The 113,634-nt window shown below is 69.7% G+C and carries 100 protein-coding genes, 2 tRNA genes and 1 riboswitch (2 of these 103 running past the window's edge); of the genes, 39 read left to right on the top strand and 63 right to left on the bottom strand.

Annotation, left to right across the window (positions count from 1 at the left end; translation table 11 throughout):
• From eno to mfd, 7 genes are all read right to left on the bottom strand, one after another.
• Positions 1 to 45, bottom strand: partial view of a phosphopyruvate hydratase gene (eno, locus tag ACQG07_RS02645; RefSeq protein ID WP_056007454.1) — the start only. 1,236 nt of this gene lie to the left of the window's left edge; the window shows 45 of its 1,281 coding nt (coding positions 1–45); the start codon lies at positions 43 to 45; its stop codon lies beyond the left edge, outside the window.
• A 116-nt stretch (positions 46 to 161) separates the two neighbouring features.
• Positions 162 to 1,091: an endonuclease/exonuclease/phosphatase family protein gene (locus ACQG07_RS02650; protein ID WP_426737063.1), complete on the bottom strand. Its 930-nt coding sequence runs from the start codon at positions 1,089 to 1,091 to the stop codon at positions 162 to 164.
• 211 nt (positions 1,092 to 1,302) lie between these two features.
• Complete coding sequence (gene hisS, locus ACQG07_RS02655; protein WP_426737065.1) at positions 1,303 to 2,610, bottom strand: histidine--tRNA ligase; 1,308 nt, start codon at positions 2,608 to 2,610, stop codon at positions 1,303 to 1,305.
• A gap of 60 nt (positions 2,611 to 2,670) precedes the next feature.
• A complete protein-coding gene (locus ACQG07_RS02660; protein WP_426737066.1) occupies positions 2,671 to 3,339 on the bottom strand; it encodes a MazG family protein in 669 nt (222 codons plus the stop codon).
• Positions 3,336 to 4,787 carry an aldehyde dehydrogenase family protein gene (locus ACQG07_RS02665; RefSeq protein ID WP_426737067.1) on the bottom strand — a complete coding sequence of 484 codons (1,452 nt, stop codon included), beginning with the start codon at positions 4,785 to 4,787 and terminating at the stop codon, positions 3,336 to 3,338. Before ACQG07_RS02665 ends, ACQG07_RS02660 begins: the two co-directional genes overlap by 4 nt.
• A gap of 77 nt (positions 4,788 to 4,864) precedes the next feature.
• Positions 4,865 to 5,809 carry an alpha/beta fold hydrolase gene (locus ACQG07_RS02670; RefSeq protein ID WP_426737068.1) on the bottom strand — a complete coding sequence of 315 codons (945 nt, stop codon included), beginning with the start codon at positions 5,807 to 5,809 and terminating at the stop codon, positions 4,865 to 4,867.
• An 86-nt stretch (positions 5,810 to 5,895) separates the two neighbouring features.
• Positions 5,896 to 9,507: a transcription-repair coupling factor gene (mfd, locus tag ACQG07_RS02675; protein ID WP_426737069.1), complete on the bottom strand. Its 3,612-nt coding sequence runs from the start codon at positions 9,505 to 9,507 to the stop codon at positions 5,896 to 5,898.
• A 124-nt stretch (positions 9,508 to 9,631) separates the two neighbouring features.
• Here mfd and folP point away from each other — a divergent pair, with 124 nt between their 5' ends.
• From folP to ACQG07_RS02690, 3 genes are all read left to right on the top strand, one after another.
• Positions 9,632 to 10,564, top strand: a complete 933-nt coding sequence (gene folP, locus ACQG07_RS02680) for a dihydropteroate synthase (protein ID WP_159878161.1) — start codon at positions 9,632 to 9,634, stop codon at positions 10,562 to 10,564.
• Between the two features lie 22 nt (positions 10,565 to 10,586).
• Positions 10,587 to 11,339 (top strand): pyrimidine reductase family protein, encoded by a 753-nt coding sequence (locus ACQG07_RS02685; protein WP_426737070.1) that lies wholly within the window; start codon positions 10,587 to 10,589, stop codon positions 11,337 to 11,339.
• 112 nt (positions 11,340 to 11,451) lie between these two features.
• Positions 11,452 to 13,494, top strand: a complete 2,043-nt coding sequence (locus ACQG07_RS02690) for a hypothetical protein (RefSeq protein ID WP_426737071.1) — start codon at positions 11,452 to 11,454, stop codon at positions 13,492 to 13,494.
• Positions 13,495 to 13,501: 7 nt separating this feature from the next.
• On the opposite strand, the gene pth is transcribed toward ACQG07_RS02690, so the two are convergent.
• From pth to ACQG07_RS02705, 3 genes are all read right to left on the bottom strand, one after another.
• Positions 13,502 to 14,083 (bottom strand): aminoacyl-tRNA hydrolase, encoded by a 582-nt coding sequence (gene pth / locus ACQG07_RS02695; RefSeq protein WP_086473844.1) that lies wholly within the window; start codon positions 14,081 to 14,083, stop codon positions 13,502 to 13,504.
• Between the two features lie 128 nt (positions 14,084 to 14,211).
• On the bottom strand, positions 14,212 to 14,820 hold the full coding sequence (locus ACQG07_RS02700) for a 50S ribosomal protein L25/general stress protein Ctc (protein ID WP_426737072.1): 609 nt from the start codon (positions 14,818 to 14,820) through the stop codon (positions 14,212 to 14,214).
• Positions 14,821 to 14,994: 174 nt separating this feature from the next.
• The gene (locus ACQG07_RS02705) at positions 14,995 to 15,498 is read right to left on the bottom strand and encodes a gluconokinase (protein WP_274499619.1); all 504 of its coding nucleotides are present in this window, start codon (positions 15,496 to 15,498) and stop codon (positions 14,995 to 14,997) included.
• A 266-nt stretch (positions 15,499 to 15,764) separates the two neighbouring features.
• Between ACQG07_RS02705 and gndA the strand changes: the two genes are divergently transcribed.
• Entirely contained in the window at positions 15,765 to 17,225 is a 1,461-nt protein-coding gene (gene gndA, locus ACQG07_RS02710) for an NADP-dependent phosphogluconate dehydrogenase (protein ID WP_426737073.1), read from the top strand.
• A gap of 75 nt (positions 17,226 to 17,300) precedes the next feature.
• Here gndA and ACQG07_RS02715 read toward each other — a convergent pair whose 3' ends face one another.
• From ACQG07_RS02715 to ACQG07_RS02725, 3 genes are all read right to left on the bottom strand, one after another.
• Positions 17,301 to 18,278 (bottom strand): ribose-phosphate diphosphokinase, encoded by a 978-nt coding sequence (locus ACQG07_RS02715; protein ID WP_079705464.1) that lies wholly within the window; start codon positions 18,276 to 18,278, stop codon positions 17,301 to 17,303.
• A gap of 35 nt (positions 18,279 to 18,313) precedes the next feature.
• Positions 18,314 to 19,795 carry a bifunctional UDP-N-acetylglucosamine diphosphorylase/glucosamine-1-phosphate N-acetyltransferase GlmU gene (gene glmU / locus ACQG07_RS02720; protein WP_426737074.1) on the bottom strand — a complete coding sequence of 494 codons (1,482 nt, stop codon included), beginning with the start codon at positions 19,793 to 19,795 and terminating at the stop codon, positions 18,314 to 18,316.
• A gap of 47 nt (positions 19,796 to 19,842) precedes the next feature.
• A tRNA-Gln gene (locus ACQG07_RS02725) sits at positions 19,843 to 19,914 on the bottom strand.
• A 112-nt stretch (positions 19,915 to 20,026) separates the two neighbouring features.
• Here ACQG07_RS02725 and ACQG07_RS02730 point away from each other — a divergent pair.
• A complete protein-coding gene (locus ACQG07_RS02730; protein ID WP_347869440.1) occupies positions 20,027 to 20,521 on the top strand; it encodes a MarR family winged helix-turn-helix transcriptional regulator in 495 nt (164 codons plus the stop codon).
• Here ACQG07_RS02730 and ACQG07_RS02735 read toward each other — a convergent pair whose 3' ends face one another.
• From ACQG07_RS02735 to ACQG07_RS02750, 4 genes are all read right to left on the bottom strand, one after another.
• Positions 20,522 to 21,181, bottom strand: coding sequence for a methionine ABC transporter permease (locus ACQG07_RS02735; protein WP_064296483.1), 660 nt, complete (start codon positions 21,179 to 21,181; stop codon positions 20,522 to 20,524). It lies immediately after the preceding gene.
• 1 nt (position 21,182) lies between these two features.
• Positions 21,183 to 22,211 carry a methionine ABC transporter ATP-binding protein gene (locus tag ACQG07_RS02740; protein ID WP_426737075.1) on the bottom strand — a complete coding sequence of 343 codons (1,029 nt, stop codon included), beginning with the start codon at positions 22,209 to 22,211 and terminating at the stop codon, positions 21,183 to 21,185.
• 103 nt (positions 22,212 to 22,314) lie between these two features.
• On the bottom strand, positions 22,315 to 23,223 hold the full coding sequence (locus tag ACQG07_RS02745; protein WP_426737076.1) for a MetQ/NlpA family ABC transporter substrate-binding protein: 909 nt from the start codon (positions 23,221 to 23,223) through the stop codon (positions 22,315 to 22,317).
• 138 nt (positions 23,224 to 23,361) lie between these two features.
• Positions 23,362 to 25,161, bottom strand: a complete 1,800-nt coding sequence (locus ACQG07_RS02750) for an ABC-F family ATP-binding cassette domain-containing protein (RefSeq protein WP_137242013.1) — start codon at positions 25,159 to 25,161, stop codon at positions 23,362 to 23,364.
• 61 nt (positions 25,162 to 25,222) lie between these two features.
• Here ACQG07_RS02750 and ACQG07_RS02755 point away from each other — a divergent pair, with 61 nt between their 5' ends.
• From ACQG07_RS02755 to ACQG07_RS02765, 3 genes are all read left to right on the top strand, one after another.
• Positions 25,223 to 26,098, top strand: a complete 876-nt coding sequence (locus ACQG07_RS02755) for a fused MFS/spermidine synthase (RefSeq protein WP_192005285.1) — start codon at positions 25,223 to 25,225, stop codon at positions 26,096 to 26,098.
• A gap of 134 nt (positions 26,099 to 26,232) precedes the next feature.
• Positions 26,233 to 26,763: a TetR/AcrR family transcriptional regulator gene (locus ACQG07_RS02760; protein WP_192005286.1), complete on the top strand. Its 531-nt coding sequence runs from the start codon at positions 26,233 to 26,235 to the stop codon at positions 26,761 to 26,763.
• Positions 26,760 to 27,791: a diacylglycerol/lipid kinase family protein gene (locus ACQG07_RS02765; protein WP_426737077.1), complete on the top strand. Its 1,032-nt coding sequence runs from the start codon at positions 26,760 to 26,762 to the stop codon at positions 27,789 to 27,791. Before ACQG07_RS02760 ends, ACQG07_RS02765 begins: the two co-directional genes overlap by 4 nt.
• Positions 27,792 to 27,887: 96 nt before the next feature.
• Here ACQG07_RS02765 and ACQG07_RS02770 read toward each other — a convergent pair whose 3' ends face one another.
• The 3 genes from ACQG07_RS02770 to ACQG07_RS02780 are packed head-to-tail and all read right to left on the bottom strand — an operon-like array spanning position 27,888 to position 31,047.
• The gene (locus ACQG07_RS02770; RefSeq protein WP_426737079.1) at positions 27,888 to 29,552 is read right to left on the bottom strand and encodes an FAD-binding oxidoreductase; all 1,665 of its coding nucleotides are present in this window, start codon (positions 29,550 to 29,552) and stop codon (positions 27,888 to 27,890) included.
• Positions 29,549 to 30,253, bottom strand: a complete 705-nt coding sequence (locus ACQG07_RS02775) for a lysophospholipid acyltransferase family protein (RefSeq protein ID WP_138946648.1) — start codon at positions 30,251 to 30,253, stop codon at positions 29,549 to 29,551. Before ACQG07_RS02775 ends, ACQG07_RS02770 begins: the two co-directional genes overlap by 4 nt.
• Positions 30,250 to 31,047, bottom strand: coding sequence for an SDR family NAD(P)-dependent oxidoreductase (locus tag ACQG07_RS02780; protein ID WP_426737080.1), 798 nt, complete (start codon positions 31,045 to 31,047; stop codon positions 30,250 to 30,252). The genes ACQG07_RS02775 and ACQG07_RS02780 overlap by 4 nt, the downstream gene beginning before the upstream one ends.
• 79 nt (positions 31,048 to 31,126) lie before the next feature.
• On the opposite strand from ACQG07_RS02780, the gene ACQG07_RS02785 reads away from it, so the two are divergent.
• From ACQG07_RS02785 to ACQG07_RS02795, 3 genes are read left to right on the top strand one after another with little or no spacing between them, the layout of a single operon-like run.
• On the top strand, positions 31,127 to 32,029 hold the full coding sequence (locus ACQG07_RS02785) for a hypothetical protein (RefSeq protein WP_426737081.1): 903 nt from the start codon (positions 31,127 to 31,129) through the stop codon (positions 32,027 to 32,029).
• Positions 32,026 to 34,422 carry an SDR family oxidoreductase gene (locus ACQG07_RS02790; protein ID WP_426737082.1) on the top strand — a complete coding sequence of 799 codons (2,397 nt, stop codon included), beginning with the start codon at positions 32,026 to 32,028 and terminating at the stop codon, positions 34,420 to 34,422. The genes ACQG07_RS02785 and ACQG07_RS02790 overlap by 4 nt, the downstream gene beginning before the upstream one ends.
• Positions 34,412 to 35,206, top strand: a complete 795-nt coding sequence (locus ACQG07_RS02795; RefSeq protein WP_079705450.1) for a hypothetical protein — start codon at positions 34,412 to 34,414, stop codon at positions 35,204 to 35,206. Before ACQG07_RS02790 ends, ACQG07_RS02795 begins: the two co-directional genes overlap by 11 nt.
• 72 nt (positions 35,207 to 35,278) lie before the next feature.
• Here the strand turns inward: ACQG07_RS02795 and ACQG07_RS02800 are convergent, their stop codons facing one another.
• From ACQG07_RS02800 to rsmI, 6 genes are all read right to left on the bottom strand, one after another.
• Positions 35,279 to 36,217: a 4-(cytidine 5'-diphospho)-2-C-methyl-D-erythritol kinase gene (locus ACQG07_RS02800; protein WP_064296493.1), complete on the bottom strand. Its 939-nt coding sequence runs from the start codon at positions 36,215 to 36,217 to the stop codon at positions 35,279 to 35,281.
• A 40-nt stretch (positions 36,218 to 36,257) separates the two neighbouring features.
• The gene (gene mgrA, locus ACQG07_RS02805) at positions 36,258 to 37,325 is read right to left on the bottom strand and encodes an L-glyceraldehyde 3-phosphate reductase (RefSeq protein ID WP_426737083.1); all 1,068 of its coding nucleotides are present in this window, start codon (positions 37,323 to 37,325) and stop codon (positions 36,258 to 36,260) included.
• 9 nt (positions 37,326 to 37,334) lie between these two features.
• Positions 37,335 to 38,186, bottom strand: a complete 852-nt coding sequence (gene rsmA / locus ACQG07_RS02810; protein ID WP_426737085.1) for a 16S rRNA (adenine(1518)-N(6)/adenine(1519)-N(6))-dimethyltransferase RsmA — start codon at positions 38,184 to 38,186, stop codon at positions 37,335 to 37,337.
• 75 nt (positions 38,187 to 38,261) lie between these two features.
• Positions 38,262 to 39,167, bottom strand: coding sequence for a TatD family hydrolase (locus ACQG07_RS02815; RefSeq protein WP_426737086.1), 906 nt, complete (start codon positions 39,165 to 39,167; stop codon positions 38,262 to 38,264).
• On the bottom strand, positions 39,164 to 40,744 hold the full coding sequence (gene metG / locus ACQG07_RS02820) for a methionine--tRNA ligase (protein ID WP_426737087.1): 1,581 nt from the start codon (positions 40,742 to 40,744) through the stop codon (positions 39,164 to 39,166). The genes ACQG07_RS02815 and metG overlap by 4 nt, the downstream gene beginning before the upstream one ends.
• Before the next feature lie 41 nt (positions 40,745 to 40,785).
• Entirely contained in the window at positions 40,786 to 41,643 is an 858-nt protein-coding gene (rsmI, locus tag ACQG07_RS02825) for a 16S rRNA (cytidine(1402)-2'-O)-methyltransferase (RefSeq protein WP_124768941.1), read from the bottom strand.
• Positions 41,644 to 41,711: 68 nt separating this feature from the next.
• Between rsmI and ACQG07_RS02830 the strand changes: the two genes are divergently transcribed.
• Both ACQG07_RS02830 and ACQG07_RS02835 read left to right on the top strand, forming a co-directional pair.
• Complete coding sequence (locus tag ACQG07_RS02830) at positions 41,712 to 43,274, top strand: dolichyl-phosphate-mannose--protein mannosyltransferase (RefSeq protein ID WP_229938717.1); 1,563 nt, start codon at positions 41,712 to 41,714, stop codon at positions 43,272 to 43,274.
• 13 nt (positions 43,275 to 43,287) lie between these two features.
• Positions 43,288 to 44,307, top strand: a complete 1,020-nt coding sequence (locus ACQG07_RS02835) for a YeiH family protein (RefSeq protein ID WP_426737088.1) — start codon at positions 43,288 to 43,290, stop codon at positions 44,305 to 44,307.
• Between the two features lie 32 nt (positions 44,308 to 44,339).
• Here ACQG07_RS02835 and ACQG07_RS02840 read toward each other — a convergent pair whose 3' ends face one another.
• Complete coding sequence (locus ACQG07_RS02840; RefSeq protein ID WP_079003866.1) at positions 44,340 to 44,663, bottom strand: DMT family transporter; 324 nt, start codon at positions 44,661 to 44,663, stop codon at positions 44,340 to 44,342.
• Positions 44,664 to 44,677: 14 nt separating this feature from the next.
• Positions 44,678 to 44,741, bottom strand: a riboswitch (guanidine-III (ykkC-III) riboswitch).
• Between the two features lie 108 nt (positions 44,742 to 44,849).
• On the opposite strand from ACQG07_RS02840, the gene ACQG07_RS02845 reads away from it, so the two are divergent.
• The 3 genes from ACQG07_RS02845 (at position 44,850) to ACQG07_RS02855 (ending at position 50,120) form a co-directional block, all read left to right on the top strand.
• On the top strand, positions 44,850 to 46,139 hold the full coding sequence (locus ACQG07_RS02845) for an O-acetylhomoserine aminocarboxypropyltransferase/cysteine synthase family protein (RefSeq protein ID WP_079705440.1): 1,290 nt from the start codon (positions 44,850 to 44,852) through the stop codon (positions 46,137 to 46,139).
• Between the two features lie 151 nt (positions 46,140 to 46,290).
• A complete protein-coding gene (locus ACQG07_RS02850; RefSeq protein WP_370282230.1) occupies positions 46,291 to 46,782 on the top strand; it encodes a CoA-binding protein in 492 nt (163 codons plus the stop codon).
• A 62-nt stretch (positions 46,783 to 46,844) separates the two neighbouring features.
• The gene (locus tag ACQG07_RS02855) at positions 46,845 to 50,120 is read left to right on the top strand and encodes a BTAD domain-containing putative transcriptional regulator (RefSeq protein ID WP_426737089.1); all 3,276 of its coding nucleotides are present in this window, start codon (positions 46,845 to 46,847) and stop codon (positions 50,118 to 50,120) included.
• Between the two features lie 24 nt (positions 50,121 to 50,144).
• On the opposite strand, the gene ACQG07_RS02860 is transcribed toward ACQG07_RS02855, so the two are convergent.
• Together ACQG07_RS02860 and ACQG07_RS02865 are read right to left on the bottom strand one after the other, a co-directional pair.
• Positions 50,145 to 50,960 carry an ABC transporter permease gene (locus ACQG07_RS02860; protein ID WP_064296503.1) on the bottom strand — a complete coding sequence of 272 codons (816 nt, stop codon included), beginning with the start codon at positions 50,958 to 50,960 and terminating at the stop codon, positions 50,145 to 50,147.
• A complete protein-coding gene (locus ACQG07_RS02865) occupies positions 50,957 to 51,970 on the bottom strand; it encodes an ATP-binding cassette domain-containing protein (RefSeq protein WP_274499608.1) in 1,014 nt (337 codons plus the stop codon). The genes ACQG07_RS02860 and ACQG07_RS02865 overlap by 4 nt, the downstream gene beginning before the upstream one ends.
• Before the next feature lie 179 nt (positions 51,971 to 52,149).
• On the opposite strand from ACQG07_RS02865, the gene ACQG07_RS02870 reads away from it, so the two are divergent.
• Together ACQG07_RS02870 and ACQG07_RS02875 are read left to right on the top strand one after the other, a co-directional pair.
• On the top strand, positions 52,150 to 53,523 hold the full coding sequence (locus ACQG07_RS02870; RefSeq protein WP_426737091.1) for an L-serine ammonia-lyase: 1,374 nt from the start codon (positions 52,150 to 52,152) through the stop codon (positions 53,521 to 53,523).
• 72 nt (positions 53,524 to 53,595) lie between these two features.
• Positions 53,596 to 54,057 carry a rhodanese-like domain-containing protein gene (locus tag ACQG07_RS02875; protein ID WP_426737092.1) on the top strand — a complete coding sequence of 154 codons (462 nt, stop codon included), beginning with the start codon at positions 53,596 to 53,598 and terminating at the stop codon, positions 54,055 to 54,057.
• 34 nt (positions 54,058 to 54,091) lie between these two features.
• Here ACQG07_RS02875 and ACQG07_RS02880 read toward each other — a convergent pair whose 3' ends face one another.
• From ACQG07_RS02880 to ACQG07_RS02935, 12 genes are all read right to left on the bottom strand, one after another.
• A complete protein-coding gene (locus ACQG07_RS02880) occupies positions 54,092 to 56,023 on the bottom strand; it encodes a thioredoxin domain-containing protein (RefSeq protein WP_426737093.1) in 1,932 nt (643 codons plus the stop codon).
• Positions 56,024 to 56,044: 21 nt separating this feature from the next.
• On the bottom strand, positions 56,045 to 56,824 hold the full coding sequence (locus ACQG07_RS02885) for a DUF1684 domain-containing protein (protein ID WP_426737094.1): 780 nt from the start codon (positions 56,822 to 56,824) through the stop codon (positions 56,045 to 56,047).
• A gap of 132 nt (positions 56,825 to 56,956) precedes the next feature.
• Complete coding sequence (locus tag ACQG07_RS02890; RefSeq protein ID WP_079705431.1) at positions 56,957 to 57,892, bottom strand: ABC transporter substrate-binding protein; 936 nt, start codon at positions 57,890 to 57,892, stop codon at positions 56,957 to 56,959.
• A gap of 89 nt (positions 57,893 to 57,981) precedes the next feature.
• A complete protein-coding gene (locus ACQG07_RS02895; protein ID WP_274499604.1) occupies positions 57,982 to 58,788 on the bottom strand; it encodes an ABC transporter permease in 807 nt (268 codons plus the stop codon).
• Positions 58,785 to 59,495: an ABC transporter permease gene (locus ACQG07_RS02900; RefSeq protein ID WP_079705429.1), complete on the bottom strand. Its 711-nt coding sequence runs from the start codon at positions 59,493 to 59,495 to the stop codon at positions 58,785 to 58,787. The genes ACQG07_RS02895 and ACQG07_RS02900 overlap by 4 nt, the downstream gene beginning before the upstream one ends.
• Positions 59,492 to 60,361 (bottom strand): ABC transporter ATP-binding protein, encoded by an 870-nt coding sequence (locus ACQG07_RS02905; RefSeq protein WP_137242033.1) that lies wholly within the window; start codon positions 60,359 to 60,361, stop codon positions 59,492 to 59,494. The genes ACQG07_RS02900 and ACQG07_RS02905 overlap by 4 nt, the downstream gene beginning before the upstream one ends.
• 217 nt (positions 60,362 to 60,578) lie before the next feature.
• A complete protein-coding gene (locus ACQG07_RS02910; protein WP_426737095.1) occupies positions 60,579 to 62,078 on the bottom strand; it encodes an aromatic amino acid lyase in 1,500 nt (499 codons plus the stop codon).
• 199 nt (positions 62,079 to 62,277) lie between these two features.
• Positions 62,278 to 63,033, bottom strand: a complete 756-nt coding sequence (locus ACQG07_RS02915; RefSeq protein ID WP_426737096.1) for an ABC transporter permease — start codon at positions 63,031 to 63,033, stop codon at positions 62,278 to 62,280.
• Positions 63,033 to 63,944, bottom strand: coding sequence for an ABC transporter ATP-binding protein (locus ACQG07_RS02920; RefSeq protein WP_426737097.1), 912 nt, complete (start codon positions 63,942 to 63,944; stop codon positions 63,033 to 63,035). Before ACQG07_RS02920 ends, ACQG07_RS02915 begins: the two co-directional genes overlap by 1 nt.
• Positions 63,941 to 64,252 carry a transcriptional regulator gene (locus ACQG07_RS02925; RefSeq protein WP_064296516.1) on the bottom strand — a complete coding sequence of 104 codons (312 nt, stop codon included), beginning with the start codon at positions 64,250 to 64,252 and terminating at the stop codon, positions 63,941 to 63,943. Before ACQG07_RS02925 ends, ACQG07_RS02920 begins: the two co-directional genes overlap by 4 nt.
• Before the next feature lie 3 nt (positions 64,253 to 64,255).
• Complete coding sequence (locus ACQG07_RS02930) at positions 64,256 to 64,918, bottom strand: hypothetical protein (protein WP_137242037.1); 663 nt, start codon at positions 64,916 to 64,918, stop codon at positions 64,256 to 64,258.
• A 385-nt stretch (positions 64,919 to 65,303) separates the two neighbouring features.
• Complete coding sequence (locus ACQG07_RS02935; protein ID WP_426737098.1) at positions 65,304 to 66,575, bottom strand: DUF222 domain-containing protein; 1,272 nt, start codon at positions 66,573 to 66,575, stop codon at positions 65,304 to 65,306.
• A gap of 291 nt (positions 66,576 to 66,866) precedes the next feature.
• Here ACQG07_RS02935 and hrpA point away from each other — a divergent pair, with 291 nt between their 5' ends.
• A complete protein-coding gene (gene hrpA / locus ACQG07_RS02940; RefSeq protein WP_426737100.1) occupies positions 66,867 to 70,742 on the top strand; it encodes an ATP-dependent RNA helicase HrpA in 3,876 nt (1,291 codons plus the stop codon).
• A 66-nt stretch (positions 70,743 to 70,808) separates the two neighbouring features.
• Here the strand turns inward: hrpA and ACQG07_RS02945 are convergent, their stop codons facing one another.
• The gene (locus ACQG07_RS02945) at positions 70,809 to 71,660 is read right to left on the bottom strand and encodes a sulfurtransferase (RefSeq protein WP_426737101.1); all 852 of its coding nucleotides are present in this window, start codon (positions 71,658 to 71,660) and stop codon (positions 70,809 to 70,811) included.
• Positions 71,661 to 71,868: 208 nt separating this feature from the next.
• On the opposite strand from ACQG07_RS02945, the gene ACQG07_RS02950 reads away from it, so the two are divergent.
• The 3 genes from ACQG07_RS02950 (at position 71,869) to ACQG07_RS02960 (ending at position 73,312) form a co-directional block, all read left to right on the top strand.
• Positions 71,869 to 72,492 (top strand): flavin reductase family protein, encoded by a 624-nt coding sequence (locus ACQG07_RS02950; protein WP_197977568.1) that lies wholly within the window; start codon positions 71,869 to 71,871, stop codon positions 72,490 to 72,492.
• Positions 72,493 to 72,587: 95 nt separating this feature from the next.
• The gene (locus tag ACQG07_RS02955) at positions 72,588 to 72,968 is read left to right on the top strand and encodes a DoxX family protein (RefSeq protein WP_079705419.1); all 381 of its coding nucleotides are present in this window, start codon (positions 72,588 to 72,590) and stop codon (positions 72,966 to 72,968) included.
• Between the two features lie 128 nt (positions 72,969 to 73,096).
• Positions 73,097 to 73,312 carry a hypothetical protein gene (locus ACQG07_RS02960; protein WP_426737102.1) on the top strand — a complete coding sequence of 72 codons (216 nt, stop codon included), beginning with the start codon at positions 73,097 to 73,099 and terminating at the stop codon, positions 73,310 to 73,312.
• A gap of 77 nt (positions 73,313 to 73,389) precedes the next feature.
• Here ACQG07_RS02960 and nrdF read toward each other — a convergent pair whose 3' ends face one another.
• The 4 genes from nrdF to nrdH all read right to left on the bottom strand — a co-directional run bounded on the left by nrdF (position 73,390) and on the right by nrdH (position 77,468).
• Positions 73,390 to 74,364: a class 1b ribonucleoside-diphosphate reductase subunit beta gene (gene nrdF / locus ACQG07_RS02965; protein WP_056007612.1), complete on the bottom strand. Its 975-nt coding sequence runs from the start codon at positions 74,362 to 74,364 to the stop codon at positions 73,390 to 73,392.
• Positions 74,365 to 74,607: 243 nt separating this feature from the next.
• A complete protein-coding gene (nrdE, locus tag ACQG07_RS02970) occupies positions 74,608 to 76,713 on the bottom strand; it encodes a class 1b ribonucleoside-diphosphate reductase subunit alpha (protein WP_079706251.1) in 2,106 nt (701 codons plus the stop codon).
• 23 nt (positions 76,714 to 76,736) lie between these two features.
• Positions 76,737 to 77,150, bottom strand: a complete 414-nt coding sequence (gene nrdI, locus ACQG07_RS02975) for a class Ib ribonucleoside-diphosphate reductase assembly flavoprotein NrdI (protein WP_064296523.1) — start codon at positions 77,148 to 77,150, stop codon at positions 76,737 to 76,739.
• An 84-nt stretch (positions 77,151 to 77,234) separates the two neighbouring features.
• A complete protein-coding gene (gene nrdH / locus ACQG07_RS02980) occupies positions 77,235 to 77,468 on the bottom strand; it encodes a glutaredoxin-like protein NrdH (RefSeq protein WP_056007615.1) in 234 nt (77 codons plus the stop codon).
• Between the two features lie 353 nt (positions 77,469 to 77,821).
• On the opposite strand from nrdH, the gene ACQG07_RS02985 reads away from it, so the two are divergent.
• A complete protein-coding gene (locus ACQG07_RS02985; RefSeq protein WP_086474343.1) occupies positions 77,822 to 79,030 on the top strand; it encodes an MFS transporter in 1,209 nt (402 codons plus the stop codon).
• Between the two features lie 11 nt (positions 79,031 to 79,041).
• On the opposite strand, the gene ACQG07_RS02990 is transcribed toward ACQG07_RS02985, so the two are convergent.
• A complete protein-coding gene (locus ACQG07_RS02990; protein ID WP_159878112.1) occupies positions 79,042 to 79,608 on the bottom strand; it encodes an NADPH-dependent FMN reductase in 567 nt (188 codons plus the stop codon).
• A gap of 48 nt (positions 79,609 to 79,656) precedes the next feature.
• Between ACQG07_RS02990 and ACQG07_RS02995 the strand changes: the two genes are divergently transcribed.
• The 4 genes from ACQG07_RS02995 to ACQG07_RS03010 all read left to right on the top strand — a co-directional run bounded on the left by ACQG07_RS02995 (position 79,657) and on the right by ACQG07_RS03010 (position 83,620).
• Complete coding sequence (locus ACQG07_RS02995; RefSeq protein ID WP_426737103.1) at positions 79,657 to 80,508, top strand: aldo/keto reductase; 852 nt, start codon at positions 79,657 to 79,659, stop codon at positions 80,506 to 80,508.
• A 22-nt stretch (positions 80,509 to 80,530) separates the two neighbouring features.
• The gene (locus tag ACQG07_RS03000) at positions 80,531 to 81,379 is read left to right on the top strand and encodes an alpha/beta fold hydrolase (RefSeq protein ID WP_426737104.1); all 849 of its coding nucleotides are present in this window, start codon (positions 80,531 to 80,533) and stop codon (positions 81,377 to 81,379) included.
• Between the two features lie 139 nt (positions 81,380 to 81,518).
• Positions 81,519 to 82,433, top strand: coding sequence for a DUF4349 domain-containing protein (locus ACQG07_RS03005; protein WP_426737105.1), 915 nt, complete (start codon positions 81,519 to 81,521; stop codon positions 82,431 to 82,433).
• Positions 82,430 to 83,620, top strand: coding sequence for an acyl-CoA dehydrogenase family protein (locus tag ACQG07_RS03010; RefSeq protein ID WP_426737106.1), 1,191 nt, complete (start codon positions 82,430 to 82,432; stop codon positions 83,618 to 83,620). The genes ACQG07_RS03005 and ACQG07_RS03010 overlap by 4 nt, the downstream gene beginning before the upstream one ends.
• Before the next feature lie 50 nt (positions 83,621 to 83,670).
• Here the strand turns inward: ACQG07_RS03010 and ACQG07_RS03015 are convergent, their stop codons facing one another.
• A complete protein-coding gene (locus ACQG07_RS03015; RefSeq protein WP_064296530.1) occupies positions 83,671 to 83,949 on the bottom strand; it encodes a metal-sensitive transcriptional regulator in 279 nt (92 codons plus the stop codon).
• An 83-nt stretch (positions 83,950 to 84,032) separates the two neighbouring features.
• Here ACQG07_RS03015 and ACQG07_RS03020 point away from each other — a divergent pair, with 83 nt between their 5' ends.
• Positions 84,033 to 85,310, top strand: coding sequence for a DUF445 domain-containing protein (locus ACQG07_RS03020; protein WP_274499592.1), 1,278 nt, complete (start codon positions 84,033 to 84,035; stop codon positions 85,308 to 85,310).
• 12 nt (positions 85,311 to 85,322) lie between these two features.
• Here the strand turns inward: ACQG07_RS03020 and ACQG07_RS03025 are convergent, their stop codons facing one another.
• Positions 85,323 to 86,429, bottom strand: coding sequence for a hypothetical protein (locus ACQG07_RS03025; RefSeq protein WP_426737107.1), 1,107 nt, complete (start codon positions 86,427 to 86,429; stop codon positions 85,323 to 85,325).
• A gap of 130 nt (positions 86,430 to 86,559) precedes the next feature.
• On the opposite strand from ACQG07_RS03025, the gene ACQG07_RS03030 reads away from it, so the two are divergent.
• From ACQG07_RS03030 to ACQG07_RS03040, 3 genes are all read left to right on the top strand, one after another.
• A complete protein-coding gene (locus ACQG07_RS03030; protein ID WP_426737108.1) occupies positions 86,560 to 87,906 on the top strand; it encodes an MFS transporter in 1,347 nt (448 codons plus the stop codon).
• A 72-nt stretch (positions 87,907 to 87,978) separates the two neighbouring features.
• Positions 87,979 to 88,944, top strand: coding sequence for an aldose 1-epimerase family protein (locus ACQG07_RS03035; RefSeq protein WP_426737109.1), 966 nt, complete (start codon positions 87,979 to 87,981; stop codon positions 88,942 to 88,944).
• A 25-nt stretch (positions 88,945 to 88,969) separates the two neighbouring features.
• Entirely contained in the window at positions 88,970 to 89,221 is a 252-nt protein-coding gene (locus ACQG07_RS03040) for a response regulator (protein WP_079001938.1), read from the top strand.
• 62 nt (positions 89,222 to 89,283) lie between these two features.
• Here ACQG07_RS03040 and ACQG07_RS03045 read toward each other — a convergent pair whose 3' ends face one another.
• On the bottom strand, positions 89,284 to 90,744 hold the full coding sequence (locus tag ACQG07_RS03045) for a serine hydrolase domain-containing protein (protein ID WP_426737110.1): 1,461 nt from the start codon (positions 90,742 to 90,744) through the stop codon (positions 89,284 to 89,286).
• A 229-nt stretch (positions 90,745 to 90,973) separates the two neighbouring features.
• On the opposite strand from ACQG07_RS03045, the gene ACQG07_RS03050 reads away from it, so the two are divergent.
• Positions 90,974 to 92,437, top strand: coding sequence for an MFS transporter (locus tag ACQG07_RS03050; protein ID WP_426737112.1), 1,464 nt, complete (start codon positions 90,974 to 90,976; stop codon positions 92,435 to 92,437).
• 13 nt (positions 92,438 to 92,450) lie between these two features.
• Here the strand turns inward: ACQG07_RS03050 and ACQG07_RS03055 are convergent, their stop codons facing one another.
• The 8 genes from ACQG07_RS03055 to galU form a co-directional block, all read right to left on the bottom strand.
• Positions 92,451 to 93,113, bottom strand: coding sequence for a MurR/RpiR family transcriptional regulator (locus ACQG07_RS03055; RefSeq protein WP_206428227.1), 663 nt, complete (start codon positions 93,111 to 93,113; stop codon positions 92,451 to 92,453).
• A gap of 185 nt (positions 93,114 to 93,298) precedes the next feature.
• Positions 93,299 to 94,474 carry a mechanosensitive ion channel family protein gene (locus ACQG07_RS03060; protein WP_086474686.1) on the bottom strand — a complete coding sequence of 392 codons (1,176 nt, stop codon included), beginning with the start codon at positions 94,472 to 94,474 and terminating at the stop codon, positions 93,299 to 93,301.
• A 373-nt stretch (positions 94,475 to 94,847) separates the two neighbouring features.
• Positions 94,848 to 96,023: a N(5)-(carboxyethyl)ornithine synthase gene (locus ACQG07_RS03065; RefSeq protein WP_426737113.1), complete on the bottom strand. Its 1,176-nt coding sequence runs from the start codon at positions 96,021 to 96,023 to the stop codon at positions 94,848 to 94,850.
• 125 nt (positions 96,024 to 96,148) lie between these two features.
• Positions 96,149 to 96,225 (bottom strand) — tRNA-Ala (locus ACQG07_RS03070).
• Positions 96,226 to 96,276: 51 nt separating this feature from the next.
• On the bottom strand, positions 96,277 to 96,930 hold the full coding sequence (locus ACQG07_RS03075; protein WP_137242059.1) for a hypothetical protein: 654 nt from the start codon (positions 96,928 to 96,930) through the stop codon (positions 96,277 to 96,279).
• 107 nt (positions 96,931 to 97,037) lie between these two features.
• The gene (locus ACQG07_RS03080; RefSeq protein WP_274499586.1) at positions 97,038 to 98,063 is read right to left on the bottom strand and encodes a hypothetical protein; all 1,026 of its coding nucleotides are present in this window, start codon (positions 98,061 to 98,063) and stop codon (positions 97,038 to 97,040) included.
• A gap of 84 nt (positions 98,064 to 98,147) precedes the next feature.
• Complete coding sequence (locus ACQG07_RS03085; RefSeq protein WP_086474356.1) at positions 98,148 to 98,801, bottom strand: GNAT family N-acetyltransferase; 654 nt, start codon at positions 98,799 to 98,801, stop codon at positions 98,148 to 98,150.
• Positions 98,802 to 98,928: 127 nt separating this feature from the next.
• The gene (galU, locus tag ACQG07_RS03090) at positions 98,929 to 99,822 is read right to left on the bottom strand and encodes a UTP--glucose-1-phosphate uridylyltransferase GalU (protein WP_124768911.1); all 894 of its coding nucleotides are present in this window, start codon (positions 99,820 to 99,822) and stop codon (positions 98,929 to 98,931) included.
• A gap of 153 nt (positions 99,823 to 99,975) precedes the next feature.
• Between galU and ACQG07_RS03095 the strand changes: the two genes are divergently transcribed.
• The 3 genes from ACQG07_RS03095 to mscL are packed head-to-tail and all read left to right on the top strand — an operon-like array spanning position 99,976 to position 101,447.
• On the top strand, positions 99,976 to 100,575 hold the full coding sequence (locus ACQG07_RS03095) for a 5-formyltetrahydrofolate cyclo-ligase (RefSeq protein ID WP_426737114.1): 600 nt from the start codon (positions 99,976 to 99,978) through the stop codon (positions 100,573 to 100,575).
• Between the two features lie 32 nt (positions 100,576 to 100,607).
• Positions 100,608 to 100,949, top strand: coding sequence for an FmdB family zinc ribbon protein (locus ACQG07_RS03100; protein ID WP_426737116.1), 342 nt, complete (start codon positions 100,608 to 100,610; stop codon positions 100,947 to 100,949).
• Between the two features lie 51 nt (positions 100,950 to 101,000).
• On the top strand, positions 101,001 to 101,447 hold the full coding sequence (mscL, locus tag ACQG07_RS03105) for a large conductance mechanosensitive channel protein MscL (RefSeq protein ID WP_274499583.1): 447 nt from the start codon (positions 101,001 to 101,003) through the stop codon (positions 101,445 to 101,447).
• A gap of 36 nt (positions 101,448 to 101,483) precedes the next feature.
• On the opposite strand, the gene ACQG07_RS03110 is transcribed toward mscL, so the two are convergent.
• From ACQG07_RS03110 to ACQG07_RS03120, 3 genes are all read right to left on the bottom strand, one after another.
• Positions 101,484 to 101,699, bottom strand: a complete 216-nt coding sequence (locus tag ACQG07_RS03110; protein WP_079705393.1) for a hypothetical protein — start codon at positions 101,697 to 101,699, stop codon at positions 101,484 to 101,486.
• Between the two features lie 16 nt (positions 101,700 to 101,715).
• Positions 101,716 to 105,417, bottom strand: a complete 3,702-nt coding sequence (locus ACQG07_RS03115) for an AAA family ATPase (RefSeq protein WP_426737117.1) — start codon at positions 105,415 to 105,417, stop codon at positions 101,716 to 101,718.
• Positions 105,418 to 105,552: 135 nt separating this feature from the next.
• Positions 105,553 to 106,767, bottom strand: coding sequence for an ROK family transcriptional regulator (locus tag ACQG07_RS03120; RefSeq protein ID WP_426737118.1), 1,215 nt, complete (start codon positions 106,765 to 106,767; stop codon positions 105,553 to 105,555).
• A gap of 116 nt (positions 106,768 to 106,883) precedes the next feature.
• On the opposite strand from ACQG07_RS03120, the gene ACQG07_RS03125 reads away from it, so the two are divergent.
• On the top strand, positions 106,884 to 108,086 hold the full coding sequence (locus ACQG07_RS03125; protein WP_426737119.1) for a glycosyltransferase family 4 protein: 1,203 nt from the start codon (positions 106,884 to 106,886) through the stop codon (positions 108,084 to 108,086).
• Here the strand turns inward: ACQG07_RS03125 and ACQG07_RS03130 are convergent.
• Positions 108,049 to 109,083, bottom strand: coding sequence for a Gfo/Idh/MocA family protein (locus ACQG07_RS03130; protein WP_426737120.1), 1,035 nt, complete (start codon positions 109,081 to 109,083; stop codon positions 108,049 to 108,051). The genes ACQG07_RS03125 and ACQG07_RS03130 overlap by 38 nt on opposite strands.
• A 164-nt stretch (positions 109,084 to 109,247) precedes the next feature.
• On the opposite strand from ACQG07_RS03130, the gene ACQG07_RS03135 reads away from it, so the two are divergent.
• Positions 109,248 to 109,745, top strand: a complete 498-nt coding sequence (locus ACQG07_RS03135) for a LysM peptidoglycan-binding domain-containing protein (protein ID WP_426737121.1) — start codon at positions 109,248 to 109,250, stop codon at positions 109,743 to 109,745.
• A 19-nt stretch (positions 109,746 to 109,764) separates the two neighbouring features.
• Here the strand turns inward: ACQG07_RS03135 and ACQG07_RS03140 are convergent, their stop codons facing one another.
• The gene (locus ACQG07_RS03140) at positions 109,765 to 111,189 is read right to left on the bottom strand and encodes a CitMHS family transporter (protein ID WP_124768902.1); all 1,425 of its coding nucleotides are present in this window, start codon (positions 111,187 to 111,189) and stop codon (positions 109,765 to 109,767) included.
• A gap of 228 nt (positions 111,190 to 111,417) precedes the next feature.
• Between ACQG07_RS03140 and ACQG07_RS03145 the strand changes: the two genes are divergently transcribed.
• Both ACQG07_RS03145 and ACQG07_RS03150 read left to right on the top strand, forming a co-directional pair.
• Positions 111,418 to 113,157: an ATP-binding protein gene (locus tag ACQG07_RS03145; protein ID WP_426737122.1), complete on the top strand. Its 1,740-nt coding sequence runs from the start codon at positions 111,418 to 111,420 to the stop codon at positions 113,155 to 113,157.
• Positions 113,157 to 113,634, top strand: partial view of a response regulator gene (locus ACQG07_RS03150; RefSeq protein ID WP_192005337.1) — the 5' portion only. 194 nt of this gene lie beyond the right edge of the window; the window shows 478 of its 672 coding nt (coding positions 1–478); its start codon is at positions 113,157 to 113,159; its stop codon lies beyond the right edge, outside the window. Before ACQG07_RS03145 ends, ACQG07_RS03150 begins: the two co-directional genes overlap by 1 nt.

A 113,634-nucleotide genomic window follows, 5' to 3' on the forward strand; every position in this document is an offset into this window, starting at 1 on the left:
GGAGTCGAGAATTTCGCGAGCGCCTACTGCCTCGATGAGTGCCACTGATGTTCTCCTTGTGGGGATTGGGACGTGGGACGGGTACGACGGCCGCCCGCGCTCAGTCTAGTGACATCGGCTGAACGGGTGCAGAGCCGCGGATCGTCGCCCGAGGCGCGCGGTCAGCGGTCGAGCCGGAAGCTCGACACGATGCCGTGGTGGTCGCTGCCCTCGGCGTCGCCGACGGCGTTGTGGGTCGCGGTCATGCCGCGGACGAAGACGTGGTCGAGTCGCATGAGCGGTGTCCCGGCCGGCCAGGTGAGTCCGAAGCCGCCCTCGCTCTGATTGGGCTCCGACACCTCGCTCTGGAGTGCGGCGAGCGCCCGGTCGGAGGCTGAGGCGTTGAAGTCACCCATGACGACGATCCGATCACGGGTGTTCGCCGCGACGGTGTCGGCCAACTCCGCGAGCATCACGTCCCGTTCGGCGTGCGCACCCGGACGCGCGGAGTCGGCGTGGATCACGTAGACGCTCACGGCTCCGGACGGGGTGTCGACGACGGCGTTGATCGCCCGGTACCAGTCGAGTCCGAGCTTCAGCCCGACCGAGTCGGCGATCGGATAGCGGCTCCAGAGACCCACCGTCCCCGTGAGCACGGAGTACGGGTACTGCTCGTCGAGCGTCGCGGCGAGCGGTTCGCGGTCGTGGTCCTCGATCTCCTGGAGCGCGATGAGATCCGCACCGCTGGCCTGGAGAGAGGCCGCGATGACCGCGGGATCGCCCTCCGGCCCGAGGTTCTGGCTGGCGACCGTGAGGGAGGCCTCGGCGGGGACTGACGAGCGTGCGTCACCCATGGGGACGACGCCCGGGCCGAACAGGAAGGCCCAGACGAGCGTCGGCGCGAGGAGACCGATGACGGCGCCCGGCGTGCGGGCGACGAGGAGGACGAGGAAGAGCACCGGCAGCACGACCCACGTCCACGGCAGGGCGTTGTCCCAGACGAGTCCGAGGCCGAGGATGTCGGGGACGAGGGCGTGGGCGGCCGTCAGCAGGGCGAGCGGGACACCGACGGCCAGCGCGAGCGTGGTCGCCCGGCGCCGTACGAGGCTCACCCGGCGGCGCGTGGGACGGGTCGACTCCGGCGCGCGCCGAGGGCGCGCTGCAGGGGCCATGACGCTCATCGGGGGAACCAGTTCTTCGATCGGGGGCAGAGCGGACGGATCGCTCGTGGGAGGGGATCCGGCCGAATGCTCCATCCTGCACCGACGAGCTGGGCAGCGGCTCGGAAGCGCGCCGAGGAGCGGGAAGCGGGTGCGGGAATCGTCAGTCGAGCGCTTTGAACTCGAGCGACTCGAGGGTCGAGTCGGCCGACACGAACGCGAAGGCGCCGAAGCCGGCTGCCGACACGCGATCGAGGAGGGCTTTGAGGTTCTTCACGCGGGCTTCGAGGCGCACCCGACGCCCCTGGGCGACGAGCTTGGCCTTCAACGCCACCAGCGTCACGGGAGGCACGTCGCGGTCGTGCACGAGCACGACGGCATCCGCGGCCGCGCCCGCGGGGAGTTCGATGAGGTCGACGATGCGCTCGAAGCCGATCGAGAACCCGACCGCCGGCACGTCCTGGCCGAGGAAGCGCCCGATCATGCCGTCATAGCGACCGCCGCCGCCGAGCGAGTACCCGAGGTCGGGGTGCGCGATCTCGAAGATGGCGCCCGTGTAGTACCCCATGCCCCGCACCAGGAAGGGATCGAACACGAGCGGGTTCGCGAAGGGGTCGGCCGGCTGACCCTGGAGGGACGTGGCCGCGGCGACGGCCTTCCCGAGTGCGTCGAGCTCCGCGACGACGGCGTCGTCGGCACCGAGCGGCAGCGCCTTGCGGATCGCCCGCTCGCCGAAGGTGTTGAACTCCATCGTCTGCGGACGGGAGAAGAAGGCCTCGAGTGCGTCGACGGCGGTGGCGTCGACCCCGCGGTCGCGTAGTTCGGCGACCACGCCCTGCTGACCGATCTTGTCGAGCTTGTCGATCGTGATGAGCACCTGCGCGTGCTCGTCGGCAGGGAAGCCCAGCGACTCGAGCATGCCGATGAGGAGTCGGCGGTCGTTGATCCGCACGCTGCAGCCGGAGATGCCGAGCTCCGCGAGGGCACCGAGGGTCGCGATGATGAGCTCGGTCTCGGCGAGGTTCGAGGACTCTCCGATGATGTCGATGTCGCACTGCACGAACTGGCGGTACCGGCCCTGCTGCGGACGTTCGCCGCGCCAGACCGGAGCGATCTGGATCGAGCGGAACACCGGCGGGAGCTCAGCCCGGTGCGTCGCGTAGAACCGGGCGAGCGGCACGGTGAGGTCGAAGCGCAGGCCGAGGTCGGTGAGTTCGGTCTGGTTGTCCGCCGCGGCCACGATGGCCTCCGGGGTGAGCTTGCGCCGGAGGATGTTGAACGCCATCTTCTCGTTGTCGCCGCCGAGCCCGGAGTGCAGCCGGTCGTACTCCTCCACCACCGGCGTCTCGATCTCATCGAAACCGTGTGCGGTGAAGACCCGACGGATGGTGCCCAGCGCGTGCTCCCGACGGGCCTTGTCGGCGGGGAGGAAATCGCGCATGCCGCGCGGCGGGTTCACTGGAGCTGCCATGCCTCAATTCTGGCATGGCGGGGAACGGGCACCGTGAGCAGGCGCCCGGCGACCCCCCGCTCAGCCGTCGGTCGGTGACGCCACCGGACGCTCGGCGTCCTGCACTCGCGCGCTCAACCGACGGACGGCACCCCGGAGCGCCCGTTCCGCGTCGAGCCCGTTCGCCCGTGCTGCGGCGACGACGGCGAGGAGCTGCTCCCCCAGGGCGTCCTCGTCGTCGACGACATCGGTGTCGACCGTCGGCCCGACTCCGAGTGGCACGGCCCTGCCGAGCACCTTATCGGCGAGGGCGAGCGATGGCATCCCCTGCGGGATCCCCTCGAGCGCGCTGCTGCGCTTCGCCTTCTCCTCGGCCTTCGCGGCGTTCCAGACGCGCACCACGTCCTCCGGGGTCGGCGCTGCTTCGTCGCCGAACACGTGTGGGTGACGGTGGACCATCTTGCGGGTGACGGCCTCGGCGACGTCGTCGAAGTCGAACGGTGCATCGGCGTCACGGGACGCGATCTCCGCATGGAAGACGACCTGCCACAGCACGTCGCCGAGTTCCTCGACGAGTTCGTCGCGCGTCCCGGCCTCGACCGCTTCGACGAGCTCGTAGCTCTCCTCGATGAGGTACGGCACGAGCATGTCGTGGTCGATGCCCTGCGTCCAGACGCAGCGGTCGCGGATCTGCCGCATGGCGTCGACGAGGCGCTCAGCGGAGGTGTCGCCGACGGGCTCGCTGCTCACCGACGGGCTCCCCACGAGCGGCGGTCGTCGGTGCTGCCGGTCCTCGAGATCAGTCGCGCGATCCGGTCGCGCGCTTCGGTGAAGGGCGGGTAGACGAGCGACAGCGTGTCCGGGGACAGCGGCTTGGAGAACACCGCCTTCGCGTGACTGAACGTGTCGAAGGAATGGCGACCGTGATACGCGCCCATCCCGCTCGCCCCGACACCGCCGAACGGCAGACCCGGCACGAGGAGGTGCGCAGCCGGCACGCCGAACGCCAACGCGCCCGAGGAGGTGTCGCGCGTGAACCGCTTCCGCGTGGCACGGTCGTCGCTGAAGACGTAGAGCGCGAGCGGCTTCTCCCCCGCCCGGATGTGCGCGATGGCCTGTTCGAGCCCGGACACGTGGAGGATCGGCAGGATCGGACCGAAGATCTCCTCCTGCATGATCGCCGCCGAAGCGTCGACGCCGTTCACCACCGTCGGGGCGATGTACCGCTCCGAGGCGTCGACCACGCCGCCGAGGGCCGGCTCGAGACCGTCGAGCAGACCGCTGACCCGGGCGAAGTGCCTGTCCGAGATGATGCGGCCGTAGTCGGCACTGTCGGTGGGGTCCGGGCCGTAGAGGGCTGCGATCGCGTCGCGCAGGTACGGGACGAGCCGATCGGCGACCGACCGGGTCGCGAGCAGGTAGTCGGGGGCGACGCAGGTCTGGCCGGCGTTCATGAGCTTGCCCCAGACGATCCGGCGGGCCGCATCCGCGAGGTCCACGGTGTCGTCGACGTACACCGGCGACTTCCCGCCGAGTTCCAGGGTGATCGGGGTCAGATGTTCCGCCGCGGCCCGGGCGACGACCTTGCCCACGGCGGCGCCACCCGTGTAGAAGATGTGGTCGAACCGCTCGGCGAGGAGGGCGGTGGCGACCTCCGCATCGCCCTCGACCACCGCGACGGCACGGTCGTCGAGGTACTCCGGGAGGAGGCGCGCGAGTGCGGCGCTCGTGGCGGGGGCGAGCTCGCTGGGCTTCAGTAGGACGGCGTCACCCGCGGCGAGCGCCCCGATGACGGGACCGATGCAGAGCTGGACCGGATAGTTCCACGGGCCGATGACGAGGACCACGCCGACGGGTTCCGCCACGACCGATGCCGACGCCGGGGCGAGGGTGAGCGGCACCGCGACCCGTCGGGGCCGTACCCAGCGCTTCAGGTGCTTCAGCGTGTGATCGATCTCGCCGACGAGGAGGCCGATCTCGGTGATCTGCGCCTCGGTGCCGCTCTTGCCCAGGTCGGTCGCCAGCGCCCGCTCGAGCTCGCCACCGCGTTCGAGGAGCAGTTGTTTCAGCGCACGGAGTTGGCGGAGCCGCCAGGCCACGGGCTTCGTGGTGCCGCGGTCGAAGGTCTGTCGGAGCCGGACCACGGTGTCGGCCACGACCACCTTCGGCTCCTGCTTCGTCCGGATGCTGGTCGCCATGGGTTCCTCCGACTCGACGGGATCGTGGGCACCAGCATACGTCCGTCCGCAGACCGACGGCCTGACCCGGCGACCGGCTACCCGACGCCTGGAGTCGCGAGGAAGCGGTCGACGTCCGCCGCGATCTCGCGGGACTTCGTGTGGTGCAGGTAGTGGTCGGCGTCGAGCGGCACGACCTCTCCTCGGTCGACGCTCGCAGCCTGCTCCTCATGGAGCGGCAGCCACCCCGCCACCGTCGGGTTGTCGCGCTGGGCGAAGAGCAGCACCGGGAGGTCTGCCGGGAAGGTCTTCCCCTTCGCCGCTCGGAAGTTCGCCGCGATGCGCGACATCTCGTCCGAGGACGTCGCACTCGAGGTGTTGCGCAGCGAGATCATCCCGAGCTGCTCACGCGTGTGCTGGTCGTACGGCGGATCCGGGTACGGGTCGCCCGACAGCGCCGTGACGACCCGGGTGATGCCGAGTGCCTTCGCCGCACGCAGGGCGTCGACCGGCAGCGCGGCGTCCATGCCCGGCTGATCGGGCACGCTGCTGTCGATGCCGACGAACGCCGTCACCTCGTCGCGGAACCGCTCGACGTAGTCCAGCGCATAGATCCCCGCGATGGAGTGCCCCATCAACACGTACCGGTCGATGCCGAGCCCAGCGACCGCCTCGTGGATCTCAGAGACGATGTTCTCGGTCGTTCGCGGCACGTCGGTCTGGTCGCTCAGCCCGTATCCGAAGGGCTCGACCATGACCACCCGGTACGACGACGAGAGCTCCCCGACGAGCGGCGAGAAGTCGAGCACGGGCGAACCGGTACCGAAGCCGGGCAGGAGGACGATCGTCTGGTCTCCCTCCCCCGTCACCGACACGTTCATGCGTTTGCCGTCGACCTCGACCCGCTGCCCGTACTCCTCGATGCGCGTGGCTTCAGCAGCCGATGCGGCGGTGTTGACGATGGTGGTCGTGAGGAGCCCGGCGAGCACGAGCGCGACGAGCGCCACGACCCCGGTGAGGACGATGCGGAGGAACTTCTTCATCCCTCCACGCTAGGGATGGACGACGACCGTCGGATCGGCCGCGGGTACCGACGCTGTCGTCCCGCGGGCCCATCTGCGGCTGCCCGCTAGGACGACGTCGAGCCCTCCGGCAGCGGGTAGATCGCGTTCAGGAACTGCTGCACCCAGGCGATGAGGTCGGTGTCGGCCAGCGGTTCGTCGCCGACGCGCGGCAACGGCACGATGACGGTGTTCGTCTGGGCCAGGTACTTCGCGCCGGGATACATGCGTCGCAGCCGCGTCTGGATGGAGTCGGGGAGGTCGGCGGGCGTGACCCGCAGGTTCGGTCCGACGGCGATGAGGTCGCTGAGTCCCGAGCGCTGCGCACGCTGACGGAGCCGCGACACGGCGATGAGCGTGCTCACCTGCGCCGGCGGCTCGCCGTATCGGTCGGTGAGTTCGTCGATCACGAGGTCGATCTGGCCGTCCTTGGCCGCAGGTCCGGACGCGGCCGACAGCTTCTGGTAGGCCTCCAGCCGCAGCCGCTCGCTGTCGACGTACTCCTCGGGGATGTGTGCGTCGACGGGCAGTTCGAGCCGGAGCTCGGTCTGCCCTTCGGCGACGTCGCCACGGAAGGTGGACACGGCTTCGCCGATCATGCGGAGATAGAGGTCGAAGCCGACGCCCGCGATGTGGCCGGCCTGCTCACCGCCGAGCATGTTGCCGGCGCCACGGATCTCGAGGTCCTTCAGGGCGACCTGCATGCCGCTGCCGAGCTCGTTGTTCGCCGCGATGGTCGAGAGCCGGTCGTGGGCGGTCTCGGAGAGCGGCTTGTGCTCGTCGTACAGGAAGTACGCGTAGGCGCGCTCGCGGCCGCGACCGACACGACCCCGCAGCTGGTGCAGCTGGCTCAGACCGTACTTGTCGGCGCGGTCGATGATGATCGTGTTCGCGTTCGAGATGTCGAGGCCGGTCTCGATGATCGTCGTGCAGACGAGGACGTCGAAACGGCGCTCCCAGAAGTCGACCACGACCTGTTCGAGCGCGGCCTCGCCGAGCTGCCCGTGGGCGATGGCGATGCGCGCCTCGGGGACGAGCTCCGCGAGGTCCGCCGCGACGCGGCTGATGGACGAGACCCGGTTGTGCACGAAGAAGATCTGGCCCTCGCGCAGGAGCTCGCGCCGGATCGCCGCACCGACCTGCTTGCCGTTGTACGGACCGACGAAGGACAGGATCGGGTGGCGGTCCTCCGGTGGGGTCGCCAGCGTGGACATCTCCCGGATGCCGGTGACCGCCATCTCGAGCGTGCGCGGGATCGGGGTCGCGCTCATCGCCAGGATGTCGACGTTCGTCTTCAGCTTCTTGAGGGCGTCCTTGTGCTCGACACCGAACCGCTGCTCCTCATCGATGATGACGAGGCCGAGGTCCTTGAACTGCACCTTGTCGGTCAGCAGACGGTGCGTCCCGATGATGACGTCGACCGTGCCGTCGGCGAGTCCGGCGAGCGCCTCCCGCGCCTCCTTGTCGGACTGGAACCGGCTGAGCGGCCGCAAGTGCACGGGGAACCCGGCGAACCGCTCCTGGAAGGTCTCGAAATGCTGCTTGACGAGCAGGGTGGTCGGCACGAGCATCGCGACCTGCTTGCCGTCCTGGACGGCCTTGAACGCGGCACGGACGGCGACCTCGGTCTTCCCGAACCCCACGTCGCCGGAGAGGAGGCGGTCCATCGGGATCTCGCGCTCCATGTCGGCCTTGACCTCGTCGATGGTCTGCAGCTGGTCGGGGGTCTCCGCGAACGGGAACGCTTCCTCGAGCTCGCGCTGCCACGGGGTGTCCGGGCCGAAGGCGTGTCCCTTCGAGGCCATGCGCGCCGAGTAGAGCTTGACGAGCTCCACCGCGATGTCGCGGACGGCCTTGCGGGCCTTGCTCTTCGCCTGCGACCAGTCGCTGCCGCCCATCTTGCTGAGCTGGGGGGCCTCGCCGCCGACGTAGCGGGTGAGGAGGTCGAGCTGGTCCGTGGGGACGAGCAGTTTGTCGCCCGGGTACCCGCGCTTGGAGGGTGCGTACTCGAGCACGAGGTACTCGCGGGTGCTCTTCACCGGGTTGCGTCCGCCGCTCGAGACCTCGCGCTGGGTCATCTCGACGAACTTGCCGATGCCGTGGGTCTGGTGCACGACGAAGTCGCCGGACCGCAGCTGCATGGGGTCGACGACGTTCTTGCGTCGGGTGGCGAGCTTCTTGACGAGACGTGAGTCGTACCCCGCGGTGCGGCCGTAGAACTCGGCCTCGCCGAGCAGCATGAGCTTGGAGGCCTCGAGCTCGAACCCGCCCTCGACGTCGGCCTGCAACAGGTAGGCGACGCCGGGCTCCGGCTCGACGGGGAGTTCGTCGACCATGCGGGCCGCGATCTCGTGCTCCGCCAGGACGTCGGCCGCCCGCTCCACCAGGCCGACGCCGCGGGCCGCGATGACGACCGTCCAGCCCTCGCGGATGCGGTCGGCGACGTGCTCGATGGCGCCCTCGACGTTGCCGTGGAAGCTCGGCACGGTGTCGCCGGCGACCGTGACGGTGAGGAGCTCGTCGAGTTCGAGGTGTTCCGGTAGCGTCTCGACGTCGGGTCCGGCGCGGAAGCCGCTGAACGTCCACCACGGGTGGTCGGGCGCCGGCTGGCCGGGAGCGCTGAAGGTGACGGACTCCTTCAGGGCGCCCAGCGAGATGAAGTCGCCGGAGGCGAGGTCGATCGGCGCGTTCGCACCGACGGTCGCGGCGCTCCATGCGGCGGCGAGGAACTCGCGGTTCGTCTCGGCGAGGCTGATCGACCTCGTGACGACGCGCTCCGGCGAGACGACGGCGATGGCCGCTCCATCCGGCAGGTAATGGGTGATCGGGACGAGGCGGTCGACGAGGGCCGGGGAGAGCGACTCCATGCCCTCCACCGCGATGCCCTCCGCGATCTTCTCGAGGATCCCGGTGAGGCTCGGGAACTCATGCTGCATCTCCGCGGCGCGCTGCCGGACTGCCGGGCTGAGGAGCAGCTCACGGGACGGCGGCAGGTGGATCGCGTCGACCGGCTCGGGCAGCGAACGCTGGTCGGCGACCGAGAACGCCCGGATGCCGTCGACCTCGTCGCCGAAGAACTCGACCCGGTACGGGTGGTCGGCGACCGGCGGGAAGACGTCGAGGATGCCACCGCGCAGCGCGAACTCACCACGCCGCGACACCATGTCGACCCGGGTGTACGCGAGTTCGACGAGGCGCAGCGCGATCGCGGCGAGGTCGTGTCCGCGACCGCCCTGGACGAGTTCGATGGGAGCGGTCTCGGTGAGGTTGTCGGCCACGGGCTGCAGCGCGGCGCGCACCGACGCGACGAGGAGGAACGGCCGCTCCCCCGCCCAGGCGCCGAGCCGCCGCAGCGCCTCCAGGCGTCGGCCGACGATCTCGGCGCTCGGGCTGAGGCGCTCGTGTGGCAGGGTCTCCCAGGCCGGGAACTCGACGATCTCGGCCTCTGGCATGAGGTCGCTGAGCGCGGAGCGGAGCCGCTCGGAGTCGCGGCCGGTCGCGGTGACGACGAGGGCCGCCTGGGCGGCACCCTGCCGACCGCGCTCGTCCATGAGCGCCGCGAGGAGCGGTGCACGCAGCCCGTCGATCACGGAGAAGTCCGCGCTCTTGCCCGCGTACGCGAGGGCATCGTCGATCGTTGCGGCGCGCCGAAGCGCGTGAGTCAAACCCTGAAGCGTCACCGGGACAGCCTACGCCGAGCCACCGACACCCATGACCCCATCGCCCACCGGCCACCGCTGTCAATCGGCTGCGGACGACGCGTCACGCGGCATCCTCTCGCGCCGGACGCGTCATGATTGACCCATGACGAGCACGGAGCCCCGGTCAGACCGACACCCCGAACGGACCGGCGGCTTCCCGCTCCCCCCGATCCGCCAACCGATCCGCCGGATCGGAGCGCGGACGTTCGACTTCTCGAAGCAGGTCGCGGTCATGGCGATCATCAACCGCACCCCGGACTCCTTCTTCGACCAGGGCGCGACGTTCTCGCTCGACCGAGCCGTCGACGCCGCCGTGACCGCCGCAGAACAGGGCGCCGACTGGGTCGACATCGGCGGAGCCAAGTTCGCCCCTGGGCCGGAGATCCCCACCGCCGAGGAGATCGACCGCGTGCTCCCCGTCGTCGAGGCGCTCGCCGCACGGAGCGACGTCGTCATCTCCGTCGACACCTTCCGCCCCGAGGTGGCGGCGGCCTGCATCGCGGCGGGCGCCTCCGTCATCAACGACACCACGGGGATCCACGACCCGGCTCTCGCGGACGTCGTCGCCGCGAGCGAGGCCACGCTCGTCATCACGCACAGCCTGGCCAGGCCGAGGCAGCCGCATCCCCGCCCCCACTACGACGACGTCGCCGGTGAGGTCGCCGCCTTCCTGACGGCCCGCGTCGACCTCGCACTCTCCCACGGCGTCCCCGAGTCACGGCTCATCGTGGACCCCGGGCACGACCTCAACAAGAACACCGTGCAGACGCTCGAACTCACCCGACGGTTCGACGAGATCGCCGCGCTCGGGCTGCCGACGCTCGCCGCGGTGTCGAACAAGGACTTCATCGGCGAGTCCCTCGACCGCCCGAAGTCGGAACGTCTCGAGGGGTCCCTGGTGTCCGCTGCGGCGTGCATCCTCCTCGGCGCCCGCATCGTGCGGATGCACGCCGTGCCCGAGTCGATCGCGGCCGTGCGGATGACCGAGGCGATCCTCGGCTTCCGCGCACCGGTGGCGCCCGTCCACAACGTCTGATCCGGAACCCTCGAGGAGTCACATGAGCACCCCCAGCATCACGAGCCTGGTCCCCGCGCAGGACCGACCACTGTCGGTCGACGAGCTCGTGGCGGCCTACACCGTCGAGGACCGCTCCGCCACGACCGTCCGCGTGAACTTCGTGACGAGCCTGGACGGTGGAGCGACCGTCGACGGCGTCTCCGGCGGGCTCGGCGGCCCGGCCGACAAGACCGTGTTCGACATCCTGCGTCGGCTCTCCGACGTCGTGCTCGTCGGTGCCGGAACCGTGCGCGACGAGGGCTACGGTGCCATGCGGCTCGACGTCGACGCCGCGGTGTGGCGCGACGACCACGACCTCCCCCTGCACCCGGTGTTCGCGATCGTGTCGGGCTCGCTCGACCTCGATCTCCGCTCGGAGGTCTTCACCCAGGCGCCGGTCCGGCCGCTCGTCGTGACGACCGACCGCGCCGACCCCGCGAAGCGCGCGGCGCTTGAGGCGGTCGCCGACGTGGTGGCGTGCGGCGACGAACACGTCGAACCGGCGCGTGTCGTCCAGGCGCTGTCCGACCGCGGCCTGCGGCAGATCCTGTGCGAGGGTGGTCCGGCACTCTTCGGCTCGTTCATCGCCGCTGACGCCGTCGACGAACTCTGTCTGACGATCAGTCCGTCGCTCGTCGGCGGGGAGAGTGTCCGGGTCTCCGCGGGTCCCGCGTCCGAAGCACCGCGACCGATGCGGTTGCAGCACCTCCTGCGCTCGGACGAGCTGCTGATCTCGCGGTACGTACGCGCCTGAGCCGTCGGCTCCCACTTCATCGGACTTCCATCCCTCGATCGTCTGATATCCCAGACGACCAGCGCTGCTACGCTGGCGGCCTCCCCCATCCGATGATTTCTTGGGATGCTGCATGCGCGTTTCGACCAGCCCACTCCGTCCGATCCTGACCACGACACTCGTCCTGGCGGTCGGTTGGACCCTCTCGATGATCCAACCGGCGCCGGCAGGAGCGACGGCCTTCGAGCCACCGACTGACGCAGCAGGCACTCCAAGCGGTGCGGTCTTCCACGAGGACTTCGAACGCGCACCCGACACCGGCACGCCCATGTCGGTCCGCGATTACCTGGGCCGTTCGGACCTCCGGTTCGACGCCGACGACTTCTGGACGGATCGAGCGGCATGCAACGGCTTCATCATGTCCGCCTCGATGACGGGCGCCGAGCCCGGTGACTGCCTCGACGCCACGAGCGCCATGGCGAACGTCCGTGCCCTCGCCGGAGTGCTGGGCGTCCTCAACGGCACCGATCCCGGGACCAACTCCGCCGTTGCGGCCTATACCCAGACGAACGGTCCAGACGGCGCGGTCGAACTGGAGACGACCACGCCGATCCCACTGGCGACCGGCACCGGCCGCTTCCTGACCGCCTCCGTGAACGTCGCGTCCCTGAACTGCTTCGCAGCGGTGCCGACCGCACTGCAGCTGGCGCTGCGGACCCCCGACGGCGTCGAACACCCGGTGTCCGAGCAGACGATCGACCCCTGCACGGACGACCGCGCCGAATCGCTCAGCCACGGCGGCGTCTCCGCTCGTGCCGGGCACTTCGCCGGCGATGCCTCGATGCTGGTGGACGCGGCGGCGATCGGTGTCGTGATGCGCAACGATCACGGCGGCGGATCGGGCAATGACCACGCCTTCGACGATCTGAGCATCATCGACGTGACCCCGACCCTCGATGTCGAGCTGTCGCAGGACACCGCCTTCGTCGGGGACACGATGCGTCTTCGCTTCGTCGTGCGCAACACCCCGGAACTCGCCGCGAAGGCCGGTTGGTCCGTGCAGACGGCCTTGCCTGGTGGACTCGCGGTCGCCACCGATCCGCGAGTGACCGCGAGCTGCTCGGCGGAGGTGACCGCTCCGGCGTCCGGGGCCGACATCGCGTTCACCGGCGACCTCGCGGCGGGCGAGGGGTCCTGCACGATCGAGGTCGACGCGACACCGGTCGCTCGCGGCGCGCTGACCGTCACCGTGGCGGGAGACGCCGTCCGTGGGCTCGACCTCGGCTCACAGCCCGCCCTGACCGCCATCGATCGGGTCGCGATCGAGAGCCCGGCATCGGGCGCCCTCGTCGAGTCCTCACGACCGATCTTCGCCGGAACGGGCGAGCCGGGCGCCGGCATCACCGTGCGCGACGGCGAGGGCCACACCCGATGTGAGACCACCGTGGACCCGTCCGGCCACTGGAGTTGCGTGAGCACCGTGACCGTCGAGTCCGGCGAGGCCGTCGTCCGCGTGGAACAGACCGCCTCCGGGCTCAGCAGCACGGAAGAGACCACCTACCGCGTGCTCGTCCCCGCGCTGGCCGTGGAGGGCACCGTCCGCCTCGAGATCCATGGTGCCGACGGATCGTGGGTTCCGGTCGAGGGCGAGACCGTCACGACCGACCCCGGTGACCGCTTGCGCGTCATCGCGACGGTCACCAACACCGGCGAGAACGCGCTGGGCGACATCACCCTCGCGGAGACGCCGGACACCCGCCTCACCTGCAGCAGCGAGCTCATCGAGCCTGGTGCCTCGACGGTCTGCACCAGCACCGAGCCGCTCGTCCTGACACCGCAAGCGCTCGACGACGACTCGTTCGTCCACGCGTTCGAGGCGGTCCTGACCGGGTACTCGCGCGCATCGGACCACGCCGCCACCGGGTCGGTGACCTCGGCCGACACCGGTCGCCTGCCACTCCCGGACGCACCCCGCGTCTCGACGGGGGCGCTCCACACCTCGCTCGGCATCGTGTGGAGGGTCGCGCCGCTCGAACCGCAGGCGCCGTTGGTCCGGACGGGAGCCGAGGTCCCACTCTCCACCGCACTGCTCATCAGCGGACTGCTCCTGGTGGGCGCGGTGCTCGTCGGCGCCGGCACGCGCCAGGGCCGACGCGTCCGCTCACCGCTCGGCTGAGCGGGCGTCAGGCGCCGTGGAACCGGGTCTGTGCAGCCAACAGGCCCTCGTTCACGAGGAGCTCGACCGCATCGGCGGCGTCGGAGACCAGCATGGGAAGCTGCTCCCGCTCGGTTCCCGCGAAGTCCTTGAGGACGAAGTCGGCGGCGTCCTGACGGCCCGGCGGCCTCCCGATACCGACCCGGACGCGCAGGAACTCGGGGGTCTTCAGCGCTGAGGCGATGTCGCGGATGCCGTTGTGCCCACCATGCCCGCCGCCCTGCTTGAGCTTGATCGAGTCGAACGGGATGTCGAGCTCGTCGTGGACGGCGATGACGTGGTCGGGGTCGACGGAGAAGAACTGGGCGAGCGCTGCGGTGGGGCCGCCGGAGAGGTTCATGTAGCTGTTGGGCTTGCCGAGGACGAGCTTCGGGCCGCCCGGCACGAGACGCCCCTCGGCCACGCGCGCGTTCCCCTTGTGGGTCTTGAAGGTTCCGCCGATGCGCTTCGCGAGCTCGTCGAGGACCATCTGCCCGACGTTGTGCCGGTTGCGGGCGTACTGCTCGCCCGGGTTCCCGAGCCCGACGATGAGCCACGTGTCTGCAGCCATGCTGCCTTCCTGATCGAACGCCTCGGCTCGACCGGTGAGACCGGCCAGAAACCGAGCGAACCTGCCGCCTGCCATGCACCGAGACTATCGGGGCGGGCGGGCGACAGGTTCGTCTGCTGGAGTGGTGACTACTCCGCGGCCTCGGCTGCGGTCTCCTCGGCGGCGGCCTCAGCAGCCTCCGTCTCCTCGTCCGCCGGAGCGGCCGGGACGGTGATCGCGACGATGAGGACGTCGGTCTCGGTGATGAGCGAAGCGCCCTTCGGGAGCTCGAGGTCGCCGGCCAGGATCTGGGCGCCCTCTTCGAGGCCCTCGACGCTGACGGTGACGCGCTCGGGGATGTGGGTCGCCTCGACCTCGAGGCTCACCGTGGTGGCGTCCTGGTTGAGGATGGTGCCGGCGGCGGACTCGCCCTCGATGGTCACGGGGATGTCGACCTGGACCTTCTCGCCCTTCTTGACCACGATGAGGTCGAGGTGCTCGATGATCTGGCGCACGGGGTCCTTCTGGACGTCCTTGACCAGCGCGAGCTGGCCCTTGCCGGCGATGTCGAGCTCGAGCACCGCGTTGGACTTGCGGAGGATGAGCAGCATCTGGTGGCCGGGCAGCGAGACGTGCACGGGCTCGGTGCCGTGGCCGTAGAGCACGGCGGGGATCTTGCCGAGGGCACGGAGCTTGCGGGCTGCGCCCTTGCCGAACGATTCGCGGAGTTCCGCGGTGACCTTCAGGTCATCGGACATGATGTTCTCCTCACGGGTCTTGCACCCGGTTGGTCGTGCCGCGACGATGCGCGGCGGAATGGATGAGTCAACTCGAACGCGTATCTGCGTGAGGAAAAGCCGGAAGCCAGACCACCGCGTCGATCACGGAAGCTGCCACGGGCCGCTTCCCTCGCCGAAGTTCAGTGGGAGAGTCTATCGCACCGCGCTGAGGCCCGCGACCGCCTCGTCCACGATCTCATCGACGGTGGCGTCGACGTCCACCACGAAGCCCGGTTCGTCGGCGTCCAGGTCTTCGAGGAGTGCGAACTGCGAGTCGAGGAGCGACGGCGGCATGAAGTGACCGCTCCTGCCCTCCATCCGGCGTCCGAGCACCTCGCGCGAGCCGTGCAGGAGCACGAACCGCACCCCTGGCGCCTCAGCGAGGATCGCCTCCCGGTAGGCCCGTCGGAGTGCGGAGCAGGCCATCACGAGCCCGGTGTCCGAGGCGTCGGCGAGTGCTTTGCCCACGAGGGCCAGCCAGGGCCAGCGGTCGGGGTCCTCGAGCGGCGTTCCGGCGGCCATCTTGCGCACGTTCTCGAGCGGGTGCAGGGCGTCGGCGTCGACGAAGGGCACCCCGAGCCGGTCGGCGATCAGCACCCCGGTCGTGCTCTTCCCGGACCCGGACACGCCCATGACGACGACGAGCGGTGCTTTCACACGGAACCCCCTGTGGTCTCCGGCCGATGACCGGGCGGCCGGCTCGCCCGACCCGCACAGCACGATACCGGACACCTCCGCACGGTCCGCTCGGACCTCACCTGCACGCGGGGTCATTGAGAGGTGGAGCGACACCTCCCTTTGCTACGGTTGCAGGACGGGCCGTGCCCGGATCGACGAGGGTGTCGCCGCTGTCCTGCAGCCGCCCCGTCGACTCCTGAGCACTCGGAACGCTTCCCGCATCACCCACTCTGAAGGAGAACCACATGGTGAACACCGCCGAAGCTCGCGCCAACATCGGCGTCGTCGGTCTGGCCGTCATGGGCAGCAACCTCGCACGCAACCTGGCGAGCCGCGAGGGCAACACGGTCGCCGTGTACAACCGCTCCCCCGAACGCACCGACCTGCTCGTGAGCGAGCACCCCGAGGCCGGCTTCGTCGCGTCGAAGACCATCGAGGAGTTCGCCGCGTCGCTCTCGAAGCCACGTACCGCGATCATCATGGTGCAGGCGGGTAAGGGCACCGACGCCGTCATCCAGCAGCTCACCGAGGTCTTCGAGCCCGGCGACATCATCGTCGACGGCGGCAACGCACTCTTCACCGACACCATTCGCCGCGAGAAGGCCGTCCGCGAGACCGGCATCAACTTCGTCGGCGCCGGTATCTCCGGCGGCGAGGAGGGCGCCCTCAAGGGACCGTCGATCATGCCGGGCGGCTCCGCCGAAGCGTGGGAGACCCTCGGCCCCATCCTCAAGTCGATCGCTGCGATCGCCGAAGGGGAACCCTGCGTCACCCACGTCGGCACCGACGGCGCCGGCCACTTCGTCAAGATGATCCACAACGGTATCGAGTACGCGGACATGCAGCTCATCGCCGAGGCCTACGACCTCATCCGTCGCGGCACCGGCAAGTCGCCGGCCGAGATCGCGGAGATCTTCGCCGAGTGGAACCGCGGCACGCTCGAGAGCTACCTGATCGAGATCACCGCCGAGGTCCTCAAGCAGGTCGACGCGAAGACCGGGCAGCCGCTCGTCGACGTCATCCTCGACCAGGCCGGCGCCAAGGGCACCGGCGCGTGGACCGTGCAGACGGCACTCGACCTCGGCATCCCGGTGTCGGGCATCGCAGAGGCCGTGTTCGCCCGTTCGCTGTCGTCGAAGCCGGCGCAGCGCGCAGCGGCCCGCGAACTCGCCGGTCCCTCCGAGGAGTGGACCGTCGCCGACCCCGACCAGTTCGTCGAGGACGTGCGCCAGGCGCTCTACGCGTCGAAGATCATCGCCTACTCGCAGGGCTTCGACGAGATCGTCGCCGGTGCCGAGCAATACGGCTGGGACATCAAGAAGGGCGAGATCGCGAAGATCTGGCGCGGCGGCTGCATCATCCGCGCGCAGTTCCTCAACCGCATCACCGAGGCCTACGAGGAGGACCCCGAGCTGGTCGCCCTCGTGACGGCGCCCTACTTCAGCGACGCCGTCGCGGAGGCGCAGGACAGCTGGCGCCGCGTGGTCGTCGCGGCCGCCCAGGCGGGCATCCCCTCGCCGGCGTTCTCGTCGTCGCTGTCGTACTACGACGGCCTCCGCGCCGAACGTCTGCCCGCAGCGCTCGTCCAGGGCCAGCGCGACTTCTTCGGCGCGCACACCTACAAGCGCGTGGACCTCGACGGCACGTTCCACACCCTCTGGTCGGGCGACCGCAGTGAGGTCGAGCAGGCGGGCTCGAGCCACTAGTCCACGGCCTGCAGACGCAGAACGCCCGGTCCGAGTTCGGACCGGGCGTTCTGCGTACCAGCGGAGGGTGCCGGGCTACGCGGCGCCGTCGAACATGCTCGTGACGGAGCCGTCGTCGAAGACCTCGTGGATGGCACGGGCGATGAGCGGCGCGATCGAGAGGACGGTCAGCTTGTCGAAACGCTTGGCCTCGTCGACCGGGAGCGTGTCGGTGACGACGACCGAGTCGATGGCGTCGCTCTGCAGGAGCTCCACCGCCGGGTCGGAGAAGACCGCGTGGGTGGCCGCGACGACGACGCCGATCGCGCCGGCGTTCTTGAGCGCCTCGGCCGCCTTCACGATCGTGCGTCCGGTGTCGATCAGGTCGTCGACGAGCAGGCAGACCCGGCCCTCGACCTGACCGACGATCTCGTGGACGCTGACCTGGTTGGGGACCAGCGGGTCGCGGCGCTTGTGGATGATGGCGAGCGGCGCACCGAGCTTGTCGCTCCAGATGTCGGCCACACGGACGCGGCCCATGTCGGGCGAGACGACCGTCAGCGTCGACGCGTCGAGCTTGGCGCGGAAGTGCTCGAGGAGGACCGGCATCGCGAAGAGGTGGTCGACGGGACCGTCGAAGAAGCCCTGGATCTGCGCGGCGTGGAGGTCGACCGACATGATGCGGTCGGCACCGGCGGCCTTGAAGAGGTCGGCGACGAGGCGGGCGGAGATCGGCTCGCGTCCGCGACCCTTCTTGTCCTGGCGCGCGTACGGGTAGAACGGGGCGACCACGGTGATGCGCTTGGCGCTCGCCCGCTTGGCCGCGTCGACCATGATGAGCTGCTCCATGAGCCACTCGTTGATCGGAGCGGTGTGCGACTGGATGACGAAGACGTCGGTGCCGCGGATGCTCTCGTCGTACCGGGCGTAGATCTCGCCGTTGGCGAAGGTCCTGGCATCGGTGGGGAGGAGCTCGGAGTCGAGCTCCGCCGCGATCGCCTCGGCGAGTTCCGGGTGGGCTCGTCCGGAGACGAGAACCAGCTGCTTCTTGTTGTCCGCCGTGATGCCTGACACAGACCCTGCCTTCTGCCGGAATCCTCCGGCCTCACTCACGAGTCGACGTTACCAGCCGCAGCCGCGTCGTCCGACACGGCATCCACGGCCGGTGCCGCCGATGCGGCGCCGGCAGCCGTCGCAGCCGCCGTACCCGGGCGCTTCTGCTCGACCCAGCCCTCGACGTTGCGCTGCTGCGCGACCGTCAACGCCAGCGCCCCTGCCGGGACGTCCTTGCGGATGACGGTGCCGGCACCGGAGTAGGCGCCGTCGCCGACGCTGACCGGGGCGACGAGCGTGTTGTGCGCGCCGGTGCGGACGTGCGATCCGATGGTCGTGCGGTGCTTGTGCACGCCGTCGTAGTTCGAGGTGATCGTGCCGGCACCGACGTTCGACTCGACGCCGATCTCGGTGTCGCCGATGTAGCTGAGGTGCGGGACCTTGCTGCCCTCACCGATCTGTGCGTTCTTCGTCTCCACGAAGGTGCCGATCTTGCCGTGCTCGCCGAGCACCGTGCCGGGTCGCAGGTAGGCGAACGGCCCGACCTCGGCGCCGGCACCGATGACCGACAGCGTCGCGTCCGTGCGGCGGACGCGCGCACCAGCGCCGACCTCGGTGTCGATGAGCGTGGTGTCCGGACCGATCGTCGCACCGGACTCGACGACCGTCGCGCCGAGGATCTGCGTCCCGGGAAGCAGGGTGACGTCGGCGTGCAGCCGCGCCTTGATGTCGATCCACGTCGTGGCCGGGTCCTGGACGGTCACGCCGGCGAGCTGCCAGGCGCGCACGAGGAGGGCGTTCAGTTTGGCCGCGGCGGCGCTCAGCTGGGCGCGGTCGTTGATGCCCTCGACCAGCCAGGAGTCACTCACGGGGAGCGCAGAGACCTCGGAGCCAGCGCGTCGCAGGAGGCCGATGACGTCCGTGAGGTACTTCTCCCCCTGGGCGTTGTCGGTGGTGACCTCGGCGAGCGCGTCGCGGAGCTGGCTCACACCGAAGAGGTAGACCCCGGCGTTGATCTCGTTGACGGCCCGCTCGGCGTCGGTCGCGTCCTTCTGCTCGACGATGTAGTCGAGTGCCCCGGCCTCGGTTCGGATGATGCGTCCGTAGCCGGTCGCGTCGTCGGGCATGGCCGAGAGGATCGTCGCCGCGACGTCGTGGTTGCGGTGGCGTTCGATGAGCGTGGTGAGCGTGGCGGCGTTCAGCAACGGGACGTCGCCGTTGACCACGAGGACGTCGCCGTCGAAGTCGTCGGGCAGCGCCAGGAGCGCCTGCTCCACCGCGCGACCGGTGCCGGGCACCTCGTCCTGGTCGACGATGGTCGCACCGGGGAGCTCCGACTCGATGGCCTCGACGAGGCGGTCGCGCTCGTGGCGGACGACGGCGATGACGTGCCCGGCGTCGAGCGAGCGGGCGGTCGCCAGCACATGGCCGACGATCGGCACGCCGCCGAGCGGGTGCAGGAGTTTCGGCAGCGCCGACTTCATGCGGGTTCCCTGGCCAGCAGCCAGGATGATGATGGCCAGACGGTCGTCGGTCACGTGTGCTCCCCCTCGGTCCGGGCACTCGCCCGGTCGGTGATCGGTCGCTCCGCCACCAGGATTCGAACCTGGACCGAACAGCTCCAAAGGCTGCCGTGCTGCCGTTACACTATGGCGGACCACTCAGCCTGACGGCGGAGCGTGGTCAATTCTGCCATGGATGTGCCGCCTCGGAATCAGCTCGCGGCGGCCGATCGAGCCCCAACGCCCGCGTGCCTCGATAATGGTGGGATGCCAGCTAGCACCGATGAGGTCGACCGGATCGTCGACGCCTGGAACCGCGAGCGCCCGGACCTCGACTTCTCGCCCCTCCAGGTCCTCTCCCGTGTCGCGCGGCTGTCACGCCACCTCGACCGGGCACGTCGGGCGGCCTTCACCCGGTCGAACCTCGAGCCGTGGGAGTTCGACGTCCTCGCGGCGCTCCGGCGCGCCGGCTCCCCCTACCGACTGAGTCCGAAGGCCCTGCTGCTCCAGACGCTCGTCTCGAGCGGCACGATGACGAACCGCATCGACCGCCTGGTCGAGCGCGGACTCGTCGAACGCCAGGGCGACCCCAACGACGGCCGCGGCATCCTCGTGCAGATGACGAACGCGGGACTCAACACGGTCGACGCGGCCATCACACGCCTCGTCGACGCCGAGGCGGACCTGCTCGACGGCCTGAGCTCGACCGAACAGGCCCGACTGACCGTCCTGCTGCGGAAGCTCAGCCTCGACTTCGACTAGCTACCGCCGGAGGATCTTCCGGGCCAGCCAGTTGCCGAAGAACTGGATGAGCTGCACGAGCAGGATGATGATGATCACCGCGGCCCACGTGACGACCGGCTCGAACTGCCGGAAGCCGTACTGGATCGCGAAGGCACCGAGCCCACCGCCGCCGATGAAGCCCGCGACCGCCGACATGTCGACGATGACCACGAACACGAAGGTGTAGCCGAGGATCAGCGGACCGAGCGCCTCCGGGAGGACGATGCTCAGCAACGTCCGGAGCCGGCTCGCACCCGCGGCACGCGAGGCCTCGATGACGCCGGGCGACACCGTCAGCAGGTTCTGCTCGACGATCCGGCTGATGCCGAAGGTCGCCGCCAGGGAGATGATGAAGATGAACGCGTTCGCACCGATGCCGGTGCCGATCACGAGTCGTGAGAGCGGCTGGGCGGCGGCCAGGAAGATGATGAACGGGATCGGCCGGAAGATGTTCACGATCACGTTGAGTACGCCGTAGAGCACCGGGTGCGAGTACAGGTTGCCGGGCCGCGTCACGTAGAGGCCGGTGCCGACGACGAGTCCAGCGATCCCACCGAAGAGCAGGCTGAAGGAGACGAGGTAGAGGGTCTCGACGGTCGCGTCGCCGAGCTTCGGGAGCAGATCGATCAGTGCATCCATGTCAGCGCACCTCCGTCACGGTTGCCTGGGATCCGATGGCGGTCAGCGCCCCGTCGATCGTCTGGTCGTCGCCGCGGAGGGCGAGGGTCAGGTGGCCGAACGCGCGACCCTGGATGTCGTTGATCCCGCCGTAGACGAGCTCGAAGTCGACGCCCGCCTGCGCGAGCGTGAGGAAGACGCCCGCCTGCAACGCGTCGCCGTCGCGGAAGGACAGGGTGACGATGCGCCCGACGTGTCGTTCCTTGAGCACCGCCAGCTCGGCCGGCGACGGGACGCCCTTGATGACCGTCGAGACGAAGCGCTTGGACGCGGCGTGCTGCGGGTCGGAGAACACCTCGAAGACGTCGCCCTGCTCGATGACCTTGCCACGCTCCATGACGGCGACCTTCGTCGCGAGCGACTGGATCACCTCCATCTCGTGGGTGATCACGACGATGGTCACGCCGAGGTCGCGGTTCACCTGCTTGAGCAGCGCCAGGACCTCCTGCGTGGTCTCGGGGTCCAGGGCGCTCGTCGCCTCGTCCGCGAGCAGGATCCGGGGCGAGGTCGCGAGCGCGCGAGCGATGCCGACGCGCTGCTTCTGGCCGCCGGAGAGCTGGTCGGGGTAGTTGTCGGCCTTGTCGGACAGCCCGACGAACTTCAGCAGCTCGTCGACCCGGGTGCGGATCTCCGCGCGGGGACGTCCGGCGACCTCGAGCGGGTACGCGATGTTCTTCCGCACCGACTTGGAGTTGAAGAGGTTGAACTGCTGGAAGATCATCCCGATGCCGAGGCGGAGGTCGCGGAGACCGCGCTCCGAGAGCGTCGTCACCTCGGTGCCGTCGACGACGATGCTCCCCGACGTCGCGGGCTCGAGCGCGTTGATGAGGCGGACGAGCGTCGACTTGCCGGCTCCCGAGTAGCCGATGATCCCGAAGACGTCACCGGCCTCGATGTCGAGGTCGACGCCGTCGATCGCGGCGATCGGCGCGGCGCCCTTCTGCGGAGACGGGTACCGCTTCGCGACGTCTCGGAGGCTGACGAGTGGCATGGGGGTGTCCTCGGTGTGTCGGGTGATCAGGGGGCGGTGAAACGACGAAGCGTTCCTGTGGAAGCGGATGACAGCCTCCCACAGGAACGCTCTGAACGTTGGATCAGCCCTTGGCCTTGATGTCCTTCTGGACGGTCTCGAGCGACTTGACGAGGTCCTTGACCGGGGTCTTCAGCGGAACCGCGGTTCCACCGGAGTTCTCCACGACGCCGTCGACGACGGACTTGGTGTCCTGGTAGATCTTCACGAGCTTCGCGTACGTCTCGTTGTCGGCGTCGGCGGCCTTCGCGGCGAAGATGTTCACGTACGGCAGCGCGTTCGGGTCGGACGGGTCGTCCTCGGCGATCGCGTCGGACGCCTTCAGGCCGGAGTCGTTGATGAAGTCGTTGTTGATGATCGCGCCGGTGACGTCAGGCAGCGAGGTCGGCGTCAGCGAGGCCTCGAGCGAGGTGACGGTGACCTTCGACTTGTCGGCGATGATGTCGTCCGGCGTCGAGAAGATGTTGCCGCCGTCCTTCAGCTCCAGCAGGCCGGCGGACTGCAGGACGAGGAGCGCACGAGCCTGGTTGCTCTCGTCGTTCGGGATGGCGATCGTGTCGCCCTTCTTGATGTCCTTGACGCTGTCGACCTTGGTCGAGTAGAGGCCGAGGGGGTAGATCGCCGTCGAACCGATCGGCGTGAGGTCCTCACCGGACGCCTCGTTGTACTGCGCGAGGTAGACGATGTGCTGGAACTGGTTGAGGTCGATCTCGCCCTCGGTCAGTGCCGGGTTCGGCTGGGTGTACTCGCCGAAGTCGACGATGTCGACGTAGATGCCGTCCTTCTCGGCGGCCTCCTTGTACGTCTCCCAGTAGGGGTCGCTCGCGCCGACGACGCCGATCTTGACGGGGTTCGCCTCGGTGCCCTTGTCCTCAGCGGCGGCGCCTGCGCCTGCGCCGCCGGCGCATCCGGCGAGGAGCGCGATGGCGGGGATGATGGCCAGTCCGGCCAGAAGCTTCTTCGAGAAGGTCATTGCTGTGATTCCTCTTTCGGGTGGTGCGCGCCGGTGGACGCTGATTCGACGGTACGTCGGCCTAGCAGGGATGACGAACCAGTGCGTAACACTTCGGAACAGAGCGACGATCGAGGTGATCCGGCCGCCGCGAGTGGACTACTCGACGAGCTCGGAGAGCTCCAGCCAGCGGACCTCGAGGTCGGCGATCTCGCCGTACATGGCCTGGATCTTGGCACCGAGCGCGGTGATCCCGGCGAAATCGCTCTGGTCGTGGACCGCGACCTTCTCGTGGGCCTGCTCGATCTGACCGTTGAGCTTGTGGAGCTTGCGGTCGATCGCCTTGATCTCCTGCTGCGCGTTCCGGAGCTCCGCACCGCTCAGCTTCGGCGTCTTCTTGGTCGGGCCACCGCCGGAGGCCGTCGGGCGGTCGTGCTCCTGGGAGCGGCTGCCGGCCGTCCCGGCGTTGAGCTCGAGGTACTGGTCGATGCCGCCGGGCAGGTGCCGGAAGTGGCCGTCCATGATCGCGTACTGCTGGTCGGTCACCCGCTCGAGGAAGTACCGGTCGTGCGAGACGACGAGCAGGGTGCCCGGCCACGAGTCGAGGAGGTCCTCCATGGCGGCGAGCATGTCGGTGTCGAGGTCGTTGGTCGGTTCGTCGAGCACGAGGACGTTCGGCTCGTCGAGCAGGATGAGCAGGAGCTGCAGGCGGCGGCGCTGGCCACCCGAGAGGTCCTTCACCGGCGTCGACAGCTGCGCACTCGTGAAGCCGAGGCGTTCGAGCAGTTGCCCCGGGGTCATCTCCTTGCCGCCGGCCACGTAGCTCGTGCGCTTGCGCCCGATGACGTCGCTCACGCGGTCCTGCTCGTACTCGGCGAGCTCGTCGAGCTGCTGCGTGAGTGTCGCGACCTGCACGGTCTTGCCGCGCTTGACGCGACCCTCGGTCGCTTCGACCTCGCCGGTGACGAGCCCGAGGAGGGTGGACTTGCCGGCGCCGTTCACGCCGAGGATGCCGGTGCGCTCGCCCGGGGCGATGCGCCACTCGACGTCCTTGATGACCGTCCGGTCGCCGTAGGACACCGTGACGTCGAGGATGTCGACGACGTCCTTGCCCAGGCGGGCGGTCGCCATGCCGGCCAGCTCGACCGTGTTGCGCACGGGCGGCTCGTCGGCGATGAGCGCGTTGGCGGCCTCGATGCGGAACTTCGGCTTGGCCGTGCGGGCGGGAGCGCCACGGCGCAGCCAGGCGAGCTCCTTCTTCATGAGGTTCTGGCGCTTGGCCTCGGACACCGCGGCGGAGCGGTCGCGCTCGACGCGCTGCAGGACGTACGCCGCGTACCCACCCTCGAAGGGCTCGACGATGCGGTCGTGCACCTCCCACGTGGCCGTGCAGATGGCATCGAGGAACCACCGGTCGTGGGTCACGACGAGCAGGCCGCCGGAGTTCTTCGACCAGCGGCGGTTGAGGTGCTGCGCGAGCCAGGTGATGCCTTCGACGTCGAGGTGGTTCGTCGGCTCGTCGAGGAAGAGGATGTCGTGGTCGCCCACGAGCAGGGCCGCGAGCGCGACCCGGCGGCGCTGACCACCGCTGAGGTCGGCGACGAGGGCGTCCCAGGCGATGTCGGAGGCGAGGCCGGAGATGACGTCGCGGACCTTCGGGTCGCCCGCCCACTCGTGCTCGTCGAAGCCGCCGACGATGGTCTGTCCGACGGTCTTGTCGTGGTCGAGGGTGTCGGACTGGTCGAGCACGCCGACCGTGACGCCGTTGCGCACCGTCACGCGTCCGGAGTCGGGCTCCTTGCGGCCGGCGAGGAGGCCGAGGAGCGTGGACTTGCCGTCGCCGTTGCGGCCGACGATGCCGATGCGGTCGCCCTCGTTCACCCCGATCGTGATGCCGTCGAAGACGACCTTGGTCGGGTACTCGAGGTGGAGCGCTTCAGCGCCGAGAAGGTGTGCCATATCCGGTCAACGATACCGGCCCCGGGCGTCGACCACCGCCCGTGCACCGTAGGCTGCACGGGTGCCTCTGTTCTCCCGTTCCCGCCGGCTCCCGTTCGGCCGTCGCGACGCCCGGATCACCCTCCTCGACAAGCGGACGCTGCGCTACGAGCTCAGCGTCGACGACATCCCGCAGTCGGTGGTCTCCCTCGCGGATCCCCGCTTGCTCGAGTACCCGTACATCCGGCACATCGCCCGCGTGATCGACGCCGAGGCGCCGGCGGGCGAGGAGCTCTTCGTCGTCCACCTCGGTGCCGGCGCGCTGACGCTCCCCCGCTATGTCCAGGCGACCCGTCCGGGATCGCCACAGCTCGTCGTCGAGTTCGAGCCGGAGCTGTACACCGGGATGCTGGACGCGCTGCCGCTCCCGGACGGCCACCGGGTCGAGGTCCGCTTCGGTGATGCCAGGGCCGTCGCGGACGAGCCGATCGACGAAGCCACCACCACCGACGCGGACGTCACGGCGTGGCGGGACGCGAAGGTGACCGTCGTCGACCTCTGGGACGCCGCGGTGATCCATCGTCGGGTCGCGAGCCTCGAGTTCTACCGCCGGGTGGCGGCGCGGTCCGCGGCCGACGGCGTGATCGCGGTGAACCTCCTCGACGGCAGCCCCTTCGACTACTCCCGGCGCCAGGCGGCCACCCTCCTGACGGTGTTCGCTCACGTCGCCGTCGTCCTCGACTTCGATCCGGTCGACGACGAGGGCCCGCTCGGCAACGTCGTGATCTTCGCGAGCGACAGCCAGCTTGCCGCCGTCACGCACCCGCAGTTGTTCGGCGCGCCGGCGCCCGTCCAGTTGCACGGCGATGCCCTGGCCGCCTGGATCGACGGAGCGACGATCATGACCGACGCCGACGGCGAGGACTCCCCCGACCCGGACGACCCCCGCTGGGACTGAGCGTCCTCCCTTTGCGCGCCCCCACGATTGCGCTACGGTGGGCGTAGCGCAACGGACCGACCCGACCGGATCCTGCCGCGCACGGAGGAGGTTGGTCGGTGCCCGTCTCCCGACGTGTCTCCCGCGCTCAACAGATGAGTGACCGCATCCTCGACGCCGCGCTCGACCTGATGCGATCTCGCGGCTCCGTCGCCGTCAACATCGAGGCGGTCGCCGAGACCACCGGTGTCGCGAAGACGACGATCTACCGGCGCTACCGCAACCGCTCCGAGCTGCTCACGGCGGCTGTTGCGCGCGCCATGGAGACCCCGGTCGAGATCCCGGAGGACCTCTCGACCTACGACACCTTCACCTGGCTGCTCCATGAAGCCCGCGCGATGATCGAGGACGTGGTGGGCCGGGGCACGATCGCGTCGATCCTGCTCCAGGACGACCCGGAGTTTTCGACGCTGCTCCGCGACCTCACGAGGAACCGGGCGCGCGCGCTGTCCAACCTGGTGGACGAACGGATCTCCACCGGCGATCTGAAGCCCGGACTCGACGGCCGCCTCGTCGCGACCCTCCTCCTCGGCGCGGTCCTCGGACAGCTCGTCCGCGGCGCCGACATGGACGACGACTGGGCGGACCAGGTCCTGTCCGTCCTCTGGCCGGCACTGGCCGCATGACGCGAGGCAGCACCCCGCCGCACGCTGCGGTGATCTACAACCCGACGCGCATCCAGCTCGAGCGCGTGACGAGGCTCGTCGACGCCGCGGCCGCCGAGGCCGGCTGGGGCCCGACGAGCTGGATCCCGACCCGCGAGCGGTCGACCGCGGTCGACCAGGTCGCGGAGGCGCTCGGAGACGGCGCGTCGCTCGTGATCGCCGCCGGCGGCGACGGGACGGTCCGCGAGGTGGCAGGGGCGATGCGCCACACCCGGACGCCGTTCGCCGTCGTCCCCGTCGGCACCGCGAACCTCTTCGCCCGGAACGCCGGGATCCCGATCGACACGGCCACCGCGGTGCGGGCCGCGTTCACCGGGGAGAACCGGAGCGTCGACGTCGGGGTCATCGAATATCGGAACCCCGACGGCGCCCGGCGCAGCACCCCGTTCCTCGTCATGTCGGGCTTCGGCGTCGACGCGGACATGGTGGCCTATGCCGACCCCGTCCTCAAGCGCCGCTTCGGCTGGATCGCCTACGTCGTCCCGATCATCCGCGGGCTCTTCCGCCGCGACCGCCCTCGCGTCTCCTGGAAGGAGGACGGCGGACCGATCCGGAGCGGACGGACGCACACGATGTTCGTCGGGAACTGCGGCACGGTCTCGGCGGGCCTCGACGTCCTCCCCGACGCACTCCTCGACGACGGTGTACTCGACGTCCTGATGGTGCGGTCCCTCGAGGGGTGGGACGGGGTCCGGGTCACGCGCTGGCTGCACCGCGCGAACAATCCCGTCGCCCGGTTCTCCAAGGGCAGACGGACACGGGGCAGCCGCGTGCAGCCGAGTGCCGTCGAGACGGCCGGCTCCGCCGGCGGTGCGCTCCGCTACCTGCGCGTGCGACGGATCGACGTGACAGTCTCACCGCCCGCCGAGTTCCAGGCAGACGGCGACGGCATCGGCCTGGTCTCGGCGGCCAGGCTGACCGTCGACCCCGGTGCGCTCATCGTCCGACGACCGGCGACGGCGGCGCGCTCGGGTCGGCTCCGGCCCTGAGCCCGCCCTTCGACAGGCTCAGGGCCCGGAGGAACGGCTCAGGGACCGGAGGAACGGCTCAGGGACCGGAGACCGCGCATGGACCGGAGGAACGACTCAGTCCGCGAGGATCTTGCCGGGGTTGAAGTTCGAACCGGGGTCAGCACTGTTGAAGAGGCCGCGCATGATCGCGACGCCCTCGGTCGAGATGTCCTGCTCCATCCACGGCGAGTGCTCGACACCGACCGCGTGGTGGTGCGAGAGGGTGCCACCGTGGTCGACGAAGGCCTGCTGGATCGCCGACTTGACCTGCTCGTACTCGCCGATCGGGTCGTCGCCGGTGATGAACGCGAAGGTGAAGTACAGGCACGCGCCGGAGTGGTACGAGTGCGAGAGGTGGCACATGATCCACCCGTGCACCCCGAGCTTGTCGTACGCGGCGTTGGCGGCGTCGTTCGCGGCGTCGTAGACCTCCTGCAGGCGCGACCAGGGCGCTGCGGTCTCGGAGACGTCGGCCGCGGCTCCGCGGTCGAGGAGGAAGTCGCGCAGGTACGGGGTGTCGAACTTCTTCTGGTCGTAGAGGGCACCGGGGCCTTTGCCGACGCCGATGCCGCCGTGCTTCCGGACGATCGAGCCGACGAGGCCCTTCTCGTACCGCACGTGGGACGCGCTGCCCTCGTAGCCGATGAAGGAGAGGCACAGCTGCTCGAGGTCCCAGCCCCTGGCCGTGAGCACCTTCATGAGGCCCTTGGTGACCTGCGCCGAGACGCCGGTGCTGGCCTTGCGGGTCGCGAGCGAGAAGCCGCTCTCCCGGGCGTTCGACACCCGGGTGACCGAGGGGCTGGCGTCGCTCTCCGCGATCTCGTGCATCGCCGCGAGCCCGGCCTCCCAGGTGGGGAAGAAGTAGCCGAGGACCTCGCGGACGGCGGGCGTCCGGTGGACCTGCACGGTGACCTCGGTGATGATGCCGAGTCGACCCTCGCTGCCGATGATCATCTCGCGGACGCTCGGGCCGGTCGACGCGCTCGGGACGGGGCGGATCGCCACGATGCCGTTCGGGCGCACCATCCGCAGGCCCTTGGTGATGTCGGCGATGTCGCCGTACTTGTCGGACTGCATGCCCGAGGAGCGGGTCGCTACCCATCCGCCGAGCGTGGAGTGCGTGAAGCTGTCGGGGAAGTGGCCCATCGTCCAGCCCTTGGCGCCGAGCTGCTCCTCGATCGAGGGGCCCTGCGCACCGGCCTGGATGGTGGCGAGACCGGAGCCCTCGTCGATCGACAGGACGCGGTCGAGCCGGCCGAGGTCGAGCGAGATGATGACCCGCTCCTCCGTCGGCTGCGGGTCGAGCGAGCCGGCGATGTTGGTGCCGCCGCCGAACGGGATGATCACGGCGTCTGCGGCGACGGCTGCAGCGACGACCGACGCGACCTCGGCCTCGTCAGCCGGGTAGACCACGAGGTCGGGCGTGCGGGGCAGGTCGTTCGCGCGGATCCGGAGCAGGTCGCGGATGCTCTTGCCGTAGGTGTGGACGACGCGTTCCTGGTCGTCCGTGGTCACGTGCCCCTGACCGACGAGCGTCGAGAGCTCGGCGATGAACTCCTCGGACGCGCGCGATGCCGGGACGGTGAGCTCGTCGAAGCTGAGGTGCGCCTGCGCAGGCTTCCGGAGGTCGAGACCGACGGCTTGCTTCACGAACGGCGCGAAGTCCGGCTTGTTGCCGTGCTCGAAGGCGACCCCTTCGACTCCCCAGCCCCACCACTTCATGTGCTCCACAGACGTCATCCGGCTTCCTTTCGTGGTGTGTCGATCGAAACGTGTGTTCCCGGCTCGACCGAGGCGCGCAGCGCGACGATCTCGGCGACGACGCGGTCCATGAGCTGGACGGGCGTCTCGTTCGGCTGCGGGTGGATCGGTTGCCCGAAGACGACGCGCACCGGCGGTCGTCCGGGGACGGGCCAGTTGCGACCCTTCGGCATGGCGGAGTGGGTGCCGAGGACGGCCACCGGCAGGCAGGGGATGCCCTGGCGCGTGGCGAGTGCCGCGGCACCGGGCTTGAACCGGCCGAGCTCACCCGTCCGCGATCGGCCGCCCTCGGGGAAGATGAGGATCGGGACGCCGCTCTCGAGCAGCTCCCGTGACACGCCTGCACGCTTGCGGTCACCCGAGCGGTCGACCGGGAACGCGTTGAAGAAGAGCGCGGCGAAGATGCGGCGGGCGGGGACATCGAAGAAGTAATCGGCCGCGACACCGGCGGCGAGGTAGCGCGACAGTCGACGCGGCATCGCCCCGACGACGAGCGGTGCGTCGAGGTGCGACTGGTGGTTGGCGACGACGATGTACGGACCGGTCACGCCCGACAGACGCTCGCGACCCGTCACCGTCACGCGGGTCAGCGACCAGACGAGCGGCTTCAACAGCAGACGCTGGGCGACGAACCGCGCGTTGGCGTGGAGGGAGGAGGTGAACCGCGGCTCTGCGGTCATCGGTGGGCTCCTGACTGGGCGGCGTTGGCGGCTCGACGGCTCGAGGACATCCGGCCGGAGATCCACCGGATGGACGCACGGGGCGCGAACTTGACGAGGGCCATGAGGGCCTTGAAGCGGAAGCTCGGGATGGAGACGACGACCCCTCTCCCGGCGTCGCGGAGGGCGTCGGCGACGAGCCGGTCCACATCGATCCAAAGACCCGACGGGATCGAGCGGGTGCTGATGCCGGCGCGATCGTGGAACTCGGTGCGGACCCACCCGGGGCAGAGCGCCGTGACGCGGACACCCGAGCCGGCGAGCTCGACCGCGAGCGCCTCGGTGTAGGTGGTGACGAACGCCTTCACCGCCGAGTAACCGCCGGTGGTGATGTACCCCGCCGTGCTCGAGACGTTGATGATGGTGCCGCGTCCGCGTTCCCGCATGGCGCGGGCCGCGGCGCCCGAAAGCGTGGCGACGCTCCGGCACATGACCTCGATCGCGGTGTCGAGCTCGCTCGTGTCGGGATCGGTGAGGCGGGCGTGCACACCGAACCCGGCGTTGTTCACGACGACCTCGATCGGCGACGCCTGATCCTCGATCCGTGCGGCGAGTCTCGCGACGTCGGCGCGGTCCGAGAGGTCGGCACTCATCACCTCGACGGTGCGACCGGTCGCGCGCAGCCGCTCGGCCGATCGCTCGAGCCGCCCGACGTCACGGGCGACGAGCACCAGGTCGAAGCCCCGTCCGGCGAGCGCCGTGGCGAACGCGGCACCGATGCCGGACGTCCCACCGGTGACGAGAGCTGTAGCCATGGGGATCAGAATACGCTACGCGTTGCGTATCGTTGCAAGCTACAGTGATGAGGTCGGATCGTCACGGAACGGAGACGCCATGGTGAACCGGGATTCGCCGCGCGGAACAGCACCCGCGGCCCTCGAGGACGCGGAGCAGGAGAGCGCCATGCTGCGGCCTGCCCACGGGTTCAGCGTCCGCGACTACGCGAAGTCCGCCGTCGGCAGTCGTCGCAAGGAGATCGACGCCGCGGCCTTCGCCGAGACGCCGCTGAGTGCTGAGACGGTCGCACTGCTCCGCGCCCTGTCGGACATCGAGCGCGCGACCATGCAGTACCTCCGCGGGGTGCTCGTCACCCCCACCCATAAGGACGCCAGAGTCACCGCGTTCCTGATCACCTGGGCGTACGAGAAGTACTGGATCACCGACACCCTCGACACCGTCCTCAAGGCGAACGGGACCCCGCGCGACAAGACGCGTTCGACGGGTGTCCGGCGCACCGTCCACGGTGTGCGCGACCGCTTCGCGCCAATCGGCCAGGCGCTCATCGCGAACGTGCTCGGCGAGGACATCATCGCCTGGCACATGACGATCGGGACGATCGACGACCTCATCACCCACGCGGCCTACCGTGCGGTGCGCGAGCGCGAGCCGCACCCCGTGCTCGACCGCCTCGTCGACGAGATCCTCGAGACGAAGGCCCGGCACCTCGAGTTCTTCACCGCACAAGCGAGCGACCGCCTCGCCGCGTCGCCCCGTGCGCAGGGCATCACCCGTCGCCGCATCCGGAACGCCGTGTGGCCCACCGGCTCCGATGCGAACGGCCCCCGACAGACGGCGCGGTTCGCCGCGCTCGTGTTCCGCAGCACCGCCACCTGGAGCGACCCCGCCGTCCTCGGCATCGACGCGTCGATCGACGCGCTGCCCGGTCAGTCGGGCCTCCATCTCGCCGCCAGACTTGCCCGCCGCGGACGCCGCGGCAGCCTCGAGGAGAACCGATGACCGACAACCCCACCCCAGACGCCGAACAGCCCGACGCTCAGGAGCCGGAGGCTCAGCAGCCCGCCACCGCCCCGGATGCCCTCGACGGCGCGCACGTGCTCGTCACCGGCGGCACCGGCTTCCTCGGGCAGGCGGTGCTCGAGCGCCTGCTCGCCGATCACCCGACCACCCGCGTCAGCCTGCTCATCCGGAAGAAGGGGTCGGTCCGCGGGAGCGACCGTCTCCAGACCCTGCTCCGCAAGCCGGTGTTCAAGGCCTGGCGCGAACGCGTCGGCGCCGAAGCCGCCACGGCGATCGTGGCCGAGCGCGTCAGTGTGATCGAGGGTGGCCTCGACGAGATGGCGCTGCCGGCCGACCTCGACGTCGTCATCCACAGCGCGTCGACCGTCTCCTTCGACCCGCCGATCGACGAGGCCTTCGCCACGAACGTCGGCGGCGCGACCACCCTGTACGCGGCGCTCGCGAAGAGCGGCGCGACCCCGCACGTCGTCCACGTCTCAACCGCCTACGTCGGCGGCACGCGGAAGGGCATCCAGCCGGAACGCAGCCTCGCGCACGACGTCGACTGGCGCGTCGAGGCCGAGGCCGCCCGCTCGGCACGCGTCCGCACCGAGGAGTCGTCCCGTCGTCCGGAGGTCCTGCGCAAGCTCATGCAGACCGCCCGTCGCGAGCACGGCAAGGCCGGCCCCCAGGCCGTCTCGAACGCCGCCGAGGCCGCACGCATCGCCTGGGTCGACGCCCGACTCGTCGCCCACGGCCGTGCACGCGCCGAGAGCCTCGGCTGGACCGACGTCTACACCTTCACGAAGGCGATGGCCGAGCGGGTCGCCGAACAGCGCTGGGCCGGCGAGGGAAACCGACTCTCCGTCGTGCGCCCGTCGATCATCGAGAGTGCACTCGCGCACCCGTTCCCCGGCTGGATCGACGGCTACAAGGTCGCCGACCCGCTGATCATCGCCTACGGGCGCGGACAGCTGCCCGACTTCCCGGGCCTCCCGGACAGCGTGCTCGACATCATCCCCGTCGACTTCGTCGTCAACGCGATCCTCGCAGCGGCCCAGACCCCGCCGGAGCCGGCTGCGGCGCGCTACTTCCACGTGAGCTCCGGAGCCAGCAACCCGCTGCCGTTCCACAAGATGTACGCGAACGTGCACAGCTACTTCACGGAGCACCCGATCCCGGCGGACGCCGGTGACATCAGTGTGCCGACCTGGAACTTCCCCGGCGGGCGCGCGATCGAGCGCTCCATCGACCGGCGGCAGAAGGCGACGACGGCGGCCGGCCGGGTCGTCTCCCACCTGCCGGCGAACGCGACCACCCGCGGGTGGCAGGACCGGATCCGCAAGGCGTCGAGCGACCTCGGCTCGCTCCGCGACTTCACCGGGCTCTACCGCTCCTACGTGCAGAGCGAGATCGTCTTCGACGACCAGCGCACCCGTGCCCTGCACGCCTCGCTGACGCCCGAGCAGCAGGCGGACCGCGGGTTCGACGTCACCACGATCGACTGGGACGACTACTTCCAGCGCATCCACTTCCCCGCCGTCACGACCCTGACCCGCGCCTTCGCCAACCGCAAGGCGGGCGCCGCGAAGCAGCAGAAGATCCTGCCCGTGCGCGACGACGTCCTCGCGGTGTTCGACCTCGAGGGCACGGTGCTCGCCTGGAACCTCATCGAGCAGTACCTCTGGCTGCGGCTCGCGGCGACCTCGCGGTCGCGCTGGCCCATCGAGATCGCCGCGCTCGGCGCGTCCATGCCGGGGTACATCGGTGCTGAACTCCGCGACCGCGGTGAGTTCATCCGCACGTTCATGCGTCGCTACGAGGGCGTCGACGTGGCGCAGCTCGAGAAGATCGTCCGGGGCGGCTTCGGCAAGGCCGTCCGGTCCCGCCTCCTCCCCCAGGCGCTCGAGCAGATCGCCGCGCACCGGGCGGCCGGTCACCGGACGATCCTCGTCACCGGCACCATCGACCTCATGACGGCTCCGCTCGAGCCGTTCTTCGACGAGGTCGTGGCCGGGGCGATGCACGCCGAGAACGGACGCCTCACGGGTTACCTCGACAGCCCGCCGCTCGTCGACGAAGCGCGCGGCGCCTGGCTCACGCAGTACGCCGAGCAGCACGGCATGGACCTCGCGCACTCCTACGGCTACGGCGACTCCCATGCGGACGCCGCCTGGCTGCAGCTGGTCGGGAACCCGGTCGCCGTCAACCCCGACCACACCCTGTACAAGCTGGCGCAGGCCGGCCGGTGGACGGTGCGAGAATGGGCACGAACCACCGGAGGCGTCCGCTCCGAAGACGAACTGACCCGCGCACCGCGCCCCGCACAGCCGAGAGGAGAGCGGACGGCCGAGGACACGATCCCCGACCGCCCCACCGCACATGGCGTTTGACATCGACAAGTTCACCGAGACGAGTGTCTCGGTGAACTGGAGCGACCTCGACTTCGACGAGTTCAAGACGAACCCGCTCCCCGCTTCCACCCTGCGCAGCCTGCGCTACATGTGCGACATCGAGTACCACACGGTCTGCTACCTGCGCGACATGCTCATGACGCCGTCCCACGAGGACGACGAGGTCGGCGCGTTCATGACGATGTGGAACCGTGAGGAGTTCTGGCACGGGGAGGCGCTCGCCGCCGTCCTCGCCGCCCACGACATCACGGTCGACTTCGACGAGCTCAAGGCGACGCGCCTGAAGCTCGGCTGGAAGGACCGCCTCGACCCCATCAAGCAGTCGATCCTCGGCAACCTCGTGGGCACCGACTTCATCGCGGTGCACATGAGCTGGGGCGCGGCGAACGAGTGGTCCGCGACCGCCGCGTACACCCGCCTCGCGCAGTTGGAGCGGCACCCGGTGCTCTCGGTGCTCCTCAAGCGGATCGCGAAGCAGGAGACGCGTCACGTGGCGTTCTACGCGAGCCAGGCCAAGGCACGCCTGGAGTCGTCGAAGAGCGCACGTCGACTCACCCGCTTCCTGCTCCGCAAGGTGTGGGGCCCCGTCGGCTCGGGCGTCATGCCCGACTCCGAGGTCACGCACGTGATGGGCCACCTCTTCGGCGACGAGGACGGCCTGGCCGAGGTGCGCCGCATCGACGGGCACATCGCCAAGCTCCCCGGCATGGAGGGGCTCACGATCATCGAGAACTCGCTCCGCGTGCGCGGCGTCGCGGCCTGAACCGCGCCACCTCGCACAGCAGCCCCGGTCGGATCTCCGACCGGGGCTGCTTCGTGTCGTGCGGGCCGCGTCTCAGCTCTGCGAGACGATACGGGCGCCGTGGACCGGTCCGTGGGCACGGATGACCTTCAGCCCGGACGAGGCGAGCGTCACCTGCAGTTCGACGGCGTCGTCGGTGTCGGCAGCCAGGAAGGCGATCGTCGGCCCGGAGCCGGAGACGAGGCTGCCGAGGGCGCCCTGGGAGTCGCCGAACTCGAGCACCTCGCCCAGCACCGGGCGCAGCTGCAGCGCGGCGGCCTGCAGGTCGTTGTAGAGGACCTCGCCGAGGAGGTGGGCATCGCCCGCACGCAACGCCTGGAGCACCGCGGCGTCGACCGTCGGCTGGCGACCGGACGGAGAGATGTCGAGGATGTGCCGCGCCCGGTGGGCGTCGAGCTCCTGGTAGACCTGCGGGGTCGACATGCCGAAGTCGGCGAGGGCGAGCACCCACTCGAACTGCCCCTTGGCCAACGCACTGCTCAGTTGGTCGCCGCGGCCGGTGCCGACAGCGGTGCCGCCGAGCAGGGCGAAGGGCACGTCGGCGCCGAGGCGTGCCGCCAGCGCCAGGAGGTCGTCACGGCTGCGTTCGGTCCCCCAGAGGGCGTCACAGGCGAGCAGCGTGGCCGCGGCGTCGGCTGAGCCGCCGCCCATCCCGCCGGCGACCGGCACGTGCTTCTCGATCTCGAGCCGGACACCGCCGCGGTACCCGGTCCGTCTCGCGAGGGCCTTCGCGGCGCGGATGGCGAGGTTGCTCGTGTCGGTCGGCACACCAGACACGTCCACCGAGCCGGAGAACGACACACTGAAGTCGTCGGCCGGGTACGCGTGCACGTCCTCGTACAGCGAGATCGCCTGGTACGCGGTCGCGACGTCGTGGTAGCCGTCGTCCATCACTTCGCCGACTTTGAGGAAGACGTTGATCTTCCCCGGTGCTCGCACGTGGACGTGCTTGAGGATGGCCTCGGTGGTCATTGTTCCAAGTTAGTCGATCGAGCAGGCGCCTCAGACCGCGTCACTTGTCGGAGGAGTCCGCCCAGATGTTGACGTCGGCACCCTCCGCGAGTCGGTCGATCTCCTCGAGCTCCTCGGTCGTGAACGCGGGGCCGTCGAGCGCCGCCAGGTTCTCGTCGAGCTGCTCGGGGCGGGAGGCACCGATGAGGGCGGAGGTGATCGCGGAGTTGTTCAGGACCCAGGCGAGCGACATCTGCGCGAGGGTCTGCCCGCGCTCCACGGCGATGTCGTTGAGGGACCGGAGGCGGGTCGCCATCTCCTCGCTCACCTGGCGGTCGGGCAGGGAGGGACGGTTCGTCGCACGTTCGGCCGGGCCGTCGCCGAGGTACTTGTCGGTGAGCAGCCCCTGCGCGAGCGGCACGAACGCGATCGCGCCGAGGCCGGTCTCGGTCAGCACCTCGGTGAGGCCGTCCTCGACCCAGCGGTTGAGGATCGAGTACGACGGCTGGTGGATCACGAGCGGCGTGCCGAGCTCGCGAGCGACGGCGTGTGCGGCGGCCGTCCGCTCGGCCGAGTACGACGAGATGCCGACGTACAGGGCTTTGCCGGAGCGCACGATCGCGTCGAGCGCGCCCACGGTCTCCTCGATGGGCGTGACCTCGTCGACCCGGTGCGAGTAGAAGACGTCGACGTAGTCGAGACCCATCCGTTCGAGCGACTCGTCGAGGCTCGCGGTCAGGTACTTCTTCGAACCGAAGTTGCCGTACGGGCCTGGCCAGAAGTCGTAACCGGCCTTCGAGGAGATGATGAGCTCGTTGCGATACGGACCGAAGTCCTCGCGCATCATGCGACCGAAGTTCGTCTCGGCGGAGCCGTAGGGCGGGCCGTAGTTGTTCGCGAGGTCGAAGTGCGTGATGCCGTGGTCGAACGCGTGGCGCAGCAGCGCGCGCTGCCCGTCGAACGGCCGGTTGTCGCCGAAGTTGTACCAGAGGCCGAGCGAGATGGGCGGGAGGAAGAGCCCCGAGGTGCCGACCTGGCGGTAGTCGTTCCGCGCGTAGCGGTCGTCCGCCGCGGCGTACGGGCGGTGGATGTCGGGGACGTTCAGCGGGAATCGAGCATCAGCGGTCATGCGCCAACGTTATCGTCCCGCGCGCACGATCGACAGGAAGTCGTGGACCGTGAGCTCCTCGCCGCGTGCCGTCGGCTTCACTCCGGCGGCCTCCATCTGCTCCGTCGCGGCCTGGGAGCTGCCGAGGACGCTCCCGAGTGCCTGCCGGAGCATCTTGCGACGCTGCTGGAACGCCGCGTCGATGAGCGCGAAGGTCTTGATGCGCTCCTCCTCGGTGCCGATGACGTTGCTGCGCCGCTCGAATCCGACGAGCACGGAGTCGACGTTCGGGATGGGCCAGAACACCTGGCGGCTCACCTGGCCGGCGATGCGCCACGCGCCGTACCAGGCGGCCTTCGCGCTCGGGGCGCCGTAGACCTTGCTCCCCGGGCCGGCGGCGAGCCGGTAGCCGACCTCGGCCTGCACCATGACGACACCGGCCGTCAGCGAGGTGAAGTGCTCCAGGAAGTGCAGGAGGACGGGCACGGAGATGTTGTACGGCAGGTTGGCGACGAGTCGGTTGGGCTGCGCCGGGAGTTCCTCGATGCGCATCGCGTCCTCGTGGACGACCGACAACCGGTCGATCATGCCCGGTGCCATCTCCCCCACCGTGAGCGGCAGCTGCTTGGCGAGCCGACCGTCGATCTCGACGGCGACGACGCTCGCGTCGGCCTCGAGCAGGCCGAGCGTCAACGAGCCGAGGCCGGGGCCGATCTCGACGACGACGTCGCCCGGAGCGACGTGCGCGACCGACACGATCTTGCGGACGGTGTTCGCGTCGATGACGAAGTTCTGACCGAGCTTCTTCGTCGGCGTCACGTCCAGCAGGGTGGCGAGATCTCGGATCTCGGCGGGGCCGAGCAGGGCGACGGAGGCGGTCATCCCTCCAGTATCCCTGATCGGGGAGCCGGTCCTCGTCGGGCGACAGGCGCGAGGCTCGGTGACGGGCTCAGTGGCTCAGCCGGCCCAGGAGCCGTAGACGCGCTCGGTGTTCGTCGCGAGCTGCGTCGCGAACGCGGCGACGTCCTCACCCAGGTGCTCGGCCATGCCGCGCACCGTGTACGGGAGGAGGTACGGCGCGTTCGGCCGACCGCGGAACGGGGCGGGCGTGAGGTAGGGCGCGTCGGTCTCGACCATGATCAGCTCGCGGGGCATGATCGCGAGCGCCTCACGCAGCGGTGCGGCGTTCTTGAACGTGACCGTCCCGGCGAAGGAGGCGTACCAGCCGTGCTCGGCGCACAGCTCGGCGAGCTCCGGGCCGCCCGAGAAACAGTGGAAGACGGTGCGTTCTGGAGCGCCCACTCGGAGGAGCGTCTCGACGACCTCGTCGTGGGCGTCGCGATCGTGGATCTGCAGTGCGACACCGTGGCGCTTCGCGATGGCGATGTGCGCTTCGAACGATGCGAACTGCGCCGCGCGGCCGTCCTCCTCGGTGCGGAAGAAGTCGAGGCCGGTCTCGCCGACGGCGCGGACGCGAGGCTCCGCCGCCAGACGGTCGATCTCGGCCAGCGCCTCGTCCAGGGTGCCCGCGCGGTCGAGGTCCGGTGCGTCGTTGGGGTGGATCGCGACCGCCGCGAGCACGCGGGGGTCACGAGCGGCGATCGCCGCCGACCAACGGGAGGTCTCGACGTCGGTGCCGACCTGCACGATGCCGCGGACCCCGACGGAGGCCGCGCGGTCCAAGTGCTCCGACGGGGTCAGCGGGGCGTCGCCGTCGGCGTGTTCGAGGTGCGTGTGGTTGTCGTAGACCGCGACCGGCAGCGCCTCAGGTGCCTCGGGGTAGCTCAGTTGCTTCCGCTCCCCCGCTTCGCGCTGCCGCAGGTGCGGTGTGGCGGCCGGATCCGGCGCGACGCCCCCGCTCATTCGGCGACGGCCTCGATCCGCGGGAACAGGGGCTCGAGCCCTGCAACCGAGGTGCCGGCGGGCAGCTGCCCCCAGGTGCCGACGTCGCCGATGCGCTGTGCGCCGAGCTCGCCGAGGGCGGCTTCAGCGCCGAGGGCGGACCACAGCTCGGTGGTCGCCTTCGGGACGAAGGGGTGGAGCAGGACCGACAGGGCGCGCAGGCCCTCGACCGCCGTGGCGAGCACGGTGCCGAGCCGCTCCCGCTTGGCCTCGTCCTTCGCGAGTGCCCACGGCTCCTGCTCGGTGATGTAGCCGTTCAGCTCGTCGACGATCCGCCAGATGGCCGCGAGCGCGTCCTGGATGGCGAGGCGCTCGATCGCGGCGTCGGCGTCCGCAGCCGCCCGGGCGACCGTCTCCTGGATGGCCACGTCGGCCGGTCCGGCGGGGCCGCTCGCCGGCACGACGCCGTCGAAGTACCGCGTCACCATGGCGAGCACGCGCGACGCGAGGTTGCCGAAGCCGTTCGCGAGCTCCGCCTGGTACCGCGCGGAGAGGTCCTCCCAGCTGAACGAACCGTCCTGCCCGAAGGCGATGGCGCGCATGAAGTAGTAGCGGAACGCGTCGGATCCGAAGGTGTCGGTGATCTCACTCGGTGCGATACCGGTGAGCTTCGACTTCGACATCTTCTCGCCGCCGACGAGCAGCCAGCCGTGACCGAAGACCCGCTTCGGGACCTCGAGCCCGGCGGCCATGAGCATGGCCGGCCAGATGACCGCGTGGAACCGCAGGATGTCCTTGCCGACGATCTGCGTGGCGGGCCAGCGCTCGGCGAACGCCTCCTCGTCGGAGCCGTACCCGGCGGCGGTGATGTAGTTGAGCAGGGCGTCGAACCACACGTAGACGACGTGGCTCTCGTCCCACGGGACCTTGATGCCCCAGTCGAAGGTCGAGCGGGAGATGGACAGGTCCTTGAGCCCCTGGCGCACGAACTGGATGACCTCGTTGCGCGCCGACTCCGGCTGCACGAACTCCGGTCGCTCCTCGTAGAGGGCCAGCAGGCGCTCGGCGAAGTCGCTCATGCGGAAGAAGTAGTTGCTCTCCTGGAGCAGTTCGACCGGCTTCGAGTGGATCGCGCACACGAGCTGCCCGACGTACTCGCCGGTGCCCTGCACGAGGTCGCTCTCCTGCTTGTACTCCTCACAGCCGACGCAGTAGTACCCCTCGAACTCACCGGTGTAGATGAAGCCGGCGTCGTACAGGCGCTGGAGGAAGAGCTGGACGTTCTGCTCGTGCCGCACGTCCGTCGTGCGGATGAAGTCGTCGTTCGAGATGTCGATCGTGTCGAGCAGCGGGTACCAGGACTCGCTGACGAGCTTGTCGGCCCACTCCTTCGGCGTCACGCCGTTCGCGGTCGCCGTGCGCAGGATCTTCTGGCCGTGCTCGTCGGTCCCGGTCAGGAACCAGGTGCGGTCGCCGGCCTGACGGTGCCAGCGCGCGAGGACGTCCGCGGCCACCTCCGTGTAGGCGTGCCCGATGTGCGGGGCGTCGTTGACGTAGAAGATGGGCGTGGTGATGTAGAACGAGGTGCCGTCGGCCATGGGGTCAATCCTAGGACGAGCGGGCGTGGCCACCGTGCCTGTTACGGCGCGGGACGCACCTGCGCGTCCGGCGACGCCTTCGGAGGCCGGGCTGCGAGGGCCGCCTGGTACAGGTCGCGCTTCGAGAGGCCGGTGGCCTCGGCGACCTCGTTGGAGGCGTCCTTCAGGCGTGTGCCCGAGGCCACGAGCGCGAGTACCTGCTCGAGCGCGGTGGCCGGATCGGCCTCGACGGCCTCAGCACCGGCGATGACGATGCAGATCTCGCCCTTCACACCGCCGGACGCCCATTCGGCCAGTTCAGCGGCCGTCCCCCGCTTGACCTCCTCGAACAGCTTGGTCAGCTCCCGGCACACTGCCACGCGACGATCGGCTCCGAGCACGGAGGCGATGTCCTCGAGGGAGGAGGCGAGTCGATTGGGCGATTCGAAGAACACCATCGTCCGTGGCTCGGTCGCGAGCGCTCGGAGGCTGCTGCGTCGGTCGCCCGGCTTCCGCGGGAGGAACCCCTCGAAGGTGAAGCGGTCGGTCGCGAGGCCGGACACGGCGAGCGCCGTCACGACCGCCGACGGTCCGGGGATCGCGGTGACCTGGACGTCTGCGGCCGCCGCCGCGTCGACGAGGTGGAAGCCGGGGTCGGACACGGTCGGCATGCCGGCGTCGCTGAGCACGAGGACGTCGGTCTCACGGGCCAGTTCGACGATCTCGGCCGCGCGTTCGCGCTCGTTGTGGTCGTGCATGGCGATGAGCCGCGGCCGCGATTCCACACCGAGGGCGCGCAGCAGGTGGATGGCCGTCCGGGTGTCCTCGGCGACGATGACCTCCGCCGCGGCCAGCGCCTCCCGGAGTCGTGGCGACGCATCGCCGAGGTTGCCGATGGGGGTCGCTCCGAGGATGATCACCGGACCAGTCTCCCATCCGGTCGGGGTGGTTAGATGAGACGGTGTCGGTCGATCTTCTGGAAGCCCCTGTGACGGGATCCCGCCTCGACCGCTGGTGGGAGCGGATGCTCCGCACCGAGCGCCGCCGGAAGCTCTGGATCTGGGGCGGCCCGGCCGCCGTGACGCTCCTCGCGTTCGTGCTGCGGTTCTGGAACCTCGGTCACCCGCACTCGCTCGTCTTCGACGAGACCTTCTACGTGAAGGACTCGTGGTCGCTGTGGCTGAACGGCTACGAGAGCACCTGGCCGGACGGGGCCGACGAGGGCTTCGCGAACGGCGACGCGGGCAGCCCGAGCACGAATCCCTCCTACGTCGTGCACCCACCACTCGGCAAGTGGCTGATCGCGCTCGGCATCGCCGTGTTCGGCATCGACGACAGCACCGGGTGGCGCATCTCCACCGTGATCGCCGGAACGCTCGCGGTCCTGCTCGTCACGCTCATCGCCAAGCGGTTGTTCACCTCGTCGATCCTCGCCGTCCTGGCCGGGTTCCTGTTCGCGATCGACGGGCACGCGATCGTCATGGCCCGGGTCTCGCTGCTCGACAACTTCGTGATGTTCTTCGTGCTCGCGGGATTCGGCGCGATCCTGTTGGACCGGTCGTGGCACGCATCACGCCTGGCGGCGAAGGTCGCGTCCGCCCGGGCGAGGGGCGCCGATCCGGCCTGGGGTCCCGTCCTCTGGTGGCGGCCATGGCTGCTCGCCGCAGGGGTCGCGTTCGGCGCGGCCACCGCGGTCAAGTGGAACGGACTGTACTTCCTCGCCGCGTTCGGCGTGTACGTGATCGTCACGGATCTCCTGCTCCGACGCCGACTGGGCCTCAGCCTGTGGGCGAGCGCGGCGGTCCTCAAGCAGGGCCCCGTGTCCTTCGTGACCCTCGTCCCCGTGGCCGCCGTCGTGTACCTCGCCAGCTGGACCGGGTGGATCAGGACGTCCGGCGGGTACGACCGTCAATGGGCGGACGCGGTGGGCAACGCCTGGACCGGGACCTTCGCGTGGGTCCCCCACTGGTTCCAGAGCCTCCTGCACTACCACCAGAGCGCCTACAGCTTCCACGTCGGCCTCAGCACCCCGCACCCCTACGCCGCGAACCCGCTCGGCTGGCTGCTCATGATCCGGCCGACGAGCATGTACTACCAGTCCCCCGCCACCGGGACCGACGGCTGCGCGTGGGACGCCTGCTCCTCCGCGATCACCTCGATCGGCAACCCGCTCATCTGGTGGGGCGCCGCCGTCGCGCTCGGGTACTGCGTCTACCGGCTCGTCCGCTACCGCGAGTGGCAGGTCGGGCTGATCGTCCTCGGGGTCGCAGCGGGGTACCTGCCCTGGCTGCTCTACCTGAACCGGACGGTGTTCCAGTTCTACACGATCGTCTTCGAGCCGTACCTCATCCTGGCGCTCGTCTTCGCGATCGGGAAGATCCTCGGGTCCCGCGACGACCCGGAGGAACGACGGTTCGCCGGCGTCGGCGTCATCGGGGTGTTCGTGACCATCACGACGCTGTTGAGCATCTTCTGGTATCCGCTCTGGACCGCCATCACCGTGCCCTACTGGTTCTGGCACCTGCACGCCTGGTTGCCGTCATGGGTGTGACGGGAGGACGACGATGAAGACGCTCCCAGGGGTGCTCGTCGCCGGTGCAGCGGCGCTCGCCGCCCTGGGCCTCCACACCCTCCTGCCGGTCGTCCCGCTGCTGACCGCGAGCGTCCTGCTCGGCATGGTGGTGGGCCAGCTCCCCGCGTTCCAGCGGCTCGCGGCGGGCGTCCTGAAGCCGGGACTCGGCATGAGCGCGAAACGGTTCATGCGGATCGGTGTCGTCCTGCTGGGGCTGAAGCTGAGCCTCGTCGACATCGCCGGCCTGGGGTGGGTCACGCTCGCCACCACGGTCGCGATCGTCGTCGTCACCTTCTTCGTCACCCTCTGGCTCGGCCGGAGACTCGGGCTCGCGGGCCCCGAACCGCTCCTCATCGCCACGGGCTTCTCCATCTGCGGCGCCTCCGCCATCGGCGCGATGAGCGGCGTCGTGAAGGCGAAGGACGAGGAGCAGGCGACGCCCGTCGCGCTCGTCACCCTCTGCGGGACCCTCGCGATCTTCGTCCTCCCGGCACTCCGCGGCCCACTCGGGCTCAGTGACGAGCAGTTCGGTCACTGGGTGGGGGCGAGCGTGCACGACGTGGGTCAGGTCGTCGCGACCGCCCAGATCGCCGGCACGAGCGCACTCGCGATCGCCGTCGTCGTCAAGCTGACCCGCGTCGTGCTCCTCGCCCCCATGGTCGCCGCCGCCGCGACGATCGAACGCCGCCGACTCCTGGCGGTGTCGGCCAGCGCCGGTGCCCAGGTCGATGCCGACGGGACCGTGACCGCAGCCCGACCGCCGATCGTCCCGCTGTTCGTCGCGGGCTTCATCGCCGCGGTCCTCGTCCGCACCCTGCTCCCGGTGCCCGAGCTCGTCCTCGACGTCGCCGACGGCGTGCAGACCGCACTGCTGGCGATGGCGCTCTTCGCACTCGGCGCCGCGATCCGCGTCCGCACGCTCGTCACCACCGGGTGGCGCGCGCTCGTCGTCGGGCTCGTCTCCTGGCTCCTCATCGCGGTGCTCGCGCTCGGAGCGGTGCACCTGGCCTGAGGCAGGCAGGCGTGCGTGCCTGGGCAGCGCGGCTAGTGCTCGCCGCCCACGATCTTCAGGCCGATGACGCAGCCGATGAGCCCGAGGATGAGCAGCACTTTGACGACCGACAGCTGCTCGCCGCCGAAGGTCATGGCGTATCCGACGGTGAGCGCTGCGCCGATCCCGACCCAGACCGCGTAGGCGGTGCCCACCGGGATGTCGCGCATGGCCCAGGCGAGGCCGGCCATGCTGAGCACGAGCGCCCCCGCGAACGTCACGGTCGGCCAGAGCTTCGTGAAGCCCTCGGACTTGCCGAGCGCGGTGGCCCAGACGGCTTCCAGGACCCCGGACGCGATGAGTACGATCCAAGACATGACGATCACTCCCAAGTGGTCAGTCTTGTCGCGTTCCGGGTACTGCGCCCTCGTCCGGCAGCCCGATGAGGGCTGTGTCCCACACGATACGCCGACGCCCTGGGCAGGCCCTGTGCAGTGCGGTCGAATGCGACGCAATGTTGCAGCACGGTGAAGCGCTCGACGGTGCTCCGGTAGCGTGAACGCATGGCAGATCGTGAGTATGGCTTCCGCACGCGTGCGATCCACGCGGGCAACATCCCCGACCAGGTGACCGGCGCACGGGCGCTGCCCATCTACCAGTCGAGCGCCTTCGTCTTCGACGACACCGCCGACGCCGCCGCCCGCTTCGCCCTGCAGAAGTACGGGAACATCTACTCCCGCCTCGCCAACCCGACGGTCGCGAGCTTCGAGGAGCGCATCGCCAGCCTCGAGGGCGGCCTCGGTGCCGTCGCGACCGCCTCCGGCCTCGCCGCGCAGTACATCACCTTCGCCTCGCTGGCCGGACAGGGCGACCACATCGTCGCCTCGGCCAACCTCTACGGCGGTTCGATCACCCAGCTCGACGTCACCCTCCGCCGGTTCGGCATCGAGACCACCTTCGTGCAGTCCTCCGACGCCGCCGACTACGCCGCCGCCATCCAGGAGAACACGAAGCTCGTCTTCGCCGAGACGGTCGCGAACCCCTCGGGCGAGATCGCCGACATCGAGGGCCTCGCCGACGTCGCGCACGCACACGGCATTCCGCTCATCATCGACTCGACCATCGCGACGCCCTACCTCAACCGACCGATCGAGTGGGGCGCCGACATCGTCACGCACTCGGCCACCAAGTTCCTCGGCGGCCACGGCACGACCCTCGGTGGCGTCGTCGTCGAAAGCGGGCGCTTCGACTGGAACACCGACAAGTTCCCACTGTTCGGTCAGCCTGTCCCGAGCTACGGCGGCCTGCAGTGGTCGGGCAACTTCGGCGAATACGCCTTCCTCACCCGGCTGCGCGCCGAGCAACTCCGCGACATCGGTCCGGCGCTCGCACCGCACTCGGCATTCCTCCTCGCCCAGGGTGTCGAGACACTGCCGTTCCGGATCCAGGCCCACGTCGACAACGCGCGGATCGTCGCCGAGTGGCTCGACGCCGACCCGCGCATCGCCGCCGTCAACTGGGCCGGACTCCCGGCCCACCCGCACCACGAGCGCGCGAACAAGTACCTGCCGAAGGGACCGGGCTCGGTCTTCAGCTTCGAGGTGAAGGGTGGCCGTCAGGTCGGCCAGAAGCTCATCGAGTCCGTCGACCTCGCGAGCCACCTGGCGAACATCGGCGACGCGAAGACGCTCATCATCCACCCCGCATCGACGACGCACGCGCAGCTGTCCGACCAGCAGCTCGTCGACGCCGGTGTGCTGCCGGGCATCGTCCGGCTGAGCGTCGGTATCGAGGACCCTGACGACATCATCTACGACCTCGACCAGGCGCTCGCCGCAGCGGTGAAGGAGTAGTGTCATGAGCACTTCGACAAGCTCAGTGACCGGTGTGGACGCGACCGTGACCGGTGTGGACGCGACCGTGACCGACCAGGACGCGACCGAGACGGTCCGGCTCACCAACGGTCTCACCTGCTCGCTGCCCGCCGATTCGCCGCTCGCGAAGCTGCTGCGTTCGCAGCGCACGTGGGCGGGCCCCGACGCGAAGGCCCGCCTGAAGCTCCTCCGCGAGGCGAAGTCCGTCGCGATCGTCGGCGCCTCCCCGAACCCGGCGCGTTCCTCGTACTTCGTGGGCACCTACCTGCAGCAGTCGAGCGACTTCACGATCTACTTCGTGAACCCGAACGCCACGGAGATCCTCGGTCAGCCCGCCTACCCCGACCTCGCCTCCCTGCCGGAGGTACCCGACATCGTCGACGTCTTCCGCAAGGCGAGCGACATCCCCCAGGTCATCGACGAGGTCGTCGCCATCGGAGCACCGACCGTCTGGGTGCAGCTCGGCATCTGGAACCAGGAGGCCGCCGAGTACGGCGAGTCGAAGGGTCTGAACGTCGTGATGGACCGCTGCATCAAGGTGGAGCACGCCCGGTTCCACGGTGGCCTCCACCTGCTCGGCTTCGACACCGGGCAGATCACCGCCCGCAAGACCCTGCGCTGACGGCAGTCCGGCTCACGACGACTGGAACAGCTCCGGGATACAGCCCTGGATACACTCGTGACGTGCCTGCGTCGAACCTCCGAGTGACCGTCCTGGGGCCGGTGCTCGTCGAGGGACGCACCGGTCAGCTCGTCGAACCCGGCGGCCGGCTCGCCAAAGCGCTGGTGACGATCCTGGTGCTCGCGGACGGGCGCGCCGTGTCGACGGCCGCCCTCATCGACGAGCTGTGGGACGACGCACCGCCCGCAGGTGCCAAAGCCGCGCTGCAGACCCTGGTCTCACGGGTGCGCGCCGTGTCGGCGCCGGACCTCATCGACTCCTCGGCTGCCGGGTATCGACTGTCGATCGACCAGTCCCTGGTCGACCTCCGCGTCGCCGCGCAGGCCGCCGATGCGGCGTCGACGGCCATCCGCGCCGCCGACCCGCACACCGCGGGCACGCTCGCCCGGGACGCGCTCCTCCTCTGGACCGGTGATCCAGGCGCGGAACTGGACGGCCCGCTCGGCGACGAGCTGGCGCACCGCGCGGCGCGGCTCCGCGACGACCTGCGCCGGGTGCGTGCTCAGAGCCGCCTCGAGCTCGGCGACGGCGCGGCCGTCATCACCGATCTCGAGGCGCTCGTCGCCGCCGATCCACTCGACGACGCCACCCAGCTGATGCTCTTCAACGCCTACGCGCAGAGCGGACGTCGCTCCGACGCGATGCAGCTCTTCGCAGACCACCGTCACCGGCTCCGGGACGAACTCGGTGCCGACCCGACGTCGGCGCTGGTCGCGGCACACGCGGCGCTCCTGCAGGACGCCGTCGAGCCGTCTCCGCCGGCCGCCACTCCCCTGGCCGCCCGGGTCTCCAGCATGGTGCTCGGACTCCGGACGGCGCCGAACGAGCTCCTCGGTCGCGACACCGACCTCGATGCGATCGGCACGCTGGTGTCCGAGGTCCGCCTGACCACGATCCTCGGCCCCGGTGGCCTCGGGAAGACCCGACTCGCCCAGGAGGTCGCCCGGCGTGCCACCACGACCACGCCCGGCGTCGTCGTGGTGGAACTGGCGAGTGTACGGGACCCGGAGGATCTGCCACTCGCGGTCGCGACCGCACTCGGCATCCGCGAGGCCCCGACCCCGCGTCGGCTGAGCGAAGCGATCATGGTGCAACCGGTCGAGCTGCACGAGCGCATCATCGACCGACTCTCGGAGCGGCCGACGCTGCTCGTGATGGACAACTGCGAGCACCTCGTGGATGCGGCGGCGGGCTGGATCGCCGATGCGCTGGCCTGGGCCGGCGACCTCCGCGTCCTCGCGACGAGTCGGAGCCCGTTGTCGATCGCCGCCGAGCACGTCTACCAACTCGACCCGCTGGACGCTGCCGTGGACGGCACCGACCTCGAACACGCGGGCCCTGCGGTGCGGCTGTTCGTCGAGCGTGCGCGCGCCGCCCGTCCGGGACTCCACGTGCCACTCGACGTCGCGGCACGTCTCTGCGCGAGACTCGACGGCCTCCCGCTGGCGATCGAACTCGCGGCGGCGCGCACCAGATCCATGTCGGTCGAGGAGGTGGAGCGACGACTCGGGAACCGCTTCACCCTGCTGACCGCCGGTGATCGCAGTGCGCCTGAGCGCCACCGCACCCTGCTCGCCGTCATCGACTGGAGTTGGAACCTCCTGGGCGAGCACGAACGTGTCGTCCTCCGTCGCATGTCCAGGTTCCCCGACGGCTTCGATCTGGAGGCGGCTGCAGCGCTCGCCCCCGAGGTCGAGGTCGAGGAGGCGCTCGACGCGCTCGTCGGCCAGTCGTTGCTCACCGTGCAGGACGACCTTGTCACCGGGACCGTCCGATTCCGGATGCTCGAGACGGTCCGCGAGTTCGGCGCGATCAAGTCCGCCGAGGCGCACGAGGACGACCTCGTACTCGACCGCACTCGGACGTGGGCGGTCGCACTCGCTGAGACGCTCCTCCCCGCCATGCAGGGACCGCGACAGGTGGCGGCGTTCGCGCGCCTCGCCCTCGAACAGGACACCCTGGTGGACGTGCTCCGCGGGGCCGTCGCCGACGATCGTGCCGACGTCGTCGCCCCGGTCTTCGCAGGACTCGCCCTCTTCTGGACGATCCGCAGCGCGCATCAGGAGGTCCTGGTCTTCGGAACGGCCGTCCTCGACGTGCTCCGCCATCAGGACCCGGAGTCGGTGTCGACCGACACCCCGGCCATCGCCGTCGCCATCATCACCGTGACCTTCCTCGCCACCGATCCCCGGACGTCCGCGCGGGCGATCGGCGTGCTCCGCCGACTCGAACGGGTACGCACGACACAGGATCCACGGATGCGCGCGATGGTGGGCCTGTTGCTGGTCGCGGGTCGCCCCGAACGCGCGGAGGCCCTCCTCCGCGAGTACTCCCGGTCGACCGACCCGCACGTCGCGAACCTCGGGAACCTCATGTCGGCCCAGGCGGCGGAGAACGACGGCGACCCCCGCGCCGCCGAAGCGGCCGCCCTGCGCGCGAACGACCTCTCGCTCACGCTCGGCGACGTCTGGGGCGCCGCCATGAGTGCGCACATGCTCGCCCAACTGCACAGCCAGAACGACGAGCCGGAGGAGGCGCTCGTCTGGGCGGCCCGTGCTGCCGAGGGGCTGACCGCGATCGGTGCCGAGGCGGACCTCCGTCAACTCGAGTGGCTGATCGCGATCGGCGACATCGCCCGCGGCGACCACGCCGCCGCCACCACCGTGCTCGACCGGTTCCTCTCGGACGACGTCTCGTTCTCCGCGTTCGCCCCGCTCCCCGAACGGCGGTCGATCGGCTGGGCCGGTCTCGCCGAGATCGCGCGGGCACAGGGCGACGCCGCACGGGGAGCCGAGCTCTACGGGAAGGCGCTCGTGGCGTTCGCGCCGGGTGAGTCGCGCCGATCGCCGTGGTTCACCCTCGTCGGCTCCGCCGCGATCGCCGCCGCCGTGCTGGACGGTGTCCCGGACGCCACCGAGGTCCAGCGTCTCGCGCGGCGGGTCCGCACCCGCACCATCGCGCTGGGACGCCTCCTCCCGAACCGGTTCGACCGACCGGTGCTGGGTTCCACCGTCATCGCGCTCGGCGCCTGGTACGTCCGCTCGGAGGACGACGAGGTGCGGTTGATCGGCGCAGAGCTCATCGCGCTCGCCAGTGCGCTCGCCTCCCGTCAGGACATCCCCTCGCTCGTCCGCACACCACACGAGGCAGCAGCGGCGGCGCGACTCACGCCGACCGAGCGCGACCGCATCGCCGAGCGGTCCCTCTCCCTGCAGGCGCACGAGAGCGCCGCCAGGGCGTTCGAACTGCTCGGCAGTCCTGCCCTGGCGGCGCGCTGATCGGTCGCTGCGATCGTCTCGTCGTCAGGCGCGGCGCATGTACGCCCGCACGGTGAGCGGTGCGAAGACCGCGACGATGACGGCGGCACCGAGGAGCGCCAGCCAGGCGTCGCCGCCGAAGACACCCGTGTTCGCGAGGTCGCGGACCGCGGTCACGAGGTGCGAGACCGGGTTCACGTCCACGAAGCCCTGGAGGAAGCTCGGCATCGTCTCCGGGTTCACGAAGGCGTTCGACAGGAACGTCAGCGGGAACAGGACGAGGAACGAGATGCCCTGCACGCTGCTCGCGCTCCGGGCGATGACCCCGAAGAACGCGAAGATCCAGCTGATGGCCCAGGCGCAGACGATCACGAGGAGGCCGGCGAGGGCCACGAAGCCGATGCCGCCCTCCGGCCGGTACCCCATGACGAAGCCCATCGCGAAGGTGAGCGTCGTGGCGATCGTGTAGCGCACCGTGTCGGCGAGGAGGGCACCGGCCAACGGTGCGATGCGGGCGATGGGCATCGACTTGAAGCGGTCGAACACGCCCTTGTCCATGTCCTCGCGGAGCTGGATGCCGGTCACGACCGAGGTCGTGATGACGGTCTGGACCAGGATGCCCGGGATGATGATCGGCAGATAGCTCGCGACGTCGCCGGCGATCGCGCCGCCGAAGATGTATGTGAACATCAGCGTGAAGATGATCGGCTGGACCGTCACGTCGATCAGCTGCTCGGGCGTGCGCTTGATCTTGAGCAGTCCGCGGTACGCCATGGTGAAGGAGTTGCGGACCGTCTGCGAGAGGCTGACATGGTTCCGGAGGGACCGGTCTGCGGCCGGGGTGATGGTGATCGTGCTCATGCGTGGACCTGCTCTGCGGTGTCGAGGGAATCGGTGTCGGACGTGGCGTCGGCGTCGTCCGCCTCGACGCCGTGCCCGGTGAGGGTGAGGAAGACCTCGTCGAGCGTCGGCTTCTGGACGCTCATCTCCGCGAGCCGGATCCCGGCTTCCCGGAGCGTGATGAAGAGGTCGGTCACGGCGTCGGGATCGCGCATCGGGGCCGTGATGCGGGTGGCCTCCGGCGAGACAATCGTGTCGACGCCGAGGACGCTCGCGATGACCCGTCGCGCATCCTCCAGGTCGGCGGGGTCCGCGAGCCGCAGCTGCAGCGACGACTCGCCGACGGAGGCCTTCAGCTCGTCGGAGGTGCCCTCGGCGACCACGAGACCGCGGTCGATGACGGCGATCCGGTCGGCGAGCTGGTCCGCCTCGTCGAGGTACTGGGTGGTCAGGAGGACGGTCGAGCCCGTCGCGACCAGGCGTCGGATCGTGTCCCACATCTGCGCGCGCGTCCGCGGGTCGAGGCCCGTGGTCGGCTCGTCGAGGAAGATGAGGGGAGGCTGGGCGATGAGGCTCGCCGCGAGGTCGAGACGACGACGCATGCCGCCGGAGAACTTCTTCAGGGGTCGCGACGCCGCGTCGCTCAGGCCGAACTCCTCGAGGAGTTCCGCGCTCTTGCGCTTCGCCTCCGCGCGGCCGAGTCCGAGCAGTCGCGAGAAGATGACGAGGTTCTCGGTGGCCGAGAGGTTCTCGTCGACGGACGCGAACTGCGCGGTCACGCCGATGAGCTGGCGCACGACCTGCGACTCCCGCTGGATGTCGTGACCGAAGACGGTGGCGGTGCCGGCGTCAGGACGCAGGAGCGTCGCCAGCATGCTGATGGTGGTGGTCTTGCCGGCGCCGTTCGGGCCGAGGACGCCGTAGACGGTGCCGGTGCGGACCGAGAGGTCGACGCCGTCGACCGCCCGGTTGTCGCCGAAGGTCTTCACGAGGCCGTGGGCTTCGATCGCCCAGTCGGAGCTGATGCTCATGCGGATGCCTTTCGAAATCAGGTGTGGGCCGCCGGTGGGCGATCTGGACAACAGTGTGGGCGGGGGCGCTCACGGATCGCTCACCTGCCGCTGACACCCGCTGACGGCCGCTGACACCGCACCCGGCACCGAAGACGCTTAGAGTGAGAGGAGCCAGTCGCACCGAAGGGGGTCGTCCAGTGACCGCATACGTGTCCGCGTTCGACCTCTTCTCCATCGGGATCGGGCCGTCCAGCTCGCACACGGTCGGACCGATGCGGGCGGCCCTGGCCTTCGCCACCGGGCTCGCTGACGACGGCCTGCTCGACCGGGTCGACCGCGTCACGTGCTCGTTGTACGGATCGCTCGGCGCGACCGGCATCGGCCACGGCACCCCCGACGCTGTCGTCGCGGGACTCCAGGGGCTCACTCCCGAAGGGTGCGATCCCACCGAGGTCCGACGGGCCTGGAGCGACCACCCCGACGGCGCTCCGCTCACGCTCGCCGGGACGCGTGCCATCGCGTTCTCGAAGGACGACGTCTCGTTCGTGCCCAGGACGAGGCTGCCTGGCCACCCGAACGCCATGACGCTCCACGCCTGGGATCAGCGGAGCGACCTCCCCGTGCGCTCCGAGACGTACTACTCGGTCGGCGGCGGCTTCATCCGTCGTGACGGCGACGACCCGAGCACGGTGCTGCCGTCGACCCCCGTGCCGATGCCGTTCCGGACCGCTGAGACGCTCATCGGGCTCTGCGACGAGACGGGGCTGCCGATCGACGCGATCGCGAGACGCAACGAGGAGGCCCTGCGGTCGGCGGTCGAGGTCGACGCCGGCCTCGACGCCATCTGGACGGCCATGCACGAGTGCGTGACCGCCGGGCTCGCCGACACCGGCACACTCCCGGGCGGTCTCGGCGTCAAGCGCCGGGCGCGTGCCGTCCGTGAGCGCCTCGACGTGGCCGAGGCCGAGAGCGGGCGCGAGCTCCCCACGGAGTGGCTGCACGCGTTCGCCCTGGCGGTCAACGAGCAGAACGCCTCCGGCGGGCGGGTCGTGACCGCACCCACGAACGGGGCCGCGGGGATCATCCCGGCCGTCGGGAGCTACTACCTGCGGTTCGTGCCGGGCGCCTCGCTCGACGGCATCCGCCGGTACCTGCTCACGGCGACCGCCATCGGCTCGCTCTTCAAGGCCAACGCGTCCATCTCGGGCGCCGAGGGCGGTTGCCAGGCCGAGGTCGGATCGGCTTGCGCCATGGCCGCCGGTGCCCTGTGCGCCGTCCTCGGCGGCACACCGCGTCAGGTCGAGAACGCCGCGGAGATCGCGATGGAGCACCACCTCGGCCTCACGTGCGACCCGGTGGGCGGGCTCGTCCAGGTCCCGTGCATCGAACGCAACGCGATCGCCTCCTCGACGGCCGTCAGCGCCGCACGCCTGTCGTTGCACGGCGACGGGACGCACCTGGTGTCGCTCGACACCGTGATCGAGACCATGCGCCAGACCGGCGTCGACATGTCGACGAAGTACAAGGAGACGAGCGAGGGCGGTCTCGCGGTCAACGTCATCGAGTGCTGAACCGCGGCGTCGTGTGACCGCGTGTTGCCGACCACCGTGGTCATCCGGGCCGCGGCCTCCTACGGTGGGCGCATGACCTCCACGCACGCGCCGTTCCTCGTGGACCCGTTCGTCTCCACCCAGTGGCTCGCGGACCATCTCGGCAGCGAGAGCCTCATCGTCCTCGACGCGAGCGTCGTCGAGCTGCCTGCGCTGGACGGCGGCCCGGTGCGACTGGTGAGCGGCTACGACCTCTACCTCTTCGACGGGCACGTACCCGGCGCCGTGTTCGTCGAGCTGCTGGACGTGCGTCAGGGGCTCGGAGCATCCTCAGCGGACGAGGTCCGCCGCGGCGCGGCGGCCATCGGCGTCACGGAGCAGCACACGGTCGTCCTGTACGACCAGTTGGACGGGCGCTCCGCCGAGCGCCTTCGTGCTGGGCTGACCGGAGCTGGATACAAGCGCGTCGCGCTCCTCGACGGCGGCCTCGGGCGCTGGCGCTCCGAAGCCCGCGAGCTGCGCTTCGGCCGACCGGACGGCACCTTCGGGGCCTGACCCACCCAGGTGTCGGGTCGACGGGCGCGCTGGATCAGCGGGCGTCGAGCTGCGCCACATCCGTCACGGGGAGGCGGCAGACGAAGTCCCGGCAGTGGTAGGCGGTCAACCGGCCGTCCCGACTCGTCCGCTCGGCGAAGACGTCGAACCCGCTCCTCGCCCAGGCCACCGCCTGCCGCTCGGAGACCACCGCCACGACGTCGTCCCGGCGCGTCCTGGCCGCGTCGCGCATCGCCCGATCCGCCGTCGCGCGATCCTCGTCCTCCTCCGGGTCCGCCCGATCCGGTCCGACGACGATCAGTTGCGACGCCGGCCCGGTGAGCGATGCCGCGAGGGCCAGACTCGCGCCGAACGCGGTCGGTGCCGACAGCGCAGCCGACGCGGCGAACCGGACCGCGCTCTCGGCGGCGTCCCGGAACCGGCCGTCGGCCGTCAGCTGGAACAGCAGCAGCGACGCGCGTCCGAGCGACGAGATCCCCGAGGGATACGCGCCCTCCGACGGGTCGCCGTCGATCCGCATGCCCTGGGCCGACAGCACCGGGTCGCCGCCGCCCGGCAGGATGAAGCCGGCCACCGTGGCGGAGGAGGTGTCAGTCACGGTCTCGTCAGTCACGGTCTCATCTGGCAAGCACCGGTCGACGAGGTCGCGGGCGACCTCCGCGTAGCGGACCTCGCCCGTCGCGAGGCCGAGGCGCAGGAGTCCCTCCGCGAGCATCCCGTAGTCCTCGAGGGCCGCAGCCGCACCCGACCGCCGTTCGTCGAGCGAGGCCCGGGCGAGCGTGCCGTCCGAGGCGAGGTGGTTCTCGACCACCGCGTCCGCCGCCCACCTCGCTGATTCGATCCATTCGGGGCGGTCGAAGACCGCCGAGGCCTCCGCCAGCGCGCCGATCGCGAGCCCGTTCCAACCGGTGAGCACCTTGCGGTCCACAGCCGGCGGGGTCAGCGTCGCCCGGCCGTCGGCATCGCGTCGATAGTAGCCACCTTCGGATCCGATGCCGTCGACGACGCTCTCGGAGTCCTGCGCCGACCCGAAGCCGCCGCTCGGCTGCTGCAGCGTGCCGATGAGGAACTCGGCGATCCCGGCGGCGACACTGGCCGCCCACGAGCTCGGGCGCTCGGCCCAGGCCCGCGTGTACGCGGTGAGCAGGAGCGCATTGTCGGTCAGCATGCGTTCGTAGTGCGGCTCGGTCCAGTCCCGATTGACGGCGTATCGGAAGAACCCGCCTTCGACCGGATCCCGGAGCGCTGAGGCCCCCATCGTCCTGAGGGTGCGTTGCGCGAGGTCGACACCGCGGCGGGCGACCTCCCCCTCGCGCGGCGTCAGCAGGAAGTCGAACAGCGGGGCCATCGGGAACTTCGGAGCCGTGCCGAAGCCGCCGAGCTCCTGGTCCTCCAGCGCCTCGACCGCCACGATCGACGCGTCGAGGTCTCCGGGTTCCGGCAGTGGGGCGTCATCCGTGGACGACATCGTCTCGGCGATCGCGCGCGCGAGTCCGTCGGCGCTCGCGACGACCTGCTCCCGTCGCTCGGTCCACGCGACGCGGACGGCCTCGAGCACCTGCGGGAACGAGGGATGCCCGCGGAGCGGGACGGGAGGCGAGTAGGTCCCCGCGTGGAAGACGTGTCCGCGCGGCGTCACGAACACGTTCAGCGGCCAACCCAGGTCGCGGGTGAACGCGCCGGCGGCGGCGAGGTAGCTGGCGTCGACGTCGGGATGTTCCTCGCGGTCGACCTTCACCGCCACGAAGCCGCGTCGGAGGAGCCCGGCGATGTGCTCGTCCGAGAACGACTCGCGTGCCATGACGTGACACCAGTGACACGTCGAGTAGCCGATCGAGACGAGCAGGGGGACGTCACGACGGGCCGCTTCGGCGAAGGCCTCCGGCCCCCAGGGGTACCAGTCGACCGGCTGCTCGGCGTGCGAGCGGAGGTACGGGCTCATCGCCTCGGCGAGCCGGTTCGTCATGCTGGATCCGTGGCCCGGGACCTACTGGCCGAGCGGCAGTCGCTCGCCCGCCGTGATCCGGGTGCGGAGCCGGTTGTTCGGCGCAGGCAGCGGGCACACGTAGTGGTCGCTGAACGCGCACGGAGGCAGGTACGCGCGATTGAAGTCGACGAGGACGTGGCCGTCCGCGGTCGGGGCCGGCATGCTGATGAACCGGAACCGGTAGCTCTCGTCGCCACTCGTGCCGTCGGCGAAGACCGCCCAGAGTCCGTTCGGGCCGCCCGTGACCGTCAGCGAGACCGCTTCATCACCGAGCTCGAACTCGACCCGGCCGACGGGGGTCTCGGTCGTGACGTGGCCGTCGATGGACTCGGTCTCGACCGTGACTCCCGGGGACGGCACGAACCGCGCCGGGCGGATCCAGGCGACGTCGGGGGCGAACGCGCTGATGCCCGCGAGCGAGGTCCGCGTCGGCGCCTCCGGGTCGAGCACGCGGAGGGCGTAGACGCCGTCCCGCTCCATGCCTCGGAGCAACGCGTCGCCGAAGTGCAGTTCGTCACCATGGACCAGCTCGACGCGGTCGGTCATGATCTGCGCGCCACTCGGCGTGGTCAGTCCGGTACCCGTGAGCCGTTCACCGACGATGCCGGTCGCGTCCGCACGCCAGGTGCCCGGCGCGCCCTCGAGGGCGGTCGCCTCCTCGGTCAGCCAGTGGGTGAACCGCAGGGCGGCGATACCGTGGGGTGCTCGGACGGAACGCTCGCGAGCGGTGTGCCAGGCGGTCCAGGACGCGATGAACTCTGCGGGGGTCTCGGAACTCATACCCTGACGCTACCAACTCCTCAGGTGTCGGAGACCCCCTGGACATCCGGCTGCAGCCGGATGCGCTCCCCGCGAACAGCGCGATGGCGCCGCCCGGAGAACCGGACGACGCCATCGACGTGTGGCTGCTGCTCAGCTGAAGAGCTTCTTGTCCTTCAGCCAGTCGGCCGCGAGGGTCTTCGGAGCGGCCTTCTCGTCGCCCTGGTTGCGGGCGTTGAGCTCGATGAGGTCCTCGGTGGTCAGCTCCGCGGACACGGCGTTCAAGACCTCCTTGACCTTGTCGCTGGCCTTGGCCGAGTTGATCAGCGGCAGGACGTTCTGCGGGAGGATCAGGTTCTCCGGGTCCTCGAGCGTGACGAAGTCGTTCTCGGTGATCGACGGGGTCGTGGTGTAGATGTCGGCGAGCTGGACCGTGCCGTCGAGCAGGGCCGCGGTCGTCTGTGCGCCGCCGCCGTCGCTGATCGGGACGAAGGTGAGCTTGTCGGCGGGGACGCCGTACACCTCGGTCAGGCCCTTCGGGCCGTACGGACGCTCGGCCAACTCGGGTGCGCCGCCGATGGCCAGCGGGATGGTGAGGGCCGCGAGGTCGGCGAGGCTCGTGACGTTGTTCGCCTCGCTGAACTCCTTCGTGACGTTGTAGGAGTCCTTGTCCTCCGCCTTGGACTGGTCGAGGACCTCGTAGCCCTTCGGCGTGGCCTCCTGGAGGGCGGAGTAGACCTCGTCGCTCGACGTGGCCGTGGCGGAGTCGTCGAAGAACTGCAGCAAGTTGCCGCTGTAGTCGGGGACGAGGTCGATCGAGCCGTCTTCGAGCGCTGCGATGTAGACGTCGCGCGCGCCGATGTTGAGGGACTCGGCCGTCTTGATGTCGTTGGCCTCGAGCGCCTGGATGTAGATCTGGGCGATGATCTCCGACTCGGGGAATCCGGCGGAGCCGACCGTGATCGTGTCGGATGCCGCGGTCTCCCCGGCGGTCGGGTCGCCTGCGGAGCAGGCGCTGAGCGCGAGGGCCGCGACGGCGGTCGCGGCGATGCCGACGGCGAGGCGTCGACCCTGTCGAACTGTGAACATGGTGTTTCCTATCTGTGATGGGCGAGAACGGTGGTGCCGTTGTGGGTCTGGGAGCCGGACGGTGCTGTCACCCGGGATGACGGGACGCGTCAGTTGTTGCGGTATGCCGCGGTCTGCATGTTCGCCTCCGCTTCTGCGACGACGGGGTCCGGTGCGGTGGAGCGGTCGCCGCCGGTGGCGGCGTGACCCCGGGTCTCGTCGACCCGCGTGTGGGTCGCCTGGACACCGCGCGGCACGACGGCGCGCTGCAGCAGCGAGAAGACGCCCTCGAGGAGGAGGGCGAGCACGATGATGATGATCGAGCCGGCGAGCATCTGCGCATAGTCGCGTACCGGGAGGCCGTCGAGGATGTAGCGACCGAGACCGGGGCCGTTGGTGAGGAACGCGACGACGGTGGCGGTCGCGATCGTCTGCAGGACCGCCGAGCGCACGCCACCGATCATGAGTGGCAGGGCGAGCGGGATCTCCACCTTGCCGAGGATCTGCCACTCGTTCATCCCGACCGCACGCGCGGCGTCGATGGTCTGGCGGTCGATCGACTCGACCCCGCCGTACGCGCCGGCCAGGACTGGCGGGACGGCGAGCACGACGAGGGCCGTGATCGCGGGGACGAGACTCGTGCTGGAGAAGCCCCACCCGAGCGTGATGAGCGCGAGGAGTGAGAGCAGACCGAGGGTCGGCAGCGCCCGGAGCGCGCCGGTGATCGCGACCGCGATCTCCCGTCCCTTCCCGGTGTGCCCGATGAGGAGCCCGAGCGGGATCGCGATGACGCACGCGATGAGGACGGTCAGGCCGGTCACGGCCAGGTGCTGGAGCACCCGCACGGGGATGCCGCCTGGGCCCTCCCAGTGCGCGGGGTCGAAGATCCAGGCGAAGGCGGCGAGGAAGTTGATCATGCTGCTCCTCCCCCGGCGGTCGCCAGCTCACGGGCTTCGGTGGCCGCGCGACGACGACGGATCGCGCCTTTCGAGCTGATCCGCGTCCACGGCATGAGGAGTCGGCCGAGGAGCACCAGCAGGACGTCGAACACGATCGCGATCACGACCGTCCCGACGATGCCGGTCAGGATCTCGATCGGGAACTGCCGGTTGTAGCCGTCGGTGAAGAGGTAGCCGAGGTTCGTCACGCCGATGAGGGCGCCGACGCTCAGCAGGCTGATCGTGCTCGCGGAGACCACCCGGATGCCGGCGAGCATGAGCGGACCCGCAAGCGGGAACTCGACCCGCCAGAACCGCTGGCCGGTGGAGAACCCCACGGCCTGTGCCGACTGCCGGACCCCGGCGTCGACGGCGTCGAGCGCGTCGGCGACCGTGCGGACGAGCAGGGCCACGGCGTAGATGGTGAGTGCGATCACGACGTTCGCCGGATCGAGGATCTTCGTGCCGATGAGGGACGGCATGAGGACGAACAGCGGCAGGGACGGGATCGCGTAGAGGATGCCGCTCAGTGTGAGCAGCACGCCACGCGACCACCGGTACCGGTGTGCGAGCCAGCCGAGGGGGAGGGAGATGAGGAACCCCAGGATGATCGGGGGCAGGCTCAGCTGGACATGGGTGAGGGTGAGGTCCCAGATCATGTCCCAGTTCGCGATGACCCAGCTCATGTGGATGCGCCGTCCTTCCGGACGTCCAGGCCAGGGCGGTCGCCTGCGCCGGGCCCGGCTCCGAGGACGCCGGCGGGGCGGCCCGACTCGTCGACGACCACGTCGCGTCCGTCGACGCGCTCGACGTGGAGCGTCCGCTGGCCACGATCGGCGCCGATGAACTGGGCGACGAAGTCGTCGGCAGGGTTGGCGACGATCTCGGCCGGCGTGCCGACCTGGGCGATGTGGCCACCCTTCTGCAGGATGACGACCTGGTCGCCGAGGAGGAACGCCTCGTCGATGTCGTGGGTGACGAACACGATCGTCTTCGCGATGTCGCGCTGCAGTCGGAGCAGCTCCCGCTGGAGCTCGGCACGCACGAGCGGGTCGACGGCGCCGAACGGCTCGTCCATCAGCAGGATGTTCGGGTCGATCGCGAGGCCTCGTGCCACGCCGACGCGCTGCTGCTGGCCGCCGGACAACTGACTCGGGTACCGGTCGGCGAGCGCGCGGTCGAGTCCGACGGTGTCGAGGAGGGTGAGGGCGTCCGCCCGGGCCTGCTTCTTGTTGACGCCGGTGAGCATGGGCACCGTGGCCACGTTGTCGATCACGGTGCGGTGCGGGAGGAGACCGGAGTTCTGCATGACGTAGCCGATGCGGCGACGGAGACGGACCGGGTCGACGGCGGAGACGACCTCGTCGTCGATGACGATGCGTCCCTCGCTCGGGTCGACCATGCGGTTGATCATCCGCAGGAGCGTGGTCTTGCCGCACCCTGAGGACCCGACGAAGACCGTGGTGGACCGCGACGGGATCGTGAGGGAGAAGTCGTCGACCGCGAGGGTGCCGTCGTCGAAGCGCTTGGAGACGTGTTCGAAGGAGATCATGCTGGACCGATGCCTCTTCTCTGCACGGCTGTTCGTGACAGGTCGTCTTCCAAGGGTCGTCGCCGCCGCGGTCGGTGGCTCGCTGAACGTCTCTCGGTCGGTGGTCCGAACCTACCGGAGGGCACTGACATCGCCCACCCCCTCGACACATGTCGAAATACATGGCATGCGACGACGTGGGTGCGCCCTCGCACGTTCGCCGGCCGGCCGCCGTCGCTCAGGATCGGTCGACGCCCAACGCGGCGAGCGCCGCCGTGACGAGCTGCTGACCGTGCAGCTCCTGCTCGATCGCCGAGCGGAGGCCGGCGTGGGCGACGGAGAACCCGACCGACCACTCGTCGTGCTCCGCCGGGCCGAGCGCGTCCGCCGCGACGACCGCCTCGACCGCCAGCACGTCCGCGAGGAGGGCGGTCGAGCGTTCCAGCAGTCGCAGCGAGGTCCCGGCGAAGGAGGCCGGGTCGTCCGAGTCCTCGTCCGGCACGCCGGCGGTGACGACCGGGGTCGCGAGCACGCGCAGTTCAGCGACGAGGTCCGCGGCCGACTGACCGAGCCGACCCGGTACGAGCCCGTGCCCGGTCCCCCGCGGGTCGACGCCGCCTCCGGCGATGCGTCCGAGCCGTCGCTCGGCGGCAGCAGCGGTGTGCGCGATGGCCGCGCGCAGCCCGTCGAAGGCGCGGGCGAGCCGCGCGCCATGCAGCAGCCCGCCCGTCCGCAGGACGCCCGACGCCTGATCGACGAGTGGATCCTCCGAAGCCGTTCCGAGCGTCGCTTCCACGAGCTGGACGGCCGCCGTGACCTCGTCGGCGAGCGCACCGTTGATCTGCGGGGTCGCCCGGAGCCGCAGTCCGTCCAGGTCACGCCCGCTACGCGCACCTGTCGGGTCGACCGGCGTCGCCAACAGCTCGGAGATCCGCTCGCCGCTCGCCCGGGTGCCCGCCGACTGGCTGCCGGCGAGGACCCTCGCGTCGAACACCGGTCCTCGCCCGCCGAGCCCGGACCGCGCAGCGGCCCGCGACGAGAGCGCGCTCGTGGTGTCCGCCAGCCGACTGAGCGCGCCGAGCCGGTGGAGTGCGAGCGCACCGACGCCGAGGGAGTAGGCGTTGTGGTGGACGAACGCCAAGCCCTCGTGCACAGCGAGGTCGAGCGGTGCGAGCCCGACCCGCGACAGGGCGACCTGGGCGGGGATCCGCTCACCCGCGAGGACCGCCTCCCCCTGCCCGATCACGAGCGTCGCGACGGACGCCAGGTGGGTCTCGTCGCCGTCGCCGAGGGAGCCGATGGACGGGATCACCGGGGTCACCCCACGGTTGAGGAGCTCCGCGACGAACACGGCCGTCTCGAGGCGTATCCCGGACGCGCCACGGGTCCATCCGGCGAGCCGGGCGGCGACGACCGCCCGAGCACGGTCCACCGAGAGCGGCAGTCCGATGCCGCCACGGCGGTCATGGACGACGCGCTCCTCCACCGCCGAGGCATCGAGCGTCGCGGTGCGCGGAGCCGCTCGTCCCCCGGCGGGACCAGGGATCCGTGGCCCCTGGGACCGAGGACCCGGCGCACCGACGCCGATCGGCGTCGTCTGCCGGTCGACGACGGCCCGGCCGGCGCCGATGCGGTCGAGCGCCGGGGTGTCGAGGACGACGATGGCGTCGTCGCGGGACACGGCCACGAGGTCGTCGACCGAGATCGGGCCGATGCCGAACACGACCGGGGCTCCCATCAGTGCGCGCCCGTCGATCGGTCGGCGGCGTTCGTCTGGTCTGCGCTGTTGGACACGGGTCGCTCCATCCGCTCGTCATGGGCCGTGGTCCGGCCGGGATGGACGTCAGCGTACGAGCGCCTGGCGGCCGGTGCACGGTGTGTGTCGACGTGTGACAGCACACGGGGACGGTCGGTGCTCGGCGAGGTGTCCGTCGACCTCAGCGGTAGCGGCGGCCCTCGTCGCGGCGGTAGAGAGCGAGGACCACGACGGTCAGGACGAGGGTCCAGGCCAGGACGCCGACCCACGACCACCACGGCAACTCGCCACCCTGGACCGCCCAGACGACGAGCTCCCGGGTCTGGCGGCTCGGGAGGAACATCGACAGCCGGTCGAGCCACGGGGCGAAGAGGAACGGTGGGATGAACAGTCCGCCGGCGAAGGCCAGTGAGAACATGACCACCTGCACCACCGCGATCGCGGCCTTGCTGGGGAGGGCGTACCCGATCGCGGTGCCCAGGAGCATGAACGGCAGAGCACCCACCAGGAGCGCAACGATGCCGCCGAGCAGCCCTGTCGGAGTCGTCGTGGCGGCGGTCAGGAGCGCACCGAGCACGACGACCGGTATGACGGCCGCGAACCCGAGGAGACCGACCGAGCACAGGTGCGAGAGGACACGGGCGACACCCGTCACCGGAAGGGTGCGGAGGTACGGATCCCACGCCTGCTCCCTCGCCTGGGCGATGGTCAGCCCGAAGCCGAACAGGGAGTTGGCGAGCACCGCGAAGACGATGAGAGAGATGACCGCCTGGGTCGCGATGACCGGATCGCCGGCGACCTGCGCCTGCGGAACGACGAAGAACAGCAGCGAGAGCGCGGGGAAGACGAGCGAGCCGATCAGCGCGATCGGGACGCGTACTGTCTCGAGCAGGGAGTAATGCGCATGCAGGGCGGTGAGCTGGAGTGTGGTGGCCATCAGGCGGCGCTCCGTTCGACGTCCGCCCGGGCACCCGCGGTGAGGGTCAGGAACGCCTCCTCGAGGGTCGCTCCGCGCACGGCGAGACCGGTGAACGGGACCTCGGACCGGATGAGATCGCGCACGAACGCGTCGGCGTCGCGGACGTCCAGTTCGACGGCGTCACCGTCCCGACTCGCCTGGACGACCCCGGCGAGCCGCTCCACCGCTCCGGGGTCGGTGCTCCGCAGCCGCACCCGGTGGATGCCGACGAGCCCGAGCACGTCGCGCAGTGGGGCGTCGGTGATGACCCGTCCACCACCCAGCACCACGACGCGCTCGGCGAGCGCTTCGATCTCCTCGAGGTAGTGACTGGTGAGGACGATCGTCGCCCCGAGCTCGTGTTGCCGGCGGATCGCGTCCCAGAGGGTCCGGCGGGCGTCGACGTCGAGGCCCGTCGTCGGCTCGTCGAGGAGCACGAGACGCGGTCTGCCGACGAACGCGAGTGCGACCGCGAGGCGGCGCTGCTGGCCGCCCGAGAGCGAGCCCGTCTGGCGTCGGAGGAGATCGCCGAAACCGAACTGCTCCGCCAGGGCGGCCGTCGGCACGCGGTCCGCGAAGTGCCGTCCGACGAAGTCGACGACCTCTCCCACCCGGAGCGTGGGCGGCAGTGCCGTCTCCTGCGGTGTCGATCCGAGCCGCGTGCGGTTGACCGCTTGGGCGGGATCGCCGCCGAAGAGCGTCACCGTGCCGGTCGTCGGACGTCGGGTGCCATGCAGCAGGGACAGCACGGTGGACTTGCCGGCGCCGTTGGGGCCGAGGAGCCCGACGAGCGAGCCCGGCTCGATCCGGAGGTCGACGTCGTCCAGCGCGGTCACCTCGCCGTAGCGTCGTGTCACGCCCTCGAGGGTGGCCAGTGGTGTGATCGTCATGATGTCCCCGTTCCCGACGCGCCGCCGAGCATCGCTCGGAGACCGGTCATGTAGTCCTCGAACGCGCGGCGCCCGAGCGTGGTGAGTTCCAGGTAGGTGACCGGAGTGCGTCCCCGGTGGGTCTTCGTGACGAGGACATAGGCGCCGTCCTCGAGTTTCCGCAGGTGTGTGGACAGGTTCCCGGCGGTCATGTCGAGCATCTCCTGCAGGCGGGGGAACGACATGCTGCTGTCCGCATCGATCGCCGCGAGCGTCGACATGATGCGCAGGCGGGCCTGGGCATGGATGAGGGGGTCGAGTTCGTCCATCGGTCACGCCGCCGATCGGTGGGCACGCCGACGGCGGGTCGCTTCGAGGAAGGTCGCGTACACGAGGAACCCGCCTCCGCCGGCGATGGCCATGATGAGCGCGTTGCCCGGCGAGCCGAAGAACGGCGCGGCCATGCCGACCACGATGATCCAGATGCCCATGCCGTACATGAGGCGGTCGCGCCAGACTGCTCCACCTGCGAGGTAGAGCAGACCGACCACGAGGCTGTAGATGGCCGGGTAGAAGATGGCGGCGAGTGCGGGTGCCATCCCCGCAGCGAACAGGGCGCCTCCGAACACCGCCGCTGCCGTGCACCCGATCGCCCAGGCGATGCCGTACATGGTCCCCTGCACCTGCTGTGCTCCCTGGATCCCGCGCGACACGCGGGAGCCGATGATCGACGACGAGACGATGCCGCCAACCATCAGGATTCCGAAGAGCCATCCAGCGACCGTCGGCGGCGTGGTGAACCAGGGGTTCTCGTCGCTCGCGGACCAGAGCGCGAGGAACCCGACGGTCCACGCGACACCCCAGATGTACACGATCGCGATGGTGGGCCTCGTGAAGATGTCGTCGACACGGCTCGCCTGTCGCTCCTGCAGAGCGAGCATGGCGGCCGGGTCGAGCGCATCCGAGCCGTCGGTGGGTTCCATCGGTGAAGTCATACCTACTTTGTAACGCAAACCACTCTGCGAAGCAACCCTGTTTGCGATACAGCGCTAGACGTGCCCGCTTCACACCGAGGTGCCACAGCCCGACTGCCCTTCGACAGGCTCAGGGACCGGGTTCATCCGGCCGCCCCTCTCCCGCTCACCCTTCGACAAACTCAGGGACCGAATCACCTTCAGTGAACCTCTCCCGGTCACTGAGCCTGTCGAAGTGCCCACGAGGACGCCTCATCGTCCCGGGCACACCCCTCCCGGTCACTGAGCCTGTCGAAGTGCCCACGAGGACGCCTCATCGTCCCGGGCACACCCCTCCCGGTCACTGAGCTTGTCGAAGTGCCCACGAGGACCCACCCCCTTCGACAGGCTCAGGGACCAAAACTGGTCAGAAGGGCGCGGGATCAGGTTCGGTCCGATGGTGTTTGCCGTCGGGTGTCGTCCAGTCGAGGACCCCGCCGGGACCGTGGTCGAGGTTCCACCCGGGCAGATGCTTCATCCGGTGATGATGTCGACAGAGACAGGCGAGGTTCCCGACATCCGTCGTCCCGCCGTCCTCCCAGGCGACCGAGTGGTCGAGGTCGCAGGCCCGGGCTCGCCTGCCGCAGCCTGGTGCGCGACAGGTGCCGTCCCGCAAGCGGACCGCGCGTTGCAGGTCGGCCGGGACCCGGTATTGATTCCGCCCGACGGAGAGGACGGCGCCGGTTTCCGGCTGGACGAGGATCCTGGTGAAGCTTGGTGCGTTCACCGCGATGCGAGCCGCGGTCTCGGGGTCGATCGGGCCGTAACCGTCGAGCATCGCCGGGGCATCGCTCACGCCCGCCATGCTGAGCGCCGGCACCGTGATCTGCACCGTCGGCTTGATGTGCTCCTGCACCTCGATCGGATGCGGAAGCACCGGGCTCGACATCACGTCCTCGGGCGTGACGCCGGTGAGCGCGAGTGCTGCGAGGGCGTCGGCCTGCAGCTGGGCGCAGGTGCGGGTGTAGCCAGCTGCGCGAGATTCCGAGGCCGCTGCTTCGACGCGCTCGATGATGCCCTGGGCGATGGGCGCGGTGGTGAAGAGGTGCACCCATGCCATGCCGTCGGCTTCGGGTTCGAACTCGACCCGGCGGTCGGCTTCGGAGCGGGTTGCACGTGCGGTGATCGACTCGGGGTGGAGTCGCTCGCGCAGCACGCGGGCGCTCGTGCGGAGGCCAGCGGCCGTGGTGCGCTCGGCGACGACGAGGACGCGGTCGAGGAACACCGCCCGTCCAGCAGCAGGGACGTCGCTGAGCTGGTCGATGATCACCTGCGCATGCCGCACCGAGATACGGCCTGCCTCCAGCGACTCGAGCACGGCCGGCGCTTCGTTGACGAGACGTTCGGCGTCGTTCGTCGCACGCTGGATCGTCCGTTCCGGTATTCGGGTCGCCATCGCGAGTGCTGCACAGGTCGACCGACGGGAGAGGGCCTGGCGTTCGGCCGGCGGGAAGATCGCCGGGACCGTGGCGTCCGCGAACGCGTCCGCGTAGGCGGCGGAGCGGGCCAGGAGTCGCGCTTTGCGTGTGTCCAGGACGGCCTGCTGCCGGTGGATCTCAGCCCACTCGTCCGAAAACTCCGCCAGCTGCGCGGCGTACGTGTCGCCGACGCGGGTTGCGGTGAGGGTGGTCTCGGTCATGGAACAAGCCCACCATGGACCACTGACATTCCAGATGCCGAGTCGGCCCGGTTGTGGAAGTCTCCTCGTTTGCCCTTCGACAAGCTCAGGGACCGGCGGGGCGTTGCGGAGTTCGCGAGGTTCTCCGCCTGCCCTTCGACAAGCTCAGGGACCGAAGGAGATTGCTCAGGGACCGAAGGAGGTTGCTCAGGGACCGAAGGAGGTTGCTCAGGGACCGGAAGGAAGGGTCCGCTGCATTAGGAGGCCCGGAGCGGCAGCACACCGCGTCCAGCCCGATACGATGGAGGGCTGATGTCCGACCTCCGAATCTCCTACCCGCCCGAGCTGCCGGTCAGTGCCGCCCGCGCGGACATCGCGCGTGCCATCAGCGAGCACCAGGTCGTCATCGTTGCGGGAGCGACGGGTTCCGGCAAGACCACTCAGCTGCCGAAGATCTGCCTCGAGCTCGGTCGCGAATCCATCGGGCACACGCAGCCCCGACGACTGGCCGCGCGCACGATCGCCGAACGCATCTCGGAGGAACTCGGCCAGGAGCTCGGTGGCATCGTCGGCTACCAGGTCCGCTTCACCGATCAGGCGTCGAAGGCGACGAAGATCAAGCTGATGACCGACGGCATCCTGCTGAACGAGATCCACCGCGACCGGATGCTGCGCAAGTACGACACGATCATCATCGACGAGGCGCACGAGCGCAGCCTCAACATCGACTTCCTGCTCGGCTACCTCAAGCAGCTCCTCCCCCAGCGCCCCGACCTCAAGGTCATCATCACGTCAGCGACGATCGACCCGGAGAGCTTCTCGAAGCACTTCGACGGAGCGCCCATCGTCGAGGTCTCCGGCCGCACGTACCCGGTCGAGATCCGCTACCGGCCGCTCGTGGCCGACGAGCCCACGGACGACGATGAGGACGCCCCCGAGTCCGAGGCCGCCGACCGCGACTATCTCGAAGGCATCAACGCGGCCCTCGACGAGCTGGCGCGAGAGTCGATGGGCGACGTCCTCGTCTTCCTGTCCGGCGAGACGGAGATCCGCGACGCCGCCGACGCCATCCGCGGCCGCAACCTGCCCGGCACCGAGGTGCTGCCGCTCTACGGCCGGCTCTCCGCCGCCGACCAGCACCGTGTGTTCCAGCCGTCGACCGTGGCAGGCCTCCGCCGCCGCATCATCCTCGCGACGAACGTGGCCGAGACGAGCCTCACGGTGCCCGGCATCAAGTACGTGATCGACGCCGGAACCGCCCGCATCTCGCGCTACAGCGTGCGCTCAAAGGTGCAGCGGCTCCCCATCGAGGCGATCTCGCAGGCGTCGGCGAACCAGCGTTCGGGTCGGTCCGGCCGCACGAGCGACGGCATCGCCATCCGCCTCTACTCGGAGGACGACTTCGCGAAGCGCCCGGAGTTCACCGAACCGGAGATCCTCCGCACGAACCTCGCCGCGGTGATCCTCCAGATGATCTCCCTCGGCCTCGGCGACATCGCCGCCTTCCCCTTCCTCCAACCGCCGGACGCCCGCGGCATCAAGGACGGCGTCGATCTGCTGTCCGAACTCGGCGCGATCGAGACGCGCACCTTCGCCGACGGCTCACCTCGCGGCGGCGGTCCACGTCTCACGCGGGTGGGGCGCGACCTCAGCCGCCTGCCGATCGATCCGCGGTTCGCGCGCATGGTCGTGGAGTCGAAGCAGCACGGGGTGTCGCGGGAGGTGCTCGCTATCGTCGCGGCGCTCACCATCCAGGACCCACGCGAACGACCGCTCGAGCACCGGCAGAAGGCCGACGAACTGCACCGCCGGTTCGTCGACCCGACGAGCGACTTCCTCGCCCTCCTGAACCTCTGGAACTACCTCGAGGAGAAACAGGACGAACTCTCGTCGAGCGCGTTCCGTCGGCTCTGCAAGAACGAGTTCCTCAACTACCTCCGCGTCCGCGAGTGGCACGACGTCTACCGCCAGCTGCGTCAACTGGCGAAGCCCCTCGGCCTGACGATCAACGAGCCGGCGGTGAACCCCGACGGCATCCACAAGTCGCTCCTCGCGGGGCTCCTCTCGCACATCGGACTGAAGGACCAGACCGTCGCTCCGGTCGTGAAGGGCCGGAACGCTCCACCGGCGACGAAGACCGCGAAGAAGGGCGACTACATCGGCGCCCGCCAGACGCGCTTCGTCCTCTTCCCCGGGTCCGCGCTCGCGAAGAAGCAGCCGAACGCCGTGATGAGCGCGGAACTCGTGGAGACGAGTCGGCTGTTCGCCCGCACCAACGCCTCGATCGACCCGGCGTGGGCGGAGCAGATCGCCGGCGACCTCTGCAAGCGGTCGTACAGCGAGCCGCACTGGGAGAAGAACCAGGGCTCCGCCGTCGCCTTCGAGAAGGTGACGCTGTTCGGCGTGCCGATCGTGCCGCGCCGCCGGGTGCAGTTCGGTCGCATCGACCAGGAGCAGGCCCGTGAACTGTTCCTGCGGCACGCGCTCGTCGACGGCGAGTGGACCCACGACATCGGTCGCGACAAGCTGTTCGACTTCCACCGCACGAATCGACGGCTGCGCAAGGAGCTGAGTGAGCTCGAGGAGCGGACGCGACGCCGCGACATCCTCTTCGACGACGAAGCCGTCTTCGACTTCTACGACGCCCGCGTCCCTGCCGAGATCTCGACGACGCGGGGCTTCGAGTCCTGGTGGCGCAAGACGCGCGTCGACCAGCGCGAGCTGCTCACGATGCGCCAGGAGGACCTCCTCCCCGAGGACGCTCCGGCGGTGGATGAGGACCGCTTCCCCGCCGAGTGGGTGCAGGCCGACCAGCGGTTGAAGCTCAGCTATCGCTTCGAACCCGGAAGCGACGACGACGGCGTGACGGTCATCGTCCCGCTCGCCCTGCTCGACCGACTCTCGCCCGCGGGCTTCGACTGGCAGGTCCCCGGTCTCCGTCGGGACCTCATCACGGCGATGATCAAGGCGCTCCCGAAGGCTCTGCGTCGGAACATCGTGCCTGCGGCCGACTGGGCGGCGAAGCTGCTCGCCGAGCTCCCCGCCGACGTCCCGGCGGTCGCCCCCGGCAGTCCCGCCGCCGAGGACTCCTTCGCCACCCGTCTCGCGAACGCGATCAAACGGCTCTCCTACATGGACATCACCGCCTCGGACTTCGAGATGGAACGCGTCCCCGAGCACCTGCTCGTGACCTTCCGGGTCATCGACGAGCGCGGCCGGACGCTCGCCAGCGGCAAGGACCTCGTCGAGCTGCAGCAGCGCCTCAAGCAGCGCACGCGGGCGAGCGTCGCCAAGGTCGCGGCCGCCAGAGTGCCCAACGCCATCGAGCGCTCCGGGTTCACCAGGTGGGACTTCGACGACCTCCCCCGCTTCATCGACATCCGCCAAGAGGACGGCGTGATCCGCGGCTACCCCGCGATCGTCGACGACGGCACGAGCGTGTCGATCCGGATCATGAGCACGGAGGCCGACCAGGCCCGCGCCATGCCCGCGGGGGTGCGCCGCCTCCTCCTGCTTGCGATCCCGTCCCCGACGGCCTACGTGCAGCAGCACCTCAAGGCCAACGAGAAACTCGCGCTCGCGACGAGCCCCTACCGGTCGACGCCGGCGTTGTTCGAGGACTGCCTCGCCGCCTGCATCGACGACGTCCTGTTCCGCGTGGTGCCCGACGGACAGGTGTTCTCCCGGCTGCAGTACGAGACGCTGCGCGACCGCGTCTCCGCCTCGGTCATGGACCGCATGTTCCAGACGGTCGCCATCGTCGCCCGCATCCTGCAGGCCGCGCGCGACACGGAGAAGGCCATGAAGGCGGCGACGAGCATGACGCTGCTCGCGGCGCTCACCGACATGCGGGGCCAGCTCGACGGACTGGTCTTCCCGGGCTTCGTCTCCCGAACGGGCTCAGCACGACTCGAGCATCTGCCCCGCTACCTCGCCGGCATCCGTTACCGCGCCGAGCGACTGACGGACAACCCGAACCGCGACCGCGTGTGGATGACGGAGGCGCAGACGGCGTCGGCGCGGTTCGAGGCCGCCGGCGGCACGATCCCGCTGCCCGCCGAGGCTCCGGAGCACCTTGTGAAGGCCCGGTGGATGCTCGAGGAGCTCCGGATCAGCCTGTTCGCCCAGCAGCTGGGCACGGCCGAGTCGGTGTCGTTGCAGCGCCTGCAGAAGGTCCTCGCGGGCTAGCGTTCCCCGGTCCCTGAGCCTGTCGAAGGGCGCATCTCGACAAGCTCGATGACCGGGGTCAGCGATTCAGGCCCCGGGACCCGTCGCCACCGGACGCTCCGGGTGGTTCGCCCACTCGCTCCACGACCCCGGGTACAGCACCGGTTCGAAGCCGGCCAAGGTCAGTGCGACCGCATTGTGCGCCGCGGTCACCCCGCTGCCGCAGTAGGTCGCGACCGTCGCGTGCTCCGGCACGCCCGCGGCGAGGAACTGCTCGCGGAGGGTCTCAGGCGACAGGAATCGGCCGTCTGCGCCGACGTTGGCGGTCGTCGGCGTGCTGAGCGCTCCGGGGATGTGACCGGCCCGAGGGTCGATCGGTTCGACATCGCCCCGGTACCGTTCGCCGGCGCGCGCGTCGAGCAGCACCCGTCCCTCGCCCGCCCACGTCGCGGCGGTGTCGATGTCGATGGTCGGCAGGACACCCGTCGTCAGCGTGACCGTCCCGGGTTCCGGGACGACCTCGCCGCGCTCCACGGGCAGTCCGGCGTCCGTCCACGCCCGGAACGCGCCGTCGAGGATGCGGACGTCCGCGATGCCGGCGTTCCGCAGCACCCACCAGGCTCGTGCCGCCGACAGGCTCTTGAGATCGTCGTAGACCACGACCACGTCGCCGTCGTCGACGCCCCACGATCGCGCGGACGCCTGGAGCGCCTCGCGATCGGGCAGGGGGTGACGGCCTCGGACGGCCGGTTCTCCGGTCGGCACGGGGTCGGCCAGCTCGTGGTCGAGGTCGACGTACACCGCGCCGGGCAGGTGCCCCTCGAGGTAGGCGGGCCGTCCGTCCGGCGCGTCGAGTCGCCACCGCACGTCGAGGACGCGCACCGGCGTCTCGGAGGCGATCACAGCGGCGAGGTCGTCCGGGGCGATGAGGATGGGCATGCGTCCAGCGTACGCACGCGAGGTCGACGGGACCTGCGCCCGACCGCTCGGTCACCGTCACACCGGGTAACAGAGTTGCAGCTCCGGCCGGATGAGCGAAACGTAGCCTGTGCAGCGTCCACCGAATCGGCGTTGCAGCAGTCGTCCACAGCCGTTCGAAGGATCCCCCGTGAGCTCAGTCCACCCGGCAGCCGCCTCCGTGACCACCTTGCCGTCCCCCGTCGACGGCGGCGAGGTCGCCCCCGGTTTCGCCTCCCTGTCCCCCGACGACTTCAAGGCGGCGTTCCGTCAGCACCCGGCCGGCGTCTCGGTCATCACCGCGGACGACGGCAGCGGGCCGGTGGGACTCACCGCCACCTCGGTCTTCTCCGTCAGTGCAGAACCGCCGCTCCTCGTCTTCTCCGTGTCGTCGCTGTCCTCGAGCGCGCCGACCATCACCGCGTCCGACACCGTCGTCGTCCACCTCCTGGGTTCCGAGCAACTGCACATCGCGAAGCTCTGCGCGACGAGCGGGATCGACCGTTTCGCCGACACCTCCATCTGGGACCGCCTGCCCACGGGCGAGCCGTACTTCACGGGCAACGGCGTCTGGATCCGCGGACGCATCGTCAACCGCATGGAGGCGGGCACCTCGACGGTCATCGCGGTGCACGCGCTGGAGTCGAGCGTCTCGCAGCTGCAAGCGGCCGAGGAGCCGGTCCGGGCCGAGCCTGCTGCCGAGGCGCCCGCTCCCGCCGTCCCGACATTCAGCCCCAGCTTCGACGGCGCGCCGCTCGTCTACCACAACCGCACCTGGCACCGTCTCGACGCGAACTCGCAGATCGACGGCTGAGCGGCCTGCTGCTGGACATCTGTGCACTCCAACCCGCCGTCGGTCCACCGATCTCCGGATAGCGTGGTGACATCACCATCGTCGAGAGGACCCTCATGGCTGGATCGAAAGCCCGCACCGCCGCACGTCTGCTGCTCGGAGGCGCACTCGTGTTCGCCGGCATCAGCCACCTGACCTTCGCTCGGAAGGACTTCCAGGCGCAGGTGCCGGAATGGGTCCCGATCGACGAGGACACCACCGTGCTCGCCTCAGGCGTCGTCGAGATCGCCCTGGGTGCGGCACTCGCTTCAGGCGTCAAGCGGACGGCCGTCGGCAACCTCGCCGCGGCGTTCTTCACGGCGATCTTCCCGGGCAACCTCTCCCAGTGGCTCAACCGCCGCGACGCCTTCGGCCTCGACACCGACAGCCGCCGGTTCACCCGGCTCTTCTTCCAGCCCGTGCTCATCGCCTGGGCCCTCTGGTCCACCCGCCGCTGACCACCAGCCGTCGCTGAGTCGCCCGGATATGCGCGTTTCCGCGTCGGATTCGAACATCCTCGGGCGAGTCAGCGGCGCACGGCGGATCGCCAGGTAGGGTCGAGGACACCAGAGCCACAGGGAGAACGATGCTGACGACCGAAGCGACCATGGACGAGCTGCTCGTCGCCGAATCCGTCGAGACGCCGAGCGCCGGACGCAACGGTGTCGTCAGCCTGGTCGCGCTCGTGGCCATCCTCACGATCGTGGTCACCGCGATCGCGGCGCTCTTCTTCCCGGTCGTCCAGGGCGCGACGGCGTTCTTCTACTTCTTCCTGGCCGGCTTCGGTGGCCTCGGCGGCTGACGCCCCTACACGCTGAACGCCTGAGGGCCGGATGGAATCGTGGATTCCATCCGGCCCTCAGGCGTTCAGCGCAGCGACTAGAAGTCCCAGTCCTCGTCTTCCGTGACCACGGCCTTGCCGATGACGTAGGAGGAGCCGGAGCCCGAGAAGAAGTCGTGGTTCTCATCGGCGTTCGGGGAGAGCGCCGACAGGATCGCCGGGTTCACGTCCGTGACCGTCTTCGGGAACATGGCCTCGTAGCCGAGGTTCATGAGCGCCTTGTTGGCGTTGTAGTGCAGGAACTTCTTGACGTCCTCGGTGAGACCGACCTCGTCGTAGAGGTCCTGCGTGTACTGCACCTCGTTGTCGTAGAGCTCGTAGAGCAGCGAGAACGTGTAGTCCTTGACATCGTCGCGCTCGGCCTGCGTCAGCTTCTCGAGTCCCTTCTGGAACTTGTAGCCGATGTAGTACCCGTGCACGGCCTCATCGCGGATGATCAGGCGGATCATGTCGGCCGTGTTGGTGAGCTTCGCGCGGCTCGACCAGTGCATGGGCAGGTAGAAGCCCGAGTAGAAGAGGAAGGACTCGAGGAGGGTCGAGGCGGCCTTCCGCTTCAGCGGGTCGTCGCCGTGGTAGCGGTCGAGGACGATGGACGCCTTCTTCTGCAGGTTCGGGTTCTCGACCGACCAGCGGAACGCCTCGTCGATCTCCTTCGTGCTGCTGAGCGTGGAGAAGATCGAGGAGTAGCTCTTCGCGTGCACCGACTCCATGAACGCGATGTTCGTGTAGACGGCCTCCTCGTGCGGGGTGATCGCATCGGGGATGAGGGCGACGGCGCCGACGGTGCCCTGGATCGTGTCGAGGAGCGTGAGGCCCGTGAACACGCGCATGGTGAGCTGCTGCTCCTGCGGCGTCAGGGTGTTCCACGACTGGACGTCGTTCGACAGCGGGATCTTCTCGGGCAGCCAGAAGTTGTTGACGAGGCGGTTCCAGACCTCGACGTCCTTCTCGTCCTCGATCTTGTTCCAGTTGATCGCCTGGACGCGGTCGACCAGCTTGAGCTTCTCTGACATGAATTGGTGTCCTCTATCGGGAAGTGGGGTTGGCCCTTCGACAGGCTCAGGGACCGGTGATGCTGATGGCCCTCGACGGACCGGTGATGCTGATGGCCCTCGACGGACCGGTGATACTCGTGGCCCTCGACGGACCGGTGATGCTGATGCCCTTCGACAGGCTCAGGGACCGGGGTCGGGCTCAGGGACCGGAATACCGGTCACTGAGCCTGTCGAAGTGCAGATGACGAAGCGCGAAGCTCCTTAGAGCATGCAGCTGACGCAGCCGTCGACTTCCGTGCCCTCGAGCGCGAGCTGCCGGAGACGGATGTAGTAGATGGTCTTGATGCCCTTCTTCCACGCGTAGATCTGCGCCTTGTTGATGTCGCGCGTGGTGGCGGTGTCCTTGAAGAACAGCGTCAACGACAGCCCCTGGTCGACGTGCTGCGTCGCGGCGGCGTACGTGTCGATGATCTTCTCGGCACCGATCTCGTAGGCGTCCTCGTAGTACTCCAGGTTGTCGTTCGTCATGAACGGAGCCGGGTAGTACACGCGACCGAGCTTGCCTTCCTTGCGGATCTCGATCTTCGACGCGATCGGGTGGATCGACGACGTGGAGTTGTTGATGTAGGAGATCGAACCGGTCGGCGGGACGGCCTGGAGGTTCTGGTTGTAGATGCCGTACTCCTGGATGGACGCCTTGAGGGCCGTCCAGTCCGCCTGCGTCGGGATCTGCACGCCGGCCTGCTCGAAGAGCTCGCGGCCACGAGCCGTCTCGGGCTCCCAGACCTGGTCGATGTACTTGTCGAAGAACTCGCCCGACGCGTACTGCGAGTCGGCGAAACCGTCGAAGGTCTCCCCGCGCTCCTTGGCGATGAGGTTCGAGGCGCGCAGCGCGTGGAACACCACCGTGTAGAAGTAGATGTTCGTGAAGTCGATGCCCTCGGGGCTGCCGTAGTGCACGCGCTCGCGGGCGAGGTAGCCGTGGAGGTTCATCTGGCCGAGGCCGATGGCGTGCGACTTGTCGTTGCCGTCCTCGATCGAACGCACCGAGGAGATGTGGCTCTGGTCGGACACGGAGGTGAGGCCGCGGATGGCGGTCTCGACCGTGCGACCGAAGTCGGGCGAGTCCATCGTGAGCGCGATGTTCAGCGAGCCGAGGTTGCAGGAGATGTCCTTGCCGATCTCCTTGTACGAGAGGTCCTCGTTGTAGGTGGTCGGCGTGTTGACCTGGAGGATCTCCGAGCAGAGGTTCGACATGTTGATGCGGCCCTTGATGGGGTTCGCCTTGTTCACCGTGTCTTCGAACACGATGTACGGGTAGCCGGACTCGAACTGGATCTCCGCGATGGTCTGGAAGAACTCGCGGGCGTTGATCTTTGTCTTCTTGATGCGGGAGTCGTCGACCATCTCGTGGTACTTCTCGCTCACCGAGATGTCGCCGAACGGTACACCGTAGACGCGCTCGACGTCGTACGGGGAGAACAGGTACATGTCCTCGCCCTTCTTCGCGAGGTCGAAGGTGATGTCGGGGACGACGACGCCGAGGGACAGCGTCTTGATCCGGATCTTCTCGTCGGCGTTCTCACGCTTGGTGTCGAGGAATCGCAGGATGTCGGGGTGGTGTGCGTTGAGGTACACCGCGCCGGCGCCCTGACGCGCGCCGAGCTGGTTCGCGTAGCTGAAGGAGTCCTCGAGGAGCTTCATCACGGGGATGATGCCGCTCGACTGGTTCTCGATCTGCTTGATCGGTGCACCGGACTCACGGATGTTCGACAGCGAGAGCGCCACGCCGCCGCCACGCTTCGAGAGCTGGAGTGCGGAGTTGATGCCACGGGCGATCGACTCCATGTTGTCCTCGATGCGGAGGAGGAAGCAGGAGACGAGCTCGCCGCGCTGGGCCTTGCCCGAGTTGAGGAAGGTGGGCGTCGCGGGCTGGAACCGACCCGCGATGATCTCCTCGACGAGCGCGACCGCGAGCTGCTGGTCGCCGTCGGCGAGACCGAGGGCGGTCATGACGACGCGGTCCTCGAACCGCTCGAGGTAGCGCTTGCCGTCGAAGGTCTTCAGCGTGTACGAGGTGTAGTACTTGAACGCGCCGAGGAAGGTCTGGAAGCGGAACTTCTTCGAGTAGGCCAGGTCGTTGAGCTCCTGGATGAAGTCGAACGAGTACTTGTCGAGCACTGCCTGCTCGTAGTACTCCTTCTCGACGAGGTAGTCGAGCCGTTCCTTCAGCGAGTGGAAGAAGACGGTGTTCTGGTTGACGTGCTGGAGGAAGTACTCCCGCGCGGCCTCACGGTCCTTGTCGAACTGGATCTCGCCGTTCGGGCCGTAGAGGTTGAGCATCGCGTTGAGCGAGTGGTAGTCCATCTGGCTCGTCGACGGTGCGTCGATCACTGAAACTGGCGCTGCTGCCAAAATGATTCCAATCCATTGTGGACGGTGGTGACATCGTCCTGGGTTCCGAAGAGTTCGAAGCGGTACAGATGCGGGACCTTGCATTTGCTGGCGATCACGTCGCCGGCGAGCCCGTAGGCTTCGCCGAAGTTCGTGTTGCCGGCGGCGATGACCCCGCGGATCAGGGAGCGGTTGGCCTCCACGTTGAGGAACCGGATCACCTGTTTGGGCACCGCTCCGTCGCCGTTGCCCCCGCCGTAGGTGGGGGTCACGAGGACGTAGGGTGCCGTGGCGTGCACGGCTTCGTCTTTCGCATACAGCGGGATCTGCAACGAGGGCAGGTCGAGCTTCTGCATGAAGCGATGCGTGTTGCCGGAAATGCTGGAGAAGTAGATCAGCCGTGGTTGCACGGGTGGCCTCCTCGTCGACGTCCGGACGGTCGGATGGTGCGGTGCTGCTGGAGCCGGCTCATGATGACGCCTGCGACCGTGGGCTCAAGCCAGACGTGCGGCGAGCTCTTCGATCTTGTCGGGACGGAAGCCCGACCAGTGGTCTTCCTCGGTGATGACGACCGGTGCCTGCAGGTAGCCGAGGGCCTTGACCTGCTCGAGCGCGTTCTCGTCGACCGAGAGGTCGAGGATGTTGTACTCGATGCCCTTGTTGTCGAGTGCGCGGTACGTCGCGGTGCACTGCACGCAACTGGGCTTCGTGTAGACCGTGATTGCCATAGCTCTTCGTGCCTTCCCCTCAAAATCTGGTGATTCCCGCGGCGTCCTGCGCCGGGGTTCCAATACTACATATAGATGGCGGTCTTCAGGTTGACCACAAGGGCTAGTAGTTACAGCCCTGTAGTTTTCCACCGGGTTCTCCACCGTTTCGGGCGAGTTATCCACCGGTTCTCCACTGGGTACAACGCCCGTGGGCGACGCGAAAATCCCGGATTGACGGCCTTTTCTCCCCCGTCTGAGGGATATCTATCCACAGGCGAGATTCTCCTCCGCACCTCCGACATCCGTTGTCGGTTTGGGCGTGTCGCGGGCGTGTCGCGCGTGTCGGAACCGGTCCCTAGACTGGTGTCCTTGTGAGCAGCTACCGTGACCTTCTTCGTACCCCCGGCGTCGCCCGGATCATCGCGGCGCAGCTCACCGCACGCTTCCCGTTCGGGATGCTCTCGCTGGCCTTCCTGCTCCACATCGAGCAGGTCACCGGGTCCTACGGGGCCGCCGGGCTCGTCCTCGCCGCGACGAGCATCGGGCAGGCGATCGCCGGCCCCCTCACGAGCCGGTGGATGGGCGTCTGGGGCATCCGCAAGGTGCTCCTCCTCACCCTCGCGGTCTGTGCAGTCTCCGTCACGACCATCGCCCTCGTCACCATGACCGTCCCCGCGTACATGGCGGTCGGATTCGTCGCCGGGCTGAGCACGCCGCCCGTCCAGCCCGCGGTCCGCACCATCTACCCAAAGCTCGTCACCTCCCAGCAGCTCACCCCGCTGTTCTCCCTCGACGCCTCGGCCCAGGAGATCATCTGGGTGCTCGGGCCCGTCGTGACCACCTTCGTGTCCACCCAGGTCGGCACGGTCTGGGGCATCGCCCTGGCAGCGGTGATCATGGTCGTCGGCTGCCTGTGGTTCATCTCCTCACCGGAGGTCGGGCGCGTCCGCATCCCGAGGAGCCGTCGCAAACTCGGACAGGTGCTCAAGCGCCCGCCGGTCCTCCTCGCCACCGTCGTCGGCTTCCTCCTCATCGGCGCCTGTTCGGCCGTCGAGGCGGGCGTCGTCGCGACCTTCGGGCACGACGGCCTCGAGGCCGGTATCGTCCTGGCGATCTTCTCGGTCGGCTCGCTGGCCGGCGGCCTCGCCCTCGGACACACGCCGATCGGTCCCTACGCGCTGGCGCGGCGGATCTTCATCGTCTTCGCCGGACTCGCCGTCGCGAGCCTCTTCCTCAACGCCTGGTGGCTGTCGGTCACCCTCTTCGTCGCCGGTATCGGCATCGCGCCGGCCCTCGCCGTGTTGTTCGCCATCGTCTCGGCGAGTGTGAAGTTCAGCGACACCGCCGAGGCCTACGGCTGGGTCGGCACCGGTCAGCTCATCGGTGCCGCGATGGGGTCGGCGGCGGCAGGTTTCCTCATCGACGGCTCCGGAGCGGTCGGCGCGTTCTGGGTGGCCGGCGTGTTCGCGCTGTTCGGCTTCGTCATCCCGTGGATCGGTCACCGGTGGCACCCCGACCTCCGCGGCCGCGATGCGAGCCCGATCCCCGACACCGAGCCGATCAACACCCACCCGTCCTGAGCCGCGCCGCTTCAGTCGGCGGCGCGCAGCGGCGCGAGGGCCCCGTCGAGTGCGGCCAGTTCGCCCAGCAGCATCGGGAGCATGGTCGTCTGGCGGTCGTTGGGCGTGAACACCCCGTCGGCGATCTGCCGTGAAACGTACGGGATCTCAACGTTCGCACCGGTACTGACGAGGCCGAGTGCCTGCAGGACGGGTCGAAGCGCGACGACGCCGCGGGTTCCGCCCGACAGCCCGCCGTAGCTGACGATCCCGACCGGCTTCCGCGCCCACTCGTGCATGAGGTAGTCGAGCGCGTTCTTGAGGGCGGGCGCGTAGCTGTAGTTGTACTCGGGCGTCACGAACACGAAGGCGTCCGTGCGATCGACCCGCTCACTCCAGGCGATCGTGTGCGGGTGGACGTAGGCGCGCTTCCGCGGGTGCGCGGGCTCGTCCATGAACGGCAACGCCAGCTCCCGGAGATCGACCGCGTCGACGGTGAACCGCTCGTCCGCCTCGGCCACACCCGCGACCCAGTCGGCGACGGCACCGCCCACCCGCTCGGGACGGACACTCCCGGTGACGATCATGAGTTGCGGCATGGGCTCCCTTTCGACGGTGACGGTGGCCCTGTCGAGGATACTGGTGCCATGGCAGACAGCACCCCGACCGTCCTCCTCAACGACGGGCACACGATCCCCCAGCTCGGCTTCGGCGTCTACAAGGTCCCGGACCTCGCCAGCACCGAGATCGTGCAGACGGCGCTGGAGGTCGGGTACCGCCACATCGACACCGCCTCGCTGTACGGCAACGAGCGCGGCACCGGCGTCGCGATCCGCGAGTCGGGCATCCCCCGCGACGAGCTCTTCGTCACGACGAAGGTCTGGAACACCGATCAGGGGTACGAGGAGACGCTGCGCGCGTTCGACACGAGCCTGGACCTCCTCGGCCTCGACCACGTCGACCTGTACCTCATCCACTGGCCGGCCCCGGGGCAGGACCGCTACCGCGAGACCTGGCGCGCGCTCGAGCGGTTGCGGGCCGAGGGACGTACGCGCTCCATCGGCGTCTCGAACTTCCACCGCAGCCATCTCGAACGACTCCTGGAGTCGGCGGAGGTCACCCCGGCCGTCAACCAGATCGAACTCCACCCGTTCCTCCCCCAGCGGGAGTTGCGCGCCGTCAACGCGGCACACGGCATCGCGACGGAGGCCTGGTCGCCACTCGCCCGCGGCCGCTTCTTCACGCCCGCCGCGGACGGATCCGACGCCACCTCCGACCTCGGGGCCATCGCCCAGAAGCACGGGCGCACGGTCGCGCAGGTGGTGCTGCGCTGGCACCTGCAGCTCGGCAACATCGTCATCCCCAAGTCGGCCACACCGGCGCGGATCTCGGAGAACTTCGCGGTGTTCGACTTCACCCTCGACGCCGACGACCTGGCCGCGATCTCGGCGCTCGAGAACGGCGAGCGCACCGGCACCGACCCGGACCGGCTCGACTGACGCGAGACCGTAGGCTGAACGCATGACCGAGCCCGTCGTCGACACCGCTTCCAGCCTCGCCGCCCGCACGATCACGCCCGTGAAGCTCCCGCGTCACCGCTGGGGTCGCCACGACGCGTCGGCTCGGGCGCTCGTGGTCCACGGACTCGGCAGCAACGGTCCGAGCACCTGGCGCATCTGCGCAGCCCTGGCCGATCGCGGGTGGCTCGTGGAGGCGGTCGACCTCCGCGGCCACGGCGTCGCCCCTCGTGCGTTGGACTACCGGGTCGAGGCCTACGCCGCCGATCTGCTGGCCACCAGGCCGACCCCCGTGCCCGGCGTCGGGCACGCCGCGTGGGACCTCGTCGTCGGACACTCGCTCGGAGGCGCTGCCACGGCGATCGCCGCCGCAGCCGATCCCCGATGGGCGGCGGCGGTCGTGCTGCTCGACCCCGCCATCGCACTCGACGACCACGACGCCGAGATCATCCGGGCCAGCCAGGAGGCCGCCTTCGCCGACAACACGATCGCATCCGTCCGTGCGAAGAACCCCGAGTGGCACCCGCTCGACGTGGAGATCAAGGTCCAGGCGGTGTCCGAGGCGAGCCGGTGGGCGATCGAGCAGACGAGCGAACAGAACCATCCGTGGGACGTCCGCCCCGCAGCGGCCGCTCTGCGCAACCCGACCTTCGTGATCGCCTCCGACCCTGAGGTGTACAGCCTCTTCCGCGGCGCGCTCGCCGCCGAGGTCCTCGCCAACCGCCAGGTCAGCCTGACGATCGTCCAGGGCGCCGGTCACAACGTGCACCGGGACCGCCCGGCGGAGACCACGAAGGCCATCGGCGATTGGGCCGAGCTGCAACTCGAACAGCGGTCGCGTCGCGAGACCTGATCACGACCCGCTTCCCAGGGTCCCTGCACCTCCGCGATGCGGCGGCTCTCTCGGGTGATGCGCGTCGCGAGACCTGATCGTGACCCGCTTCCCAGGGTCCCTGCACCTCCGCGGTGCGGCGGCTCCCTAGGGTGATGCCATGAAGCGCTCCGCAGTGACCCGCACCACCACCGTGTTCGTCTCCGCCGTCCTCGTCGGGCTCGTCCTCTCGGGCTGCTCGGCCGGGTCGAGCACCGAGGCCGGCAGCGACTCGCGAGCTGCGATGCCCGCGCCCGGCCAGGTCGCCGGCGACGCGCAGGTCGGGGTCGACGGCGCCGCCTCCCCCGACCTCACGCAACAGCAGGTGGTCACGACCGGTTCACTCACCGTCACCGCTGACGACCCGATCAGCACCGCGACGGACGCCACCCGGATCGTCACCGAGGCGGGCGGGCGCGTCGACAGCCGCGACGAGACTCCGGGCACCTCCGACCAGGCCGCGCAGGCGACCCTGACGGTCCGCATCCCCGCCGACGACTTCGACGACGTGCTCGCGCAGCTGCAGGCGCTCGGCACGGTGAACAACCTCTCCGTGTCCGCGGTGGACGTCACGGCACAGGCCGCCGACCTCGACGCGCGGGTCACCGCCCTCCAGGCCTCGGTCGACCGACTGCTCGGACTGATGGCGGCTTCGACCACGACGGCCGACCTCCTCGCCGCCGAGACCAGCCTGTCCCAGCGGCAGGCGGAATTGGACGGGCTCGTCGCCCAGCGCGAGGCGCTCGCCGATCAGGTCGACTTCTCCTCCGTGTTCGTGAGCTTCGTGGCCCCAGGCGTGGTCGCGCCGGGTGTGCCCACCGACTTCTGGGGCGGCGTGGTCGCCGGGTGGAACGCGCTCGTCGCCGCCGCCTCGGGGCTCGTCGTCGTGGTCGGCGTCCTGGTGCCGTGGTTGCTCCCCCTCGCGGTCGTCGCCGCGGTCGTGGTCCTCCTCGTCAGGTCGGGCCGTCGGCGGGCTGCTCGCCGCTCGCAGACACCTGCCACCTCGGCCGGGCCCGATGCGACAATGGACCGGTGACCGCTCAAGCGCAGCACCATCCATCCGATCGGTCGTTCGACCCCGCCTCGATCCTCAGTGACGGGCTCGTCGAGCGCATCCGCGAACGTGCCGCCGTGGCGGACCGCGAGAACGCCTTCTTCGACGAAGACCTCGCCGAGCTGCGAGCGTGCGGCTATCTTCGGGCGTTCGTCCCCGAGGAGTTCGGCGGCCTCGGCCTCGGCCTCGGCGAGGTCACGCTGCTCCAATCCCGGCTCGCCACCGCCGCCCCGGCGACCGCCCTCGCGATCAACATGCACCTCGTGTGGACGGGTGTCGCGCGACTGCTCCACACCCGAGGAGACGACTCGCTCCGCTTCGTCCTCGAGGGAGCTGCCGGGGACGAGCTCTACGCGTTCGGGGTGAGCGAGGCTGGCAACGACCTCGTGCTCTTCGGATCCGACACCGAAGCCCGTCCGGGCCCCGACGGTTCCTATCGGTTCCACGGCCGGAAGATCTTCACCTCGCTGTCGCCCGCGTGGACCTGGCTGGGGACGACCGGGCTCGACACGACCTCGGCCGACGGTCCGAAGGTGGTCTACGGGTTCATCGAGCGCTCGCGCGGCGGGTTCGAGATCCTCGACGACTGGGACACCGTCGGGATGCGCGCCAGCCAGAGCAGGACGACCTTGCTCCAGGGGGCCGAGTCGACGGCGGAGCACATCGTCCGACGCCTCGACCCGGGGCCCAACCCGGACCCCATCGTCTTCGGGATCTTCGCCTGCTTCGAGACCCTCATCGCCGCCGTGTACACGGGCATCGGTGAGCGCGCCCTCCGACTGGCGGTCGAGACCGCCCACCGGAAGACGTCGAAGAAGGCCGGTGGCGCGAGCTACGCGGCCGACCCCGACATCCGCCGTCGGATCGCGGCGGCCGCCATCGCGTACGACGGCATGCTGCCACAGCTCGCCGGCATCGCCCGTGACCTCGACGACGGGGTCGACCATGGCGCGCTCTGGTTCCCGAAACTCGTCGGGCTCAAGGTCCGCGCGACGGAGACCGCCCGCGAGGTCGTCGATCAGGCGATCCGGGTCGCCGGCGGCGGCAGCTACTTCGCCGCGAGCGAATTGGGCCGGCTGTACCGCGACGTCCTCGCCGGGATGTTCCATCCTTCCGACGACGAGTCCGCCCACGCCACCGTCGCGAACGCCTGGCTCGGGCCCGCGTGACGGCTCTGCTCGGGCCCGTGCGACGGCTCGGGTCGGCCTGACGGCCCGGCTCAGCCGCGGTTGTTGCTGAGCTCGAAGATCCGCAGGAGCTCGCCGACCGCGGCGTCCTTGCTGTCCCCGCCCTCCTCGAACATCTGCGTGACGTGCGTCAGCAGGTGGTTCTCGACGAGCAGCTTGTTGAGGGACCCCAGCGACTTCTGGATGGCGAGCGACTGCGTGATGATGTCCATGCAGTAGTCCTCGTTCTCGATCATCTTCTCGAGGCCACGCATCTGGCCCTCGAGGATCTTCGTCCGGTGCAGGGCCCGCTTCTTGATGTCTTCGATCACCGGCTCAGGGTACCACCAGGGGGTACGGTGTCCTCCTGCTCCATCGGACCGGAGGACACGGGCGACGAGCCTAGGATGGGCGGATGACGAGCTCCCCCACACTCGAACTCACCGCTGCCGACGCGGACCGCGCGCGAGCCCTGCGCTCGATGAAGCGCCTGGCCACCGGACTGCTCCTCGTCATGGCGGTCATCTTCGCCGTCGCGTTCGCACTCGAGGGACGCTACCCGTGGTTGGCGTACGTCAGGGCCGCTGCGGAAGGCGGCATGGTCGGAGCGCTCGCGGACTGGTTCGCCGTCACCGCCCTCTTCCGGCACCCGCTCGGCATCCCGATCCCCCACACGGCGATCATCCCGAAGCGCAAGGACGAGATCGGCGTCAGCCTCGGCGAGTTCGTGGAGACCAACTTCCTCTCCGAGGAGGTCGTGCGGCAGAAGCTCGCGTCCGTCTCCGTCTCGGAGAAGCTCGGCGGATGGTTGTCCGAGCCCGCGAACGCCGAGCGGGTCACCGCCGAGGGGTCCATCGCGGTGCGGGGTCTGCTGGAGACGCTGTCCGACGACGACGTCCGCGAAGTCATCGAGGCGTTGGCGTCCAAACACCTCATCGACCCGCAGTGGGCCCCGAACATCGGCCGTTGGGTCGAGCACATCGTCGGCGTCGGCGCACATCACGACGCGGTCGACCTCCTCCTCGACCGCACGGGTGAATGGCTGAGCACGAATCCGAAGGCGTTCGAACGCCTGGTCTCGAGCCGTCTGCCGACCTGGGTGCCGTCCTTCGTCGACCGGCTCGTGGACGACAAGCTCTACCGGGAGGCCGTGTCCTTCGTCCAGGCCGTCCGCGCGGACCCCGACCACCAGCTCCGTCATGCCCTCGACGGCTACCTCGGAGAGCTCGCCGAGCAACTGCAGCACGACGACGCGACCATCACCCGCTTCGAGAACGCCAAGCACGAGGTCATCGACAGTCCTCGCGTCCGGGAGGTCGCCGGCAAGACCTGGACGGCCGCGAAGACCGCGTTCCTCGAGGCACTCGACGCCCCCGACAGCGACCTCCGCGTGCGGATCGCCGGCACCATCGCGGACTTCGGCCGGCGACTGTCGACCGACCGGGCGTTCTCCACCCGCGTCGACACCCGCGTCGCGGACGCCCTGTCCTACGTCGTCACCCGCTACCGGCACGACATCGCGAGCATCATCACCGAGACCGTCGAGCGTTGGGACGCCCGGGAGACCACCCAGAAGATCGAGCTGCTCGTGGGACGCGACCTGCAGTTCATCCGCTTGAACGGCACCATCGTCGGCGCGCTCGCCGGCCTCGCGATCTTCACGGTCGCGCAGGCGGTCCTCCGCGCGTTCTGACGACGGGACCGGTCAGCGCTTCGGGAGCAGCTCCACGGAGATGAGGTTCACGACGTCGTTCGCCAGCAGATCGAGCGAGCCCTGGTCCTTGCAGGTGAAGGTGAAGACGACGAGCGTCCCCATCTTCGTGAGGGACCGGACGCCCCAGTAGGTGCGCTCCCCCGTCGCCTGCGTCCACGACAGGACCCGGAACTCGATGAGCCCGCCACCGCTGTTGTAGTTCAGCTGTTCGGTCGTGCCGTCCGCCTTGACGTAGTCGGCCCCGACGTACTTCGATAGATAGGCGTCGCTCGAGCGCTGGTCGTCACCGACCGCGATCTCCTCCGGAGTCAGTGCGATGTTGCCGAGCCGCACCTCACACGAGGTCGAGGCGTTCGTGTAGATGTCGATCCCGTTCGCGTCCTGACCCGCTGCCGCCCACGATGAGTCGAAGTCGTTCGTGAGGTAGGCCGTCCAGTCGGTGGGGACGTCCTGTCCTGCTGCGAAATCGAGATCCGGCGGGATGTTGACGTAGGTCTTGGTCGGCTCGGGCGTCGAGTCCGTCTCCGTGGGCGTGGGAGACGCGGTCTTCGTCGGCGTGGCCGAGCGGGTGGGGCTCGGGTCCGCGACCGGTGCGCCACCCTGCGTGAGCACGAGGGCGACGACGGTGATGATCGCCGCCAACACGAGCGGGACACCGACGGCGAGGGCGATGATGAGCCCCGTCCGCTTGCGCTTCGGGGCGCCGGGAGGCGGCGCCTGCTGGCCGTACCCGGGAGGACCCTGCGGTGGCTGCTGCTGGTACGGGTTCTGCTGCGGCTGATACGGCTGCTGCGGCTGCCCACCGGAGGGGTTCTGCTGCCCGCTATACGGGTTCTGCTGGTACGGGTTCTGCTGCTGTCCGTACGGGTTCTGCTGCTGCGGTCCCTGCCCGTACTGCGGCTGTTGCTGCTGCCCGTACGGGTTCTGCTGCTGCGGTCCCTGCCCGTACTGCGGCTGCCCGCCGTAGGGCTGCTGCTGCTGTCCGTACGGCTGCTGCTGCTGCGGCTGACCGGAGGGGTGCTGCGGCTGCTGACCCGCGGGCCATTGCGTCGGGCGGCCGTCAGGCTGCTGCGGGTCAGGAGGCGGTGCATCGGTCACGGGAGTGGCCTTTCGACGGAACGGCGGGCGGAGCGGGTGAACTGCCCGGCCGCACGCCTGCAGTTCGATGCCGTCAGCCTATCTGCGACGGACCGGCGCCGGTGGGCACATCCTGCACCAGAATGGTGACGTGTCCACCGCCCCCACCACACCCCGCACCCGCAGCGAGCGCCTCGATGCGCTCCCGTTCACCAAGGCCCACGGGCGACTGCTCGTCGGTTCCGGCGTCGGCTGGGCCCTCGACGCCATGGACGTCGGACTCGTGTCCTTCGTGCTCGCCCAGCTCGCCGTGCAGTGGCAGCTCGGGAACACGGAGCTCTCCTGGATCGCCTCAGCCGGGTTCCTCGGCATGGCCATCGGTGCGACGCTCGGCGGGTTGCTCGCCGACCGGGTCGGTCGACGCCACGTCTTCGCGATCACGCTCCTCGTGTTCGGCATCGCGACGGGCGCTTCGGCCCTCGCCTGGGGACTCGGCGTGCTCATCGTGCTGCGGTTCATCGTCGGCCTCGGACTCGGCGCCGAGCTGCCCGTCGCCTCGACCCTCATGAGCGAGTTCGCCCCGCCGCGGATCCGCGGGCGGATCATCGTGTTCCTGGAGGCGTTCTGGGCCGTCGGGTGGATCGCCGCCGCCCTCATCGGCTACCTGGTCGTACCGACGAGCGACGACGGGTGGCGCTGGGCGCTCGCCATCGGTGCATTGCCCGCGGTCTACGCGGCCATCGTGCGGACGCGTCTCCCGGAGTCGGTGCGGTTCCTCGAGTCGCGTGGGCGCCACCGCGAGGCAGAAGCCGTCGTCCGCCAGTTCGAGGCATCGGCCGGTTTCGCCCACCAGGAGGCCGCCGGTGAGACCACCACCGACACCACCGTGAGCGCCGGCCTCTCCGCCGGTGAGCGCCTCCGTGGGCTGTGGGTGCCCACGCACCGCCGCGACACCGGATCGCTGTGGATCGTGTGGTTCTGCGTCAACTTCTCCTACTACGGCGCGTTCATCTGGATCCCGACGATCCTCGTCGCCTCCGGGTTCTCCCTCGTCCGGTCCTTCGGTTTCACCCTCATCATCACCCTGGCCCAGATCCCGGGCTACGCGGTCTCAGCCTGGTTGATCGAGGCCTGGGGCCGGAAGCAGACCCTCGCGACCTTCCTGGCGGGCTCCGCGGTGTCGGCGGTCCTGTTCGGCACGGCGACGACCGAACCGATGATCATCGTGTTCGGGATGTGCCTGTCCTTCTGCAACCTCGGCGCCTGGGGCGCGCTGTACGCGACGACCCCGGAACTGTATCCGACAGCGCTCCGTGCGACGGGGGCGGGGTGGGCCGCCGGTATCGGTCGCATCGCCTCGATCATCGCCCCGCTGTCGGTCCCGGTGCTCCTCCTCGCAGGGCAGGCACTGCTCTTCTCCGTGTTCGCCGCCTTCTTCGTCGTCGCCGCGGTCGCCGCACTGTTCCTCTCGGACATGCGCGGCCGCTCCCTCGACTGAGCCGCGTCCCACCGCCCGACCCGCACCGCCAGTCGGCCGGGTCGGTCGGCGTCGATGCGACAGAATGGGGCCGTGATCGAATCCACCAGCGCCGTGTCCCCGTCCGCCTCCGTCGACCGACGTCCGATCTCGGGACGTCGTGTCGATCTCGAGCACGGTGCGTACACCGCGTCGATCGCCTCGGTCGGTGCCTCACTGCGGTTCCTGCGACACGACGGCCGGGACCTCGTCGTCCCGTTCGACGCCGAGGAGGTCCGTCCGGCGTTCCGTGGCGCCATGCTCGCCCCGTGGCCCAACCGCGTCGTCGACGGCCGGTACACCTTCGCGGGCGTCGACTACCAGCTCGCACTCACGGAACCCGCTCGCGGTCACGCCCTCCACGGGCTCGCCGCCTGGTCGGAGTGGGACCTCGTGTCGTCGAGCGCGGCGTCGGCGGCGTTCCGCGTGGTCATCGAGGCACAGGAGGGCTATCCGTTCCGCGTCCAGGTCACCGCGACCTACACGCTCGACGACGACGGACTCCGCACCGACGTCGAGGCGCTGAACCTCGGCGACGTCGACGCGCCCTACGGCACGGGACCGCACCCGTACCTCGTTGCGGGTGAGGGCCGTGTCGACGACTGGACGCTCGAACTGCCCGCTGCCGAGGTGCTCACCGTCACGCCGGACCGGCTCAGCCCGGTCTCGCTGGAGCCGGTCGACACGGAGGCGACGGAGCACTTCGACTTCCGGTCACCCCGGGCCATCGGCGACACCTTCGTCGACCACGCGTACACGGCGCTCGATCGCGACGTCGACGGCCGGGTCACGGTGCGCGTGACGACGCCATCCGGCAGCGGCGTCGCCATGCACTGGGGTGACGGTCTGCCCTGGGTCCAGGTGCACACGGCCGATCAGCCCGTCGCGGAGCTGAACCGACTGGGGCTCGCCGTCGAACCGATGACCTGCCCACCCGACGCCTTCTCGACCGGGACCGACCTCGTCGTCCTGGCTCCCAATACACCACACCGGGTGTCCTGGACCATCGCAGCACTCTGACAGTCGTCGGGGCTAGGCTGGCGACATGTCACAGACTCTTGCGAAACTCACCGGCGGCCCGCTCGACAGCGAGATCATCCCGCTCGAAGACGGTCAGGACGGCGAGCTCGTCCTGCCCTACGGCGAAGGCCAGCTCATCTACCGTCCCGTCGGCGAAGCGACGAACACCGGTGACCACGACGGCCCGACGACGACCGACTACGAATACGTCGAGTCGACGGAGGACATCTCCCCGACGAACCGCAACGGCAACGGCGACGACGACTCGATCGGCTGAACCGAGCCACACCGTTCCACCTGAACGCCGGTAGCTGAGCCTCAGCTGCCGGCGTTCGGCGTTCACTCGCCCTGGTCGTCGACCGTCACCGTGAAGGTCTGGACCCGGAGCGGAAGCACGGGTGTCATCCGGACCTCCAGGCGGAGGCGCCCCTCGGTCCCCTCGACGAACCAGACCAGGTGGTCCGGCGAATCGCAGATCGGAGTCGCGCGCCCTGAAGCCACCTCGGCGATGCCACCGACGGCGGCGACAGCGGCGTCGACCGCCTCGCGTCGCTCGTCCAGTGGCCGGTCGAGGGCGACGTTCTCGGCGAACAGCGAGGCGGCGACGCGGTCGTCCCAGTGCGACAGCAGCCCGGTCGCGGTCATGGACGCCACAAGCGTCTCCGGCCAGGGGCGGATCGCCGGTTCCGGCAGCTCACCGGTGGTCTGGGCGCCGGCGATCGCCAGCCGCAGGGCCTGTTCGGCGGGCTTCGCCACGGCGGCGTAGCCGGCGTTCTCGAAGGCGACGACGCCGAAGCCCGATGTCGGGTGCCACCGCATGTGGGCGCTGTAACCGGGGTAGCCGCCCGAGTGCGAGACGAGCGTCCCGAGGTCGGCGTCCTCTTCGACGAAGAGGCCGAAGCCGTAGCCGAGCGCGAGTCTCGGCGGCACGCCGTCGAGGGTGGGCCGCGACAGAGCCAGCCGGTGCAGCTGCTGCATCTCGCGGCGGCTGGCGCTCGACAGTGGTCCGGTCTCGTCCCCGGTCCAGGCGCCGTCGAGCCAGCGCACCCATCCGATCAGGGTGGAGGCCGAGGCGAAGAGTCCGCCGATCGAGGAGAAGACCCCGGGGCCGGAGAACGGGACCTCGACGAATCGGCCGTCTTCATCGACGGCCCGTTCGCGGCGGACACGATGACCGGTCGCCGTGACCGCCCCGTCGCCCTCGGGTCGCTCGAACACGGCGCCGAGTCCGAGCGGCTCCAGCAGGAGCGAGGTCACCGCGTCGATGTAGGAGCCACCGGTCACACGCTCGATGACCTGCCCGAGCAACGCGTAGCCGAGGTTCGAGTAGGAGAACGCCGTCCCGGGTGTCGTGACGCATCGGACGCCGCGCACGAGCAGCCGCCGGAACTCGTCCACGGTGATCGACTCCTGGCGGTCACCCCAGGGATCGTCCGTTCCGAGCCCACCCGACATCGTCAGGAGCATACGCACGGTCGGCCGGACGGCGATCCCGTCAGGGAGCACCGGCGCGAACTCCGGCACGAACCCGTCCACTGGCGCGTCCAGGTCGAGGCGGCCGGCGTCGCGGAGGATGAGGAGCACGGCCGCGGTGAAACTCTTCGTGCAGGAGGCGATGCGGAACAGCGTGTCGGCGTCGGGCACCGGACCGCCCACGGCGACCCCGCCGAACCCCTGCTCGAACCGGACCCGCTCGCGGTCGAACACGGCGACGTACGACCCCGGGGCGACGCCGGAGGTGATCCGGTCCTGGAAGACCCGCGTGATGTCCGTCTCGGTGCTGTCCTCGACCAGGTGCATGTCGCCTCCTCCTCGACGGCCCTCGGCAGCCGTCCGCGATCTCGTCGCGCTTCGAGCGTACGACCATTCCGCGCCACCGGGCGCCATCGCACGGGGTGCCGGGCGTAGGGTGCTCCTCCGCCAGGACGAAGTCAAGGGGCACCGATCAGCGACGTCCGATGCCCGCCGCGGGAGTAGCGTCATCTCCCGGATCGACCGTCGACGGGACGGCCGTGGAAGGAGTCATTCCATGTCGAACACGTCGACCTCCGGGCTACCTGCCCCGGTGCGGAGCCTCGTCCCCGCCAGGATGGACCGATTGCCGTGGACCCGGTTCCACTGGATGATCGTCGTCGGTCTCGGCTTCTCATGGGTGCTGGACGGCCTCGAGATCCAGATCGTCGCCTCCGCCGGATTCCAGAAGTCGCTGGGGCTGTCGGCGGCGGAGGTCGGCCTCCTCGGGACGATCTACCTGCTCGGCCAGGTGACGGGTGCCCTCGTCTTCGGCCGCATGGCGGACCGCCTCGGCCGCAAGAAGCTCTTCATCCTGACCCTCGCGATCTACCTCGTCGCGAGCGGCATCGCCGGCCTGTCCCCCACGTTCTGGTTCCTCGCCATCTTCCGGTTCTTCGCCGGCATGGGCATCGGCGGCGAGTACGCGGCGATCAACTCGGCCATCGACGAGCTCATCCCGTCGAAGTACCGCGGGCACGTCGACATCGCCATCAACGGCACCTACTGGGGTGGCGCCGCCCTCGGATCGGCGGCGAACCTGTTCCTGCTGAACACCGACTACTTCGCCGAGGACGTCGGCTGGCGCATCGGGTTCTTCATCGGGCCGGTCCTCGGTCTCGCCATCATCTTCCTGCGCCGCCACATCCCCGAGAGTCCGCGGTGGCTCATGACGCACGGTCGGGAACAGGAGGCGGAGGCCACGGTCGACGACATCGAGGCCACCGTCCGCAAGCAGGGCGGGACGATCGACCCGGTCGACGAGTCGAAGGCGCTCACGGTCCAGGCCCAGGGCCACATCCCGATCCGGACCATCTTCGGCGTCCTCTTCTCGAAGTACCCGAAGCGCACCTTCGTCGGCCTCGCGATGATGATCACCCAGTCATTCCTATACAACGCGATCTTCTTCACCTACGCGCTCGTGCTGCAGAACTTCTACGGCACGAGCCCCTCGTCGACGCAGTACTACTTCTTCCCCTTCGCGATCGGCAACCTGCTCGGCCCACTCCTCCTCGGCAGGCTGTTCGACACCTGGGGTCGTCGCCAGATGATCTTCCTCACCTACGGGGTCTCCGGGGCGGTGCTGGCCGTGTCGGCGGTGCTCTTCAACGCCGGTGCGCTCGACGCGACGACCCAGACGATCTTCTGGTGCGTCTCGTTCTTCTTCGCCTCCGCCGGTGCGTCAAGCGCCTACCTGACCGTGAGCGAGATCTTCCCGCTCGAGCTCCGCAGCCAGGTGATCGGCTACTTCTTCGCGATCGGACAGATCGCGGGTTCGGTCGCGCCCCTGCTCTACGGGATCCTGATCGGCGACGGCACCGACCGCGGGCCGCTCACCGTGGGCTACTTCGTGGGTGCCGGCGTGATGGTCCTCGGCGGGTTGATCGCCCTCATCTTCGGCGTCGACGCCGCGCGGAAGTCCCTCGAGGACATCACGGAACCCCTGTCGATCGTGCGCGAGGGGAAGGGCTCGGGAAGCTGATCCCGGTCCGCGCTCAGTGCTCGTCGGAGACGTAGACCCCGAGCGTCTCGGCGAGGCGCTCCCGCTCCACCGCCCGACGTCCGGCGCCCTTGGCGCTGGCCGTCGTGAGCGTGGCGAGGATGTGCAGGGTGAGCGCGATCCCGATCGAGGAACTCGGGTGGCCGTCCTCGGCACGGCCGAGCACGATCGTCTCGTCGGCGTACGGGGTCAGCGGGGCGTCCGGCGCGTCCGTGATGAGTACGAGGCTGCCTCCCGCCTCGGCGAATGGGACGACGGAGTCGATCGTGTACTTCCGGTACCGCTGCAGCGACACGGCGATCATGACGTCGCTCGTGCGCACGTCGCTCAGGACGTCGAGGGGACGCACGATGGTGCCGTCGATGAGCGTGACGTTCGCGAGGCCGTAGCTGAGGTCCGCGGCGAGGAGGGACGCGTAGGTGAACGACTTCGACGCCCCGATGAGGAAGCGTCGCCGGGCGGAGACGATGAGGGCCGCTGCGCGTTCGAGGGCGCCGTCCGCCTTGGCCGAGGCGAGGGACTCCTCGAACTGCTTGCGTTCCTGCTCGAGGAGTCGGTGCTTCAGCACGGACGCGGAGCGTCGTTCGAGACGCTGCTCCGGGCGTTCGCCGGGGACGGCGGTGTCCTCATCGGTGAGGAAGAGGGTGTCGTCGTTCACGCGCGGTCTCCTTCGCATGCCGTTGCCGGGGTTCGGGCCGGCGCCGTCCGTTCGTGTCGGCAGCAACACCGACGGCCCGCCGGCAGGTCACCCGGCGAGGTTCCCTTGATGGTAGCGACGGGAAGCGCATACAGGATCGCCGGAACGACAACGATTCGGTGCACACGCGTCCGGTCGTGCGACGGTCAGCGTTCGGGCTCGTCGTCCAGGTCGGGCAGGGTGATCGAGGACGTGAAGAGGCTCGCGCGCTGTTCGGCCTCGGCGCTGCCGCTGAACAGCCCGACGGGCTCGGTGACCGGCCCGCCGCGCTTCGGCACCGGACGAGGCTCCTGCTCGACCATCTGCACCCGGTTGCGCGGGATCGCCGACGGGTTCTGCGCGAGGATCCACTCGACCATCTGCTCGCGCACGAGGCATCGGAGGTCGAAGAGGGTCGGTGCGTCCACCGCGGTGACGAGGATGCGGATGCGCACGTAGCCGCCGACGGCGTCCGTGACCTGCAGGACCTGCGCCCGGCCGTCCCAGAGGTCGGTGCGGTCGAGGATGCGCTCCAGCTCGGTCCGCATGACCGCAGGGCTCACCCACCAGTCGAGGTCGAACTCGACCGACCCGAGCAGCTCGCTCGTGTTCCGCGTCCAGTTCTGGAAGGGCGTGGAGGTGAAGTAGGTGGACGGGAGCACCATGCGGCGATCGTCCCAGATGCCGACGACGACGTAGGTGAGGGTGATCTCCTCGATCCGGCCCCACTCCCCCTCGACGATGACGACGTCGTCGACCCGGATCGCATCGCTGAAGGCGAGCTGGATCCCGGCGAACACGTTCCCGAGGACGGACTGCGCCGCGAGGCCGGCGACGATGCTCACGACACCGGCGGAGGCCAGCACGCTCGCCCCGACGCCCTGGACGCCGGGGAACGTCAGGAGGATCGACGCGACACCGACGATGACGACGACCGCGATCGCCAGGCGACGGACGAGCGCGAGCTGCGTCTGCATGCGGCGGGCGACCTTGTTGTTCGGGACGTCGATGCGGTACCGGGCCTGGCCGAGCCCGATGACGAAGGCGAGCAGCGCGGCGACCAGCCACGTCGCTGCGGCGATGACGGCGATCCGGAAGGTCTGGTCGATGAACCCACGGGCGGTCTCATCGGGAAGCGTCGCCGCCACCGCCGGCCACACGGCGACCAGGATCACGAGGGCCCGGAAGGGGTGCCTGGCACTCCCGGCGAGCGCACCCGGCCAGTCGCTCCGCCGCGCCGCCATCCGGAAGGAGACCGACACGATCACGATGACGACGAGCGCTGCGATCAGCGCTATCCCGGCTGCTGCGGCGACACCCCACCAGCTCTGCCATACGAACATCCTTGCCTCCTCGAGCCGGTCGTGCACTAGGTGTTCCTCCGCCGACCGATACCGTACGGCGCAAGCGTCCAGCGTAGGGGCGGGTGCATGCCATGCTCGACCGCTTGCGCGGCCTGCCACGAACCTCTCAGGCCGAGTTCACGTGGCTGGCGCGTCCCACGTGGACCGAGCGAACCTCCCCATTCACCGAGGTGGCACGGCCCGGGCTGCCCTTCGACAGGCTCAGGGACCGAGACATGGCGGGCGAACCTCTTCCGGGTCACTGAGCCCGTCGAAGTGCCCACGAGAGGCCTCCCGGGTGAGGGCGCCTCCGTCAGCCGTTCAACGACAGGCCCGCCGCGGCCCACTGCTTGAGTGGACTGCCAAGAACCGATCAGCCCAGCATGACCTCGTGCGGGTACTCGGCCGACCGGTGCTGGAACTCGGTGACCGCCGGGTTGAGGATGACGCCGTCCTGGATCTCGACGGCCCGCTGGACGGTCAGGCTGTCGGCCCAGGCGGCCGGTCCGGCCAGGACGGTGGGCAGGAACGGCAGCAACGCCTCGCTGTTCTCCCAGCTGGACGAGTTCCACAGGAGCGACGGACTGTGGTCGACCGCGTAGTAGTTGATCTCCCCGCGCCCGACGGTGAACATCGGGTCGTCGAACCCGGTGGTACGCGCCCATTCAAAGGCCATGCCCTCGTCGCAGGAGACGTCCACGATGAGGCTCCCGGGCCGGAACGCGCCGAGATCGTCCTCACGGAGGTAGAGCAGTGGTGCGTTGGGGTCCTGCAGCGTGCAGTTGACGACGATGTCGCTCTCGGCCAGGAAGGGTGCGAGCGGGACGCGGCCCTCGTCGGTGATGACCTCGCTGAGGTACGGGCCGTCGTCGTGGTCGAACTGGATCATGCGGGCGGAATGGATGGGCGCCGCGACCGCCGCGACCCGGCGGTTGGTGAGCACGCGCACGTCGTGGATCCCATGGGCGTTGAGCGCGGTCACGGCACCTCGGGCGGTCGCGCCGAACCCGATGACCACGGCGGTCAGGCGACGGCCGTAGCTGCCGGTGGAGCCGCAGAGTTCCAACGCGTGGATCACCGAGCTGTAGCCGGCGAGCTCGTTGTTCTTGTGGAAGACGTGCAACCCGAAACTGCCGTCGGCGGCCCAATGGTTCATCGCCTCGAAGGCGATCAGCGTGAGTCGTTTGTCGATCGCGAGCTGCGTCAGCGCGGTGTCCTGGACGCAGTGCGGCCAGCCCCAGAGCGTCTGCCCGTCGCGGAGCTCCTGCACGTCCTCGAGCTGCGGTTTCGGCAGGAGGACGACGTCCGCCTGCGCGATGACCTCGGCTCGCGTCGCGAACGAGCGGACGTAGGGCGCGATCTCCTCGTCGGAGACGCCGAACCGGGCACCATAGCCGTGCTCCACGACGATCCGAGACCGGAACTCCTCCGGGATGCGCTCGAAGTGCGCCGGGTGGATCGGCACGCGTCGTTCGTCGGGTTTCAGCGAGGTGCCGATCACCCCGAGGACGGCGTCGTGCTGCAGGGTCGGTTCGGATGCTGCTGGCATGACTGCTCGTCCCGTTCACGGGAACCGAAGCGGCGCCGTGCCCCTGACCGTACAGGACGCGGGCGCTGCCGACGCCCGGAAACGCGACAACCCCGCACCGTGAGGTGCGGGGTTGTCGTTGCAGCTGGTGGACCCAAGGGGATTCGAACCCCTGACCCCCTCGATGCGAACGAGGTGCGCTACCGGACTGCGCCATGGGCCCAACTACTCGTCCAGGCTAGCAGAACCGGCGAGCCGTTTCGAACCGGCCGCGCTAGTCCTCGTAGGGGTTCGGGCCGTCGTCGACCGGCATGCTGCCGTCCTTCGGATTGGCGGCGATGAGGGCAGCGAGGTCGAGATCGCGGAACCAGCGGAGCCGCTGGCTCCGGGCACGCCGATAGTGCTCGTCGACGACCGGCTCGTCGAGGACCCGGTCGAGCTTCGCCTGGATGGCGCGCTCCAGGTCACCCCACGCACGCTCACGAGCGGATTCCGCGATCGCCGCAACGAACTCCTCGTCCTTGCTCACCCGACGGAGTTCGGCGGCGAGCCCCGAGTACACCTCGCGGCGACGGGACAGGGCGCTCAGGTCGCCTGCACGGTAGTCGTGCTGGTGGCGAGCACTCCCCCGCCGCTGGAACGCCGTCTGGCGCGCCTCCCGCGCGAGGTCGGCGTACTCCTCCTGCTCGTCCGCCATGCGTCCCAGCTCACGCCGGACGGCCGCCTGCGTCGCCTCGGCGTCGTAGGAGGCACCGTCGCGGAGTGCTCGCTCGATGATCCAGTTCGTGACCTCGACCACGGTCCAGGACCGCGCGATGAGGAGGCCTTCCTCGACCGCGTGCTCGACCGGCGGCGGAGCCACCTCAGGGGGCGCGACGTAGGGCTTCATCGGCTTCCGCCGGCTCTTCCGCCACACGCCCATGGTCACCTTTCGCGTTCCAGGGCGTCGACGAGAACCGAGCGACGAACCCCCTCGACGAGTCTATCCGTCGCCGGTGACCGGTTCATGAACGACCGGACGGGCGCGGTCGGGACTCAGCCCGCGGCGCGGCGACGCTGCAACAGTGTGGAGCCGCCGGCGGCGATCTCGCCCTCGTCGATGACACCCATCGAGGCGAAACGACTCGGGGCCGGCTGCGGGTCGACGCGCTCGGGCTGCGGAGCGGCGACGGGCTCCGGACGACGGACGATCGTCGGTACGACCGGCGCGAGACGCTCGGCGCGGGAGGCGATGGCCTCTTGCATGGCCGCCTGGCGCAGGCGATCGTAGGCGTCGGCCTTCGCCAGCTCGGCGGCAGCCGACGAACCCTCGGAGAGGTGGAGCGGCTTCGGGATGGACGTCGGGGTCCACGTCTGCGCCTGCGACGCCGCCTTGACGGGCTCGTTGTACTCGAAGAGCGCCGACTCGACACGCCTGGTGGTGACAGCGACCGCCGGTACCGGCGCGACGGCACGGTGGGCGATGCGTGACATCCGGGAGAGCGCAGAGAGAGCGAGCAGACCGACGACCGTGGACGAGATACCGAGGACGAGACCGCCACCCGCGAGGAACGCGGTCACGCCGGAGCAGAACCCGATGATGGATGCGACCAACACGGTGGTCGCGAGCAGTCTGGAGCGACGACGGCTTCGCGCGAGCTTCGCCGCTCGGGCGTTGCGCTGCACGGCACGGGCTGCGGCAGCGGCCGCACGACGAGCATCCTCCGCGGCACGGGCGGCGGCTTCGGCCTGCACGGCCCTGGCCTCCTCCTCGCGGCGGATCCGGTCGGCTTCGGCGAGTTCGACGCGCGCCGCGGCCTCGGCCGTCGCCTTCGTCCTGGCCTCGAGCTGCTTGAGGAGCTTGCGCTGCGCGGCGACCTCACGCGACGTCGCCTCGAGCCGGACGGCTTCCGGGACCTCAGCCGTTTCGGCGAGCACACGGAGCGTCTGCTGCAGCCGGATCGCGTTGCGCTCGCTGGCGGAGAACTGACTGTCACGCACCCACGACGGCACCAGGTACACCAGCCACAGCATCGCTGCGACCAGAATGATCACCCCACCGCTCAGGAATCCGCCGTCCATGTCCCTGACCGTAGCGGGTGCAACGACCGGAGACGGGCAGTCGTCGGGTGTGTCCCCGGATAGAGGGGGAAAACGGCTACCGCGTCAGCGGGTGGGGAACGGCGACGCGGCCGCGAGACGGTCGGCCTCGGGGATCACGCACGCGTCCTTCGGGACCTGGCCGTCCAACCACCGGTTCAGGACGCCGCCCGGGACTTCTTCGCGGACGAGGCCGAAACAGAAGTGGTCACGCCAGTCGCCGTCGATGTGGATGAAGCGGCGCCGCAGTCCCTCGTACCGGAACCCGAGCTTCTCGACGACCCGCAGGCTCGGAGCGTTCTCGGGCCGGATGCAGATCTCGAGACGATGGAGCTGCAGGGCGGTGAAGCAGTGGTCGGTGGCCAGGGCGGTCGCGATCGGTGTGGCACCGAGACCCGCGAACCGCTGGGAGACCCAGTAGCCGATCGACGCCGAGGCCAGCGATCCGTAGGTGATGCCGGAGACGTTGAGCTGGCCGGCGAACTCCCCGTCGACCTCGATGACGAACGGGAGGCCTGCGCCCGAGCGTGCGTGGTTCTGCAGCGACCGGATCGCTGCACGGCTGTCGGCGGGGACCGGGCCGTAGGGGCTCGTCGCCTCCCAGCGGCGCAACCAGGCTCGGTTCTCCGCGAGCTCGCGCTCGAGCGGCCTCGCGTCACGGACCTTGATCGGCCGGATGCTCACTCGCCCACTGCTCAGAACGGGTACGACCTGCGCCACCGTGCCACCCCTCTCGCGTTCTGTGGTGAGCCTAGTGGAGCGCTCACCGATGCATCGTCGTCGACAGCATCGCGCCCCGAGATCCGCAGCTGCGGACCCGGGGCGCGTCGTGTGTCGTCGGGTGGACTCAGTCCAGGTTCCCGGCGAAGCCCTTGAGCCACGGACGCAGCTCGGGACCGAGGTCCTCGCGGTCGACGGCGAGCTGCACGATCGCCTTGATGTAGTCGAGGCGGTCGCCCGTGTCGTAACGACGGCCGCGGAAGATGACGCCGTAGACGCCACCCGTGCCTTCGACGTCGGCGGCCATCTCCTGGAGCGCGTCGGTCAGCTGGATCTCGCCACCCTTGCCCGGCTCGGTGCGCTCGAGGATCTCGAACACCTCGGGCTTCAGCACGTAGCGGCCGATGATGGCAAGGTTGGACGGGGCGTCCTCCTTCGCGGGCTTCTCGACGAGCCCGGTCACCCGGACGACGTCGGGGTCGTCGGTGGCCTCGACGGCTGCTGCACCGTACATGTGGATCGAATCGGGGTCGACCTCCATGAGAGCGATGATCGTCGCGTTGCGCTTGTCCTGCTCGTCGAGCATGCGCTCGAGGAGGACGTCGCGGGCGTCGATGAGGTCGTCGCCGAGGAGCACGGCGAAGGGCTCGTGGCCGACGTGGCGCTTGGCCCGCAGGACGGCGTGGCCGAGGCCCTTCGGGTCTCCCTGGCGCAGGAAGTGGATGTCGGCGAGCTCACTCGACTCGTTGACCTTCTCGAGGCGCTGGGTGTCGCCCTTCTTCGCGAGGTTGAGCTCGAGCTCGGTCACGCGGTCGAAGTGGTTGGCGAGGGCGTTCTTGTTGCGGCCGATGATCATGAGCACATCGGCGAGCCCGGCGCTGACGGCCTCCTCGACGACGTACTGGATGGCCGGCTTGTCGACGACGGGGAGCATCTCCTTCGGCAGGGCCTTCGTCGCCGGAAGGAACCGGGTGCCGAGACCTGCTGCGGGGATGACTGCTTTGGTAACACGAGTGGTCATGAGGGAAAACCTATCGTGTGGAGTCGGTGAAGTGGCCGAATACCCCCTCGATCGAAGGTGAAATCCCCTGAACCCCTGGACGAGGCGGCGGATGTCGGGTAGGACGTCGGGCAACGAGCCGGGCGCGACGATGAGCCGTTTAGAATGGGTCGCATGACGAGCCCCGCCGAACACGAGAAACGAGCGCTGCGCGCCGAGCTCCGTGAGCGGCGGGAGCTGCTCACCTCCCTGGAGAAGGAGCGCTCGACCACCGGCCTGACGGACAACCTCCGAGCCCTCGTCTCCCGCTTCGGCGCGAGCTCCATCGCCTGCTACCTCTCCTCCCCGAGCGAGCCCGACACCCGTCCCTTCCTCCAGTGGGCGCAGGAGGCGGGCATCCGCATCCTGTTCCCCATCACCCGCACCGACGGGCTCCTCGACTGGACGATCGGCGAGGAAGGCATCGAGACGGTGGGCTTCGCCGGCACCCCCGAGGTCGTGGGTACCACCCTCGGTCCCATCGCGATCAACGACGTCGATCTCATCCTCGTCCCCGCGGCGGCCGTCGACGCCCACGGCATGCGCATGGGCTGGGGTCGCGGGTACTTCGACAAGACGCTCGGCTCGATGGAGCGCTGCCCTCCCGTCTACGCCGTGCTGTACGACACGGAGATCCTCGACGAGGTCCCGAGCGAGGTCCACGACGAGCCCGTCGGAGGCGCCGTGACCCCCAGCCGCATCCTCGACTTCGACCAGGTCAGACCGCGCCGCTGAGCGCGCCGACCCACCACATCCCAGGAGACCCCGTGCCCACCTACGCCTACCGCTGCACCGAATGCGGCAACGCCTTCGATGTCCAGCAGTCCTTCACCGACGACTCGCTCACCGAGTGCCCGGCGTGCTCCGGCAAACTGCGCAAGCTCTTCAGCGCCGTCGGCGTGACCTTCAACGGCTCCGGCTTCTACCGGACGGACTCCCGCGCCGGTGCCGGCAAGGGCTCGAGCTCGATTCCGGCCTCCTCGAAGTCCTCGGAAGGGTCGTCGAGCTCGTCCTCCTCCGACACCAAGGGCGGATCCTCCTCCTCGGGCGGCTCCTCGAACTCCGGCTCCAGCGCCACACCGGCCTCCGCCGGGAGCAGTGCGTCCTGAGCCGGTAGCGTAGCCAGGGTCCGAACCACGCCGATCCCCCAGGGAGACCCCATGCTCAAAGGCTTCAAGGAGTTCATCCTCCGCGGAAACGTGATCGACCTGGCCGTGGCCGTCGTGATCGGCGCCGCGTTCACCGCCATCGTCAACTCGCTCGTCGAGAACATCTTCAACCCGCTGCTCGGGGCACTCTTCAAGGCGGAGAGCCTGAAGGACGCCTTCATCGTCCCGATCCCGACCCTCGACGGGAAGACGGCCGATCTGCAGTTCGGTGCGTTCCTCGGTGCCGCGATCCAGTTCGTGCTGGTCGCCGCCGTCGTCTACTTCGTCATCGTGCTGCCGATGAACCACTTCAAGCGCATCACGACGAAGCCGACGATCGCCGACGAGGCCGCAGCACCGAGCGAGCTGTCGCTCCTCACCGAGATCCGCGACGTGCTGAAGACGGGCACGAGCGCTCCGCTGCCGCCCGCACGCGACGACACGACCGACGGCCGCTAGTCCGGCTCGTCCAGCAGCACCGACGTCCCGTCCCGCTCACCAGTGGGGCGGGACGTTGCGTTGCAGCTCGTCGTCGTTGCCACCGCCGCCGGCGGGTTTGGCGGTGCCGCCCCAGGCGGCGTCGGTGTCCTCCGCCGCCTTGACGGGATCGGCCGGCAGCTGCGGCGCGGGATCCGTTCCGGGAGCACCGGGGCGGATCGCCCGCCTCGATCCTCGGGGGCGGACGATCCGTGGCTCCTGATCGTCCTGCATGATCAGTGTCCGACCATCAGTGGCGCGGGACCTGCACGGCGATCGGCGCGGTGTCGAGGTGCTCGGTCGTGTTGAGACCGAGCACACCGGCCACACGCTGCGCGACCGCCTCGGCATCGGCGAAGAGGTCGAAGCTGTGCACGCGGACGTAGTGCCAGCCGAGGCGGCGCAGGACGTCGGGGCGGAGCCGCAGCGATTCACGGAGGCTCGCGTCACCCAGTTCCTCGTCGCACTCGACGACCACGGCTCGGCCACCCCACGAGGCGACCAGGGCGAGCTTGCCGCGGTAGCCCATGTCGACCCGCATCCCGAGCGTCTCGAGGCGCGTCGCGAGGTCGACGAGCATCGGCTCGGCCTCGTGCGTCGCCTGATCCTCGGAGGCGCGGCGCGACGTGTCCGTGAGGATGCGTGCGAGCGCGAGGATGCCGTGCTGGATCCGGTTCTGGTCGAGGTCCTCGGGGCGGACACACGAGACGATCACCATGGACCGCCGCGCGCGCGTCATACCGACCGCGAGCAGCCGGTCGCCGCCGGGCTGACCCAGCGCGCCGAAGTCGGACAGGACCCGCCCGTGCGGCGTCAGGCCGTACCCGATCGAGAAGATGACACGGTCGCGGCTCTCGGCCACGGACTGCTCGAGCGTCAGCACGGTGAACGGTTCCGCCCGCTCGCGGAGGAGGAAGTCGGAGAGGTCGGCCCGACGGGAGAACGCTGCGAGGACCGCCTGCTGGACCCGGACCGCGTGCTTGTCGCTCGCGGTCACGACCATCAGGGATTCCTTCGGACGGTTCGAGGCGTGCTCGAGGACGAGTTCCACCACTCGTTCGACCTCGACGTCGACACTCTCCACCGCTCCGGTGACCGGGTCGGGCATGCCGAGCCCGCCGGGCACGTAATCGAGGCTCAGGCTGCCGTGGCCCAGGAACGAACCCGCCCACGGCAGGGAATCGATCTGGCCACCGTAGAACCGCTCGTTGACGAGTTCTGCGAGGTCTTCGCCTCCCGCGCGGTAGGAGCGCGTGAGCATGAGGGTCGGCAGGACGGAGCTCAGCTGTTCGAGCGCCGACTCGCGGTGCAGTTCGGCGATGTCGGCGTGCTGCTCGGGGGTCGCCTCCTGATCCGTCAGACGGATCTCGAAGGGCGACGGACTCTGCGTGACGGGGTCACCGAAGGCGACGACCTGACGCGCACGACGGATGGCGTCCACGTTCTCGGCGAGGAGCGTCGCCCCCGCGTCGACGAGGAAGACGGCGTCGAAGGACGCGCTCTCGGGGATGCGCGGCACCTCGTACGGCGAGACGAGCCAGACCGGCGCGAGGACACGGGACAACGTGGGGGCCGCCTGCTCGAGCTCGGCCGCTCGGAGCGGTCGATCGCGCTTGAGGAGCGAACGGAGCGCCATGCCCTCGGTGGCGTGGTCGACAAGACCGATCTTCCAGGTGTCGGCCAGCAGCGAGGCGAGGAGCTGCCCGGAGGCGGAGGCGTGCGCCTCGTCCACCAGCCGGAAGTCGGACTCCAGACGTTCGACGACGCTCGTGTTCGCGCCGAGCAGGCCGCGGTCCTCGGTGAGCACGAGTTCGAGCATCGACTGCCACCAGGCGAGTTCGAGCTCGTCGGCGAGGCGCGTCCGAGGCACGTGCCGCTGGGACAGGTCGATGATGAGCTCGCCGAGACCCTGCTCGCGCAGGCCGGCGAGGATCGCGGTGCGCTCCTGGAGGTTGTGGAGGACCTCGGACTCGGCGGCGAGCTCGGAGATCGTGCGGACGAGACTCGGGATCGCGAGGCGTCCGAGGCGGTCGGGAGTGTCGGCGATACCGAGCGGCTGGTCGACCAGCTCGAGCTTCGCGGCGACCGTCTGGTACGCCTGCTCGACGTCCGCGATGCCGAGCGGCACCTCGGGCGGCGCGCCGGTCGTCACGTAGCGCTGCCACAGGGTGCGCTGCTGCTGGATCCGACGGAGGGCGGCGTTCATGTCGGGCACGTGTGCGCCGGGCCGCAGGTACTCCTTGGCCAGGGCTTTGAGTCGCCGGCGGCTCGTCGACGACATCGCGGCGGAGTCCTTCCGCGGGCTCGTCGCGACGATCAGGTCGGCGAGCGACCGGTCGAAGACGTCGGGCTGGAAGCGGTCGAGCGTCTCCCGGATGTCCGCGAGGAGTCGCAGGTAGATGCCCAGCTCGTCGATGGACTCGAACGGCCGCATCTGCGTCTGCCCGATGAGCCCGTACGCGCGCTCCAGGAGCTGCGGCAGGTCCTTACGGTGCAGCCGCTTGGCGAGGTCGTGGGTCTCCTGGGCTTCCGCGGTCGTGTCGAACGACGCGCCGTACCAGGGCGAGTCGCCCGGACCGTAGCGGAACTCGCCGAGGGCGGCCGCGCCTTCGAGCGCCTCCGCCGCGCGGGAGCGGCCCGCGGCGAGCCCGACGAGCGTCTGGCGGTCGAGCCGGACCAGGGTTCCCGGAGGGTGCGGCAGTTTGGAGAGCTTCGAGAGTGCTTCGAGCGCTTCGATGACCGAGACCCGCAGGTCCGGGTCCTTCGCCTGCAGCGAGGTGCGGTAGTCGATGAGGACCCGACGCAGCCGGACGAGCGCGTCGTCGACCTCGCCGACCTGCGGCGGGATCGCGCGCTCGTTGCGCGTGATCGCCTGGATGAGGTCGCGGCGGAGGGTCGACGGTGAGGCGCACAGGCCCGGCAGACCGACCTTGGTCAGGCGGTGGCGGATGCCCTCGAGCGTGGAGCGGCGGGGGCTGACGACGAGGACGCGCTTGTGCTGCGACGCGAGCACGCCGATCGCGTTCACGATCGTCTGCGTGCCGCCCGTGCCCGGAAGCGTCGTGACGACGAGCGAGTTGCCGGCACCGATCTGCGCGATGACGTTCTCCTGCTCGACGTCCGCGTCGAGCAGGAGGGTGTCGGTCGACGGCGGGCGGTCGTCCTGGCCCGGCGCGTCGACGGGCGTGAAGCTGCTGCGCACGAGACCGACGGCACCCTCGTCGCCGGCGACGGCGTCGAGGATCGGGTGGTCGAGCTTGGCGGCGTCGTCGAGCAGGGAGTGACCGACGGCGGCGAACGAGGAGACGAGCAGACGCGGCTGGACGGTGAACCACTCGAGCCCGGCGGCGAGCGAGCGGAGGCGGTCGATGACGGGCTGCGGCTTAAAGACCCCGCCCGATTCACTCAGCGCGACGAACTCGTCGGGATCGAGGACGATGCCGAACTGCTCGCGGAGGGCGCGGACGAGCTCCGGGTTCGCGGTCGTGGCGCCGCGCAGCTTGACCTCGTAGTCGCGACCGTACCGGCGGATGGCCAGCGGCCGGAGCAGGACCGGCGCGCTGAAGTCCTCACCCTGATGCGTCCACTGGGCGAGGCCGACGGCGAGGTGGACGGCGTCGATGCCGCGGACGGTGGAGAGCTCGATGCCCTTCGTCGTGATGCGGTCGGCGGCGCGCTTCGCACCGCGGAGCGCGATCTCGTCGCGGATGAGGTTCGACAGCAGCGTCGACTTGCCCGAGATGAACTGGGGCAGACCACCGGGATGCGTCGAGCTGAGCTCCACCCGGGTCGTCGGTGCGTCCACGAAGTGGAGCAGCGGCGAGGGGCCGCCGACCGTGCTGAGCTGCTGACGCCAGGCGTGCAGCGCCGTGTCGACCACGCCTGCCGATGCCGCCACGGGACCCTCGCGGAGTTGCGCCTCCGCTGCTTCCCGTTCGACTCCGGACGTCACGTCGCCGTCATCCCGTCTCTTCTCTAGCCGCCACACACTTGCACCATACGTGCCCGGTAGTGGAAACACCGGGAAGCGGTGCGGTTTTTCGCCGAGTCCGCCGAGGAAATGTGCGACGCGCGCGTCGTCCGAGGGTCAGGAGACGCCGAGGAGGCCGGAGAGCACCATCACCGCGGTGCCGCGCAGGACGATGTCGGCGCCCTGCTCGCTCATCCGGATCTGCACGCCGCCGTGGAACTCGGTCATCGTGCGCGCCCGCACGGTCTCGATCGCCGCGTCGAGGAGCACGCCGGCGAGCAACTCCTCCGGGCCGCTTACCACGATCTCCGAGAGGTTCAGCGCACCGACGATCGCGGCGAGCGAGACACCGAGGCGCTCCCCTGCCGCGCGCAGGATCTCCTCGCGACGCTGCTCGACCTCCGCGGCGGGAAGATCGCTCGCCTCGGCCGCCGCGAGGAGCTCGCGCAGGTGCGGCACGGCCAGCCAGGCCTCGAGACACCCCCGCTTCCCGCAGGCGCACAGCGGCCCGCCGTCGGTACCGACGACCACGTGGCCGATCTCGCCGGCGGCGAACCGGCTCCCGAAGAGCGGATGGCCGCCCACGAGCAGCCCCGCCCCGACGCCGTTCCCGACGCTCACGAGCATGAGGTCGCCGTCCGCCCCGCCGAAGCTGTACTCCGCGAGCACCGCGGCGTTGGCGTCGTTCGCGACGAGGACCGGCACCTGGGCGACCTGCTCGATCGCCCCCTGGAGGTCGACGTCGATCCAGCCGAGGTTCGGGGCGCTCCGGACCGTGCCGGTCATGTCGACGACGCCGGGCGAACCGACCCCGATGCCCAGCACCTCGACCGTCGCCTCCTCGACGAGGTCTGCGGCGAGCGCGACGGCCTTCGCGATCGCGTCCGCCCCCGTGGCGCCGTCGAGCGGTACCTCGAGCATCGTCACGACCTCGCCGTCGAGGGTCAGCACAGCACCTCTGAACACCTCGGTGTCGGAGAGGTCGAGGCCGACGATCTGGAACTCGTCGCGGTTGATGTCGATGAGCGTGGCGGGCTTGCCCGGGCGAGAGGTCTCGCGGAGGCCGACCTCGACGATGAGGTTGTCCGCGATGAGCGAGGCGACGAGGTCGGAGATGCTCACCCGGGTCAGGCCGGTGGCGCGGGCGATGTCGGCCCGACTCATGGCACCGCTGGCGAAGAGGGTCTGGAGGACGAGCGCCCGGTTATGACCACGGGCGTGCTCCGGCAGGACCTTCGCGTTCGGCCGCAGCCGCCGCGCCGGGGTGTACGAGAAGGATTCGATCCGCTCCGACGCGATCCCGCCGCCGCTTCCGAATCCACCAGCACTCATGCGATAAGTAAAGCAGGCTGCGCCTCATCGTGCGGCACCGCGATGTCACCCGATGGTCACCGACACGTCGCCCGCCGGGCACCGCTGCGACCCGTACGACGCGGAGCATCATGGGTGTGAGGATCGCAATCGTGACCGAGTCGTTCCTGCCGCAGATGAACGGCGTCACCCACTCCCTGCTCCGCATCATGGAGCACTTCGCGGACCGAGGGGACGAGGTGCTCGTCATCGCCCCCGGCGCCGGAGCCTCGACGCCACGGCTCCACGAGGGCTTCCGGGTGGACGGCGTCCCGTCGATCCCGCTCCCCCGCTACCGGAACGTGCGGGTCGCCGCCGGCGGAGTCGGCCGGATCACCGAGCTCCTCCGCGGCTTCCGCCCCGACGTGGTGCACCTGGCCTCGCCGTTCGTCCTCGGCTGGCGCGGTGTCCAGGCCGCCGAGCGCTTGGGCGTCCCGACCGTCGCCGTGTACCAGACCGACATCCCGGCCTACGCCGGACGGTACGGGTTCCCAGTCGCCGAAGCGTTGCTGTGGCAGCACGTCGAGCGCCTCCACGGCCGGTCGACGCTCACGCTCGCGCCGTCACGGCAGTCGATCGCTCAGCTGGAGGCGCACGCCATCCCGCGGGTCCGCCTGTGGGTGCGCGGCGTCGACGCCGTGCGGTTCTCCCCGGAGCGGCGCAGCGAAGCCTGGCGTCGTTCCGTCGCTCCCGGCGGCGAACGGATCGTGGGCTACGTCGGTCGGCTCGCGGCCGAGAAGCAGGTCGAGGACCTCGCGGTGCTCGGTGGGCTCCCGGGCGTCAAGCTCGTCATCGTCGGCGAGGGGCCACTGCGTGCCTCACTCGAACAGCGGCTGCCGAACGCGGTCTTCACCGGATTCCTGGGCGGCGAGGAGCTGGCGGTCGCGATGGCGGGACTGGACGTGTTCGTCCACCCCGGCGAGTCGGAGACCTTCTGCCAGACCATCCAGGAGGCGATGGCCTCTGGCGTACCCGTCGTCGCGACCGGTCGAGGTGGGCCGGTCGACCTCGTGGACTCCAGCCGCACCGGGTGGCTCTACGAACCCGGCAGGCTCGACCAGCTGCGCGGGTTCGTCCAGGACCTCGTGGGCGACGAGGTGAAGCGGGCGGCGTTCGGTGCCGCGGCTCGGGCAGGCGTCCTGCCGCGCAGCTGGAAGAGCGTCAGCAGCGCGCTGATCGGGCACTACAGTGACGCCATCGAGTTGCACGAGGGCGCTCGGGCACGGCGGAGCGGTCTCGACCCGCGTGTTCAGATGCCTCGGGTCACTCGCCCGGGTACCGGACGCCGATCTGGCGCCTGACCTCGTCGAGGGTCTCCATGATCGCGACCGTCTCGGCGAGCGGCATGATGTCACCGGAGAGGCGGCCCTCGGAGGCGAGCCGTTCGAGCTCCCACGCCTGGAAGTGCATGCCGCGGCCGTCCACCTCGGAACGGTAGGTCTCCACGACCTCGCCGTCGGTGCCGAACACCCGGAAGGTCGTCGCCGTGTACCAGACGCGGTCGAACTCGATCCAGCCGTCGGTCCCGACGATGGCCGCGCGGTTCGGGCCGACGGTGTTGCTCGCCGACAGGGTGTTCGCCACCTGGCCGTCCGCGTAGCCGAAGAGGGTCGCGACCTGCATGTCCGCCCCCGTGTCGCGGAGCGCGGCCGTGGCCTGGATCGTCGTCGGGGTCCCGAAGACGGACGACGCGAAGGAGGCCGGGTACACGCCGAGGTCGAGCAGCGCGCCGCCGCCCAGCTCGAGGTTGTTCATGCGGTGCTCCGGGTCGTCCGAGAGCAGTTGGGTGTGATCGGCGACGAGGCTGCGCGGCTGCCCGATGACGCCCTCGGCGAGCAGCTCGCGGAGCCGGACCATGTGCGGGAGGAACCGGGTCCACATCGCCTCGAGGACGACCAGGCCGCGCTCCGCGGCGAGCGCCACGACCGCCTGCGCCTCGGCGGCGTTGAGGGTGAAGGGCTTCTCGATGAGGACGTGCTTCCCGGCGTCGAGCGCCAGCACCGCCTGCTCGGCGTGGAACGGGTGCGGGGTCGCGATGTAGATCACGTCGACCTCGGGGTCGGCGGCGAGTGCCTCGTACCCCACGTGGACGTTCGGGATGTCGAACTCTGCGGCGAACGCGGCGGCGGTCTCGGCGGATCGCGAGGCGACGGCCCGGACGTCGAAGCCGTGCCGTCGGAGATCGGCGGTGAAGCTCTTCGCGACGCCGGCGGGGCCGAGGATGCCCCATCGCAAGCCGGTGGACGGGCCTGCCGCGGGGGTTCCCGTTCCGGTCCGGTCGATGTCCTGCTCCGTCATGGCTCTCCTTCGATGCGCGTTCCAGCAGCCTACTGGAGGGCCTTCGGCGCTCGGGATTTCGGGGGTAGCCCTGCTCGGGCTCGCGGCGCCTCGCCGTAGGCTGAGGGTTCGACCGAGCCACGCCGACCGCGCTGAGGGCCCGGTCCATCCTGGGGGGATGCGTTGTGGGGCCGAAGGAATCGACCGGACGTCGACGGGCGCTGTCGCACGCCCGGACCCTCGCGATCGGCGTCGTCGGTCTCCTCGCCCTCAGCGGCTGCGTCTCGGAGCCGGCCCCGCCTCCGGTGACGGTCGTCGTCACCCAGCAGCCGGACCCGTCGCCCTCGGTCGCCCCGGTGCCCACCTCGACCGCGCGCGACGCGCTGCCTCCTGAACCGGCGCCGATCGTGCCGAACGCGCCGGCGGAACCGGCGGAACCGATTCCGGAGGGCCCCGCGTTCGACCTCGGGCCGAGGGACGGTGCGCTCGGCCCGGTCGTCTCGGACGCCGATGGCAATCCGATCAGTTACACGGTGGTCGCCGGCGACGTGTTCTTCGACATCGCGCAGCGCTTCGACCTGCCGCAGCAGCAGTTGCTCCGCATGAACCCGTCGATACCCGGCTTCGGACTCGACATCTACATCGGCGACATCGTCAACCTCGACTGGACGACCACGCTTTGAGCCTCGGCGCCCGCCGGTGTCAGCCGAACGGGATGGTGCCCACGAGCACGCCGACGACGAGCATCACGAGCGAGACGATCGCGGCGCGCCACAGGACCTTCTTGTGGTGGTCGCCGAGGTTCACGCTGGCGAGCGAGACGAGCAGGAGGATGGCCGGCACGAGCGGGCTCTGCAGGTGGACCGGCTGGCCGGTGATCGACGCCCGCGCCATCTCGACCGGTTCGATGCCGAAGGTCGAGGCGCTCTCGGCCAGCACCGGCAGGATGCCGAAGTAGAACGCGTCGTTGCTCATGAAGAACGTCATCGGGATGCTGAGCACCCCGGTGATGACCGCGAGGAACGGACCGAGCTCCGTCGGGATGATGTCGACGATCCAATCGGCCATCGCGGTGACCATGCCGGTCCCGTTGAGGACGCCGATCAGCACACCGGCCGCGAGCACCATCGAGACGACGCCGACGATGCTCGGGGCGTGGGCGACGATCTCCTTGGACTGCTGCGCGAGCCGCGGGAAGTTCACCAGGAGGGCGATGGCGGTGCCGACCATGAACACGTAGGGCAACGGCACGAGGTCGAGCACGAGCAGCGTCATGACCGCGACCGTGAGCACGAGGTTGACCCAGATGAGTCGCGGGCGCAGGGTGTCGCGCTCGGGGTCGAGCATCGTGTCGGCCATGGCCGTGTCGTCAGGGCGGACGAGGGTCGCGAGGCGCCCACGGGCACTGGTCGAGAAGGTCGTCGACATGCCACCGGTGAGCGGGTGGTCGGCGGGCCCGGAACCCGAACCCGGTGCGGCGACGCCGGAGGCGCCGTCGCCGAGGAGGTCGACGCCCGCGAGGCGCTTGCGCTCCCCCAGTCCCAGGAACCAGGCGAAGGCGAACACGAGGACGAGGCCGGCGGCGAGCGACGGCAGCATCGGGACGAAGATCTCGGTCGGCGAGACGCCCAGGGCCGAGGCGGCTCGGACGGTCGGCCCACCCCACGGGACGATATTGAGCGTGCCGTTCGCGAGCCCGGCGACGCAGGTGAGGACGACCGGGTTCATGCCGAGCCGTAGGTAGATCGGCAGCATCGCGGCGGTCGTCACGATGAAGGTCGTCGACCCGTCGCCGTCGAGTGACACCGCGCCCGCCAGGAGCGCCGTACCGACGACGATCTTCGCCGGGTCATTGCCCAGCGCACGGACGATGAACCGGACGAGCGGGTCGAAGAGCCCGACGTCGATCATGATCCCGAAGTACATGATCGCGAACATCAACAGGGCGGCGGTCGGAGCGAGGCTGCCGATCGCCTCGATGACCATGTCGCCGAGCCCGAGTCCGGCGCCGGCGAACAGCCCGAAGACCGTGGGGACGATGATGAGCGCCACCATCGGGGTGAGGCGCTTCGTCATGATCAGCACCATGAAGGTGAGGATCATCGCGAATCCGAGAATGACCAGCATGTCGACTCCTTCGTCTGCGTGCACCGCGGTGTGCACGACGGGACGCGGCGCGGCGACACGGGCGATGGACCGAGCGCGGCGGGCGTTCCCGGAACCGTACGGGAGCGGCACGGAGCTGTCTCGCTTGTGGGCGTTCGGCTCGGATCTGCGGGTTACACCACCTTCTGCGCATTCTGCTCATCACGCGGTCGACGCCGCCCATCGCCCCGGCGACGTACGATCGGAGCCATGATCGGCGACGAAGCGGAGCGGCCAGGTCGACGACGGGGCGGGCGCTCCAGCTTCGCGGCGCAGGTGCTCGTGCTGCAGCTGGTCGTCGTCATCGCGGTCGTCGCCGTGTGCACGGGCGTGTTCGCCTGGATGAGCAGCGAGCGCCTCGTGCAGGAGGCCCAGTCCACCGCCCTCGCGATCGCCCAGAGTGTCGCGAGCGATCCCGACGTCCGCACCGCCGTGACGCTCGAGGCACGTACCCCGGGGACGCCGACGGCGGCCGACCTCCGGACCGGCCCCCTGCAGGAGCTCGGCCGTGAGGTCGGCGCACGGACCGGGGCGCTCTTCGTGGTCATCACCGACGAGCGCGGGATCCGTCTGGCGCACCCCGACCCCGACCAGCTCGGGCTCCGGGTGAGCACCAGCGCGGAAGCGGCCTTGGCCGGTACGGAGTCGGTCTCGTGGGAGACCGGCACCCTCGGCCCGTCCGCGCGCGCCAAGGTGCCCGTCTTCGCCGCCGAGTCCTCCGACACCGGTGGGGCCGTGGTCTCGTCCGGCGCCGGCGAGGTCGTCGGCGAGATCAGCGTCGGGTTCGCCCCGCAGCGCGTGTTCGCCGACGTCGTGGGCGAGACCATGCTGGTCGCGGGCGCAGCGCTCCTCGCGCTGACGATCGGCCTGGTCGCTTCGATGCTCATCCGGCGGCGGCTGCGGCGGCTGACCCTCGGCCTCGGACCGGAGGAACTCGCCGCGCTCGTGCAGAACCAGGCTGCCGTCCTCGGCGGGGTCGGCGAAGGCGTCCTCGGTGTCTCGCCGGACGGCGTCGTGACGGTGTGCACCGATCAGGCGGCCAGGCTCCTCGACATCGGGTCGGTCGTCGGGCGCCGGTTCGACGACCTCGACCTGCCCGATCCACTGGTGGACCTCGTCGCGGACGACGCCGCAACCCCGACCTCGGCCCAGCTCGTCGTCGGGTCCCGCGTCCTGTTCGTCGACGTCCGGCCCGTGTCCCAGGACGGCGTCGACCTCGGGCGGGTGGTCGTCGTCCGCGACCGTACCGACGTCGAGGCGCTCACCCGGCGGCTCGACGCGGTCGCGACGATGACGACCGCCCTCCGCGCGCAGCGGCACGAGTTCGCGAACCGGTTGCACGCGATCTCCGGACTCCTCGAGACCGGGCAGGACGCCGAGGCCCGCGACTATCTCGCCAACGTGCTCGACCATGGACCGCTGAAGTACCCGGTGCAACACGCGGACCGACTCACCGAGCCCTACCTCCAGGCCTTCCTCGGCGCGAAGGGCGTCGAAGCCGCGGAACGCGGGGTGCTCGTGACCATCGGCTCCGAGACCCTCGTCACCGGCTCCCTGTGCGATCCTGAGGACGTGACCACCGTCCTCGGCAACCTGCTCGACAATGCGGTGAACGCGGCCGTCGCGGGCCGGGTCCGACCGGCCTGGGTGGAGGTCGAGGTTCTCGACCACGGCACCGAGCTGCACTGCTCCGTGATGGACTCGGGCGACGGCGTCGTGGCGACCGGCCAGGACGACGCTCCACCCGCCTCCCCGACCAGCGACCACGGCGATCTGGACGACGTCCACGGCCACGGGTTCGGTCTGCCCCTCTCACGAGACATCGCCCGTCGTCGAGGAGGGGACGTCTGGTTGGCGTCTCCCGGCGTCCGTGGCGAACACGGAGCGGTCTTCTGCGCGCGGCTCCCCGGGACGGTCGTACCGGCGCCGTCCATGGCGGGAGACGGATGATGGCGGCCGATCTCACCGTGCTGGTCGTCGACGACGACTTCCACGTCGCCCGCCTACACTGCCGGATCGTCGACGAGGTCGACGGGTTCCATGCGCTCAGTCCTGTCGGGTCTGCTGCCGAGGCCGCACGGAGCATCGCCGCCGAGCCGCCCGACCTCGTGCTCCTCGACGGCTACCTTCCCGATCGGAACGGGCTCGAGCTCCTCGTGGACCTCCCGATCGACACCATCGTCGTCTCCGCAGCGTCGGACGGTGCGTCCGTGCGCCGAGCGCTTCGTGCGGGAGCCCTCGGGTATCTGGTGAAGCCGTTCGCGCCCCAGGTGCTCCAGGACCGGCTCGCCGCCTACGCCCGCTTCCGCAACGTCCTCGACGAGGCGGTGAACGCCGACCAGGAGAGGATCGAGCGCGCCCTGCGCATCCTGCACTCCGGCGACGCCGGGGCGACGACCCGGTCGAGATCCGCGACGGAGACGGCAG

The organism is Plantibacter sp. 2H11-2 (assembly GCF_050031945.1).
Lineage (GTDB): Bacteria > Actinomycetota > Actinomycetes > Actinomycetales > Microbacteriaceae > Plantibacter > Plantibacter auratus.

Bases quoted from the DNA above. Each gene is read 5' to 3' on its own strand.
- hisS (WP_426737065.1), bottom strand. From the start codon at position 2,610: ATGGCAGCTCCAGTGAACCCGCCGCGCGGCATGCGCGATTTCCTCCCC.
- ACQG07_RS02665 (WP_426737067.1), bottom strand. From the start codon at position 4,787: ATGGCGACCAGCATCCGGACGAAGCAGGAGCCGAAGGTGGTCGTGGCC.
- ACQG07_RS02670 (WP_426737068.1), bottom strand. From the start codon at position 5,809: ATGAAGAAGTTCCTCCGCATCGTCCTCACCGGGGTCGTGGCGCTCGTC.
- folP (WP_159878161.1), top strand. From the start codon at position 9,632: ATGACGAGCACGGAGCCCCGGTCAGACCGACACCCCGAACGGACCGGC.
- ACQG07_RS02685 (WP_426737070.1), top strand. From the start codon at position 10,587: ATGAGCACCCCCAGCATCACGAGCCTGGTCCCCGCGCAGGACCGACCA.
- ACQG07_RS02690 (WP_426737071.1), top strand. From the start codon at position 11,452: ATGCGCGTTTCGACCAGCCCACTCCGTCCGATCCTGACCACGACACTC.
- pth (WP_086473844.1), bottom strand. From the start codon at position 14,083: ATGGCTGCAGACACGTGGCTCATCGTCGGGCTCGGGAACCCGGGCGAG.
- ACQG07_RS02700 (WP_426737072.1), bottom strand. From the start codon at position 14,820: ATGTCCGATGACCTGAAGGTCACCGCGGAACTCCGCGAATCGTTCGGC.
- gndA (WP_426737073.1), top strand. From the start codon at position 15,765: ATGGTGAACACCGCCGAAGCTCGCGCCAACATCGGCGTCGTCGGTCTG.
- ACQG07_RS02730 (WP_347869440.1), top strand. From the start codon at position 20,027: ATGCCAGCTAGCACCGATGAGGTCGACCGGATCGTCGACGCCTGGAAC.
- ACQG07_RS02735 (WP_064296483.1), bottom strand. From the start codon at position 21,181: ATGGATGCACTGATCGATCTGCTCCCGAAGCTCGGCGACGCGACCGTC.
- ACQG07_RS02740 (WP_426737075.1), bottom strand. From the start codon at position 22,211: ATGCCACTCGTCAGCCTCCGAGACGTCGCGAAGCGGTACCCGTCTCCG.
- ACQG07_RS02745 (WP_426737076.1), bottom strand. From the start codon at position 23,223: ATGACCTTCTCGAAGAAGCTTCTGGCCGGACTGGCCATCATCCCCGCC.
- ACQG07_RS02750 (WP_137242013.1), bottom strand. From the start codon at position 25,161: ATGGCACACCTTCTCGGCGCTGAAGCGCTCCACCTCGAGTACCCGACC.
- ACQG07_RS02760 (WP_192005286.1), top strand. From the start codon at position 26,233: ATGAGTGACCGCATCCTCGACGCCGCGCTCGACCTGATGCGATCTCGC.
- ACQG07_RS02765 (WP_426737077.1), top strand. From the start codon at position 26,760: ATGACGCGAGGCAGCACCCCGCCGCACGCTGCGGTGATCTACAACCCG.
- ACQG07_RS02770 (WP_426737079.1), bottom strand. From the start codon at position 29,552: ATGACGTCTGTGGAGCACATGAAGTGGTGGGGCTGGGGAGTCGAAGGG.
- ACQG07_RS02775 (WP_138946648.1), bottom strand. From the start codon at position 30,253: ATGACCGCAGAGCCGCGGTTCACCTCCTCCCTCCACGCCAACGCGCGG.
- ACQG07_RS02780 (WP_426737080.1), bottom strand. From the start codon at position 31,047: ATGGCTACAGCTCTCGTCACCGGTGGGACGTCCGGCATCGGTGCCGCG.
- ACQG07_RS02785 (WP_426737081.1), top strand. From the start codon at position 31,127: ATGGTGAACCGGGATTCGCCGCGCGGAACAGCACCCGCGGCCCTCGAG.
- ACQG07_RS02790 (WP_426737082.1), top strand. From the start codon at position 32,026: ATGACCGACAACCCCACCCCAGACGCCGAACAGCCCGACGCTCAGGAG.
- ACQG07_RS02795 (WP_079705450.1), top strand. From the start codon at position 34,412: ATGGCGTTTGACATCGACAAGTTCACCGAGACGAGTGTCTCGGTGAAC.
- ACQG07_RS02800 (WP_064296493.1), bottom strand. From the start codon at position 36,217: ATGACCACCGAGGCCATCCTCAAGCACGTCCACGTGCGAGCACCGGGG.
- mgrA (WP_426737083.1), bottom strand. From the start codon at position 37,325: ATGACCGCTGATGCTCGATTCCCGCTGAACGTCCCCGACATCCACCGC.
- rsmA (WP_426737085.1), bottom strand. From the start codon at position 38,186: ATGACCGCCTCCGTCGCCCTGCTCGGCCCCGCCGAGATCCGAGATCTC.
- ACQG07_RS02815 (WP_426737086.1), bottom strand. From the start codon at position 39,167: ATGAGCGGGGGCGTCGCGCCGGATCCGGCCGCCACACCGCACCTGCGG.
- metG (WP_426737087.1), bottom strand. From the start codon at position 40,744: ATGGCCGACGGCACCTCGTTCTACATCACCACGCCCATCTTCTACGTC.
- ACQG07_RS02835 (WP_426737088.1), top strand. From the start codon at position 43,288: ATGAAGACGCTCCCAGGGGTGCTCGTCGCCGGTGCAGCGGCGCTCGCC.
- ACQG07_RS02840 (WP_079003866.1), bottom strand. From the start codon at position 44,663: ATGTCTTGGATCGTACTCATCGCGTCCGGGGTCCTGGAAGCCGTCTGG.
- ACQG07_RS02845 (WP_079705440.1), top strand. From the start codon at position 44,850: ATGGCAGATCGTGAGTATGGCTTCCGCACGCGTGCGATCCACGCGGGC.
- ACQG07_RS02860 (WP_064296503.1), bottom strand. From the start codon at position 50,960: ATGAGCACGATCACCATCACCCCGGCCGCAGACCGGTCCCTCCGGAAC.
- ACQG07_RS02865 (WP_274499608.1), bottom strand. From the start codon at position 51,970: ATGAGCATCAGCTCCGACTGGGCGATCGAAGCCCACGGCCTCGTGAAG.
- ACQG07_RS02875 (WP_426737092.1), top strand. From the start codon at position 53,596: ATGACCTCCACGCACGCGCCGTTCCTCGTGGACCCGTTCGTCTCCACC.
- ACQG07_RS02880 (WP_426737093.1), bottom strand. From the start codon at position 56,023: ATGACGAACCGGCTCGCCGAGGCGATGAGCCCGTACCTCCGCTCGCAC.
- ACQG07_RS02885 (WP_426737094.1), bottom strand. From the start codon at position 56,824: ATGAGTTCCGAGACCCCCGCAGAGTTCATCGCGTCCTGGACCGCCTGG.
- ACQG07_RS02890 (WP_079705431.1), bottom strand. From the start codon at position 57,892: ATGTTCACAGTTCGACAGGGTCGACGCCTCGCCGTCGGCATCGCCGCG.
- ACQG07_RS02895 (WP_274499604.1), bottom strand. From the start codon at position 58,788: ATGATCAACTTCCTCGCCGCCTTCGCCTGGATCTTCGACCCCGCGCAC.
- ACQG07_RS02900 (WP_079705429.1), bottom strand. From the start codon at position 59,495: ATGAGCTGGGTCATCGCGAACTGGGACATGATCTGGGACCTCACCCTC.
- ACQG07_RS02905 (WP_137242033.1), bottom strand. From the start codon at position 60,361: ATGATCTCCTTCGAACACGTCTCCAAGCGCTTCGACGACGGCACCCTC.
- ACQG07_RS02910 (WP_426737095.1), bottom strand. From the start codon at position 62,078: ATGGGAGCCCCGGTCGTGTTCGGCATCGGCCCGATCTCGGTCGACGAC.
- ACQG07_RS02915 (WP_426737096.1), bottom strand. From the start codon at position 63,033: ATGGCCACCACACTCCAGCTCACCGCCCTGCATGCGCATTACTCCCTG.
- ACQG07_RS02920 (WP_426737097.1), bottom strand. From the start codon at position 63,944: ATGACGATCACACCACTGGCCACCCTCGAGGGCGTGACACGACGCTAC.
- ACQG07_RS02925 (WP_064296516.1), bottom strand. From the start codon at position 64,252: ATGGACGAACTCGACCCCCTCATCCATGCCCAGGCCCGCCTGCGCATC.
- ACQG07_RS02930 (WP_137242037.1), bottom strand. From the start codon at position 64,918: ATGACTTCACCGATGGAACCCACCGACGGCTCGGATGCGCTCGACCCG.
- ACQG07_RS02935 (WP_426737098.1), bottom strand. From the start codon at position 66,575: ATGACCGAGACCACCCTCACCGCAACCCGCGTCGGCGACACGTACGCC.
- hrpA (WP_426737100.1), top strand. From the start codon at position 66,867: ATGTCCGACCTCCGAATCTCCTACCCGCCCGAGCTGCCGGTCAGTGCC.
- ACQG07_RS02945 (WP_426737101.1), bottom strand. From the start codon at position 71,660: ATGCCCATCCTCATCGCCCCGGACGACCTCGCCGCTGTGATCGCCTCC.
- ACQG07_RS02955 (WP_079705419.1), top strand. From the start codon at position 72,588: ATGGCTGGATCGAAAGCCCGCACCGCCGCACGTCTGCTGCTCGGAGGC.
- ACQG07_RS02960 (WP_426737102.1), top strand. From the start codon at position 73,097: ATGCTGACGACCGAAGCGACCATGGACGAGCTGCTCGTCGCCGAATCC.
- nrdF (WP_056007612.1), bottom strand. From the start codon at position 74,364: ATGTCAGAGAAGCTCAAGCTGGTCGACCGCGTCCAGGCGATCAACTGG.
- nrdE (WP_079706251.1), bottom strand. From the start codon at position 76,713: ATGGACTACCACTCGCTCAACGCGATGCTCAACCTCTACGGCCCGAAC.
- nrdH (WP_056007615.1), bottom strand. From the start codon at position 77,468: ATGGCAATCACGGTCTACACGAAGCCCAGTTGCGTGCAGTGCACCGCG.
- ACQG07_RS02990 (WP_159878112.1), bottom strand. From the start codon at position 79,608: ATGCCGCAACTCATGATCGTCACCGGGAGTGTCCGTCCCGAGCGGGTG.
- ACQG07_RS02995 (WP_426737103.1), top strand. From the start codon at position 79,657: ATGGCAGACAGCACCCCGACCGTCCTCCTCAACGACGGGCACACGATC.
- ACQG07_RS03000 (WP_426737104.1), top strand. From the start codon at position 80,531: ATGACCGAGCCCGTCGTCGACACCGCTTCCAGCCTCGCCGCCCGCACG.
- ACQG07_RS03005 (WP_426737105.1), top strand. From the start codon at position 81,519: ATGAAGCGCTCCGCAGTGACCCGCACCACCACCGTGTTCGTCTCCGCC.
- ACQG07_RS03020 (WP_274499592.1), top strand. From the start codon at position 84,033: ATGACGAGCTCCCCCACACTCGAACTCACCGCTGCCGACGCGGACCGC.
- ACQG07_RS03040 (WP_079001938.1), top strand. From the start codon at position 88,970: ATGTCACAGACTCTTGCGAAACTCACCGGCGGCCCGCTCGACAGCGAG.
- ACQG07_RS03045 (WP_426737110.1), bottom strand. From the start codon at position 90,744: ATGCACCTGGTCGAGGACAGCACCGAGACGGACATCACGCGGGTCTTC.
- ACQG07_RS03050 (WP_426737112.1), top strand. From the start codon at position 90,974: ATGTCGAACACGTCGACCTCCGGGCTACCTGCCCCGGTGCGGAGCCTC.
- ACQG07_RS03060 (WP_086474686.1), bottom strand. From the start codon at position 94,474: ATGTTCGTATGGCAGAGCTGGTGGGGTGTCGCCGCAGCAGCCGGGATA.
- ACQG07_RS03065 (WP_426737113.1), bottom strand. From the start codon at position 96,023: ATGCCAGCAGCATCCGAACCGACCCTGCAGCACGACGCCGTCCTCGGG.
- ACQG07_RS03080 (WP_274499586.1), bottom strand. From the start codon at position 98,063: ATGGACGGCGGATTCCTGAGCGGTGGGGTGATCATTCTGGTCGCAGCG.
- galU (WP_124768911.1), bottom strand. From the start codon at position 99,822: ATGACCACTCGTGTTACCAAAGCAGTCATCCCCGCAGCAGGTCTCGGC.
- ACQG07_RS03095 (WP_426737114.1), top strand. From the start codon at position 99,976: ATGACGAGCCCCGCCGAACACGAGAAACGAGCGCTGCGCGCCGAGCTC.
- mscL (WP_274499583.1), top strand. From the start codon at position 101,001: ATGCTCAAAGGCTTCAAGGAGTTCATCCTCCGCGGAAACGTGATCGAC.
- ACQG07_RS03110 (WP_079705393.1), bottom strand. From the start codon at position 101,699: ATGCAGGACGATCAGGAGCCACGGATCGTCCGCCCCCGAGGATCGAGG.
- ACQG07_RS03120 (WP_426737118.1), bottom strand. From the start codon at position 106,767: ATGAGTGCTGGTGGATTCGGAAGCGGCGGCGGGATCGCGTCGGAGCGG.
- ACQG07_RS03130 (WP_426737120.1), bottom strand. From the start codon at position 109,083: ATGACGGAGCAGGACATCGACCGGACCGGAACGGGAACCCCCGCGGCA.
- ACQG07_RS03140 (WP_124768902.1), bottom strand. From the start codon at position 111,189: ATGCTGGTCATTCTCGGATTCGCGATGATCCTCACCTTCATGGTGCTG.
- ACQG07_RS03145 (WP_426737122.1), top strand. From the start codon at position 111,418: ATGATCGGCGACGAAGCGGAGCGGCCAGGTCGACGACGGGGCGGGCGC.